82 protein-coding genes, 1 pseudogene and 1 riboswitch are annotated in these 94,612 nt (G+C 46.0%); of the genes and pseudogenes, 10 read left to right on the top strand and 73 right to left on the bottom strand.

Annotated features, from left to right (window positions below):
• Positions 1-151 precede the first annotated feature (151 nt).
• Positions 152-919 carry a flagellin gene (locus LCF57_RS04990; protein ID WP_225999712.1) on the bottom strand — a complete coding sequence of 256 codons (768 nt, stop codon included), beginning with the start codon at positions 917-919 and terminating at the stop codon, positions 152-154.
• 274 nt (positions 920-1,193) lie between these two features.
• Here LCF57_RS04990 and LCF57_RS04985 point away from each other — a divergent pair, with 274 nt between their 5' ends.
• Positions 1,194-2,594 (top strand): carboxypeptidase-like regulatory domain-containing protein, encoded by a 1,401-nt coding sequence (locus tag LCF57_RS04985; protein ID WP_225999711.1) that lies wholly within the window; start codon positions 1,194-1,196, stop codon positions 2,592-2,594.
• A 118-nt stretch (positions 2,595-2,712) separates the two neighbouring features.
• On the opposite strand, the gene csrA is transcribed toward LCF57_RS04985, so the two are convergent.
• The 14 genes from csrA to LCF57_RS04915 form a co-directional block, all read right to left on the bottom strand.
• Positions 2,713-2,955, bottom strand: coding sequence for a carbon storage regulator CsrA (gene csrA, locus LCF57_RS04980; protein ID WP_152379632.1), 243 nt, complete (start codon positions 2,953-2,955; stop codon positions 2,713-2,715).
• Positions 2,955-3,404 (bottom strand): flagellar assembly protein FliW, encoded by a 450-nt coding sequence (fliW, locus tag LCF57_RS04975; RefSeq protein ID WP_225999710.1) that lies wholly within the window; start codon positions 3,402-3,404, stop codon positions 2,955-2,957. The genes csrA and fliW overlap by 1 nt, the downstream gene beginning before the upstream one ends.
• A gap of 78 nt (positions 3,405-3,482) precedes the next feature.
• The gene (gene flgL / locus LCF57_RS04970) at positions 3,483-4,391 is read right to left on the bottom strand and encodes a flagellar hook-associated protein FlgL (RefSeq protein WP_225999709.1); all 909 of its coding nucleotides are present in this window, start codon (positions 4,389-4,391) and stop codon (positions 3,483-3,485) included.
• Positions 4,392-4,414: 23 nt separating this feature from the next.
• Positions 4,415-5,995, bottom strand: coding sequence for a flagellar hook-associated protein FlgK (flgK, locus tag LCF57_RS04965; RefSeq protein ID WP_225999708.1), 1,581 nt, complete (start codon positions 5,993-5,995; stop codon positions 4,415-4,417).
• Between the two features lie 15 nt (positions 5,996-6,010).
• Positions 6,011-6,508 (bottom strand): flagellar protein FlgN, encoded by a 498-nt coding sequence (locus LCF57_RS04960; protein WP_225999707.1) that lies wholly within the window; start codon positions 6,506-6,508, stop codon positions 6,011-6,013.
• A 12-nt stretch (positions 6,509-6,520) separates the two neighbouring features.
• Complete coding sequence (gene flgM, locus LCF57_RS04955) at positions 6,521-6,796, bottom strand: flagellar biosynthesis anti-sigma factor FlgM (RefSeq protein WP_010349684.1); 276 nt, start codon at positions 6,794-6,796, stop codon at positions 6,521-6,523.
• Between the two features lie 196 nt (positions 6,797-6,992).
• Positions 6,993-7,403: a TIGR03826 family flagellar region protein gene (locus LCF57_RS04950; protein WP_025716542.1), complete on the bottom strand. Its 411-nt coding sequence runs from the start codon at positions 7,401-7,403 to the stop codon at positions 6,993-6,995.
• Positions 7,404-8,136: 733 nt separating this feature from the next.
• Positions 8,137-8,598 carry a LysM peptidoglycan-binding domain-containing protein gene (locus LCF57_RS04945; RefSeq protein WP_225999706.1) on the bottom strand — a complete coding sequence of 154 codons (462 nt, stop codon included), beginning with the start codon at positions 8,596-8,598 and terminating at the stop codon, positions 8,137-8,139.
• A 384-nt stretch (positions 8,599-8,982) separates the two neighbouring features.
• Positions 8,983-9,477 (bottom strand): ComF family protein, encoded by a 495-nt coding sequence (locus LCF57_RS04940; RefSeq protein WP_225999705.1) that lies wholly within the window; start codon positions 9,475-9,477, stop codon positions 8,983-8,985.
• A 419-nt stretch (positions 9,478-9,896) separates the two neighbouring features.
• A complete protein-coding gene (locus LCF57_RS04935) occupies positions 9,897-12,017 on the bottom strand; it encodes a helicase-related protein (protein WP_225999704.1) in 2,121 nt (706 codons plus the stop codon).
• A gap of 204 nt (positions 12,018-12,221) precedes the next feature.
• Complete coding sequence (locus LCF57_RS04930) at positions 12,222-12,662, bottom strand: hypothetical protein (RefSeq protein ID WP_225999703.1); 441 nt, start codon at positions 12,660-12,662, stop codon at positions 12,222-12,224.
• An 89-nt stretch (positions 12,663-12,751) separates the two neighbouring features.
• Positions 12,752-13,474, bottom strand: a complete 723-nt coding sequence (locus LCF57_RS04925; RefSeq protein WP_007432713.1) for a response regulator — start codon at positions 13,472-13,474, stop codon at positions 12,752-12,754.
• Between the two features lie 4 nt (positions 13,475-13,478).
• Positions 13,479-14,639: a sensor histidine kinase gene (locus LCF57_RS04920; protein ID WP_013373402.1), complete on the bottom strand. Its 1,161-nt coding sequence runs from the start codon at positions 14,637-14,639 to the stop codon at positions 13,479-13,481.
• Positions 14,640-14,686: 47 nt separating this feature from the next.
• On the bottom strand, positions 14,687-17,404 hold the full coding sequence (locus LCF57_RS04915; RefSeq protein ID WP_225999716.1) for a stalk domain-containing protein: 2,718 nt from the start codon (positions 17,402-17,404) through the stop codon (positions 14,687-14,689).
• A 265-nt stretch (positions 17,405-17,669) separates the two neighbouring features.
• On the opposite strand from LCF57_RS04915, the gene LCF57_RS04910 reads away from it, so the two are divergent.
• Genes LCF57_RS04910 through LCF57_RS04900 form a run of 3 tightly spaced genes read left to right on the top strand, consistent with a single transcriptional unit; the run spans position 17,670 to position 23,146 of the window.
• A complete protein-coding gene (locus LCF57_RS04910) occupies positions 17,670-19,079 on the top strand; it encodes an efflux RND transporter periplasmic adaptor subunit (protein WP_225999702.1) in 1,410 nt (469 codons plus the stop codon).
• Positions 19,076-22,192: an efflux RND transporter permease subunit gene (locus tag LCF57_RS04905; protein ID WP_225999701.1), complete on the top strand. Its 3,117-nt coding sequence runs from the start codon at positions 19,076-19,078 to the stop codon at positions 22,190-22,192. The genes LCF57_RS04910 and LCF57_RS04905 overlap by 4 nt, the downstream gene beginning before the upstream one ends.
• A gap of 54 nt (positions 22,193-22,246) precedes the next feature.
• Positions 22,247-23,146 (top strand): TetR/AcrR family transcriptional regulator, encoded by a 900-nt coding sequence (locus tag LCF57_RS04900; RefSeq protein WP_225999700.1) that lies wholly within the window; start codon positions 22,247-22,249, stop codon positions 23,144-23,146.
• A gap of 137 nt (positions 23,147-23,283) precedes the next feature.
• On the opposite strand, the gene metK is transcribed toward LCF57_RS04900, so the two are convergent.
• The 54 genes from metK to LCF57_RS04630 form a co-directional block, all read right to left on the bottom strand.
• Positions 23,284-24,486, bottom strand: coding sequence for a methionine adenosyltransferase (gene metK / locus LCF57_RS04895; protein ID WP_225999699.1), 1,203 nt, complete (start codon positions 24,484-24,486; stop codon positions 23,284-23,286).
• Positions 24,487-24,801: 315 nt separating this feature from the next.
• Complete coding sequence (locus LCF57_RS04890) at positions 24,802-25,092, bottom strand: alpha/beta-type small acid-soluble spore protein (protein WP_225999698.1); 291 nt, start codon at positions 25,090-25,092, stop codon at positions 24,802-24,804.
• Between the two features lie 114 nt (positions 25,093-25,206).
• Positions 25,207-25,782: a hypothetical protein gene (locus tag LCF57_RS04885; protein ID WP_225999697.1), complete on the bottom strand. Its 576-nt coding sequence runs from the start codon at positions 25,780-25,782 to the stop codon at positions 25,207-25,209.
• Between the two features lie 56 nt (positions 25,783-25,838).
• The gene (locus LCF57_RS04880) at positions 25,839-27,377 is read right to left on the bottom strand and encodes a stalk domain-containing protein (RefSeq protein ID WP_225999696.1); all 1,539 of its coding nucleotides are present in this window, start codon (positions 27,375-27,377) and stop codon (positions 25,839-25,841) included.
• Between the two features lie 99 nt (positions 27,378-27,476).
• On the bottom strand, positions 27,477-29,834 hold the full coding sequence (locus LCF57_RS04875; protein ID WP_225999695.1) for a copper amine oxidase N-terminal domain-containing protein: 2,358 nt from the start codon (positions 29,832-29,834) through the stop codon (positions 27,477-27,479).
• A 541-nt stretch (positions 29,835-30,375) separates the two neighbouring features.
• Positions 30,376-31,722 carry an efflux RND transporter periplasmic adaptor subunit gene (locus tag LCF57_RS04870; protein WP_225999694.1) on the bottom strand — a complete coding sequence of 449 codons (1,347 nt, stop codon included), beginning with the start codon at positions 31,720-31,722 and terminating at the stop codon, positions 30,376-30,378.
• A gap of 20 nt (positions 31,723-31,742) precedes the next feature.
• A complete protein-coding gene (locus tag LCF57_RS04865; protein ID WP_225999693.1) occupies positions 31,743-34,886 on the bottom strand; it encodes an efflux RND transporter permease subunit in 3,144 nt (1,047 codons plus the stop codon).
• A 357-nt stretch (positions 34,887-35,243) separates the two neighbouring features.
• Positions 35,244-39,263 carry an S-layer homology domain-containing protein gene (locus tag LCF57_RS04860; protein ID WP_225999692.1) on the bottom strand — a complete coding sequence of 1,340 codons (4,020 nt, stop codon included), beginning with the start codon at positions 39,261-39,263 and terminating at the stop codon, positions 35,244-35,246.
• Between the two features lie 192 nt (positions 39,264-39,455).
• Entirely contained in the window at positions 39,456-40,586 is a 1,131-nt protein-coding gene (locus tag LCF57_RS04855; RefSeq protein WP_225999691.1) for a glycosyltransferase family 4 protein, read from the bottom strand.
• 137 nt (positions 40,587-40,723) lie between these two features.
• Positions 40,724-41,485 carry a WecB/TagA/CpsF family glycosyltransferase gene (locus tag LCF57_RS04850; protein WP_225999690.1) on the bottom strand — a complete coding sequence of 254 codons (762 nt, stop codon included), beginning with the start codon at positions 41,483-41,485 and terminating at the stop codon, positions 40,724-40,726.
• 8 nt (positions 41,486-41,493) lie between these two features.
• Positions 41,494-42,621 carry a polysaccharide pyruvyl transferase CsaB gene (gene csaB / locus LCF57_RS04845; RefSeq protein ID WP_225999689.1) on the bottom strand — a complete coding sequence of 376 codons (1,128 nt, stop codon included), beginning with the start codon at positions 42,619-42,621 and terminating at the stop codon, positions 41,494-41,496.
• A complete protein-coding gene (locus LCF57_RS04840) occupies positions 42,597-44,606 on the bottom strand; it encodes a DUF5693 family protein (RefSeq protein ID WP_225999688.1) in 2,010 nt (669 codons plus the stop codon). Before LCF57_RS04840 ends, csaB begins: the two co-directional genes overlap by 25 nt.
• A gap of 174 nt (positions 44,607-44,780) precedes the next feature.
• A complete protein-coding gene (locus LCF57_RS04835) occupies positions 44,781-46,499 on the bottom strand; it encodes a phospho-sugar mutase (RefSeq protein WP_225999687.1) in 1,719 nt (572 codons plus the stop codon).
• Between the two features lie 96 nt (positions 46,500-46,595).
• Positions 46,596-47,042, bottom strand: coding sequence for a 3-hydroxyacyl-ACP dehydratase FabZ (gene fabZ / locus LCF57_RS04830; protein ID WP_152379656.1), 447 nt, complete (start codon positions 47,040-47,042; stop codon positions 46,596-46,598).
• Between the two features lie 894 nt (positions 47,043-47,936).
• On the bottom strand, positions 47,937-48,149 hold the full coding sequence (locus LCF57_RS04825) for a DNA-directed RNA polymerase subunit beta (RefSeq protein WP_225999686.1): 213 nt from the start codon (positions 48,147-48,149) through the stop codon (positions 47,937-47,939).
• Between the two features lie 10 nt (positions 48,150-48,159).
• The gene (locus LCF57_RS04820; protein WP_225999685.1) at positions 48,160-48,987 is read right to left on the bottom strand and encodes a flagellar hook-basal body protein; all 828 of its coding nucleotides are present in this window, start codon (positions 48,985-48,987) and stop codon (positions 48,160-48,162) included.
• Between the two features lie 13 nt (positions 48,988-49,000).
• The gene (locus LCF57_RS04815) at positions 49,001-49,885 is read right to left on the bottom strand and encodes a flagellar hook-basal body protein (protein ID WP_225999684.1); all 885 of its coding nucleotides are present in this window, start codon (positions 49,883-49,885) and stop codon (positions 49,001-49,003) included.
• Positions 49,886-50,008: 123 nt separating this feature from the next.
• Positions 50,009-51,007 carry a rod shape-determining protein gene (locus tag LCF57_RS04810; protein WP_225999683.1) on the bottom strand — a complete coding sequence of 333 codons (999 nt, stop codon included), beginning with the start codon at positions 51,005-51,007 and terminating at the stop codon, positions 50,009-50,011.
• Between the two features lie 170 nt (positions 51,008-51,177).
• Positions 51,178-51,465: a sporulation transcriptional regulator SpoIIID gene (spoIIID, locus tag LCF57_RS04805; protein ID WP_225999682.1), complete on the bottom strand. Its 288-nt coding sequence runs from the start codon at positions 51,463-51,465 to the stop codon at positions 51,178-51,180.
• 202 nt (positions 51,466-51,667) lie between these two features.
• Positions 51,668-52,408 (bottom strand): M23 family metallopeptidase, encoded by a 741-nt coding sequence (locus tag LCF57_RS04800; protein ID WP_225999681.1) that lies wholly within the window; start codon positions 52,406-52,408, stop codon positions 51,668-51,670.
• 70 nt (positions 52,409-52,478) lie between these two features.
• On the bottom strand, positions 52,479-53,924 hold the full coding sequence (spoIID, locus tag LCF57_RS04795; RefSeq protein WP_225999680.1) for a stage II sporulation protein D: 1,446 nt from the start codon (positions 53,922-53,924) through the stop codon (positions 52,479-52,481).
• A gap of 230 nt (positions 53,925-54,154) precedes the next feature.
• Positions 54,155-55,510, bottom strand: coding sequence for a UDP-N-acetylglucosamine 1-carboxyvinyltransferase (gene murA / locus LCF57_RS04790; RefSeq protein WP_225999679.1), 1,356 nt, complete (start codon positions 55,508-55,510; stop codon positions 54,155-54,157).
• A 323-nt stretch (positions 55,511-55,833) separates the two neighbouring features.
• Positions 55,834-56,085, bottom strand: a complete 252-nt coding sequence (locus LCF57_RS04785; protein WP_225999678.1) for a DUF1146 family protein — start codon at positions 56,083-56,085, stop codon at positions 55,834-55,836.
• 348 nt (positions 56,086-56,433) lie between these two features.
• Entirely contained in the window at positions 56,434-56,847 is a 414-nt protein-coding gene (locus LCF57_RS04780) for a F0F1 ATP synthase subunit epsilon (protein WP_225999677.1), read from the bottom strand.
• 71 nt (positions 56,848-56,918) lie between these two features.
• Positions 56,919-58,319, bottom strand: a complete 1,401-nt coding sequence (atpD, locus tag LCF57_RS04775) for a F0F1 ATP synthase subunit beta (RefSeq protein WP_225999676.1) — start codon at positions 58,317-58,319, stop codon at positions 56,919-56,921.
• Positions 58,320-58,439: 120 nt separating this feature from the next.
• A complete protein-coding gene (atpG, locus tag LCF57_RS04770; RefSeq protein WP_225999675.1) occupies positions 58,440-59,306 on the bottom strand; it encodes an ATP synthase F1 subunit gamma in 867 nt (288 codons plus the stop codon).
• A 213-nt stretch (positions 59,307-59,519) separates the two neighbouring features.
• Positions 59,520-61,034: a F0F1 ATP synthase subunit alpha gene (atpA, locus tag LCF57_RS04765; RefSeq protein ID WP_225999674.1), complete on the bottom strand. Its 1,515-nt coding sequence runs from the start codon at positions 61,032-61,034 to the stop codon at positions 59,520-59,522.
• Between the two features lie 19 nt (positions 61,035-61,053).
• Positions 61,054-61,599 carry a F0F1 ATP synthase subunit delta gene (locus tag LCF57_RS04760; protein ID WP_225999673.1) on the bottom strand — a complete coding sequence of 182 codons (546 nt, stop codon included), beginning with the start codon at positions 61,597-61,599 and terminating at the stop codon, positions 61,054-61,056.
• Entirely contained in the window at positions 61,596-62,084 is a 489-nt protein-coding gene (atpF, locus tag LCF57_RS04755; protein ID WP_225999672.1) for a F0F1 ATP synthase subunit B, read from the bottom strand. Before atpF ends, LCF57_RS04760 begins: the two co-directional genes overlap by 4 nt.
• A 111-nt stretch (positions 62,085-62,195) precedes the next feature.
• Positions 62,196-62,420, bottom strand: a complete 225-nt coding sequence (gene atpE / locus LCF57_RS04750; protein ID WP_013373437.1) for a F0F1 ATP synthase subunit C — start codon at positions 62,418-62,420, stop codon at positions 62,196-62,198.
• 104 nt (positions 62,421-62,524) lie between these two features.
• Positions 62,525-63,349, bottom strand: a complete 825-nt coding sequence (gene atpB / locus LCF57_RS04745; protein ID WP_225999671.1) for a F0F1 ATP synthase subunit A — start codon at positions 63,347-63,349, stop codon at positions 62,525-62,527.
• 29 nt (positions 63,350-63,378) lie between these two features.
• Complete coding sequence (locus LCF57_RS04740) at positions 63,379-63,759, bottom strand: ATP synthase subunit I (RefSeq protein ID WP_318840621.1); 381 nt, start codon at positions 63,757-63,759, stop codon at positions 63,379-63,381.
• Positions 63,752-64,006, bottom strand: a complete 255-nt coding sequence (locus LCF57_RS04735) for an AtpZ/AtpI family protein (RefSeq protein ID WP_225999669.1) — start codon at positions 64,004-64,006, stop codon at positions 63,752-63,754. Before LCF57_RS04735 ends, LCF57_RS04740 begins: the two co-directional genes overlap by 8 nt.
• Positions 64,007-64,181: 175 nt before the next feature.
• Positions 64,182-65,348, bottom strand: a complete 1,167-nt coding sequence (wecB, locus tag LCF57_RS04730) for a non-hydrolyzing UDP-N-acetylglucosamine 2-epimerase (RefSeq protein ID WP_225999668.1) — start codon at positions 65,346-65,348, stop codon at positions 64,182-64,184.
• Positions 65,349-65,455: 107 nt separating this feature from the next.
• Positions 65,456-66,085, bottom strand: a complete 630-nt coding sequence (gene upp / locus LCF57_RS04725) for a uracil phosphoribosyltransferase (protein WP_013312332.1) — start codon at positions 66,083-66,085, stop codon at positions 65,456-65,458.
• A 363-nt stretch (positions 66,086-66,448) separates the two neighbouring features.
• Positions 66,449-67,714 (bottom strand): ABC transporter substrate-binding protein, encoded by a 1,266-nt coding sequence (locus LCF57_RS04720; protein ID WP_225999667.1) that lies wholly within the window; start codon positions 67,712-67,714, stop codon positions 66,449-66,451.
• A 15-nt stretch (positions 67,715-67,729) separates the two neighbouring features.
• Positions 67,730-68,566, bottom strand: a complete 837-nt coding sequence (locus LCF57_RS04715; RefSeq protein ID WP_225999666.1) for a carbohydrate ABC transporter permease — start codon at positions 68,564-68,566, stop codon at positions 67,730-67,732.
• Positions 68,566-69,447 carry a carbohydrate ABC transporter permease gene (locus tag LCF57_RS04710; RefSeq protein WP_225999665.1) on the bottom strand — a complete coding sequence of 294 codons (882 nt, stop codon included), beginning with the start codon at positions 69,445-69,447 and terminating at the stop codon, positions 68,566-68,568. Before LCF57_RS04710 ends, LCF57_RS04715 begins: the two co-directional genes overlap by 1 nt.
• Positions 69,448-69,624: 177 nt before the next feature.
• Positions 69,625-70,875, bottom strand: a complete 1,251-nt coding sequence (gene glyA, locus LCF57_RS04705; protein WP_318840618.1) for a serine hydroxymethyltransferase — start codon at positions 70,873-70,875, stop codon at positions 69,625-69,627.
• Positions 70,876-70,946: 71 nt separating this feature from the next.
• A complete protein-coding gene (locus LCF57_RS04700; protein WP_225999664.1) occupies positions 70,947-71,534 on the bottom strand; it encodes a TIGR01440 family protein in 588 nt (195 codons plus the stop codon).
• Between the two features lie 209 nt (positions 71,535-71,743).
• Positions 71,744-71,825, bottom strand: a riboswitch (ZMP/ZTP riboswitch).
• A 78-nt stretch (positions 71,826-71,903) separates the two neighbouring features.
• Complete coding sequence (locus tag LCF57_RS04695) at positions 71,904-72,488, bottom strand: low molecular weight protein arginine phosphatase (RefSeq protein ID WP_225999663.1); 585 nt, start codon at positions 72,486-72,488, stop codon at positions 71,904-71,906.
• Positions 72,489-72,594: 106 nt separating this feature from the next.
• A complete protein-coding gene (locus tag LCF57_RS04690) occupies positions 72,595-73,155 on the bottom strand; it encodes a manganese efflux pump MntP family protein (protein ID WP_225999662.1) in 561 nt (186 codons plus the stop codon).
• 93 nt (positions 73,156-73,248) lie between these two features.
• The gene (locus tag LCF57_RS04685; RefSeq protein WP_225999661.1) at positions 73,249-74,451 is read right to left on the bottom strand and encodes an L-threonylcarbamoyladenylate synthase; all 1,203 of its coding nucleotides are present in this window, start codon (positions 74,449-74,451) and stop codon (positions 73,249-73,251) included.
• A 232-nt stretch (positions 74,452-74,683) separates the two neighbouring features.
• Positions 74,684-75,376 (bottom strand): stage II sporulation protein R, encoded by a 693-nt coding sequence (gene spoIIR / locus LCF57_RS04680; protein WP_225999660.1) that lies wholly within the window; start codon positions 75,374-75,376, stop codon positions 74,684-74,686.
• Positions 75,377-75,586: 210 nt separating this feature from the next.
• The gene (locus LCF57_RS04675; protein WP_225999659.1) at positions 75,587-76,795 is read right to left on the bottom strand and encodes an FtsW/RodA/SpoVE family cell cycle protein; all 1,209 of its coding nucleotides are present in this window, start codon (positions 76,793-76,795) and stop codon (positions 75,587-75,589) included.
• Positions 76,796-77,026: 231 nt separating this feature from the next.
• The gene (locus LCF57_RS04670) at positions 77,027-78,220 is read right to left on the bottom strand and encodes an FtsW/RodA/SpoVE family cell cycle protein (protein WP_225999658.1); all 1,194 of its coding nucleotides are present in this window, start codon (positions 78,218-78,220) and stop codon (positions 77,027-77,029) included.
• A 75-nt stretch (positions 78,221-78,295) separates the two neighbouring features.
• The gene (gene prmC, locus LCF57_RS04665; RefSeq protein ID WP_225999657.1) at positions 78,296-79,195 is read right to left on the bottom strand and encodes a peptide chain release factor N(5)-glutamine methyltransferase; all 900 of its coding nucleotides are present in this window, start codon (positions 79,193-79,195) and stop codon (positions 78,296-78,298) included.
• A 3-nt stretch (positions 79,196-79,198) separates the two neighbouring features.
• On the bottom strand, positions 79,199-80,266 hold the full coding sequence (prfA, locus tag LCF57_RS04660; protein WP_025718745.1) for a peptide chain release factor 1: 1,068 nt from the start codon (positions 80,264-80,266) through the stop codon (positions 79,199-79,201).
• A 330-nt stretch (positions 80,267-80,596) separates the two neighbouring features.
• The gene (gene ychF, locus LCF57_RS04655) at positions 80,597-81,697 is read right to left on the bottom strand and encodes a redox-regulated ATPase YchF (protein ID WP_225999656.1); all 1,101 of its coding nucleotides are present in this window, start codon (positions 81,695-81,697) and stop codon (positions 80,597-80,599) included.
• 132 nt (positions 81,698-81,829) lie between these two features.
• Positions 81,830-82,321, bottom strand: a complete 492-nt coding sequence (locus LCF57_RS04650; protein WP_225999655.1) for a GNAT family N-acetyltransferase — start codon at positions 82,319-82,321, stop codon at positions 81,830-81,832.
• A complete protein-coding gene (gene fni / locus LCF57_RS04645) occupies positions 82,318-83,418 on the bottom strand; it encodes a type 2 isopentenyl-diphosphate Delta-isomerase (protein WP_225999654.1) in 1,101 nt (366 codons plus the stop codon). Before fni ends, LCF57_RS04650 begins: the two co-directional genes overlap by 4 nt.
• 239 nt (positions 83,419-83,657) lie before the next feature.
• Positions 83,658-84,149, bottom strand: coding sequence for a DMT family transporter (locus LCF57_RS04640; protein ID WP_225999653.1), 492 nt, complete (start codon positions 84,147-84,149; stop codon positions 83,658-83,660).
• A 29-nt stretch (positions 84,150-84,178) separates the two neighbouring features.
• Complete coding sequence (locus LCF57_RS04635; protein ID WP_225999652.1) at positions 84,179-84,883, bottom strand: Crp/Fnr family transcriptional regulator; 705 nt, start codon at positions 84,881-84,883, stop codon at positions 84,179-84,181.
• Between the two features lie 57 nt (positions 84,884-84,940).
• Positions 84,941-85,366: a DMT family transporter gene (locus LCF57_RS04630; protein ID WP_225999651.1), complete on the bottom strand. Its 426-nt coding sequence runs from the start codon at positions 85,364-85,366 to the stop codon at positions 84,941-84,943.
• 248 nt (positions 85,367-85,614) lie between these two features.
• Here LCF57_RS04630 and LCF57_RS04625 point away from each other — a divergent pair.
• Positions 85,615-87,064, top strand: a pseudogene (locus LCF57_RS04625) (phospholipase D family protein).
• 37 nt (positions 87,065-87,101) lie between these two features.
• Here the strand turns inward: LCF57_RS04625 and cls are convergent.
• The gene (gene cls / locus LCF57_RS04615; protein ID WP_225999648.1) at positions 87,102-88,613 is read right to left on the bottom strand and encodes a cardiolipin synthase; all 1,512 of its coding nucleotides are present in this window, start codon (positions 88,611-88,613) and stop codon (positions 87,102-87,104) included.
• A 207-nt stretch (positions 88,614-88,820) separates the two neighbouring features.
• On the opposite strand from cls, the gene LCF57_RS04610 reads away from it, so the two are divergent.
• The 5 genes from LCF57_RS04610 (at position 88,821) to LCF57_RS04590 (ending at position 91,622) form a co-directional block, all read left to right on the top strand.
• Positions 88,821-89,414: a TetR/AcrR family transcriptional regulator gene (locus LCF57_RS04610; protein ID WP_225999714.1), complete on the top strand. Its 594-nt coding sequence runs from the start codon at positions 88,821-88,823 to the stop codon at positions 89,412-89,414.
• 63 nt (positions 89,415-89,477) lie between these two features.
• On the top strand, positions 89,478-89,819 hold the full coding sequence (locus LCF57_RS04605) for a DMT family transporter (RefSeq protein WP_225999647.1): 342 nt from the start codon (positions 89,478-89,480) through the stop codon (positions 89,817-89,819).
• Positions 89,819-90,133 carry a DMT family transporter gene (locus LCF57_RS04600; RefSeq protein WP_225999646.1) on the top strand — a complete coding sequence of 105 codons (315 nt, stop codon included), beginning with the start codon at positions 89,819-89,821 and terminating at the stop codon, positions 90,131-90,133. Before LCF57_RS04605 ends, LCF57_RS04600 begins: the two co-directional genes overlap by 1 nt.
• Positions 90,134-90,147: 14 nt before the next feature.
• Complete coding sequence (locus tag LCF57_RS04595; RefSeq protein ID WP_225999645.1) at positions 90,148-91,080, top strand: 1-phosphofructokinase family hexose kinase; 933 nt, start codon at positions 90,148-90,150, stop codon at positions 91,078-91,080.
• A 344-nt stretch (positions 91,081-91,424) separates the two neighbouring features.
• Complete coding sequence (locus LCF57_RS04590) at positions 91,425-91,622, top strand: DUF3592 domain-containing protein (RefSeq protein WP_225999644.1); 198 nt, start codon at positions 91,425-91,427, stop codon at positions 91,620-91,622.
• A gap of 11 nt (positions 91,623-91,633) precedes the next feature.
• Here the strand turns inward: LCF57_RS04590 and LCF57_RS04585 are convergent, their stop codons facing one another.
• The 3 genes from LCF57_RS04585 to LCF57_RS04575 form a co-directional block, all read right to left on the bottom strand.
• A complete protein-coding gene (locus LCF57_RS04585) occupies positions 91,634-92,248 on the bottom strand; it encodes a LysE/ArgO family amino acid transporter (protein ID WP_225999643.1) in 615 nt (204 codons plus the stop codon).
• Positions 92,249-92,321: 73 nt separating this feature from the next.
• Positions 92,322-93,080, bottom strand: a complete 759-nt coding sequence (locus LCF57_RS04580; RefSeq protein ID WP_225999713.1) for a molybdenum cofactor guanylyltransferase — start codon at positions 93,078-93,080, stop codon at positions 92,322-92,324.
• Positions 93,081-93,222: 142 nt separating this feature from the next.
• On the bottom strand, positions 93,223-94,612 hold a 1,390-nt coding region (locus LCF57_RS04575; protein ID WP_225999642.1), incomplete at its 5' end, for an S-layer homology domain-containing protein.

The raw sequence follows: 94,612 nt of genomic DNA, 5'->3' as shown, positions 1-94,612 counted from the left end.
GTCCGTTCTATACAATAGTTACCTATATTATACAACATTAACGCGGTGTCGTCTTAAACAAAATCAACATAAAAAAAGCTGTCGAGACTTTCTCGACAGCCTGACTCTGCAAAATGCAGAGCCTTTAATGGTACGTTTACTTCCCAAAATCTTAACGAAGCAGGGACAGTACGCCTTGTGGCGCAGAGTTTGCTTGTGACAGCATGGATTGGGAAGCTTGCAGCAAGATGTTGTTTTTGGACAAAGCAACCATTTCTTTGGCCATGTCAGTATCACGAATACGGGATTCGGAAGCTGTCAGGTTTTCAACTGTAGTACCCAAGTTGTTGGAAGTATATTCCAAACGGTTTTGAACAGCACCCAGTTTAGCACGTTGAGTAGCAACTTTTTCAATAGCGGCACTTACATTTGTCAACGTGGTAGTGTTATTCAAACCAACGAATCCAGCTGTAGCAACACCACTAACTGTAATAGTAAAAGCTTTATCGTCAGCTTGTATTTTTACGTTAGAAGTGATTTTGATTCCATTGAACGTTGTGTTGGACATGATAGCATTGATTTGCGATCCCAGTGCGTTAAGCTCCATGTTGATATTGCTCTTATCGCTGGAAGAATATGTTCCGTTCAGTTTTTGAACGTTCAGTTCTTTCATACGGGAAAGCATCGAGGATACTTCGTTCATCGCACCCTCAGCAGTTTGCGCAAAAGAAATACCGTCTTGAACGTTACGTTGAGATTGTTCCAGACCACGGATTTGTCCGCGCATTTTTTCGGAGATAGAGAGACCAGCAGCGTCATCAGCAGCACGGTTGATACGCAGACCGGAAGACAGTTTCTCCATGTTTTTGCTTGCTGCAGCATTATTCATACCCATGTTACGGTGAGTGTTTAATGCAGGAATATTGTGGTTGATAATCATTTTAAATTTCCTCCCTGAAATGGTTTAATTCCCACGTCCTTGTGGTATGAGCGTCTTCACAGGTCGGCCGCCCTGAAGAATTACCGCTCTAAATTATATATCGACACATACCACGATATTGTTTATAGCATTTCAGAATTTTCAAAAAAATCTATTTTGGAGAACAATAAAAACGTAAAAATTTTAATTAGGACCAATAATTGACACCTCTTAAACTCTAGCTTATATTAAGCTTGTGGTAAAAAAATATACTAATTGGAGGAGTGTTTTAATTATGCTTCGGAAAACTATTCGTTTGTTATCCGTTTTAATTCTTGCGGTCGGGTGGTTCTCATCTTCTTTTAATCAGGCATTTGCGGGTTCTTCTCAAGCCAAACCTATTCAGTTGCCGGCACAATTTTTAAATTCCATGGTTAAGAAAGGCTCAAACACACTTCTAAGCGATCTACATACAATGCCAACCCAACCCAAATCACTTTCAATCTTCAAGGAGGAAATTTTAAAATCTCCAAAGTTAAATGCATTGCCAGAGACTTCGCCTAACAATAAACTTTCCGTTTCTACAGTCACATATGATGTTTATAACACTACGCCCGATGGGGCAATCTTTATTAAATCAGGTAATTCCTCGCAGGGTTATATTACTTCGGAGGGTGAAAGCCGCTGGTTTTTCACACGTGTGGAAACTCCCAATAAGCTGACTGTATTTCTAAATCCAGGGGCATCTACAACCAATGATTACGATCTTCATCTATACAAGCTTGATGAAAGCACAGGAACGCTAAATAAAATCTCATATTCTACAAAGGGAGCTGGTCAATATGAACAGGTCAGCTATGTAGCAGGGACTGGCTATTATTTCATGCTTGTTCAATCATATAAGGGATTTGATGTCACCCAGCCGTTTACCATTCACACTATTCAATCCGACAGCTATGACAGCAGTGAACCAGATGACAATCCTTGGTTTGCTAAAGATCGTGGATCAGCCACCTTTAGCAGCAGCCAAACGATCGACAATATCCTGGATGAGGATTGGAGCAAAATCAAGGTTCCTTCTGATACTAGCGTTCGTCTCAACCTCAATAATACCTCAGCTTACGGCGAATACCGACTGGACCTATATGACGCTAATTTGACCAGTCTCGGATATCTTGGCCAGAACACTACCGCACAGTTGAAGCTAGCCGCAGGGGAATATTATATCCGTGTTGTTGCACCATCCAAGTTCGATCTCAACACTCCGTATACTTTGACAGTGAGTTATCAAAATGCTGATGTTGCACGGGTGGTAACTTCCAATATTACAACAGACGGTGGAGTATACGGTTTTATAAACTATGGTTATGGACAAAAATGGAGAATAAAAAATAATATCACCATTAGCGGCAGAGCGTTTGATGCCCAAGGCACCCCTGTGGCAAATGCTATTGTCACCACAAGAATTATTGTGACAATAAACAATAAGGTATTTACAGCAAGCGGAACAACCAATGAGCAAGGATACTTTACGATCCCAGTAAATGGTTTAACCTCGGCTGCAGGTAAGTACTCTTTCTATAACGGCGTCAGCACACATTATTTTGACATTATCCCAATCGACTTTTACAGTGGCGGTAAACTGCTCAACTCCGATATCAGCAGTCTCTATCATTTTGCTTACCAAATAAGATAACTTAATACAGATGAAGATTATTAAAATTCCTCTTAGTTTCAACAGGATAATAAATAGATAAAACAAAAAAGCTGGCCCTTGCTTGGGTCAGCTTTTTTATCACATCCAACAAATAAAACTACTCGGTGCTGCCACTTTCTCTGCCCATTTCCAATATTGCGGTTTGGAGCGTTTTAATATCCATGGCTGCACTTTGATTATTATCCTGGATAGCATCGAAAATTTCTTTACGATAAATATCTATATCCTTAGGAGCAGATATTCCAATTTTAACGTTATCTCCTTCAACGGAAAGCACCGTTAAAACAATATTATTCTGAATTACGACAGACTCGCCTTTCTTGCGGGACAACACCAGCATTAGGCTTCACCGCCTTGCTCTTCCAATTTTAAATCTGGCCATAGTGCATGTCTAGTCGTATACTCCGAATTTTGCAGAACAATCTGCTTACCTTTTAAATTTTCAGTATTAAAAATGATAGGTGCAATTAAGTTGACTGTTATTTTTTCTCTATTACTGTGCCAGGTTACAATACAACGTACTGCAATTTGCTTTCTATCCGTGACCTCAATATCTGCAAGAGCATCATTGGACAACTCAAACTCGTAATCATGTACAAAATCAAAAGGATTGATTGTTATAAAGGAGATCGCAGCCTCTTCTACAGCACTAAAAATACTGAACAATTCGTTATGTTCCTGTAGCTTAAATTCACGTAAATGCTCGAAACCGGGTAACCCTTTAGGGAAAATAAAAATCGACTCTGCTTTATATTGTTCCATTTTATCTATTTCATGTTTTGGGTTCATACCTCAACCTCCTAGAATAGTAACAAAAAAGCTACGGACCTTCGTCCATAGCTTCAAAATGTCAAAGAAAACGAAACCTCATCTCATAAAATCCATAAGAGATGGCTGCATGATTTGAGCCGATGATTTTAAAGCAGCTTGATATATGGTCTGGGCAGAGGTCGCCTGAATCATCAGGCTTGCAATATCCGCATCCTCAGTCTTAGACTGCAAATTTGTTAAATTTAAATTGCGATCATCCAAACGTGATTGCACAAGCTCCACACGATTCGTGCGCGCTCCAACTTCGGACAGGCTGGACTGCATTTTGGTAAAACGAGATTCAATATTTGTAAGTTGACTTGATACTGTCGTTTGGTTTCCACTTGCCAAGGCTGCACTCAAGTTATCCATAACTTTAAAAATATTATCCGCATCTGTTGAGGATCCAAAAAACTCACTTCCAGAAGTATTCACCTGAAAAGTGGATTGATCTCCTATTGCATAATTGACAGCACCTTGATCTGTATCAACTTGGTCATAACTGGTGATTGTGCCCGTAAGCTCATAAGGCGCCTGATCATATTTTTGACCATTAAAAATGTATTTGCCACGAATCTGGCTATTCCCGATATTGGTCATTTGTTCCTTAAGCTGGTCAACCTCCAGCTTAATTGCATCCAATCCGGATTGAGGGACAGTTCCGCTTGAGGCTTGAACCGTTAGCTCTTTTAGTCGCTTCATTACGTCTCCGGCCTGCTGCATAGTGGAATCCGTAAAATCCAACCAGCTTACAGCAGCATCAGCATTGCTGGAATACTGCTCATTTGAGGCCAGCTCAGCTCTGTAGCGAAGGGCATAAGTCACACCCACAGGATCATCTGAAGGTTTATTGAGCTTACGTCCGGTTGTAATCTGGTTCTCCATCTTATTCATATTACTATAGTTACGATTCAGGTTACTGAGCGTCTGCATACTCATCATCCCCGAGGTTACTCGAATCGCCATACGCTACCTCCCACTAATTTGAATTAGAGCCCTACACGGCCTGTGCTATTAATCAGCTTGTCCAGCAATTGGTCGAATGTCGTCATAAAACGAGAAGCTGCACTATAAGCATGCTGAAACTTGATCAGATTGGACATCTCCTCATCCAGAGATACCCCACTGACAGACTGTCTGCTTAAATCCACCTGCTCCGTCAGGAGCTGTGCATTCTGCGATTGACGTTCCGCCTCCTGAGTCTGAACTCCAAGTTGTCCGACAATAGAGCTAAAATAGTCATCTACTGACGTTGGACTAGATAAAGCTGCCCCGAAATCAAACTTTACATTTTTCAAATTAGCCATAGCCATAGCTAAAGCATTATTCCCGAGTACTACCTTCTCATCTGTCGTTCCCGTGCCATCTACCCTTAGAGAAGTTGCAATTTTATTAGGATCACTTTGTATATCGGGATTTAGCGTAATATTACCTGCTGTAATCGCAGCTCCATCTTTAGAAGTAAAAAATGCGTCCCCTTTGGTAGGAGTTGTTCCACTAATGGTATAACCCAACTGGTGAAGTCCGTTGATACCTTGGACAGTAACTTTCAAATCGCTTGTTAAAGTACGGTTATTATTAGCATTTGAGTAAGTAACGGCTGTATTATTCGGTCCCGTGTTCAGTACTGTCCCTTCAGGAAGCACAGTTCCTTTAGGAAGAGTAACTTCAATATTTCCGTTGGCTAGTGTGTTCGCCAATTGGTTTATCTGATTTTTATAGTCCGCAACGTATCTGTCACGTGATAATACCATTCCGTAAACTTCACCGCCAGTCAAGGTACCACCTGTAAAAGCAGCCTGAAGACCGTCTGCGGTTAATGGTGTAACCGCACTACCAGTTACAGCGATTTGTCCGGCTACTGTTACTTGATACCCATCATCCAGTTGAGTAACCTGTACATTAGCCAGTTTAGACAACTTATCGATCGCATAATCTCGCTGATCTCTCAAGTCATTTGGGTTATCTCCCAACGACTCTAACTTGGTAATGTTCCCATTTAAATCGGCTACAGATTGCAAAAGAGAATTCATCTCTGTTGTTTTTAATGTAATATTATTGGTTAAATCGGAATCTAGCGCATCAAGCTGCTTGCTTGTTTGATTCAATGCATCCGTCAATGCGAGCGTCGTTTCTTTTACAATTTTACGGTTAGTTACATCTTGGGGATCTTGACTTAAATCCGACCAAGCATTCCAAAAATTATCCATGACCTTGCGCATTCCTGTGTCAGAGGGCTCGTTCATAATTGTTTCGAGCTTATTCAAAGTATCGTAGCGGATACTCCATCCACCTAAAGAGGAGTTTTCATTGCGATACTGGTCATCCAAAAATGTCTGACGAACACGCTCAATGGCAGTGAATTCAACCCCTGTACCCATTTGGCCTCTTACAACGGAACGGTTCAAACCATAGGCTTCCATAGAATCTGTGGCCTTCATACTGACCACTTGTCTAGAATAACCAGCTGTGTTGGCATTAGAGATATTGTGTCCAGTTGTATTTAGTGCTGCCGTTTGTGTATTTAAGCTTCTTTTTGCTGTTTCTATACCATGAAATGTCGAGGTCATATTTTCCTCCTGCAATTAGGCCCGAGTGTCGAATAACCCTGAGCGGATAGTAGAATTTTTTTCATCTGGTCGGTGATACGTGGTCTCAGATTCCTCGTAATAAGACATAGTCTCTATGGAAAAATCAATGTAAGAGAGCGCCTGTTCTATAAGCTGACGATTCAACTCATTAAGTTGCTTAAGTTCGTTCAACGTCTCCGAAAGCCGTGCTTGAATGCTTAACAACTTCTGCTTGTCTTGAAGGTCAAAAACAAGACGTGACAACTCTGAAATGGTTAAGTTCAACTTAGATTTAATTCCGCGTTCCTGCAAAAATCCATATGCAGAGGAAATACGTTGTTCCTCAAGTTGATCAATAAGTTTGGATATCTTCGATTCCTGATTCATGACTAAAATGAGCTGATCTACCTTATTAGATATCAGTGCTGCTTTTTTTTGAGTTCCTAACGCAATCAACTGCTCGTGAGCCTCTCTCAGCTGCTCCAGCACATCAATCAGGCGCTCTAAAGGCATATTTTACTTCACCTAGCTTTCGGAAGACTGCTTGAAGTAAGGCAACAGCTTCTCTGCAATTTTGTCTGCATCCACACGGTAGGTTCCAGAAGCTACTTGCTGCTTAAGCTCCTGAATCTTTTTAACTCGGTCTGTATCGCTGCTACGGTTCAGCATTTCCATTGCTTCCGGGGAGATGGAAACCTCATCCTTGCGACGAGATTTCTTTTGCTCCTCTTGGCGCCCTGTTTCAATATTTCGCTGGTATGGATTAATCGCTCCGATGCGGTTGGTCTCGTTAATTTTCATAACTTCCACCTTCCTTAGTTTTTTGATATGGTCAGAATGTATCAGACGACATAGCGTCGAACATGGTTCGTATTATGCCTTACTTCTTTATTTTGTGCATGGTTGCTAAAAATAAAAAAACCGATAAGCTCTATAAAGATTATCGGCGGTATTTGAAACTTTTTGAATAGCTGAATACGTTTTTAATTCCCCTGTACTAGTTTCCACGAAGTTTATCAATTGCGCTGTAGGTACCTTTGCCCATATTGTTAATTTGATCCTGATTGCTGCTTTCACGCGCGGCCTGATGCAGGTCTTTGGTCAGTCTTGTTCGACAAGAATCGCACATGTGTCCATCACGAATCGGTATTCCGCACACCTCGCAAGGATACGTCATATTGGGTGCATTAGCAATGGAAATACGCCCCTCACGTATAAAGGTCGTGATTTGCTTTACGGATACCCCAGTCGCCTCCGAAAGCTCATGCATATGAATCCCTTTATTTTCACGTATATGTTTGACGCAAAGCTCATATTCAAGCTCAATATCTTTGATACAATTCTGACAGAGCCCTCTGACATTCATAATAAACAGCTTTCCACAGCGAGGACAGTTATCCAAATTCATCCTCTGCAGCGCCCCTTTCCAATTTCCGATCTCTAATTACTTTTATCCTTACATTACCTTATACTGAAGAGCCCCGTCTAGCAAATATTTCAAAAAAAGATTCTCAGATTTTACACAACTACACATTTTGTACGTTATCATAGTAAAAGTATAAACGATACTGCTATCCATCAGCAAAATCCCCTCTACATCGGTATGTATCGTTATTCAAATGACATACAAATTAAGGAAGCCAACAAGTCCTTACATCTTAGCCTATGGCATGTATTTATTTATCGTCAAACAATGCGACTTATTTGAGATAAAAAATAAAATAAGCGCCATTCCAGTAATTTTCGGGAATAGCGCCTCATTATAATTAATATAGCTATATATGAATATGATCAAACGAGAAGTGCAGGTCAAGCTGAGGGAAAAACCGGGCGAAACAATCCTCAGAAGAATTCATGTTTACCTGTGCCCCGAATACTATCAAGCAAATGCAGTAAATCCGGGGGATCGGCGCCCATAGAATGCTCCGCACATGGAGTGTGGGGATTCATAAATCTCATGCAACTATCATCATCTTATTCATAAACTATCTGAAATCATGATAGATGTATCATTGGAAATTTGCAGCCCAAAAAAACAAACAATTATTCAAAAAAGCATTGTTTTAATAGAGCCCTTCCCGTATACTATACTCAAACGCTGGGTTTAATAAACACATATTATTATGCATTCATAATAATTATTATTTATTGGTGTTTGTTTGTGGTACTTGCAGTTCTTGACCCACTTTAATCAGGTTATTGATTTTAACCAGTTCTTCAACAGTTACGCCATATTTTTCTGCAATAGAAGCCAGTGTATCACCATCTTGAACATTTACTGTGATTGTGTTTACGGTAGCTGGTGTTGTTGTAGTTGTCGCTGGTTTTGTAGTTGTTGCTTGATTGTTGTCAGAAGCTGGTTGAACTGGTGTTTTAGTTGTTGTATCTTCAGTAGTTCCAGTTCCGTAAACTTTTGCTTCAAATGCTTTTTGTGCTGCTTCTTGTTGTTCTCTAATTATTTGATCTTCCAGTTGTTGTTTTTCGTCATCAGAGTTGGATTTTGCCATTACTTGACCTGTTGCAAGTGGACTAAGCAAAGATACTGCACCTAAACTTACTGCCAGCATGCTAGATACTACTACTTTTTTCATTACGTTTTTCATGATTTTTTCTCTCCTCTTTTTTTGCTTTAAATTTTAATTAACTGCTTTACTACTGAGCGAGACACTCCCAATGTCCGCTCTTTTGTCATTAGCTAATCACTTATTACCAATTCATGTTAGCTATCAACAGATAGAAATTGTACTCCTCTTTTCCAAAAAAATCAACCTCTAAATTGAAATATTCTAAATTCATCCCTCACTTCCTTACTTTTTGTTTGTCTCTATATTTTTATTATATATCTCTTTCTAGCTCGTTGTCAAATTCTGCTGTTTGCGCGTTGTAAAAGAACTCTACTCTATCAATTAAGCCATTTTTAAAGCAATTTCAATATTTATTTCATAGTTTCAGACAATCCTCTCACAACAAATACAGAAAATTTAGACTTATGATCTTGCTAAAGTCAGGCAAAAAATAGCCAAATGTACTCCTTGCTCAGCTGCCTTTTCAACTAAAACACGCGCACACGCCCGCAAGGTGCTACCCGTTGTATAAATATCGTCTACGAGCAAAACAGTAGCAGACTGCATCCTCTCCGATGTGTATCGGGAATCAGCTTTTAAAACAAGAGACTTCAACAATTCCGCCATATTAGGAATAGCAGTAAAAGCATTATCCATTGTACTTATACGATCCTTTTTTGTTTTAAAGCTTTGTTTGCCTGTATCTTGTGGACGAGCAAGTAAAGATACGAAAGGGAGCTTATTCCGCCTGGCAATCTCTTCTGCCAAAACTTGAGCCTGATTAAAACCTCGCTCTGTGAGTCTTGCCTCACTTACCGGAACACAGGTCACCACATCTACACTCCACAAAGAACGCTTGAGACCAGAATAGCTATCACCTGCAAACTCAAGTCTCATCGCCTGATAGGCTCGGTTCATGATCTCGCCCAGCGCAGAGGCATACTTTTCATTCCCACGATATTTGAACTGTCCAATCCATTCTCTTATCATCGGTGTATAGCTGGTTGCACTCCGATTACACACATAGTAATGTGCCGGTCGGACAGGCCTTACGCAATCAGGGCAAAATGTCGGACGCCCACAATGAACGCACCGAATTTTGTAAATCCAAGGAATTTGAACCGAACAAGTAGTACAAATCCCTGCATACTCGGAAAAACGCCCTGTGAGAGTGCCGCAAGCGATACATGCCTGGGACTGACGATGGAGTAGCCAATTCATAAAAAAACGTGTTCTTGAAATCATCCCCATACCAGAATGCACCTTTCTTGGCAGTTTACGTACCGGCATAGCTTCAGGTTTCATATTTCTAAAAAAACATTTTTTATTTAATGCATTTAATGCTTGATCTCCTTCAGATAGCCTTTTTTCCGTGCTAGTGTATTCATGCGTTGAATCTGTCTGATTGCCCTCTTTTGACCACGAGTCCATTGAGGAGATGTGAAAATAACACCTCCGTACGGGTCATCCTTGGACCTTCCCGCGCGACCAGCCATTTGGACGAGAGATGCCTCATCAAAAAGATGGCTATCCGCGTCCAGTATGTACACATCGCTCCGCGGAACAGTCACGCCCCGCTCCAAAATAGTAGTTGTGACCAACACACGTATTTCAGTAGCTCGAAATAAACGCACTTTAACAGTTCTTTCTTCATCCTGTGATGAGGTACCGGCAATAGGAACATCAGGTAAGTGTTTTATCAACAGCTCCACCAGGCCCTGAATATGTGAAATTCGTGTCACAAACAGGAAGACCTGCGCTCCTCGTTGTATAGATACGCGCAGGCGTTGAGTAAAGGCGGCGGGAAGCTGACCTTTTTGCAACCAATGTTTCACAGGAGCAGTCCCCAGGCGAAATGGGACAGGTAAGGGATGCCGATGAAACCGAACAGGAACCTTGGCGTGTGGAAGTCGACCGCGTGCTGCCTCTTTCTGCAGGACATGCGGTGGCGTAGCAGATAAATAGATAAACTTGCCCTCCGGTTTACATACAGCTAGTGCAGCAAAGGCGAGCATAGGATCATTGTGATAAGGAAATGCATCAATTTCATCAATCACTACCAGATCAAAGGCGTGATGATAACGCAATAGCTGGTGTGTCGTTGCCAGTGTCAGCTGCCCTCTTTGCCAACGTTCTGCGCTTCCTCCATAGAGTGTTACCATGGTATCCTGGGGAAAAGCAACTTCCAAACGAGGTGCCAACTCCAGTACCACATCCCGGCGCGGTGTTGCTACAAGCGCTGTCCCTCCGCGCTCCAACACATACTGCAAAAGCGGAAACATCATTTCCGTCTTGCCTGCGCCAGTAACGGCCCAGAGCAGAAAACGTTCTGCTGCGGGGTCGGGTACTTGCCGATCAGCGATACTCTCCGAACGCTCACCGGATTTGGGTGAAGACCGCCCGCTGCGGGCAAGAGTGCAGCCAAGCGTAGCGGCAGCGCCTGAGTCCCGGCGCGCAACCATGCAGCGCCTGAATAATTCGCACGCCCGTTGCCAGCGGCTTTCCAGGCGAGAGCGCCCCCGCACTTTCACGGGTGGTGCGGCCAAAAAGTGCAATGCCGCTTCGGCTGCGACACGTTGTGCAGGGCTCAGCCCCCAGCGGTCGAGTTCCGCTGCCGGGGCTGCTCCTGCCGTGCGCGGCACGGCGGGTTTCGCTGCACCGCGCAGCAGCAGCGAGCATTCACGGCTGCGCCCAAGTGCGAGACATGTCTCGCAATAAGCGCACGCCTTGCGTCCACACGATGCGCAGCTCGTACGGTACACCATCCCGCTGCCGCAACGGTTGCAGCGGAGTTCTTGTGTACGCGTGGCTGACCGGCGCGCACATGGTATGGGAGCAAGGCCAGCAGCAAAGCTGAGCCGACCTTGTAGATAAGCGAGTTGCGCAGCTGAATGCCAAGCACGCTCCAAACCTGGCGATGTCTCTGCCAGCAGCGCTTCAACTTCCGGAACGAATAACTGTCGTCCAGACAGTAGACCGACCAACTCATTCGCTTGTCGTACCACACATTCCATATCCAGTTTTTCAATTTCTCTGTTGAGATTCCTTTTTTGAACAAAACTTAATGCTCCTTTTATTTCTCGTTTTTCTGCTCCTACCTCTGCACCAGAAATCCAGCCCTGTTCACCATCCCAAATGCATATGTGATCTATTTCACCAGATAAAATCCGTTTTCCGCCAACAGGTTCGAGAGCCAGTTCATTTTTTAGGTTTGAAAAAATATATCCCCACCATTGCTTATTCCCCCATCGCTTCATATCCGCTAGTTCCTTAAATGTTTCACACAGCTTTGTTCCCCAAGGCAATGGAAACCCTTCTCCTAATAACACCCACCTTTCGAAAATATTCTTCTGTCCCTCATTTCGATGCATCCACCATGTCATATCTACTCGAATATCCACAGATAATCGTAGATTCCAATGCCCCATATACCTAACCGCATACACAGCAATTTTCACCGTATACCCTCCTATCTATCACTATCATTTTTTTCTGTTTCTTATCACACCTGATAACAGCAAAAAAGCACACTCCTATGGCTTATAGCCTGAAGTGTGCTTCACATCAATCGAACCTCAACAAGATTCGTATCGTCTTGCATATGCAATTGCTTATACATATTTATATCCGATTTTGACCCTTGTGTCCACAATTCCCTGTCATTAAGGAACAAGTGGGGTATCTGCCAACGGGTTGGCTGTTCTAAGATCAATAACAACCTGCTTTTCACCGCCTGACTTCGGTAAAACCGGGTCCCCCGGTGAGAAACGACTTGAAATAACCGAAACTTCCATATGGCTATAACGCACCATCCGTGTCAGAATCGGCAGTGTGTCGTCCATGGACTCATCATCCAGTACCGTCACATGCAGCGGCCTCCGGTGTAGCCAAGCAAGTATGCTCAACGAACGCATCACCCATTCCACACGATCTCCGTCATTGGACGTAATCACAATATAGCGGGTCGCACGATGCTCCGGAGATAATGCGTGCGCATCTTCACCATTGCGATAAGCCTGAACCGCCTGTCGTATATACATGAGATGTACGACCGCGGCCCCTACACCGTATATAAGCAATATCCAAACCAAGTGAGCCGTCACGAAGGTTCCACCTCCTCCTATAGCGACAATATATGCCGTATAACAGGAAGAGGTGTCACGGTTATGTACTGGGTTTCAAAGACTACACTTTACAGCGTAACCCATCCGTATTTGATCGAGTTAATAACCGCTTGTGTTCGGTCGTCAACCTCCATTTTTTGCAGAATGCTACTGACATGGTTTTTGACCGTTTTTTCGCTAATGAATAAATATTCACCGATCATTTTGTTGCTCTTGCCTTCAGCCATCAAACGCAGCACTTCAGCCTCACGGCGGGTCAACGGATTATTTTCGCCTGCGACAAACTTCACGCCTGCTTCCTTGGTATGGCCCTCAGCCATAGCTCCGGTTTCATTCAGGTAGGTCATTCGGCGAAGCTGCTGAATGAGCTTACCCGTTACCTTCGGATGAATAAACGCATATCCTTCATGAACCGAACGGATCGCGTTAATAAGGGACTCCGCCTCCATATCTTTTAACAGATATCCGTTGGCCCCCTTGCGCAACGTTTCGAATACGTAGCTTTCATCATCATGAATGGACAAGATGATCACTTTGACATCCGGGAACATCTCACGCAGCTTTTCGGTTGCCTCTACACCATTTTCAATTGGCATATTAATGTCCATCAGAACAATGTCCGGTTTCTCTACGTTACAAAATTCCAATACTTGAATGCCATCACCGCATTCTCCGATGACCTCAATGTCATCCTCCATATTTAAAATACGTTTAAGTCCTTCACGGAACAATTGATGATCGTCCGCCAAGAGAACTTTAATGGGTGCATTACTGATTTCTTGATTTTCCATGTTGTTACTCCTTTCCCTTCTCCACGTTGGTTGGGATATGAATCACTATCTTGGTGCCTTGATTCTCAGCTGATTCGATCTCCATTCTCCCCTCGAGCAGTTCAACCCTTTCCCGCATACCAATCAGACCAAAATGCCCATGATCTTTGCTTTTTTGCTGGAAGAGTTCTGGCTTAAAGCCCAGACCATTATCCTGTACCACGATTTTTACAAGCTGCGCCTGATAGGTAATCTCAACAAGCACATAGGTAGGATAAGCATGCTTGGCAGCGTTGGTCAAAGCTTCCTGAATCAGACGGTAAATGGCTGCTTCCATCGCGGAAGAGAGACGGTGTTCCTTGCCCCTTGTTTCAAAAAGCGCTCTAATCTTCGTTTTTTCTTCAAAATCCTGCACATATTTTCGGAGCGTCGGAATAAGCCCCAAGTCATCCAGGGCCATAGGACGCAGATTGAAAATGACCTTTCGCATTTCCTCAAGACTGGAGCGAACTTGTTTCTTCAAGTCTACTATTTCGTCCTGAACCATCTTAAATTCCTGCTTGGCGATCATTCTTTCTACAATTTCCGTCCTAAGCACTAGATGCGCAAGGAGTTGCGCAGGTCCATCGTGAATTTCACGAGATATGCGCTTACGCTCCTCTTCCTGAGCCAAAATAATTTTAAGACCAATAAACTGCCGATTTTTGGCCGATTCGATGATCCGCGTCACTTGTCCCAACTCACCTGACAAATATTCCAGCACGACCCCCATCTGTGAACCGATGGTTTCGGCGCGCTCGACAGAAGCCTCGACACTTTTGGCCCGTTTTTGCAGATCATCTCTTCTGGCTTTAAGATACATTTCCTTCTCGCGAAAAATCATCACATCGAGCTGAAGCTGTGTCGCCTTCTCATAAGCCTGCTTGATATCTTCTTCTGAATAACGAACAAAGTCACGGCTGACCTCAGTCAGCCGTATACGGGACCGCCGATAATTCATTTCCAGCTGGTCCACCTTTTCAATCGTTTCCGCCGTTTCCTTCAGGACACTTTGAAGCTCCTGATTTAACGTGACCAGCTCGGTCCGGGCCGTGTCCAATATTTCGAACATCTGATATTTGCTGTTCTCCATCACCTGGATGGCATTTTTAATGACTCGGTCTATGATATCGGCTTGAAAGTCCACAAATGTTCTACTCCAATCCTAGCATTTCAAGTATATATCATACCATATCATGACTGGAGGGTGATGGTCTTCGTTTCTTGTTCCCATTTTACAGTCATCCCTAGCTGCTCAGACACAAGTCTTAATGGGACTAAAGTCCTGCCACCTAGCACTATAGGTGCTACATCCGTGCTCTGACGCTTTCCGTTCAAAACAACTTCTTTTTTCCCTACGGTCAGATCCATCAGTACACCGCCGCGCATAATCGTGATCCGCTGATCGCCTGCATTCCACTTGGCCTGCCCACCAAAAGCATCAAGTACATACTTGATCGGCACATACGTTGAACCATTGCGTGTCATTGGAGCCGCATCAATCGCCGTCGCTGTTCCGTTCACGCTCATTGATTTTTGCCCGATCGTCATCTGAGCTGTTCCCTTTTTGAGTCCTTCGGTGCCAACCGTTCCCGGTGTATTAAAAGAAATATTATCAAAAGCGACATTGCCCGTTTTAGCGCGCTCGTCCTGACCCTCGGCTACATTGACCACATAAAGACGCTTGAGCTTCGCCGGATACGAAATTTTCAACCCGCTCATGTCTGCATTAATTGTTTTCCAGCCGTTCCAGTCAATTACTTTGGCCAGATCAATATATGCCGTTTGGCCTTGGGCATCCTCCAATTCTGCCCGCAACCAGTTCAGGCTCTTATCCCCTCTTACATCCACAGAGATGGATGAAGCCGCTTTTTCAAGCGTTTTTCCGGACGTGCCATTCAGTTGGGCATAAGCATACATTTTGCCACTGCCGTTTGTCATATCATAGTTCAGCTCCAGCACCTTAGAGTTGGCATGATCCCCATCTCCTTGCACAACGGCAGCTGTCCCGGTAACGCCAGCTACATTCGAAGTAAAATCAATCGGATACGAAACATTTTCGAAATCCTCCCAATCGGTTGTACTTTCCCCGCCTGCAGACAGGAAGACAACCGCACTGAAACCGTCATAGCGACCGATGGCATAGCCCGTTTTCACACCCGAGTCCACCGAATTGACTGTAAGCTGGCTGTCCTTGACACTTCCCTTAAAGCCGATGAACTCCCACTTGAGGGCATCTGACGTAATGCTAACGCTCTGACCATCTTTCGTCTTGGCCGTTACAGGTACAGCAATTTTAGCACCAGCGGCAAGCGAGCCTGTTCCACTTCCTGCGGTCAGTGATGAAATTTCATCTGCTCCAAGCACTGCAACCTTGGTCGTAGCACTTGCTGAACCACTGGATGCTGTTAGTATAGCGGTTCCCGGTTTGGCTCCCTTCACAACGCCGCCACTCACTGACACAACAGCCGGATTGCTGGACTTCCACGTCACTTGTACCTTCGAAGTATCGAATGGATTGTAGTAGTTGTCATATCCTTTGAAGGAATAGCTTCCAGTTTGACCAATCAGCAATGTTTTATTGCCTTTAATGGTGAAGCCTTTAAGCGTCCCTTTAGGAGCACTGGTATATACACCCACTCCATTTACGATGCTGCGCTGCTCCGTGCCATATTCGGTATTGAACGTGAGCGCTGCTGTCGTATCTCCCAAATCACGAGTTACCATGGTGGTAGAGCCGCCTCCATCCAGATTCATGCCCTTCCAGACACCAATATCTTTCATCAGTGTTTGCAGCTCGCTCAGAGATACACCAACGCTGTTCCCGTTCTTCTCCACGGCAATGACATAAGCGTAACGCTTGTCACGCGAATATCCCAAAGCTGTACGCGCACGGGTCCCGCCTATGCTCGTTGTACTTCGGGAAAACGAGGTTTTCTGACCGTCATTTACTAATATGGTATGTCCACCAATCATCATTTGAAGGTTGGAAGGATCTACTTCACTCCCTGTCGATTTCACACGAAGATGATAGCTCGTTTCCACCGTCTGTCCTACTGTCAGATGCTCTTTGACATATTCAGCCGCTTTGCCATGAGTACGTAAAATATAGCCGTCCTGCGGAACCGTCATATTCAACGCAGCATTGTTGGAGACTTGCGTAACCACACCGTTTTGCACCAATACCTCGGTAGGCGTTGTTGAGCTGTTCTTCGGTCGTTCCACTGCTTTCCAAGCAGGTGTATAAATATACATGGCATTGGAGTGGCTGTAGCTGCTTCCACTCGTTTCAGGTGTATATGAAGCCTTGTTCATCCCCGCCAAAGAAAAGGATGACCCATCCCCGGCCTTTACTGTACCTTCAAAGGTAAACTGCTCTACCATCGGAGAACCGTCCTTGGTTACGGCAAAGGCATACATGCCTGTTAAATCAGACGGAGTGGACATTAGCACACCCTTAGATACCTGTCCGCCAATCGGTGCTCCCTCGCTGGAGGTATTAAAATAGTCTCCATTTACCCCAGCCACTGCACCTGTTTCTTTTGCCATGCCACCTGTACTCTGACGGGTCGTGAACTGTCCGTTCTTCCCGGTCATGACATCCAGCTTTACGTATGGATTCTGCAAGTCCACCCGGATAATATCAGCCAGTGCGGTTCCTTTGGAACCCTTAAAACGATATTTCACCAAAGTTGCACCAGAGGTAATAATTTCTTCACCCAATTTTACCGTTGAACCGGAGGCTGCACTTGCGATTGGTGCAGACATCCAGCCATTCAACGGAATTAGAGCCCCTGTTCCAGCGATCGGTCCCACCCATAATACTCCTGCCAGTGTCAGAACGGCCCATCTTTTAGCGATTCTTCTACCATTCACTTTCTCATTGCCCTGTTTCCTATTACTTAAAAACATTTGGATAATAGCTCCCATCTTTATTGTATTCAAACGGAATGCTCCGTACGTGTACTCTAGCAATAAACAAAAAAAGTCTTCTTATATTAATAGACTTATTATAAAGGCAAAAGTTACGAAAATCCCGCCAACTAATTCATAAAATCGAAAACAATGATTTGACGAACACAGTATGGGCGAAATATAATACGAATGAACTATCAAGTTCAAAACATACTAATGAGTTCAGGTCTATTCTTATTGACCTATCGGGAGGTTTGAAAACATGAATAAACAACGGTTACTTACCGTACTTACTTTATCCCTGAGCATAGTAATCGCTGGATGTTCCAGCACGGAGAAAGATGCTAGTCTAGGCTCAGCTGCACAGCCAACCGTTGTGCGTACTGCAGTTGTCAAATCCTCTCCGCTCCATACTGCCTATAACTTGTCAGGCACTCTTCAGGCTTATGAGGAAAACACACTGGCTTTTCAAAATGGAGGCACCGTAGCCAGTGCAGATCTCACTGTCGGTACTGCTATACAGAAGGGAGCTGTTATTGCTCGTTTGGATGACGCTGATTACAAGCTTCAGGTGGCACAGGCGACGGCCTCCATCCTGGAGGCGCAGGCTGGTATTGATAACGCACAGGCTAATTTACAGGCTGCTAGCTCTGCGATTCAATCCGCCGATGCTGGCATTACAGGAGCTCGCGCGAATGTCAACAAGATCAATAAAGGTGCACGAGCTCAAGAGAAACAGCAAGCGCAAGCCACTGTAGATAAGGCACAAAGTGCCTATAATAAAGCCAAGACGGATAGTGAGCGTACGCAGAAGCTGTTTGAGGCAGGCGCTGCTACCGCATCAGATAATGAGAATGCTCGCCTGAATGCTACTGCAGCCCTGAAAGATCTGGAGCAAGCCAAGGAATCCCTGTCCCTTTTGCTGGAAGGGGCCACAGCCGAAGATCATCAATCCGCCCAGGCTTCCTTTCAAGATGCGCTTGCAGGTAAAAGCAAAGCCCTTGCTGCCAGTGAGCAGGCTGCGGCTTCCAAAAAACAAGCCCATGCCAACTACGAAAAAGCCCTTGTTGCCAAGGGGCAGGCAGAACTTGCGCTTTCACGCACCCGTCTAATTTCTCCTGTGAACGGCGTTATTTTAAGCAAGAGCGTCAATACAGGTGACTTGGTCGCTTCAGGCCAAACCGTCTATCGCATAGGCTCCATTGACCGTCTCAAGGTACTGCTCCCGGTACCGGACAGTGAAATCAGAGATTGGAAGAAGGGGCAATCTGTGAATGTGATGCTATATGAGGAAAGCCGTCAAGGCACTGTTTCCAATATCTACCCTTCAACCAGTGCCAATACGGGAATAGTCAACGTAGAGATCGTTATAAACAATCCTCAGCGGGACTGGTTACCTGGTCAGGTGATTAAAGCTGCTCGACAAGTGACAGACAAGAACGGCATTCTCGTTCCCGCTGAAGCGGTCATTAACACAGGAACAGAGCCTTTTATCTTTAAAGATATTAAAGGAAAAGCTGTTAAAACACCCGTAAAGCTTGGCGATCAGGTTATAGAAAATCAATTACAAATCGTATCCGGCCTTCGTGAGGGCGAACGTATTGTCATCAAAGGGGCAGAAAATCTATTTGACGGCAATGCGATTAAAGCGGAAGAAGGCGGCCGCCCATGATTGAATATTTCGTAAAAAAGCGAAAGATTACGTTACTTTTTTTTGTTATGCTTGTTTTAGTCGGAGCTTTTGGATTTTTCCAATTACCGAAGCAGGAAATGCCAGATGTCACCATACAGAATGCTACGGTAACAACCGTCTACGCTGGTGCTTCACCACAAAAAGTAGAACAAACCGTAACCAAGGAATTGGAAAAGCGCATTAAGGAAGTTGAAGGTGTTAAAACGATTAGCTCGACTTCTGGTAACGGATTCTCCTCTATTTTAATTGAATCCAAAAATGGAGTTGATCCTCAAACCGTCTGGGATAATATGCGTAAAAAAGTACAGGATGCGCAAGCTGATCTTCCCGAAGGTGCTGAAGTACCTGTTGTGAATGACAAGCTAACCAGCTCGTTTATCGGCTCCTATGCTCTGGTCGCTGACTCTCCTGCACCTTTGTATAAACTAAATGATTTGATCACAACGTGGAAGGATCAGCTCAATACCTTATCAGGTGTATCAAGTGTCAAGTTCAATGGCCTTCCTGACCAGGAAGTGCGCGTCCAAATCGACAATCAAAAGCTTCAGCAGTACCATCTGTCATGGGGGCAGGTCGCACAAGCAGTCCAGTCACAAATTGATCGTGTCCCTACCGGTGATATTGAATACAACGGGCGTACATTTCAGCTCATTGTCCGTGAAACCCAAAAAGCCGAAGAATTAAATCAGGCTATTCTGACACGTACAGAGGCAGGGGCTCCTGTTTATTTGCGAGATGTCGCTACAACGGAGCTTTCACACCCCCAAGCGGAATATTTTTCCTATGTAGGGGGCAAGCCAGCTATTACGCTAAGCATTGGAGCAGAAAAGGGTACAGACGTGCCGCCTATGAGTGAAAAAGTCAATACCAAGCTCAAGGAGCTGGAGAAAACACTTCCGGAAGGGGTTCGCCTTGAAACTCTTTTTGCACAAAAAGATCAGGTGGATCATATCTTTGCGGACTTACAGCGTGAAACGATTCTTGCCATTGTGGCTGTTATCCTTGTTTGTATGCTGGGTTTGAATTTGCTTACTTCTGCTTTTGTCGCATTGGCAATTCCGATTTCGGTTGCGATTGCTATTATCTTTTTGCCAATGTTCGGTATTACACTCAATCAGATTTCCGTTGTCGGTCTGATCATTGTACTTGGTATACTCGTCGATGACGCCGTAGTGGTCAATGATAATATAGAGCGGAGACTTACGGAATTGGGGGAATCGCCCACAGATGCAGCTGTAAAGGGTACCAAAGAGGTGATGCTTTCTATTTTGATTGCTACACTGGCTACCATTTCGGCCTTTGCTCCACTGTTGTTTCTGCCCGGAAATGTAGGTGCATTCATCAAGCCCATTCCCGCTATTGTTTCTTTGACTATGCTTGCCTCTATGGTTATGTCACTCACCATCATCCCAATTTTCCGAGAATGGTATGAGAAACGCAGGCAGACTCGTCAACCTAGAGGTAAAGCTAAACCTTCAGGCTTGTTGGGTCAGCAGATTCAGTCTTTAAACAAGCTATACTCACAAAAGCTAATGCCCAAAGTCATTAAGCGTCCCCTGCTGACTGCAATGGTAGGACTCATGCTTGGAACAGCCGCTTATGGATTGGTTCCCTTTACTTCAGTTGAGCTCTTTCCCGAGTCAGAGGACCCTCATGTCGCATTAAATATAAAAATGCCTATAGGCACCTCTGTGATCCAAACAGACCAGGTTGTCAAAGACATTGCAGGCTGGGTAAAGAAACAACCCGAAACCTCCGAGGTCGTCTATAGCGCCGGAGGAACCGCACCGCAACTATTTAGTGATATTAGTAGCTCGGGTGGAAATATTAGATATGATGAGACTGTCGGCCAAGTGGCAGTCATTGGTAAGAAGGATATTTTTGATCTCAATACAACGGTTGATGCTTGGGAAAAGCATGTTAAGAAGTCCTATCCAGAAGCTACAGTCACGACGTATATTCCCCGTCTGGGAGTCCCGGTGGGTAAGCCAGTCGCTATTCGGATTTCAGGTCAGAACCTGAATCAGCTGCAAAGTCTTGCCCAAAAAGTAAAAGAGCAGATTGCCACAGTAGAGGGTACAACCGGCATCGTGGATGACATAGGAATTGAAAGGTATGCTCTGGATTTGCAGGTTAACAAGCAAGCCATGGATCAGTACCTGGTAAGCTATACAGATCTGACTCGTACCCTGCTTTTATTAAAGGAAGGGGCTAAAGTTAGCCAATTTGATACAGGAAATGATCTGGTGGATATTAAATTGTATTTGAATCATGGCAACGAGGAGCCTAGTGCGCTTTTCCAACAATTAAGCGTAGTCAATTCAGCCGGTGCACAGATTCCGTTAAACCAGCTTGTACAGATTAAGCCTTCATTTGCTATTCAGCAAATCAAGCATTACAATATGGAGCGGACGATTACGGTAGAAGCCGACTTAAACGGACGAACTGCAAGCGAAGCGATGACGGATGTAGAAAGCAAACTGGCACAAATGAAATTCCCTGAAGGCTATAAATGGGAGGTGGGTGGCGAAACATCCGATCAGTCCACCATTTTTGCGGATTTAGGGAAGCTGGCAATCGTTGTAGTCCTGCTTATTTTACTACTGATCACCATGCAGTTTTATTCCCTGTCTATTCCTATTATTATTATGACGACCGTATACCTGGCAGCAGCCGGCGGCATTATTGGTATTTTCTTAACGGGTATGCCTATCGGTTTTATGAGTATCATGGGAATTATTGCACTCGCAGGTATTGTTGTACGGAACGGTATTGTCTTAATTGAATTTATCGAGGACGCTCGGCATGAAGGAATGGAGCTAAAGGAAGCCGTGATACAAGCAGCTACTGCCCGCTTCAGACCCATTCTATTGACTTCACTGGCAGCCATTGTAGGAATGATCCCGTTAGCTCTATTGGGAAGCCTTCTCTTCAAACCACTAGCCTTTACCGTCATTTTCGGTTTGTTGTTTTCAACCTTGTTAACCTTGTTCGTCGTGCCGTCCTTGTATATGATTATGGCCAAGTTCAAAATGCGCCGTCAACTCAAAAAGCAGCAACACACGGTTATTACACACGACCAGCCTTTGTAAAATGTGCAGAGTAAAGCGGCGTGCTGTCGGATTGGCCCCCAGGGGGTAGTATGTATGGAAAGCAAAAAAAATGATATTTTACAGGCAGCCATTCGGCTCTTCTCTAAAAAAGGCTATTATTCAACATCTGTTGAAGAAATCGCCAAAGAAAGTGGGATGGCAAAGGCATCCTTTTATAAATATTTTCAGGGAAAGGAAGAACTGCCTCTAGAAATGTGCATCATCCTGGAGAAAAATATTGAACAGGATATCCGGGCACTTTACAGTAAACCTGATCTCACTACTCATGATAAACTGCACGACTTTATTGTACTCTATTTAAGAAATCTTTTGAAAAATAAGGTTTATCTTATGATGGATCTTCCTGAGCCATCCATGCTCATTTTTCAGAATGAACAGCTTAATACCGTCTTCGAACAACATGAATACAAATTGTATAAATGGGTATGCGACTGCTTGGTTGATGTTTTCGGACCAGACATTGAAGATTCTGCATGGGATATTACCTTTGTGCTCAAAAGTATTGTATTTGAATACATTCGTTACTTTGCTGACCGAATGAACGATGAAACGGTTGAAAATCTTACTCAATTTATCATCTTCGTATCCAGTTCCCTGGTTACCGGCCTAAAGAGTACAGATTCAGCCCCTCATTTGTGGAGCAGTCCGGGCTGGTTAGGTGAAAGCATTCTAAGCAATCCCTTTGATCAGGGCCGCCAGATCAGCGGCCTTCTCCAATCGCTGGAAGACAGCATACTGCTGTCTTCATGGAGTTTGGAGGATAAGCAGGAGTACCAGCAAATTTGCTCTCTGCTCAAGGAAGAAGCTCTGAAAGCAAGCCCTCAAAAGGGGCTCTTAAAAGCTCTTTTTTCTTATTTGGAGCAGCGTAAGGAATTGCAAAAGGTTTGCCATTTACTCAAAAATTTATTGGACCTTGCACCGGTATTGGAATAATTGCTAACCATCCGGTGCATTGAAGCAACTATAATGTGTACTTAGATTACAAAACATAATCAAAAAAAGACTGTTCATGCTTTGGCATGAGACAGTCTTTTTTTGATTATTGCTTTTATTTGAAAACATACTCGAAATTACAGACCCGCTTGTTCTTTCAGTGTTTCTGCCTTGTCTATGCTCTCCCAAGGTACATCCAGATCTGTACGGCCAAAGTGACCGTAGGCAGCTGTTTGCTTGTAGATTGGACGACGCAGATCCAGCATGCGAATGATACCTGTTGGACGAAGATCAAAGTTATTGCGGATCAACTCAACCAGCTTCTCATCGCTTACTTTACCTGTACCGTATGTATCCACGTTAATCGAAACCGGCGTAGCTACACCAATGGCATATGCAAGCTGAATTTCTACCTTGTCTGCCAATCCAGCTGCCACAAGGTTTTTCGCTACATAACGAGCAGCATAAGCAGCGGAGCGGTCTACTTTGGTCGGATCCTTACCGGAGAAGGCTCCTCCGCCATGACGCGCATAACCACCATACGTATCGACAATGATTTTACGCCCCGTCAGACCGGCATCACCTTGAGGTCCACCAATAACAAAACGTCCCGTCGGATTAATGTAATATTTGGTTTGTTCATCCAGCAATTCAGCAGGAACAACTGGCAAAATTACCTTTTCTTTGATGTCTGCTTGAATTTGCTCGAGTGTAGTATCCTCTGCATGCTGTGTAGAAACCACAATTGCATCGATACGAACAGGCTTGCCATTCTCATACTCAACCGTTACTTGCGTTTTACCATCTGGACGAAGGTAATTCAGCGTTCCATCCTTACGTACTTCAGACAAACGTCGTGCAATACGGTGAGACATAGCGATAGGCAAAGGCATCAGCTCAGGGGTTTCATTCGTAGCAAAACCAAACATCAAACCTTGGTCCCCTGCACCAATGTTTTCTGTTTCTTTATCCACTTCAGCAGGATCACGACTCTCCAAGGCAGCATTAACACCTTGAGCAATGTCCGGAGATTGTTCATTTAAAGAAGTCAATACAGCGCAAGTATTGTAGTCAAAACCGTACTTCGCACGTGTATAGCCAATTTCCTTGATCGTGTTTCGTACAATGGATGGAATATCCACGTATTCCGATTTGGAGCTGATTTCACCAATGACGAGAACGAGACCGGTAGCTACCGATACCTCACACGCTACACGTGCATTAGGGTCATTAGCCAAAAAGGCGTCCAATACAGCATCGGATATCTGATCGCAGATTTTATCTGGATGCCCTTCTGTTACAGACTCGGACGTGAACAAATGACGGCCCTTTACAGACATGAACTTCAACCTCCCATAATTAAAATACATGAGGATTTATATGACAAATCCTGACATGACGATGGTATTATTCAGGTACCTTCAAGCCAGCATATGACATTGAAGATATCTTTTTCACCTGATTAACAAAAAATGAACCTTTTCCGGTAGGAAAAGGTTGCGTACAAGCCTCAAATGCCATGATATCCTATTTAAAACAAGGTGTCAATTCATATGGCTCAATTACAAGCTTCAAAGTCGGAATAAGTTTACATGTAAATCAATTCTGACAACTAGCTACACTTTGGAAGCAAAATCTGTAGTAATTATTGTAATTTATAATGCACCAAATTCAGATAAGCTACGTTCAGCAGATTGTACCAATCGCTTCGTAATTTCTCCACCAACAGAACCGTTTTGTCTTGAAGTTAAATCTCGCCATGCCACATTCCCAGTCCCCGCAAGCTCCCCTAATTCCGAAGCAAATTCACTGTCAGCGTTGGGATGTATATGAGCATATTGAGGGTTATAGACAGGGAGCCCAAACTCAGCAGCGATCTCATACTTCAAATCATGTAACCTGGCACGGCTTTCGGGAATTAATTGTCTTTGACCTCTTGACGCCATTGTACACACCCTCCATTAAATGTATTGTTTTTCATGAAGTTAGTGTGCAGCGATTAGGTGTCGCTTAGCCAAGAACAATTTGCTATCCCAAGCAGTATTTACGAACAAAGCAGTCTACTGTACCGTATAACCGCCTCGTACCATAACGACCAAGCCAAACTTTTGTCCTTCTTTTACCTGAATACCTCTTCCTTCTCTAGGAAACGATAATAAATGATTTTTTTCGACAGCCTGATTATGAACAATTTCTGTTCCAGAAGTAATATCAATAGCACCACTGGCATCCATACTATATGCAACAGCATACCCATTGCGTAAAATAAATTCCGCTCCAGCTTTGGCAATTAGCTTTTGACCAGGCTTTACATCAACAACCTTTAACTCCTCGGTCTGTTCCACTGCTGTCGAAGCCTTGCCGGTACTAGAAGCTCCCGAAGTTGTTGCGTTAGAAGTAGCGCTTGTAGCGGGAACTGCTGAAGTAGTCGTTTTAGTGCTACTTGCTGATGCTCCACCTTTGATTGCCTGAGCAATTTTCTGGTCAACATAGCTTTTAGTTACGACTGGATCATCAGCTGTACCAGGTTGTCCAGAACTGGAGGCTCCATTAACTGAATTGTTCATTAAGGAGCCTGCAACAATTCCTCCCCCAAGTAAAACGGCAGCCAACGATACTTTGTAGCGTGATTTCATGCTGATCCTCCTAGGACGGTTAATGCATCTGTAAAAATACTTTTGTATTCATAGTATTATTGGCTTGCCCCAGAAGAAGCACCTTGCATAACCCACGGTTTATCATAAGCCATCTTCAATGTATCAATACTTGTTACCAAATCTTCAGCTTGCTGTTCAGCAGTGGTCACTTTCAGATTAGCCTCATAAACCTGAAGCTCAGTAGCTAAGCCCACATCAAATTGCTTTTTAGCCATATCGGCTGCACTTCTAGCGCTCACCAAACCAGCTTGAATTTGAGAATACTGACTTTCTAATCCTTTAATGTTGTTGTAAAGCGTTCTTACTGCTTCTTCAAGCTGTCTCTTTGTACCCTCTGTAGCATACTGAGCTTTCTCAACATCAAGTTGTTGAGCTTCGTATGGTGTATTTCCTGGAGTATTAAAATTGTAGAGTTTCAGGCTCAATTCAGCTAAATCCACTTTTTGTTCACTTAACCAAATAGCAGTGCTACTAGTAAGTACTTGGCTTACCTTGGTTTCCACATTATCTTTAAATTCAGAATAGACAGGCTTATCCTTTAGTTCATAACGTTGTTCCGGTTTATAGCCAATTACTTGATTCAAAGATACATATGCACTATCCAGATCTTTTTTAGCTTTTTCTAAAGCAGCTTGATTTTGAGTCAACTGATTGGTTGCTTGTGTAACTTCATAGTCACTTGACATTTGATTATCTCTTTTAATTTGTGCAACTTTAAGCTTCCGCTCAGCATCTTCAATATTCAAAGCAGCCAACTTAACCGCATTTTGCTTTTGAAGAAGTTTGTTATAAAGATCCTTCACATTGTATTCAATACCTTCCTTAGTCATATCCAGGTTTTTTTTGGCAGCTTCATAGTTAAGATTAGTTTGAGCGTAACCTTTGAAAGCTTTGTCCTGTCCTTCATCGCCTGCTTCTGCAGGAACAAAGTCAATATTCTTCCCTGTTTCCTTCATGATTTTGCCAGATTGATCAATATTCGTCTCTGCTGTTTTAACTGAGGTACTATCAGCTATAGCCAGTTTAACAGCATCATCATAAGTCAAAGAATCGTTATAGTAGGTATCATAAGTAACTTTAGTCACAGGAGCTACGAAAGGCTTACTGGACAAGCTGTTGGTTTGATTACCAGTAGTGATTTCATCAGCTTGATTTGAAATAGTTACTGTCCGTGTAGTCTGATCCCAATTTACTTTGGCGCCTAATGATTGGCTCACAAAACGTAAAGGAACGAATACTTGACCCTTTTGAATTTGAGTTGCGGCATCCAGTTGTACAGGCGCACTATTCTTATAAGCAAGTTTAGAACCAACATTCAAGGCTAACGTATCATCATTTTTGGATGCCGTTACTTTTTTAGCTTTGCTATCCCACTCCACTTGCGCTCCCAAACTTTCAAAAACGCCACGAAGAGGCACCAAGGTTGTATTTTGACTAACCACTGGGGACTGTGTATATTGCTGAGTTACACCGTTAATAATAACCTTTATATCACCTGATTGAGCTCCAGCAAGATTGGCGAACATAGAAGTAAGAGCCAATGTGGACAGTAGTGCCACTCCAAAACGTTTCATAATTTCTCTCCTTTGTCAATAAGGCTAATAAAAGAAAAGGGCTCCAAAAGGAACCCTCTTCTCATCTAATTCAGTTAACTCAAAAGAGCTGCTCTTAAATTAGTTGTTGTTTTCAACAGTAACTGTTTTTGCAGTTGCATCATAGTTAACAGCTGCATCCAGTGCTCTACCTACCCAGTAAATAGGCAGTACAGTACGGTTTTTGTTAGTTACAGCTTTAACATCCATGCGAATCACAGTACCGTTAACAGTCAACAGGTTAGTGTTCAGTTTGATTTGAGCAACAGTGTTACCTTTGATCAGGGTAACTGTGGAAGTTGCTTTGTCAAACAGGATGTTTTGTGGAGATACACCCAGAGCTTCAGCAGCATAACGTACTGGCAAGTAAGTGCGTCCGTTTTGAGCATAAGCAGCTACATCAGCTGTTTTGCTTTCGCCGTTCACAGTGTAGGAAGTGCTTCCCAGTGTGAAGACAGCTTTAGTTTTAGTAGCACCTGGAGCTGGAGTTCCAACAGTTGCGATTGCTACTTCAGCAGCTGCAGTGTTGTTGTCTTTCCAGTTTTGAGTGTTGTCAGTTGCGCCTTTGTATGCAGTGTAAGAAACTGCGCTACCTTTCAGCTTAGCAACGATATCGCCTTGAGCTACAGTACGGTCAACAGTCAGCTTAGGAGCCGAGATTGTAATTGTACTTGGAGTAGCACTTTCGCTATCGATATAGAAGCTCAGACGGCCTTTATTGCTTTCGCCATAAGTATCAGTAGATACGCTCTTCACTTTAACGTCACCAGCTGTTACTTTAACATCTGGAGTAGAAGCAAAACGTACGCCTGTTGGCAATTCCAAGATTACTTCACGGCTACCGTCTTTCTTAACGAAAGCTTCTTTAGCAGCTTCAGTGATTGTGATATCGCCAACTTGTTGGTCGCCCAGACCGATTGTCAGAGTTGGTTTGGAAGCAGCAGCCAAAGTAACCGCTTGTTTCACAGTAGCAACCTTAACATTACCGCTCAGACCTTGGCTACCAGCAACTTCAACGTTCAGATCACCGGAGAAACCTGGTTGCGTAGCAACTTCAACGTTTTTCAGTTTCAAAGTACCTGGGTCAGTAGTGCTGTTAGGGTTGTTGAAAGTCAATCTCAAAGTACGTTTGTCGGAGTCAGTGTAAGATACTTTCACGTTACCCATACCATTAGTATTTTCGAAAGAACCAACGAAATTTTCTCCTGGGTTATTGCTATCGAAAGTAGACTGCCAACGAGCACCCTCAGGCAAACGCAGAGTTACTGTACGACCTGAAACAAAAGAGTGAGCTACTTTCTCTTTAATTACGATATCGCCAATTTTTTGCTCGTCATGTCCAGCAAGAATTGTTGTTGGAGTAGCAACGGAAACGCCACCACCGATTTGTCCATAGCTACCAACTACGAGGGAGCTAACGTCAGTGGTTGTGTTACCAGAGATCGTTGCAGTAATGTCGCCTTCTTTAGCGTTTGTTTCGTCATCAACGTAGAAGCTGATAGGCAGATTAAATGTTGTTTCCTTAGAACTTACCTTTTTCAAGGAGACAGTCAGAGTATCACCATCAACTTTATAATCTACATCGCTCGGTGCAAGGTCACCATACAGAATAGTAGCAGTGCTTGGAGCGTTCCATTTAAAACCACTAGGCAGTTTCAGCTTGATGTTATTATTGTTAGCCAAAGAAGCTGCAGTTTGCTCTTTAACTTTCAATGTTGCAGTGAAATTATCAGTGTTAGAAACAGTATCCAAAGCGGACAAAGATACTTGACCGGAAGATACTACGTTTGCAATTGCAACTTCACCGCTAGTCAAACCACTTGTAGAAGAAGCATCGATGGAAGCTTTCACTGGTCCATTGCTAGGTCCAGCAACATTGATGCTTGCAAAGTTCAAGTATACTTTTGCACTATCCAAAGAGTTTTCAAAATTGAATGTTACACGTGCAGAGTTATTAGTTAGTTGTTCAACTTTCAGTGGCTCAGCAGGGAAAGGATTGTCAGTAGTCGCTTTAGATTTATTGTCACCAGCGTCAACATAAACACCTAAACCATAAGTAGCATCACTAGCAGAAGTTGTAGCACCAACTGCACCTTTCGAAGCAGTACCGAAAGTGAAGCCTTTAGGCAAAGTAACAGTGAACGAAGAATTTTTAGCAACAGAAGCTTGGGAAACGGTAATTCTTGCTCTACCTAAAGTAGCGTTGTCTTGCTGTCTAGAATCGATACTTGGAGTATACACGGTTTCATAGCTGGAAGATGCATGAATTGCAGTTGGTGCAGTCAATGCTGCGATTGGAGTTGCTACACCAGCAACCAATGTCGCTGTTGCCAGCACGTTGATCATTTTTTTGTTAAACTTTGTCATAACCTTTTTTTCTCCTCCTTGAATATAAACAGAAATATTATTTTTGTCTTTTTGTCGGATCTTGTCACTCATCAGTCGTTACACCTCCTTTCCGAGCTTTATGAGAACCCTTATAAAATGATATCTGTGACAATATCACAGAAGCTTGGAATCTAGTTGAAAGAAAGCGTCCATTTATGACGTACTCCAGTATTATACAATGTGATAACAATGCAGTAAAGATTTTTTTTAGCGAATTTTGTCTTTACGCTTTTGTACCCCTTTGTTTCATACTCACCCAATTAGACGTAGCATAGGTTTAAAAAGTTGCGTCAGTTTCAAAAAAAATTTATTTTTTTTGATTATGTATTCCGCTTTCCACAGTCATAATTATACTATTAAACCTGTTCCTCCGTCATCCTACAACTTTTACCTTCTCAGCCTTAAATGCGCAAGGATTATTCCCGTACATTTAAGTCAGTCTTTAATGGAGTATATTCATTAAGAATTATCCATAGAATATATAAAGTACATAAAGACTATAGATTCCTTGTAGAAATCTAATACTCTAATACACTTTAAGTAGTAGGAATGACGGAGTAACAGCAATTTACTGTAAAATAACGAAAATGAATTATTTCACTACATTAATTTTCGCACCATCTGAAAGCAAACTTACTCCCTTAACGACGACATTTTGCCCTTCAGTAAGCCCTTTGGTTACCTCAACCTGTTTGGCGCTTTCCTGGCCTGTTTGCACTTCTACCCGCTTAGCAACAGTTCCTTCCACTACATATGCATACTTCTTCCCTGCCTGCTCGGTAATGGCATCCTGCGATACCAAAATATTTTTAGGAGCTTCTGATTTCATATATACAGTTACAACCATCCCTGATTTGAACTCGCCAGAAGGATTAGGGACTGATATTTCGACTGGATATGCCTTGAGATCATTATCCATAACCGGATTGATAGCCGTCACTTTAGCCTCAATCCGCTTGCCCAACGAATCTACCCCTACAGTTACAGTAGATCCTACATTTAGCTTAAGCAGATCCTCTTCAGAGACATTTACCTTGGCAAGGATCGGATTGGTATTTGCAATTGTAGCTACAGCTGACTGAGGACTGACCATTTGTCCCGTTGTACCTGTCACTACAGAAATAGTACCTGACATAGGGGCTCTGACTACAGCATTGGCAAGCTGACTACGTGCAGTGTCCAGAGAAGCTTTGGCCTGATTCACCGAGGCGCGCGCTACATCAATACCTGTTTTCTGCTGTGCAAGACGCAATGATTTTAGAGCATTATTGTATGTTGTTTGAGCACTTTCCTTTGATGTCTGTGCATTATGCAGTGCAAGCTGAGCGTTTTCCAGCGCTGTTTGAGCTTTTTTAAATGCTATTTCGGACTGCTCCAGGTCAGATTGTGAAACAGCACCAGCACTAAACAGCTGCTGGTTTCGAGTTAGGGTGCTTTGGGCATTATGAACGGAATTTTGAGCATCTACCAGAGAATTCTGAGCTTGTGTAATAGAGCTATCTTGCTGAACAAGTGCACTTTTAGCTTGGTCTACACTGGACTCAGCCTGCTGCACAGATTGCGCTGCTCCAGACTCAGCCTGCTTCAAATTAGCCAGTGCCACCTGATAGGATTCCTGATTTTGTGTAATTGTGTCCTTAAGGTCTTTCTGATCAATCGTAAACAAAATATCGCCTTTGTTTACCTTTTGTCCCACTGTTAGATTAATGTTTTGTATCTTTCCGCTAATTTTCGGGGAAACCTGAGCTGTATCCTTAGGGGCAAAGCTGCCTACAATGCCTGTGGAATCCGCTATACTGCCTTTAGCTACTTTTGCTACCTGGATTGGAATTGCTTTTTGAGCAGCAGGAGGAGCAGCGGGGGCCTCTCCCCCACCGCAGCCTGCCAACGCGACTGAAAGAAGCAATGTCGTGGCTATCAGAGCACTTTTTTTATTCATTATTTCTCTTCACCCCATTATTAAATGTGAACATTCTTTTGTTGCAGCTTTGTTTGTTTTTTAAGCTCTCTCTTCGCATGTCTTTTCAACTTCCGTTCTTTACGCTTTTCTATTCTGTTATCCATGATGACGTAAACTACCGGAACAAGAATCAGTGTAATAATAGATGCGAAGGACAACCCGAACACGACAACAATAGCCATGGGCGCTTGCGATTCGTTGCCATTTCCTGTAGCAAATGCCATTGGAATCAAAGCAAGCACGGTAGCAAGTGTAGTCATCAAAATCGGGCGTAACCGTTCAGATGCACCATGAATAATGGCTTCATCCCGATCCTGTCCTTCTTTTCGGAGCTGGATGATGAAATCAATCATGACGATGGCGTTATTTACGACCAGACCGACGAGCATGATGTAACCAGTAAAAGCTGGTACACTGAGGCTCGCTCCTGTTACAACCAAACCAATAAGCACACCTATTAATGTAGGTGGGACTGAAAACATAATAACAAACGGCGTAAGCAAGGATTCAAACTGACCTGCCATAACCATATAGATCAGCACTACAGATAGTAGGATAGCTAATCCCAAATTCATAAAAGACTCCGTCATTTGCTCATTTTGTCCGCCACCCGTATCTGCACTATAGCCCTCAGGGAAATGAGTGCTTTTCAAAAGAGCATCTATTTTTTGGTTGACTGAAACGATGTCCCCTGTTCCGTCTATGTCAGCGGTAATCTGCACTTGACGAGTTTGAGCTTGACGACTAACCGTATCAGGAACGGCACGTTTATCTATGCTTGCAACCGACGACAAAGGTACATCAATACCTTGTGCGGTTGTAATACGCAAAGATTGCAGATAGGACAAGTCATGACGGTCCTGCTCTGGCAAAGATATTCTAACATCTATCTGATCTTCACCTGTGCGATAAGTTGTAGCGACAGATCCATTAAAGGAAGTGTTCACATTAGACAAAATTTGAGTTGCTGACAAACCATATCGACTAGCAAGCTCCCGATTAACAGTGATCTCATATTCTTCACGAACCGCATTCAAGCTACTTTTTACATTGACTGTCCCTGGTATGTTTTTCACATCGGTTACGAGATTGTCTGAGAGTTCCCTCAGTACGTCAATATCGTCACCTTTCAAGTTGATCTGAACAGCCGCTCCACTGGAAATGCCTGTTGCAGATGCCAGTGTAATTTCAGCATCAGGGATAATGTCAAACTTCTTCCGCAGTTCAGCTACTACATCATCTGTTGCCTGAATATGCCCATCCTTCAATGTAACGGATAGCTGCGCCGAGTTAGTCGGTGTTGCACCTGAAAAACCTGAATTACCACCGGAACCGACGGTCACCGTCATTTTGTCCAGATCAGGAACTTTTAGAATTTCTTTTTCTATCCCTTGAACAACCTCATTAGTTTCTCTCAATACTGTCCCGTTAGGCATTTTCACATCAATTGAAAACTCACCCTGATCAGATTCTGGGATAAATTCAAACTTAACCATAGGGAACAAGAATCCCGCTGAAATAAACATTAATAAAGTGATGATCAGGACAGATTTCCGATGGTTAATCCCCCAATTCAATACGTGCCGATATCCACCCTTGAATTTTTCAAATCCGATATTAAACCAGATAATCGGGTTAATACCTTTATAAGTACCCGAAGAATATAGAGATTCATCTGGCACAGTAGGCAACCAACGCGAACTGAGCATCGGCACAATCAGAAGTGATACCAGCAAGGCTGCAATATGAGAAAAGATAACAGTTAATGCCAAAGGTTTAAACAAAGCTCCCGCAATTCCGTCGACAAAAACAACTGGTAAAAATACTACGATCTGTGCAAGTGCAGACGCCATTACCGCATTACCCACTTGCTTGGAGCCATCAATAGCCCCCTGGAGCATGCTCTTCCCTTCATGTCGTTGTCTAAAAATATTTTCAATAATAACAACAGCAAAGTCGACAAAGGATCCCAACCCCAGTAACAAACCGCTCAATGAAATGACGTTGATGGTTTGCCCGCTGAAATACATCATCATAAATGTAGCCACAAAAGAGATTGGAATAACAATAGTTGCAATAATCATAGAACGCGTACTATTCAGGAATAGTAACAGCACAATTGCGGCTATAATAAGCCCCAATATAGCATGCTCTATTAATGAATGTACAGAGTCTCTAATAGGTTTGGAAGAATCTGTGACCATCTCCAGTTGAGTTCCCGGAGGCAGATCCTTCCGTATTGAATCTAAACTTTCCTTCACAGAATTAGCGATTGCTAAAGTATTTCCTCCTGTAGCTTTAGTGACAGAAATATTGATACTCGGTTTCCCATTAAACGTAGAAATGGTAGTGACTTCTTCCACAGAGTCTTCAACTGTCGCGATGTCCTTTAATTTCACGCTTTCCTTTCCTACAGGGATTGGCGTTTCACCCATTTCTGAAACAGCTTTATATTCACCTTGAACCCGAAGCTGGATTTGTGTATTACCACGATATACAGAACCAGCAGAGCCAGCTACATTATTAGCTGATAGCGCTTGGCTGATTTGATCCAGCGTAATGCCATAGCTTTGGAGCTTCGCTTGATCTACAGTAATTTTCACGAGCCGTTCTTGCCCGCCTGACATGTTGGCCGCGGCTACTCCAGCAATTCTTTCCAGACGGGGCTCAATAATATCTTTAGCAATAGGCTTCAGCGTGTTAATATCCTGATCCCCTGTAAAAGCAAGCGTAACAACTGGCGTTGCGTTGATATCCGCTTTAATTACGCGCGGTGAATTTGCCGCCTTTGGAAGAGACCCCCGAACCCCATCAATTTTATCTCGCATGTCTAGGGTTGCCTGGTTTATATCTACTCCCCAATTAAAATAAATTATGACCATAGATGATCCTTCTGAAGACTCGGACATGATTTTATCCACATTTTCAATAGAAGCCAGACTCTTTTCAATAGGTTTGGTCACCAATTCCTCAACTTCTGTCGGTGTCGAATTAGGCATACTGGTCGCTACCACAGCAATAGGCAGCTTCAGATCAGGCATATACTCGACAGGAAGCCTTAACGAAAAAATACCGCCCCCGATCAACAAAGCAACAATTAACATAAATACTGTTACAGGACGGCGTATTGAAAACTGAGACATCTCATCACTCCCCACTCACTTCTTTATGTAACTTTTAAGCACACTAATCCTCTACTACGAAAAAGCAGGCGTAAAGTTTCAGATATATGTGCAAAAAAACAAAAAAATATATAAGCAAATAATAAACACATTTTGAGATAAATACTTAAAAAAAGTAGTTAATTTAAATGTATTCACGGTAATACAAGAACAATAATACAGTAAACTTTACCATTAGTTATTTGCTCATTGCTATTATGGCATAGGCCCTTAATCCCAGTCAAATAGCTGATTTATAAAAAACATCCCTCTCATGTCTATGAAAGGGAATTCCATTTTCGCATGGAGGGATGTTCAATAAATCAAGCTTATTAAGGATTAGATTTTAGGAAGCAGCTTTTTATCAGCCATTACTTTAGCTACAATAATGGCTGCATCTCCACGCAAGGTCAGAGATGTTGGGTTAAACATATACCCTTTTTTCAGATCACTAGCATCAACAGGTGAACCTGTGATAAAGCCCTTCTTGGCAATAGCCAGTACAGATGCTTGTGCGTAGTAATCAATCTTGTCTGCATCTTTAAAGGTTTTAGACAGATTCTTCATGATCTTGTCATGATCTGTTTCCAGCTTCAAGTTCAATGCCTTGGCGATGATGACCGCTGCATCTTGGCGCGTGATTACATCTTCCGGCATAAAGATTCTAGGTTGTGAGCCTTTTACAATGCCGGCACGCGCAGCCGTTTCAATATAACGATAATCATAGAGGGCATCTGCTGATATCGTATTTGGAATAGACACGTCGTCAAAATGCTTCGCCCCACTGAAATTAAGTGGAATTTGCAGACCTTTAACAATCATGGACGTAAATTCGCCTCTTTTAATGTAGCTATCAGGTCCAAAGCTGTTAATTGGATCCATTGGGTTCATAACACCTTTAGCCAGAATGGACTCAATGTAATCTCTGGCGTACTTGTGCTTAATAACATCACTATACGTTTCTCCAACCTTAGCGACTACGTAGTAGCCGAAACGATCAAACGGTACTTTAATAGTATGTTTCTTCGGATCCACCACACCACCAATGTTTTGCCAATCTTTAAGATCCGAATCAAAATAGAACACGGTCATTTGTTTCCCTGCATCCTGCGCGATACTGCTATCATACGTCAAGGTTAATGTTGCACGCTTGGATGGTACTAATTCATTAGAAGGATCACGCCAGTAGAAGTTTTTGATCTTACTACTGTCATTTTGCGACTTATTAGCCAATTGATAAGGATCGGCACCATAAGTTACCGGATCGTAAGCATCTGTTTTGATATCGTCTGCTGTACCTGGGTCAATCCAGAATACCGGACTTGACTTGGTAAAACGAGTTGGGAAGTCTCTATTGAAGTATCTGCTTCCATCTGCTATCAAGCTCTGCATATCGGATAATGCTTTTTCAGTTTCAAATTCATGACGGTCCACCACACCATCTTCGCTATTTGCTATCGCAAAGTACAATGTATGACCAGAGAAAACCTGGTTTTTGAATTGCTGAGGTTGATCGTAATCCCGACGAATCAGACTAGTTCCCTTGGCAAATGCAAGTGTAAGATTACCATCAAACACTTTGTGCGATGTTTTCATCGCTTCCATGTACTGCTCACCAGGAATATTAGTAGGCACATATTTAACCGTAATGGTCTGTTTCAGTTTATCTTTACCTTTTGTAACCACTACGTCAATTTTATTATCTTTGTTGGCCTTTAGACCTGTGACAATGGCTTTATAAGTTGAAGGATAATCAACGGTGCCATCATAATCTGAATCGAATCCCTCTTGAACTGCTGTTTCCTTACCTACCGTAACACTATCTGCATTACTTGCGTTCACAACTACTTGCACAAAGTTTTGATTCACGATTCTCTTTTCAGGAAGCGGACGCAAAATATCAAAAGATGTGGATTGACCGGATACTTGCAGTCGGAAAGTTGCAAATGGTCCGCTCTTGCCACTGTTGTACAAGGTAATGTTATAGGCTACCGGTGTTCCATCTTGCGGAATGGTTTGGTTTTTCAACACAAAGCTGAAATACTTTTTGTCCGGATGGTAGTACACAAGCAGGTCTTTTAAATCTTTATTTGTAAATTTATCTGTAGTAGAACCGGAGTTGTATGTTGTCTTAGCATCTTCGGCTGAGAAAAACTCGTTATTCAGCGTCCAGTTAAATTCGCTGTCGTCCGATCCCTTAATTTCCAAAATATATTGATCTTTATTGGCAATATCACTTAACGAACCATTGACCTGATCCGCTTTACCCAAATCAGCAATACTGAATGTACCAAATACATTGATATTTTTCAGGGATGTACTGTAATTGGTATCATCTACTTTAGTGAAATTAGCATCTTTTGTTTTCGGTGCGATTTCACTATATTTCGGAGTACTGCTCAAGCCGCTAACTGGTGTAAAAGGAATAATTCCTTGTGTGTTTGGAACCGGAATTACTGGAATATTCGTCTGTGTAAAGTTTACTTTTACCGTATTGCTGTACTCAATACCTGGCTTGTACACAAATTTGATTTCATTATTCCCGTTTGCCAGTGCATTGGCTGCGGCTGGTTCCGAGGAAGCAGCAAGCTTAAAGTCCGCTCCTGAGCCATCAAGATCAACCAATACATTGTTTACATACAGGAATACATTCCGGTTACTTCCAGTGTAATGAATATCTGCTGTGTTGCTCACATCGAGCAATTTACCTTTAAAGTAGCCCAATTGAGTCAGTTTATAGGTATTCAAGTTTGAGCTAGATGTATTCAACGGGATTTGTTGCCCATCATAAATCGTATCGTATTTCATGAACGGACCCTGCAACAGATTCACTGTTGCCTTAATTAACTTGGTCGAGTCACCATTCAGGTAAAAATTCAGTACGTTTTGTCCTTCTTTAGGCAAGGTGTCTACATAAGCAACGATTTTCTTCACTTGTGTTGACTTACCATTGATTGTCCGAATTACATCTTGAGGTGACCCTACAGGATGAACCGATACACCAGATAGCTCGCTGATTGAAGAAGGTGCACCGTTAACAACGATGAACTCCATACCTACAGGAACAGATGGAGCATCTGTAGTCTTGTTCTTCATAGAACTTCCGGTTAATCTCATAGCTTCATCTATGGCAGCTGCCTGATCAGACCCGCTTCCATTAATTCTGCTCAACAATTGATTATTAAAATCAGGAAGATAGTTTACATCATCAATATACGGTTGAGTACTGCTGCGCAATGTAAATTGGACAGCCGATGGAGCAGGTGGGGTACTGGTATCACTATAAGTTAGACCCAAGGATACTCTGGTCAAATGATCTACCACAACCTCTGAAGGTACAGTTACCTGAAATGGATATACCTTATAGCCATTGGATGTAACCACATTAGCAGTATCAATCGTGGCATCAACCCCAGTAGCACTACCTACAGCACTGCCATTGTTACTCACATCCGTAAACCGTGCATTAATTGTAGCAACTCCCGGATCGGATGCACCGCCAGGAACCAGAACCTTACCCTTCAAAACAACTCCACTCGTAGATGATACGGTAAAGTCAGGCGAAGTAGTCAGATCTGCCGACACATTCCCATCCATGTTCAGGTTCAAATCGGAAAATTCAGGTTTACCCGTATAAATCGTAATCTCACGCGTAACCGTAAGAGCCTGAGTTCCGTTCCCCACTTTAATAGTCACTATATTTTTACCCGGACTGAGTACAACACTTCCTGTTAGTTTATAGCTGGTATAAGAGTTAACAGTATACGTATTACTGCTTTTTGCAGAGGTGAGCGTTACACTGTCGGCATTAGGCGCCGTACCTTGAATGACTACTTTAACGTCATCCGTACCGCTATTCCCAGCGTCTGTCAGCACAGCCGTTTGGTTCTCTACTAACTGTTCAGTTTTACCGTTCAGCGTAGCAGACAGATCATAAACCTTGGGTCCATCCTGGTACTCTACATAAATAGAATCCTTCATTTCCGCAGAGTTTTGGCTGCTTTGGAAGGTAATTCGGTTCAAACCAGGAAACAGTTTAATGTCTGAAACTTGAAGCGTAGAGCCACTGACTGTAATTCCGCCTTTTTGACTCTCATTTTTATTCACCACGTTAAGGGTCGTTCCATTTTTAGAGAGCTGGAATACACTATATGATATCGTGCTTCCGTTCACTCCGTTAATCGTACCGTTAACTGTAATACGGTCGGTGTTTACCGATCTGGCCGAATCCGCATCATATTTTTCGTTTGGAAAAATAAAATAAGTTCCTGTCGCAGCATGAGCCGTACCTACCAGGGCCGCCGGCACCAAGCCAATGATGAGACCAACCGTCAGCAACATGGATAGCAATCGTTTCAAATCATTGTCCTCCTTTGATTCTGTCGCACCTTGGGGTACGTAATCATTCAATACTTTTTTTATCGGTAGTAAACATACAAAAAATTAGTAAATTCTCAAAAAAGGAGGGAGATTTTTTACAGCAGACAACAAAAAAGCCTTCAAACCCGCGGCATACCGCCAAGCTTGAAGACTTACTTTTAAAATTAAAATTTATAATTTCGATCGCGTCTGCGAATCTGGCTTAGCCAACAAGCGAATCAGTGTGTTAATCACTGGACGCTTTGTTTTACCCACGAGACCAATAACCTCTGCACCAATCTGTAGGAAAAACATCATAATACATATCACGACAAAGATAACCCAGTTTGCTTCATTAAGCGCAGCATACGATTGAATCACAGCTAATACGCCGAAAAATGCGGCAATACAGTAAATAATCAATACGGTCTGTCTGTGACTGAAACCTAGCTCTCGCAAGCAATGATGCAGATGACCTTTATCCGGTGAGAAAATCGGTTTTTTCTGAAGTTTGCGACGAACAATGGCAAAAAATGTATCCGATAAAGGTACACCGATAATAATCAATGGCGTAATAAACGATACGATAGCAATTTGCTTGAAACCAAGCATGGACAGCATGGCCAGACAGAAACCTAAAAACAGTGACCCAGTATCACCCATGAATATTTTAGCGGGATGAAAGTTAAAAAACAAAAATCCGACAATGCTGCCCAGCAGCACCAGACAAAGCATAGCCACCATGTAGTTGCCCATCAGAAGGGACATTACAAAGATGGTTCCAATCGCAATTCCTGAAACACCCGCAGCCAGTCCATCCAGACCGTCAATCAAATTGATGGCATTCGTTACACCTACAATCCAGAAGATCGTAAGCGGAATGGAAATCCAGCTTTCCAAGGACGAGTATGCATCTTGAAAAGGTACATTTACAAAATCCACACGGATATCAAAAGCAAACACAACCATACAAGCAACGGCAATTTGAGCCAAAAATTTCAACTTCGCATTGAGATCAAAACGATCATCGAGAGCACCAATCAGTGTAATCAGCGTACCGCCAATCAGAAAGGCCGCGATAAAGTTAATATCCCGTGAGGACAGCATTCCGTCAGGTACTAGAGGCAAAATCGCCAACAAGGACAACAGAAACGCCAAGAAAATCCCCATTCCGCCAAGTCGCGGCATAATCCGGGTATGTACTTTTCGGGCATTCGGTACATCGACGGCTCCAACCTTAACAGCGAATTTCTTGACGAGCGGTGTCAGTAACAGCGCAAGTCCCAGTGCCATGACGAAACCAATAATATAGATCAATAGCATTTGATCATTCGACCCCCAATTTTAAAGCAAATCCCTTTCAGATGTAACCGCATTGAATTATACTCTGATCAAAAATAAATACCAAGCTTCATATTCTGGCAAATTAGCGGCTTTTAAAGGCAAATTCAAGGTATTTATCACTCTTTTGTGACGTTTTCTTTTTCACGCATCACTTTCACGGCGAATTTCGGCAGCGCAAGCATTCTTTTGTACCGGCTGGGCTCTTTAAGTAGCCTATACAACCACTCGGCTCTGAGTTTCTGGAACAATTTAGGCGCCCTCTTCATTTTACCAGAAATGATATCGAAACTACCGCCAACCCCCATCATAACCGGCACGCCCAGTTGCTCCTTATATTTACCAATCCACGGTTCCTGTGTGTCCGCGCCCCGTGCTACAAACAACAGATCAGGATTCGCCTCACGAATGGCTGCAATGACTGCCTCGTCCTCTTCGGGTCCAAAAAATCCATCACGTTGGCCGCTAACCGTAATTCCAGGATAAAGCTCATGTACCCGTTGTGCAGTCGCTTGAATCACCTCGGACGTTGAACCGAGTAAATAAACTTTCCAATGATAGTTTTCTCCGGCTCTAAGCAATTCATGTAACAAGTCAAAACCCGCCACTCGCTCAGGTACAGGATGTCCTACATAATTTGCGGCCCAGACCACGCCAGTCCCATCTGGAACAATTAACTCGGCCTGCTTCATCACTGACATGTACTTAGGGTCTTCCAATGCAGCCATAACCATAATCGGATTGGCAGTGATCACTTGATGGGGTCTGCGAGACTCCACCGCCTGGATTAATACATTTAAAGTATCTTTCATATTAAGCCTTGATACCCGAACACCGAAAATCGGGACGGTAGGCACATTCGTAACCTTATCAACTGTCACTGTATCCATCATCCTTTGCGACACAAGTAATTAATGATATGCTGTGCCGGCAAACGGGCCTCGCTCTTCAACAAAGCAATTGCCGCTCCCTGGCTCTCGATCCATTGATTTCGCTCGTCTAGCAGCCGCACAGCCTCTTGAGCCAGCTTTTGTCCATCCAGCGCTTCTGTAGTGCCTACAGGCTGGCTGCCGACGCGACTGAGGAAATGATCAATTTTGGGATCGTAGGATATCCCCAACGGGGGCACATGATGGGATGCTGCATAGATCAAGCTGTGCAGCCTCATCCCGATCATCAAGCTGCAACGACTGACTTCCAAAAGCATCTGCTGAGGATCGGTAACCTGATCACACATACTGACACGACTTCCCGTTGCCCTAATATCCCCCAAATAATCCATTACCATCCTTGAAGCCTGCTCGTCGTCAGGCAAATGGAAAGGTAAGAAACGCAAGTGTATGCGGCGTCCAGCAGCTAATTTTTTCAGACCGTCTGCGATAGCCTTTAAATCGCGATGCTCCTTGTCCCAGTAGCGTACTGACACGCCAACGATCGGAAGTTCATCCCGATTATTCTCAGCCGCTTGCTCGGAAGCTGAGGGCAATGGTAGTCCCATTACCGGATCGGGAACAACCTCGATAGGCGGGCGCTCAAGCTTCATACCACCCAGTAATGCGGCGGATTGCTTATCTCTTACAGATACATATTCGCAGCGTTGAAACACAGACCGGATCATGGGATAAAATATCTTTCGTTGCACCGGACCAATGCCCTGAGCATATACAAACGTCGGCTTTCCGGCCCATTGAGCCAACTTGAGAATGGCAAGGTAATAAGGAATGCTTTTGGGACTTGTCGCGTCCTGCAGCAAGCTTCCGCCACCACTGATTAGCCCGTCGCTGTTTTGAATTGCTCTTCGAACCTCCCCCAGACTCATACGTGGGACAGCTTCTACTCCATACATTTTCTTTGTCCATGCGGGGTCGGAAGACAGAACAACAGGCTTAACCGTAATTCCGGCCTGACGACTTTCCTCCTCTAACGCAGTCAAAATGGACTTGAGTACCGCCTCGTCTCCACTATTGCGAAAGCCGTAATAACCCGAGATTATTATCGTTTGAGCTGTGGTGACCATTTCTTCCAACATCCTTCCAGCACTTGCCACACGACAATTGCGATAATTCCCAGAAGCAGACCCAGTCCCAATCCTAGTAATCCGCGACTAAGCGAGAGTGCCGCTGGAGAGTGAATGTGAGCAAAGGTATCCACCATAGAAGCTTGACCGATAGCAGCTATAATCAATAAATAGATCGCTTTGCGATATTTCAGCGCCAAGAACGCTCCCGCAATAAACAGTGGGTGTGCCATCAAGAATTCCTTATTACGCGGACGCACACCAAACGCATTCTCAAGAAAATTCCGGAACACCAGCTCCGTATTCGACACTGTACCCGCATTTCCGGTACGAGTCAGATAGTAATACCCTGCAGCTCCGATAACAGCCAATGCAACTACCCACAGTACGGTAATCGGCGTGCGGAGCAACTTGGAAATTTCCTCACGTATAGAAACGTCACGATAAAAGAAAATATATATCGCAGCCAAAAAGATTGGCAGAATATGAAGCAAGCTCACACCTCTAAACTGGTTCAATACAAGGCTATAAGCAATACTATTCAACAGCGCAACAACAAAAGGCACCGCAGCCAGCGACAAAATTGCTGTCCGCACGTACAGGATAAGGGTTTGAACCAACCGCTGACCTGTGGAAAGTTCCTGTTCATGTTTAATTCTAACAGTACGTACGGCAATAACCATTGCTACTGTAGGGCCGCTTATTGCTGCGAGCAACGCCAAGCCTTGCTCCATCAAGCTGGAGTTCAGGACATAAAGACCTGCGGAGCCAACCAAACCGACTATAAAGACCAGCAAGGTCAATACCGGGGCAAAATAGGACACCATTATGGAGAAGAATGCAAGTGCACCCAGTACGACGACCATTTTCAGGTAGCGTTGAATTGACGAATCAACCACCTTGAATGGTTCAGCCTGTCCGAGCTCAAATCCCTTTTTCTCCATCCGTTGTACAGCGTTACCTGGCTCGTCCAAGCTGTGGATCAGATTGTCTACCGAATCCTTTACTTTAGCCTCAGCCACGCTGCGCGTAGGGGCAGTATTAAGATATAGCATGCGAATATTGCGATCCTTGGTCGCCAATGCAAAACGATCTGCCAAGGTCTCGACATCAAGCGTTGAATCCTTGTCGCTCAGAGAATACAGTCGGACAACGTTATAGTGTATATCGTAAGCAAGCCTATTGAAGCCTGCTTGTGGTTTTTTCAAGTTTTCAATAGCAGCCAAGCCAATATCATATTTATTAAGCAATTTCGCAAATGCCGCCAGACTATGCTCTTTTTCGTTATCTGTAAAGCCTTTAACCGAATCCCCTTCAAACAAAATGCGTTTCACACCATTCTGCTGAAAGGAGGCCAGCATCTCTTCCGTCAATTCCTCGTTATAAGGAAGACTGTCACTCATCCGCGGAACGATAAAAAACCCTTTGCTCCGAAGCTGCTTCATAGCAATCGGGTCAGGCTGCATCGGCTTAAGATACGCATCCTCTGGGGATGTTTCCACAACCAGCCCTTCTTGTCCCTGATAGCTCCATGACTTTACGTTAATGCCCAGGCTTGTAAACGTACGTTCAATTAACGGCTTTAGTGCCTCAGCATTTTCTTTGTCAGCAAAAACAACATACGTAAAATTCTCATTTGCAGGTGAAAGACGTTTTTCCAAATCAGCAACGTTCTGAGTCGTATAAGTTACGACCCGGCCTGCTTTACGGAAATCGTCCAACGTACTTTCATACATCGCCATACTGTTTACACCCGCCTGCTTTAAGCGGTCCAACTGCTTGTTCAAATAATCCTGCGGGTGAGCCTGATACGAAGCTGCCTCTGTCAAATCCCGATAATCGAATACAATCTCTACTTTTTTACTTGAAGATTCTGTCTTCACACGATCGGCGATGACTGGAATGGAGGCCAGCAAGCCGAGTGCGACCAGAATCCACAACCATTTTCGAGAAGCCGTATTCCAATACTGCCATTTCTGATACACCAAAGAACCTCCTTAATATCGTTGCCGCAATAAGTCTATTTTCCCAAAGCCTATTCCAGATTATTCTGCAACATAGAAATGACCCCCACGGCGTACTGCCCTTTGCCGTGAGAGGTCACCGATACTTATTTCATATCTAATTGTCTAACCTATTCTATTATAAATGGATTTGTCTCAAGCGTCTACGCGCGCCATAACAGCATCCACCAAACGGCTGATTCTTTGCTCAGCATCTGCCAGCGAAGAACCGCTTACCGCGAAGTATACTTTGATTTTTGGCTCAGTACCAGAAGGACGCAGGCAGAACCATGAACCGTCCTCCAGTAAAAATTTGAGTACATTTTCTTGTGGGAGTCCGTCCAATCCTTGCGAGTAGTCCAGCACCTTGTCTACCTTCACGCCTGCAATCTCTTGAGGGGCGTTGCTGCGCCAATCCGTCATTTTGCCCTGAATCTGCGCCACTCCGTCCTTGCCCTTCAGTGTACGAGACTCCAGCTTCTCAAGGAAGTATCCAAACTGCTCGTACAGCTCTTGTAAAACATCATACAGCGTCTTACCTTGTGTGCTGTAATAAGCAGCAGCTTCAGCAATCAGCATGGCCGCTAGAACAGCATCCTTGTCGCGAGCATAATTGCCTGCCAAATAGCCGTAGCTCTCTTCATAACCGAACAGGTAGGTATAATCTCCCGTTTGTTCAAACTGGTTCATTTTCTCACCAATATATTTAAAGCCAGTTAGCGTGTTAAACACAGTTGCTCCAAAATGTTCGGCAATGACTGCGCCCATTTCGCTGGTTACGATGGTTTTGATGACCGCCCCGTTATTCGGAAGCTTGCCGGTTTCCTTTAGCTGATTCAATAAGTAGTACACCATAATCGCGCCGGACTGATTCCCAGACAATACCACATATTCGCCGTCACGGTTCTTCACAACCGCCCCCATGCGGTCAGCATCAGGGTCTGTTCCGATCAACAAATCCGCACCAATCTTCTCGCCCAATGCAATCGCTAACTTGAATGCATCACGTTCTTCTGGGTTCGGCGATTTGACGGTGGAAAACTCAGCATCAGGCAGCTCTTGCTCAGGTACAATATGCACTTGCTCAAAGCCGATTTTCTCCAGCACACGACGCACCGGCACATTTCCAGTCCCATGGAGAGGTGTAAACACAACCTTGAAGTTTTTGCCTGGCCCAGCTGTAATCAGCTCACGGTTCACACTCACACTGGCCACCGTCTCTACAAACGCTTCATCTTTCTCTTCTCCAAGCCAAACCAGCAGTCCCTGTGCCTCTGCTTCTTCACGGGTCAAACTGTGAATATCAGCAAAAGTAGGAACCTCACGGATATAACCAATCACCTGTTCAGCCTGATCAGGAACAAGCTGGCCACCTTCATTATTGTATACCTTGTATCCATTATATTCAGGCGGGTTATGGCTCGCAGTTATAACAATCCCCCCACTGGCTCCCAAATGACGTACGCTAAACGAAAGCTGGGGCGTCGGACGCAGGGACGGGAACAACTTAGCTACGATACCGTTGCCTGCCAGCACCAAGGCTGCATCCAGTGCAAACTCCGGCGAGAAATGACGCGAATCATGTGCAATAACAACCGAAGGCTTGCCTTCTTTTCCAGCATGCTGCTCTAAAATATAGCGAGCCAGCCCTTGAGTCGCACGTCCAATGACGTAGCGGTTCATTCGGTTGCTGCCTGCCCCAATTACTCCACGCAAACCACCTGTACCAAATTCCAACTCTTTGTAAAAGCGATCCTCCAGCTCCTGCTCGTTGCCCTCCAATGCGCGCAACTCCTGTTTGGTCTCTTCATCAATATAAGGGTCTTGCAGCCAGCTCTCAATGCCTTCTAGTGCTTTTTTACTCAACTGCGTCATACGGAATTTCCCCTCTCCATTTTTGGTTGTCAAAACAGGATTTCTATGTACACATGCACTCGGTTCAAACGTCGTGCTTATGTCAGCAGAGCTTGCTTATTGGGGAGGATCGGATAAAGCAAACATAATCTCGCCCTCAGCTACTACCGTATCGCCTACTTTAGCCGTAGCTTTCCCCTTGCCGAATGCCCCTTTGGAACGGGTTATTTCCACTTCAAGCGTCAGCGTATCCCCAGGAACCACCTGTCCACGGAAGCGGAAACCATCCAGCCCTGCCAAGAAACCGATTTTGCCCCGATTTTTCTCTAAATGCAGTAATGCAACAGCCCCAACCTGAGCCAGTGCTTCGGTGATCAGCACACCAGGCATGACCGGATACCCCGGAAAATGTCCGATGAAATGAGGCTCACTCATCGTTACATTTTTAATACCTACTGCTCTTACCCCTTCCTCCAGCTCAATGATGCGATCCACCAACAAAAATGGCGGTCGATGGGGAATGATTTCCTGAATTTGATTAACATCCAATTGCAATTTGTCCATTTACCTTAATAACTCCTCCCGCTTGCAGGTTTGGTTTTGTACCAATCATGAATGGCTGCAAGCATAATATTACCCTACCTGTGCTGCATAAAAACAGTGCAAAGCGGCAACAATGATAGATATCCTTCACCTACTGCAGAAGTGAAGGTTGAGATAAGGGGCTTTTTCCGTCGGTTACGCAACCAGAGGCGGAAGAGGCCCTTTTGCCCGTGTTTGGTCTTACCCGCAGTGTTATAAACTCCCCATCATTATACAGTTATCGGATGCAAAAAGAAAATTACGCGGAAGTACCATATTGGTTGCTCCTATTATGGGGTGAAGCGGAGCTTCAATTTGAGTCAAGGTGGACGGGCTGCGGAGATGGATCATTCTTCCGATCGCTGTTAACCTCGGATTTTTTCATTGTATAAGAATTCAAGAGTAAAATCCGAGGTTAAAGGCGAACGCTATCGCTTCTTCAGAACGATTCCATCCCCTCCGCCGAGTTACTTTTGGCTCAAAAAGAAAGCCTCGCTTCAATAATACTCGCTTGTCGGAGGGCGGAACAAAACCGAAGGCCTCTGCGATGGCCTTCATTGGCTGCAATCCATACGCGCTACGCTGGAGGCTCCTGCCGTTAAAGGCAAAACAAAACCCTGCGCCACTGGCACAGGGTTTTGTTTTCTTATTACTCCCCACACAATTGCGGGCGGTTTATTTTAATTAAAGTGGCTCTGATGGCGGGCAGCAGCGGAGCGAAGGATTTGAATCTGGAGAAGCGTTAGCGTTCGCCTTTGCAACGGGATTTTTACAACTGAATAACTTATAAAATAAGAAAATCCCGTTGCAACAGCGATCGTAAGATCAAACATTCGCGGAGCTGTCTTTGCCCGCCACCCACTCTTTTAAAGTAAACTAAGGCGCAAATATAAGATCAATGACATGCTGCCAGGTTTTCCATTCAAATACGCCTGCCAGTCCTTGTTTGCCTACAATCACGTATCCTGCAATTAAACCACCTAACAGCGAAAACAGGAGCAGCAGCGGAACTACGAAATAACGGGCAGTACGCCAGCGGGACTTCGTCTTTTCAGGAACTGGACGGGAAGCGGATTGTTCTTCTTTCATCACCAAATCCCTAAGCCCTCAGATTGTTAGCCAGGTTCATCATCGTATCGCTAGAGGTCAGCGCCCGCGCTGCCATTTGATACATCCGCTGAACTTGCATCATATCTGTCATTTCACCCGCTAAATCCACGTTGGACTGTTCCAGGTAACCGGAACGCACGGATACGTCTGTTGGAACAGCACCCGCTACACCTGCTGCACCGAATACATTTGCTTCTGTTACTCCATTCGCTAATACGAACAGGTTATCATCCCGCTGTTCCAGTCCTTCTGGACGCTGAACATCCATCAGCTTGATTCGCTGACCAGCTGTTGGTTCGCCCGTCCCATTAGCACGAATCAACAACTCACCATCCGAATTAATGGCTACCTTGGAGCCTGCTGGCGCAGTCACAGGAATATCATTGTTGTCCAGTACCGAATAGCCTTCAGCCGTGGTCAACATCATCGTTGCACTGTCATTCGGATCAGGAATAAAATGAAAGCTGCCGTCACGAGTCCAAGCTTTTTGCCCATTGCCCTGAACTTCAAACATGGCATTACCCTGGATCGCCAGATCGGTAGGAAGCCCCGTCTCCTTGAGCGAACCCTGTTCCATATTTTTCATAATTGAGGCTGTTTTAACTCCGTAGCCCAAATTATAACCGAGCGGCATAGCCCGCCCATTTTGGAGATACGATGAAGGTTGTTGCTTTACATTAGCAAGCACATCTTCAAAGGAACCCTGTTTACTCTTATAACCAGTCGTATTGATATTGGCGATATTATCGGCAATCAAATCCAAACGCTGTTGCACACTGGCCATCGACACCATTGCGCCAATCATGGAGTTGTTCATCACTTACCCCCTGTTATACACGGCCTACTTCGTTAACGGCCTTGTCCAAGCTTTTATCATAAAATTGAATAACCTTCTGATTCGCTTCATAAGCTCTTAACGCAGCCATCATATCCACCATCGACTGCGAAGCATCTACATTAGATACTTCCAGATAACCCTGGCGGACGGACACAGTATCGTTAGCGGTCATCATTCTGGCTGTGGCACCATCCGTATCATTCAGGCGGAAATTCCCATTGCCCTCACGAACGAGCTGGTACGGCCGATCAATGACACTAATCCCAAGCGTTGTTCCCAACGTCTGGTTGGACTGGCTATCCACCAATTCGCCCCGCTCATTTACTTTAAGTGCTGAGACAGCACCCGTCACTCGAATCGGGTTGCCATTCGTATCCAGCACTGCTGAGCCAGTTGACGAAAGCAACGCACCCGCTCCATTTACCCGAAAATGTCCGTCACGCGTATAGCGTACATTTCCGTTATTGTCACGGACCGTAAAAAACGCTTCTGGACGATAGGTGACTTCACCGTTAGCATTAACAAATTTCCCCGCCTGATCAAAAGCCATAGGCTGACCCGTTGCCGGGTCGTTCACACTAATACTGGACTGTATCGCAAAATCCGTGGCCTGTCCGCTGTCCTTCAATGCTCCCTGAATGTATGGGGAGAGGCTTTCCTCGGCAAAAACGCCAGTATTGAGCTTGCCGACCGTACGGTCTGGATTATCCGGGTTACCGCCCGTCATAGAAATAAGCATTTCGGGAAAAGAACGTTGAACACTGTTCTCTTGTTTGTATCCCGGCGTATTCATATTGGCAATATTTTGCGTCACGGTGTCATGGCGTCGTTGCTGTGTCGTCATTCCGGCTGCCGCAGTATATAAACCTCTCAACATGTATCGCGCACCCCAATCCTGTACTCTGCTAATGCATCATCTGCTCGTACGGAGGCACGGAAGCCGACATGCCAGGCAACCTGTCCGACCGCACACGAGTCTCATATAGTCACTATCGGCAGATTAGAACTTTTTCTTAACCACATGATCCAAATTATCCAGCATAATTCCTGTGCCTTTAACGACACAATGCATCGGATCCTCGGCAACCAATACCGGTACACGCAATTCTTCTGCAAGCAGCTCGTCCAAACCACTAAGCAGCGCACCGCCACCAGTCAGAATGACACCACGATCAATAATATCGGCTGACAGTTCCGGTGGGGTCTGCTCCAATACAAACTTGGCCGCAGCAACAATCGCTGACACTGGGTCTCTAAGTGCATCCTGCACTTCATCGGCAGAAATACTTAATGTTTTAGGCAATCCGGACACCATATCCCGTCCACGGATGTCCATCTCCGCACGTTTTCCACTCGGATGCACAGTTCCGATGGCAATCTTGATATCCTCGGCCGTACGTTCCCCAATGAGAAGCTTATACTTTGTTTTCACATATTTCATGATGGCTGAATCAAACTTATCTCCTGCCATTTTAATGGAAGAAGCCGTGACCACATCCCCCATAGAGAGGACTGCAACGTCTGTCGTTCCACCACCAATATCCACGACCATGTTGCCGCTAGGCTCAAAGATATCCATTCCTGCCCCGATGGCAGCTGCTTTTGGCTCTTCCTCCAAGAACACTTCTTTCGCCCCGCTGCGCTCTGCCGCTTCACGAATCGCTTTTTGTTCCACTGAGGTAATGTTCGTCGGCGCACAAATCAAAATACGAGGGTGGCTGTACCAGCTTTTTCCCCCTACCCGACTGATAAAATATTTTAACATTGCCTCCGTCACTTCAAAATCAGCGATGACGCCATCCCGTAACGGACGAATGGCTATGATATTACCAGGAGTCCGTCCAACCATACGACGTGCTTCCTCTCCGACAGCCAATACTTTTTTTGTATCGCTTTCTATCGCAACAACGGAAGGTTCGTCAAGAACAACCCCCTTCCCTTTGACGTGGATAAGCACGTTGGCCGTACCGAGGTCGATACCGATATCATTACTGAACATATTAAAAAGGCCCCCAAAGTGATATTTTAAAAGCTAAGATTCGACAAGAAGCGGCAAATATATGTATAAACCTACGGTTACATGTCATTTTTCGTCTTGTACCATCTTTTAACATATCATACTTCAGGGGGTTGATTCAATGGCTTTGCCAGCCAATTCACTATATATTTTTAAGACTTGCCGGAAACGAAAATCTCCCTTCTTTTCCCACTCGTTTTTTTGTACTTAATTTTCGTCGCTTCCCCTCCCCGCAGATGGCGGATGGATTTATGGTATTCGAGAATGTGCTTCACTTGATCGGCAAGATCCGGGTTGATTTCAGGCAGCCGTTCGGTCAGATCTTTATGCACCGTGCTCTTGGAGACACCAAATTCCTTGGCAATCGTACGGACCGTATTCCTTGTTTCCACGATACAGCGACCGATTTTGATGGTCCGTTCCTTGATGTAATCGTGCACGCTCCCGCCTCCCTACTGTGGATAGTTTGGTACATTATATGAGGAGCGTGCTTATATATTCGCGGTTTGGCGGGAAGACATGCTTCCGAAGGCCTATTTATTTGACAGAAGCAACTTATCTGTTTACCTCTTGAACAAAAATGAACAAGAAAAAAGCAGGGAATATGGATTCCCCGCTTTGCATGCAAAGCCATGACCAAATTTATTTTTTAGGAAGCAGGCCTGTAGGATTCACCGGCTTGTCATCCTGATACACTTCAAAATGCAGATGCGTTTTCAAATCCTTTTCAAGCTCGTTACGACCCGCTGAAGCAATCACATCGTTCTGTTTAACTTGATCGCCCTCTTTTACTTTCAGATCGCTCAAGCTTTGGTACACCGTTTTGAGATTGTTATCATGCGTGATTTCTACGACATTCCCCACCAGCGGATTTTGTTCCACACGGGATACTTTGCCACTCAGGGCGGCTCTCACTTCAAACGTCTGATCGTCGGCCCGGGAAAGATCAATTCCGGTGTTAGCAGTAAAGGTTTTATCATACTCTACCATGGCTGCTGCCTGCTCATCAGCTGTCGCGTTTTCGTCAAAAAATGGCTTTACGACCTTTACTGCGGCGGCATCTGCCACCGGCCATGCGATATTTTCCGACTGGGCAACGACTTCCATACTTTCTGGCTGTTGTCCGTTAACATCGGTATCGACTGCGCTTGTGCTCTGTACCGATGGACTAGCTGGGTCAGGTTTGAAAGACTTCTGGCTGGCATCCTGATAGACCCACACTAAAGTTAGTATAATGGCTGCTGCGGCAATGTAGGCTGCCGGGTATGCCCACCTTTTGGACAACAGCTTTTTCCACGAAGACGGCTGTGAAGCTCTTCCACCCTGAAAGGTTTTGGGTGTTTCTTCATGATTTTGGTTCTGGTTTTTATTTTGTTCACTCATTTGCTCATCACCTCAGTAACCAGTGTTACCGGGTGCAACTCTTTTATACTTCAAAGTTTTGAAAAATTTACTAACTTAGAATACGAGAAGCCTGTGCAAAGGAAATACCAGTATAGTAGTGAAGGAGAATTTGAGTGGCAGTATAGCCTTCCTTGGCCATTCCATTGGCCCCCCACTGACTCATGCCGACACCATGGCCGTAACCATAGGTCGTTATAGCAATCTTGTTTCCTTCGGTCCTCCAGGTAAATTCAGCCGAACGCAGTCCCAGTTTGTTGCGAATTTCCGGTCCTGTAAAGACTGTTCCTCCTACTTCAATCTTTTTGATGCGATGCCCTTCTGTCTTGGAGAGTACCTGAATCTCAGGCGTACTTTCACCTCCGGTAGAAGCAGCCATCGCAGCACGGCTCAATCCCAGTCTATCAAACACGCTCTGACGGCTCAGTGTGATGGTTTCTGTATATCGTGGGGCCAGTTGCTTGTCCCAGGGACTCGATACGCTCCGTAAGTAGGGCACAGCCTTGGCCCAAACATCCTCTGAATTTTCGGTATAGCCGTTGCTGGTAGAAAAAAAAGAGGCGGTAATCGGTTTCCCTTCATATACCATGATCGTATCCTTGGTGTCGTGCACTGCCTGCCGAATTTTAGCCAGCTCAGTAGCTTTACCTGAATGTCCCCACTCTCTAGCAAGTTTGGCTTTAGAAATGTAAGCCTGATGCTTAACGGTATCCGTCACATCTGCTCCTGCCGGCGTGCCACTGGTGTCATCAGCCAGCAAACGCCGAGTAATGAAGGTGCGCGCGGCAATAGCTTGCGCCTTCAGTGCCTCGCCTTCGAAGCTGGGCGGCATTTCGGCGGCTACAACGCCGACAATGTACTCCTCCAGCGGCAGCGTCTCTGTACGGCCCGTAGACGTGACGTACACACGCACGTCCGGCTCTGCCACTGCCGGAACACCACGCGCTGGAGCAGCAGGCACCGCCGGGATGGGCGGAACCCCCGGCAGTCGCGTCACGGGGGCCTCAGACTTCGCAGCCGCGACGGGCATCTCGGGAGCTGCCTTGCGGCTGCCCGGTGGCAACGGCTGCGCCGTATGGCGAGGCCACGTCATTAACGCAGGCACAGCCAGCGCAAGCGCCAACAGGCCTGCTATGGCGGCAGCTGGCAGCCAGGGACGGTAGCTTCCCCAGCGTGGAGCACGCCCGGTGGCAGGCCGCAGATGTGGCACGGGCATGGATACGGGCGGCAAGTTTGCGCCACGTATGTCACGAGCTGCTGCGCCGGAGGCGGGGAGTGACGTGCCTACGGGATGCACAGCGGGAGTCACTGCCGTTGCACGCCGTGCGTACCTGGCTTCATCGGGCAATGTGCGTCGTGTGCCCGACCTCTGCTGAGCAAGCTTGCTTGTCTGTGTTGAAGCAGCTATAAAGCCGGGACTTTCTTCCGCAGGTAAAGTCCGGCGATGTTCGTTGGCATGACGAATCGGTATACGAATGCGAACCTGTGAATCTTTCATAGGCTGAAACCTCCATCAAAGGACTGAATATCCGGCTGGAATCAATCAACTGCTCCAGTAGATATTTTCAATCATATGAGGTCGTCCACTTTGATAGAACCGTTTTAAGAGAACTGAAAGAATGAAAAAAGACAAGCTGGAAATACAAAAAAACCAAGCCCTTTCGGACTTGGTTCTTAGTTGTTTGTGAACCATCCCCATACGCTACATGAGAATGCGTACGTTAAAGCTCATGCCAGTGAAGGCTGAATCTTTTTGAACAGATTACCTGTAGTTTCTTCCGGCATCACACGCTCTGTACTCGACGAATGATCCAACTTCGGCTCTTCTACGGTCACTCTGTAAATGTCCGCACCCAATCCAGTCAGCTTCTCAGCCAAATGAACGTAGCCACGGTCGATATGATGTACACCGGATACCTCCGTAGTACCCTCCGCAATAAGTCCGGTCAGAATTAACGCAGCACCTGCACGCAAATCTGTCGAGGTCACTTTCGCACCTGTCAGCTTCGCATTGCCTGTTACAATCGCAGAACGTCCTTCGACTTTAATCTCCGCATTCATAAGATGAAATTCATCCACATGCATGAAGCGATTTTCAAAGACGGTTTCCGTGATAATGCTCGTTCCTTCAGCAGCAAGTTGAAGTGCCATCATCTGAGACTGCATATCCGTAGGGAAACCAGGATAAGGCAACGTTTTAACATCAACGGCCTTTAACGGTTTATCTGCGATAACACGAATTCCGTTTTCATCCGGTTGAATGGTTACACCCATTTCTTCCATCTTGGAGATAACAGGTCCCAAATGATCGGATATTGCACCTTCCACATATACGTTCCCGCCTGTGATCGCAGCAGCAACCATATAAGTACCTGCTTCTACACGGTCGGGAATGACCGTATGTTTCACACCATGAAGTTTCTCGACGCCTTCAATGCGAATAATGCCTGTGCCTGCACCGCGTACCTTGGCCCCCATACCATTGAGGAAGTTCGCAAGATCAACGATCTCAGGTTCCTTAGCAGCATTTTCAATAGTGGTTACGCCCTCGGCAAGAGTAGCGGCCATCATAATATTCTCGGTTGCTCCTACGCTGGCTACATCCAAATAAACTTTGGCTCCACGCAGACGCCCGTTACTTTTCGCTTCAATAAAACCTTGGCCCAGACTAATCTCGGCCCCCAATGCTTCAAAGCCCTTCAAATGCTGGTCAATTGGTCGTGTGCCAATTGCGCAGCCGCCCGGAAGCGAAATTCTTGTATGTCCCAAACGTGTAAGCAACGGCCCCATAACCAAAAATGATGCGCGCATTTTCCTAACCCACTCATAAGGGGCTTCACAGGAAATTATCTTCCGCGCGTCAACACGAATGACCTCATCTTGGTATGTAACGCCTGCTCCTAAGGACTCCAGTACTTTGTTAATGGTCATCACATCGTCTAGAGGAGGTGCATCAATAATAACACTTTCTCCTTCTTCTCCTAGCAGAGAAGCGGCGATGATCGGCAGAACTGAGTTTTTGGCTCCGCTGACTTTGACACTCCCGGTCAATCTGTTGCCACCGCGGACGATAAATTTGCTCATCTATGGTTCCCTCCGCGCGTCATTTCCCTTTTCCATCATGGAAAAAAGAACATATTCCGCTATTTTCATGCCTTGCTTTTTCATTACATAAAAAAACAAGATTTTATTAATACCCTAACTGCCATCATACCACTGATCAAAACAAGTATACAAGCGTTTTTTGTGCTTGATGTCCATCGTACTCCAACTGATTCAGTCGGTTATACATGTATGGTTCTTTTGTTTACCATTGTTGACAATATGGAACGATGTTATTCGACAATTCCCGCAGAGACACAGTCATAAAGTCATATAACCCGCCCACTCCATGTTAAAACAACACACTAGAGCATCTGGCTCCATGAGATGTAGCTCAGCAGGAAACCAGAAACTAGCTGTCCGACGATAATAGCAAGAAACAAATGCAACAATCTGCCTTGCGGTCCTTTGGGGTGCCGGATTATCAAATCCAGCTTTAAGCTCTGTAAAGCCCACCAAGCTAGCGCTATACAGATGAGCGACACGATCATGGAGATCAACGCGGTCATACTCGCCGATTGACTTAGCTGTTCAGCCAACTGCTGCTTCCCGTTCATCCGTCATCCCTCCCATCCTGCTTCACAGACTTCTTTATAATACTCGGCGCACGCCTAATATGCTAGTCATATTTCTGCTTTCAGAACATTTATTTCGACAAAATGTGAATAATTACTTCTGTTTCGTGAATTTAAAAGGTACTATGTACCTAGCTGCCAAGCAAGAAATAGGACTGCATATTTGGTAAAAATGTCTAAAAAAAGGGCCCGATCACAGTGATCGAATGAAGGAAAGGTTTTCCTCTCCACCTGCCGGACATTCTCTGGCAGAAGTTCTGAAGCGGTCTCCCTGTCATTCCATCCGTATACTATGCCGAACCCTCTTATAATTCCACTAAAACCTAATATTTAATTCTTATTGGTTCTGATACTTGTAGCATTCAAACGGTTAAGCGCCCGTTGCAGAGCCACTTCCGCCCGATGATGGTCTATCTGTTCCTGCTTGCTTTGGAGCCGCAGCTCCGCCCGCTCCCTTGCCGCACGGGCACGCTCTACGTCAATATCTTCAGAGCGTTCCGCACTCTCAGCCAAAATGACCACTTTATCCTTGCGGACTTCAACAAAGCCCCCATTGACCGCGATCACCTCAGTCTGACCACCGATTTTGATACGTACCGGTGCAATCTTCAAGGGAGTGACCAAGGGAAGGTGTCCAGGTAAAATACCAAGGTCGCCTTCTGAGCCGCGAACACTGATGCTGTTGACCTGCTCTGTATAGACCAGGCGCTCCGGCGTCACAATCTCTAATAAATACGTGCTCACTTGAATCCCTCCTGAAAGCTGTCCACAGACAGCTCACTTCGTAAGGCTCTCGGCTATTCTTGCCTGTGTAATTACAGCGTTTTGGCTTTTTCTACTGCTTCTTCGATGGCTCCTACGAAAAGGAACGCTGCTTCTGGAAGATGATCATACTTTCCTTCCAGAATTTCTTTGAAGCTTCGTACCGTTTCTTTAACCGGTACATATTTACCCGGGAAGCCGTTAAACGCCTCGGCAACGTGGAAAGGTTGGGACAAGAAACGCTGGATTTTACGTGCACGTGCTACCAGCATTTTGTCTTCTTCGCTCAACTCGTCCATACCCAGGATGGCAATGATATCCTGAAGTTCGTTGTAGCGGGCCAAAATTTGTTTTACCCCTTGTGCTACATTGTAATGCTCTTCACCTACAACATCTGGAGACAAAATCCGGGAGCTTGATGCGAGTGGATCAACCGCTGGGTAAATACCCATTTCGGAAATTTTACGTTCCAGGTTTGTCGTTGCATCCAAGTGGGCGAATGTTGTAGCAGGTGCCGGGTCAGTGTAGTCATCCGCAGGCACATAGATCGCCTGAATGGAAGTAACAGAGCCTTTTTTAGTCGAAGTAATCCGTTCTTGCAATTGACCCATCTCAGTTGCCAGCGTAGGCTGGTAACCTACTGCGGAAGGCATACGTCCCAGCAGGGCTGAAACCTCAGAACCCGCTTGAGTAAAGCGGAAGATGTTATCAATAAAGAGCAGCACGTCACGGCCTTCTTGATCACGGAAATACTCCGCCATTGTCAGACCGGTGAGGGCAACACGCAAACGCGCACCCGGAGGCTCATTCATTTGTCCAAACACCATCGCTGTTTTGTTGATAACGCCGGACTCTTTCATTTCATGGTACAAGTCATTTCCTTCACGTGTGCGTTCACCTACACCCGCAAATACAGAAATACCGCCATGCTCCTGAGCAATATTGTTAATCAATTCTTGGATGGTTACGGTTTTACCTACACCAGCACCACCGAACAATCCAACTTTACCGCCTTTGGCATAAGGAGCCAGCAAGTCAATAACTTTAATGCCTGTTTCGAGCATTTCTGCTTGAGTCGTCAATTCATCGAAAGAAGGGGCCTGACGGTGAATCGGATTTTTTTCTGCTGTACTAATGTCAGCACCGTTATCAATTGGAGTTCCCAGCACGTTAAATACGCGTCCCAGAGTAGCCTCACCAACAGGCACCGAAATAGGCGCCCCCAGGTCTACCGCTTCAGCTCCGCGAACCAGACCGTCTGTGGAAGACATCGCAATACAACGTACACGATTATCGCCCAGATGCTTTGATGCTTCAAGCGTTAGATCCAGTTTAACTCCAGTCTCCAGCACAGTCCCAATATGAATAGCATTTAGGATCTCCGGAAGCTGACCGCGTTCAAATTCAACGTCAACAACCGGACCCTGGATGCTCACTACGCGTCCTTTGTTCATCTTTTGGTTTCCCTCCTACAAGCTTGCACAGCCGCAAATCCGAAAAACTCTGATTTGTTTTGCGCCCGCAAATTATCATATTAGTATAGGCTCTGCTATACAGCAGTCTGCAAAATCTCATTAAGACTGAGCATTTGCACCTGCCACAATTTCCGTAATTTCCTGGGTAATAGCCGCTTGACGAGCACGGTTATAGGTCAACGACAGTTCACCAATCAGCTTGGTAGCATTTTTGGTAGCAGACCCCATCGCAGTCATCTTCGCTCCCAGCTCACTGGCCTTACCATCCAGCAAAGCGCCGTAGATGAGTGTTTCTGCATAACGCGGCAACAATACTTCCAGCACTCCATCTGGTGAAGGCTCATACTCGTAATCAATCGAGGATGAAGCAGTATCCGAATCCAGTGTTGCCATTGGCAACAAACGGTCGACTGTCGGAATTTGAGTCAGTGCATTGACAAAGCGGTTATAGCATAGATAAAGCTCATCAAATTCTTTAAGTTCAAAGCCTTTTACAGCCTTGCTTGCAATCGTTTTGATATCTGCAAAAGCAGGCGTATCCGACAAGTCAGTCACTGACTCTGCAATAGGGAACTCACGACGTCTGAAATAATCTCGTCCTTTTCGTCCGATGATGAAAATCACAAATTCATCCTGTGAACGGTGACGTTCCGCAATCGTCTGCGTAACCTGCCGCAAAATATTGGCGTTATAACCACCAGCCAGACCACGATCAGATGTGATGATGAGATAAGCAGTCTTCTTAACCGGACGCGTCTCCAGCATCGGATGCTTGACGTTGTTCGATCCAGAAGCAATACTGCTGACGACTTCCTTAAGCTTTTCAGCGTAAGGACGAGCCGACTCCGCTTTCTCCTGGGCTTTTCTCAGCTTGGATGCAGCGACCATTTCCATCGCTTTCGTAATTTGCTTTGTACTCTGTATACTTTTAATCTGACGTTTAATCTCGCGCATACCTTTTGCCATGATTTCACCACCTTCAAGCTTTGGCAAGGCCAAAGCTAACTTCGTAAGCAATCACTTAGCTTTCAGAAAAACAAAGCTACTTCGTAAGATTCAAGTCCAGCCGGACATATATTAAAGGACCTGTTATTGGGGGTAAAACATGCCAAGGAAGCCAAAGCCCGAAGGGCACGCTTCCTTAGAACATTTTTCGTCATAAACAGGCAAATTCATGTATTAAACCGACGTGGCAAACGATTTTTTGAATTTCTCGATAGCTGCTTTCAAAGCTGCCTCGTTATCAGCCACCAAGTCTTTTGTATCACGGATAGATTGAAGCACATCCTGATGGTCAGACTCCATGAAAGACAGGAAGTCCTTCTCAAAACGTTTTACATCCGCTACCGGGATATCATCAAGGAAGCCCTTAACAGCGGTGTATAAGCTCACAACTTGTTTTTCAACAGGCAACGGCTGATGTACACTCTGTTTCAAAATTTCCATCATACGAGCGCCTCGGTCAAGACGGGCTTTAGTGGATTTATCCAGATCGGAACCGAATTGGGAGAACGCTTGAAGCTCACGATATTGAGCGAGATCCAGACGCAAGGAGCCTGCAACCTTTTTCATTGCTTTAATCTGAGCGGAGCCCCCTACACGGGATACAGAAATACCTACGTTAATCGCCGGGCGTTGACCTGCATAGAACAAGTCAGCTTCCAGGAAAATTTGTCCATCCGTGATGGAAATTACGTTAGTTGGAATGTATGCAGAAACATCTGAAGCTTGTGTCTCGATAAACGGAAGCGCAGTAAGTGAGCCGCCACCCAATTCATCATTCAGCTTCGCTGCACGTTCCAGCAAGCGAGAGTGCAGATAGAAAACGTCACCCGGATAAGCCTCACGGCCCGGTGGACGACGCAGCAACAGGGAAAGCTCCCGGTATGCGGACGCTTGTTTGGTCAAGTCATCATATACGACAAGGACATGCTCTCCTTTGTACATAAAATACTCACCCATAGCGCAGCCAGAGTAAGGGGCAATGTACAGCAAAGGTGATGGCTCAGAAGCAGATGCCGTAACAACAATCGTATATTCCAATGCACCGTGACGACGCAATGTTTCAACAACTTGAGCTACTGTAGATTGTTTTTGACCAATAGCAACATAAATACATTTCATACCGTTGCCTTTTTGGTTCAGAATCGCATCAATTGCAATAGAAGTTTTACCTGTTTGACGGTCACCGATGATCAGCTCACGTTGACCGCGGCCAATCGGAACCATAGCGTCAATGGCTTTAATTCCTGTTTGCATTGGCTCATGTACGGATTTACGGGCCATAACACCAGGAGCCTGACTTTCCACCGGACGGAATTCCGTAGTAGCAATTGGACCCTTGCCATCTACCGGCTGACCCAATGGATTAACTACGCGTCCAATCAGTGCGTCCCCAACAGGGACCTGCATGATTTGGCCTGTACGTTTAACTTGACCGCCTTCACGAATGTCAGAGAATGGTCCAAGAATAACGACACCGACATTGCTCTCTTCCACGTTGAGCGCCAAGCCCAATACGCCGTTATCGAATTCAACCAATTCACCGGCCATGACTTTTTCTAGTCCGTAGACGCGGGCAATACCGTCGCCGACTTCAACAACAGTGCCGACTTCAACGACCTCGATATCATTTTTATATTGTTCAATCTGACTTTTAATCAATGAACTGATTTCTTCAGGTTTGATACTCAAGTGTGTTCACCCCTATCTTCTATACTCGTCTGTTAAAGGATTTCTCAAGACGATCCAGCTTGCCGGCCAGACTGCCGTCGTACAGTGTATCGCCGATAACCACTTTCAATCCGCCCAGCAGACTAGGGTCTACTATATTTTCCACGCGGATTGTTTTATGTTCACGGGCTCCGAATTCCTCGGCCACCGTTGCTTTTTCCTGCTCACTTAATGCATAAGTGGAATACACCTTTGCATGGGCCAATCCCAGCTTGTACTCCTGAATCTCAAGGTAACCATCAAGGAGAGCTTCAAACAAATCAGCTCTGCTGCGCTGAATCAACAACTTAATCGTGTTAATTAGCGAGGCAGACACCTTGCCTTCAAAGCTGTTGGCCAGAACCTGAAGCTTTACCTCTTCCGTAATGTTAGGAGAATTAATGAACTTACGGATTTCGGCATCCCCCGATACAGCCTCTACAAAAGCACGCAGTTCCTGCTCGGTCTCCATAATGGTCTGCTCCTGCTCTGCCACTTCAAACAAGGCTTTCGCATACCGTTTGGCAACTACCGTATCCCGGCTCATGCTTTGCCTCCTACCTCTTTAAGGTACTGGTCGACAAGCTCTCCCTGGACTTGGTCTTCCTTGATTTCTTTTTGAATCAGCTTGGAAGCAATTTGTACCGAAGCTTTACCCACTTCGCTGCGCAGCTCGGCAACTGCCTTATTGCGCTCGCTTGTGATTTCACGAACAGCCTCATCCTTCAGGCGAACTGCTTCGTCTTTAGCCTGAATAATAATTTGCTCTGCTTGCTTGTTACCTGTTTGTTTCGACTGCTCAATAATATCGTAAGCTTCCTTACGCGCTTGCTGGAGAGCCTGTTTTTGCTCCTCAACATAAGCAACAGCCTGTTCACGGGTTTGTGCTGCTTCACTCATTTGCTGCAATACAAGCTGACGCCGCTTCTCCATAACGGAAAAGAGAGGGCCGAATGCATAGCGGGTCAGTAACCAGTACAAGATCAAAAATGCAATGATCGTAAAAACGATACTTGTCCAATTTAAACTCAATTGAAGTCACTCCTTTCCGGTGAACGTCAGTCCTGGATCTTTCATGTTTAAGCAACAAAGAAGGCGCGGATGGCTGTGCCTTCCCCGCCAAACCTTGCTAGGTTCAATTCATTAAGCTTTAGCGTAAAAAATAAATGCCAGAACGACCCCGATAATAGGCAGGGCCTCGACCAAACCTACACCGATAAACATTATTGTTTGCAATGTGGACTTTGCCTCCGGCTGACGAGCGATACCTTCAACTGTTTTACTTACGATCAGACCGTTACCGATACCAGCGCCCAAAGCGCCCAAACCTACTGCGATAGCTGCTGCTATTAATGCCCAAGCTCCCATTTTAAAAATCCTCCTTAGAGATGTGTATTTGTATTGTACATGTATTTGCAGTTAAGAGCGAAGCGCACTCCTGAACTTAACTAAAAACCTGAAACTAAATTCACCTAATGTTCTTCTTCATGTGTGTCAATTGCCTGTGAGATATATACGAACGTCAAAATGGTGAAGACGAACGCCTGAATGCTGCCGACAAAAATACTGAATCCTTGCCAGACCACGAGTCCCAATACAGAAGCAACCATACCTCCCACACCAAGTGCTGTCATTTTCAGCAGAACACTGATCAAAACTTCACCGGCAAAAATATTACCGAACAGACGCATACCGTGTGTCAATAGTTTTGAGAACTGCTCAATCAAGTTAATAGGCAAAAAGAATGGAAATGGCTGAACGTAATGCTTGAAGTAAGCTTTGGTATTACGGAAGATCCCCAGGAAATGAACCAGGACAAAGATCATCAATGCCAGTCCAATGGATACCCCTGCATCTGCGGTAGGTGATTTCCACCAGCTGATACCTACATGGGCAGCTTCGCCCGGGTGAGACGCCTGTGCTTGCTCTAATGCTTCCTTGACCGGAACGATGTCATGCCCAAATACTTGTGCACTTTGCACATTATCAAATTCAGTCACGATCCCGAACGGCAGACCCAGCATATTTCCGACGAAAATGAACATGATCAGCGTCATCCCTAAAGAAAGGAATGGCTTCCCTTTTTTCAAATCCATCGTACTGGAAATGAGTCCTTGAACGAATTCTACTACCCATTCCATAAAATTTTGCAGCTTACTCGGATTGTCCACAGACAAATTGCGCGTTGCAGCAAATGCCAATCCAAACACAATCGCGCAAGTCACAACCAGCATAATAATGACGGACAAGTCAATGTTAAACCCGCCCAATTGAATAATCGGTGATTCATGCAACATGTTTTCTCACCCCTTTCTCAGTTGAGCTATCATTTTTCCTGAAGCGTGAATATGGCACCTATAATTAAAAGAAGAAATTGTCCAGTTACCAGGCTTGCCATTACAGCGATCTCATGGAAATAGGCTGGAAATTCAATGGCCAGCACCACTGCCAAAATCGAGGTCCCTAATCGAACGCCAAAGCCAATACCTACCTTTTTCTTCTTTCCTTCACCGGCGGCCGCACTCGCAACCTGTCGAATTTTGTAGGCCATATACAGTACATTTAGACAGCTTACTCCCGTTCCCAGAATGATTCCGTGAGCAATGTCACGATGTTGGGGCATGAAGGCGGAGACCAGGAAACACAGAGCCATAATAATAAGCGCTACGATCCATAACATTTTTTGCATACGGGTCATCTCATTCATGGTTATCCCTCAATACCTTTCCGATCACAAGGGCAATAGTCAATGCGCCTACAACCAAGCCTGCGAGAACGCTTACGCCAGTCCAAATTCCGGAGCCACCAAGTTTGGCATCAAGCCAATTTCCGGCATAGAAACCACCCAGTGTGCATACCGTCAGATCAATGCCGATAGCGCTCACCAGTCCAATTGCCTTGAAGGCATTTCCGGTGTTATTTCGGTTGTTGTTTTGCTTGGAAGGTTTGACCACTTTTCCATGTCACCCCTGTAATTCCAGTCCATTTTACTTAAATATAAGATGCTTTGTCAATTGAGATATTTTAGCGCCCTAAAGTATAAAAATCAGTCGACAAAGCATCTAAAAATGCTGTATCCCTTGGTAACCGTACAGTTTAACTGTATGCTTACCTTGTAAAGGAATATTATTACGAGCGGACGCCTTTTGTGAACATTGTGTGAAATTCTTCAGGGCGTTCGGTTTTGACACCGTAATGGTGCAAAATCGCATTGACAATTCTTACCGACGCCTGTCCGTCGCCATAAGGATTCGCTGCCTGACTCATAGACTCGTACAACCCGGAATCTGTCAAAAGAGCCTTGGTACGATTGTAGACATTCTCTTCACTCGTACCGACCAATTCCAATGTGCCTGCCTCAATCCCTTCCGGTCTTTCGGTCGTATCACGTAGTACCAGTACAGGTACGCCGAACGAAGGCGCTTCTTCCTGAAGACCACCGGAATCCGTAAGAATCAGATGCGTGTGCGGATAAAAATTGTGTAAATCTACAACGTCCAGCGGATCAATCAGCTTAATACGCGGATGGTTGCCTAAAATCTCAAATGCAGGTTCCTTCACAGCCGGACTCGGATGAACCGGATAAACGATAGCGATATCTTCAAATTCGTCTGCGATCCGTTTTACCGCATTAAAAATTTGACGGTGTGGTTCCCCTTGCGACTCACGACGGTGGGCTGTCATCAGAATCAAACGCTTGCCCTGAGCCCATTCCAGTACTGGGTGTTCGTAATCCTGACGAACCGTATACTGAAATACGTCAGTCACCGTATTTCCTGTTACATATATTCGCGATTCAGGTTTATTTTCCTTCCGCAAATTGCCAGCGGATAAAGAAGTAGGCGAGAAATGAAGATCAGACAACACGCCTGTGAGCTGACGATTCATTTCCTCTGGATACGGAGAAAGCTTGTTCCATGTCCGCAAGCCTGCTTCCACATGCCCTACTTCAATTTGTTGCATAAAGGCTGCGTAGCTAGCGAGGAAAGTGGTCAGCGTATCACCGTGAACCAATACGATATCCGGTTTGGCCTCACGTAATACAGGTTCCAGCCCCTGAAGTACACGGATGGAAATTTCGTTGAGTGTCTGACGGTCTTTCATCACATCCAGATCATAGTCAGGGTGAATGTTAAAGACCTCCAGAACCTGATCAAGCATTTGGCGATGTTGAGCTGTAACGCATACCACAGACTCGATATGCTCCGGATGACGCTGAAGCTCTAAAATGAGAGGAGCCATTTTAATCGCTTCCGGACGTACGCCAAAAATGGTCATTACTTTGATTTTGGACATTTTAAGTTGAAACCCCTTTTCATAATAAACGTTCGGTTCACAAATCTTCTTAATGCGAAAACAACCTGTCCGCAACGTCCATAAATTTGCCGACCTCCAAAGACGGTCTACTTGGTTCCGTACAAGCGGTCTCCCGCGTCACCAAGACCTGGAATGATATAACCATGATCATCCAGACGCTCATCCAGTGCAGCGACATAAATGTCTACATCAGGATGGGCATCTTGCACAGCTTTAACTCCTTCAGGAGCAGCAATCAGATTCATCATTTTAATTTGGGTACAGCCTCTTTTTTTCAACACGTCAATAGCCGCAATTGCCGAGCCGCCTGTTGCAAGCATCGGATCAATGACGATCAATTCACGCTCAGTCACGTCTGTAGGCAACTTCGTGTAGTATTCCACAGGCTGCAATGTTTCAGGGTCGCGGAACAATCCCACATGCCCTACCTTTGCTGCTGGCAGCAGCTTTACGACACCATCCAGCATACCCAAGCCTGCACGTAAAATCGGAATGAGGCCCAGCATACGTCCGGAAATCACTTTACCTTCTGTCTCAGCAACCGGTGTTTGCACCGTAATGCTTTCCAACGGGATGTCCCTCGTAATTTCATAAGCCATCAAAGTTGCTACTTCATCCACGAGCTCGCGGAAATCCTTGGTGTTGGTCCGCACATCGCGGATAAATGTAAGTTTGTGTTGGATCAAAGGGTGATCACAAACCACCAGTTTTGCCATGATATATTCCCTCCGGTATTATCGTCACGTTCTTCCGCACCAGAATATCGAACATCCTGAATGGAAAGGATCTATGTAACCTATTTGTACAAGCCAAATAAGCACAGATGCAATGCGTGCCTGTAAATCCTGTTTATTATAACATTCCCTTGGTTGATTTAACACCTGCCACCACAACCTTTGGTCCAGAGAAAAGATATGTAAAGTAAAATACCTACTCCGTCACTTCACGAGTGACTTTTGTCATAGAAACCTGCATCAAAAAAGGCTCTAACGGCCCTTGACCGTCAAAGCCTTTTGAACTTCAAAATTCCGGCCTGAGCTAAAGAGTTGGGGTGCGGGTTCCTGATGCAGCGGCATTTTTTATCTATACTTCAAATTGTCCCACGCTCCCTGAAATTGCTGCAGCATTTCGTCTTTTGTAATAACCCCTGCTATATAGGCTTGCATACTACTGCTTAAATCCTGATTCAGTCCTTTCGGGAAGCGCTGGAAGTTCCAGCTCCATATCTTGCCTTCCCTCACATGCCGGGATATTTCCGCACCAAGATCACCTGTCGTTTCATCACTGGATGTAATGCTTTTGAAGGCGGGGACGAATTTGAACTCCTTGGTGATATAGTGCTTGCCTGTCTCCGAAGTAACCGGCCAATTGAGAAAATCTTTTGCCTCCTGCTTCACAGGAGAATTTTTATTGACCACCCAGTTGGATGCCACCCCCACTGCAAGCCTGCCTCCTTTAGCAGGATCATTATCTATAGGCGTAGGCAAAATACCCAGATTCAAGTTAGGATTAATACCGTCTATTTGTGGCTGAGTCCAGTTACCCTGATGCATCATGGCGGCCTTGCCTGTCGCAAATAACGTGACTTGTGTATTATAGTCTGTCGTAAGGGGATTGCTGTTACCATATTTTAAAGTCAGGTCAAGCAGCTTCACCCACTGATCAAACACAGGATTGCCAGGGATACGGGCTGTTCCCTTATTTAAATGCTCGACGTAGGTCTCCGGGTTCGGCTGTCTGGCAAACGGAATATTGGCAAAATGGTTCCCCAGCACCCACCATTCCGCATATCCGTTAGCAAACGGTGTAATCCCTGCCGCTTTCAGGCGCTTTGCTGCTTCCTCCAGCTCACTCATCGTCTGAGGCAGCTTGGTTATGCCTGCCTGCTTGAACAAATCCTTATTATAAACAAATCCAAAGCCTTCCAGATTCATGGGCTGTCCGTAAATCTTACCGTTAACGGTCATCGGCTTGCGGGCAAAATCATCCAGATCCTTTACCCATGGCTGATCCGACAAGTCCTCCAAATACTCAAACCACGTATCACGGTCCTGATAGCCCTCATTGGTGAAAATGTCCGGCTGATCGCCTGAGGCGAATTTAGCCTTCAACGAAGCACCGTAATCCGTACCGCCTCCGACAGATTGGATATCCAGCTTGATGCCAGGATGCGTTTTTTCATATTCCGCCTTGAGTTTGTTTAGCGGCTCTGAAATCTCTACTTTGAACTGATAGATGTGTATCGTTTTCATCTCGTTTGGCCCGGCCTGCGTATTTCCACAACCCGAAAGCGTACATGCGAGCAGTACGATCAAGGAGAAGACAAGAAGTGCTGTTTTTTTCATCGGTTATCCCTCCCGTCAGCCTTTGACCGCACCGGCCGCAATGCCGGAAACGATGTATTTTTGCATCACCAGAAAAAAAACAACAATTGGCGTGATCCCCAGTGCCAGCGCTGGCAGCGCCAAGTCCCATTGCTTGGTATACTGGCCGAACAGCATATAGGTCGCAATCGGAATGGTGCGCAGCTCCGGATCATTCAAAATGAGCGATGGCAGCAGATAGTCATTCCAAATCCATAAGGTGTTCAAAATAAGTACGGTTACGAACATAGGCAGCAGCAGCGGACACACGATGCGAAAGAACACACCGTACCGTGAGGAACCATCCACCCTCGCCGCCTGCTCGACCTCAACAGGCACCGTTTTAACAAACCCGTGAAAGAGAAAAACGGATAACGGCGCTCCAAAGCCCAAATAGCACAAAATCAGTCCTGGTATGCTATTGTTCAAACTCAGCACGTTGGATACCTCCATGAGCGGCAGCATGATGGACTGAAAAGGCACGACCATCGCAGCCACAAGTAAACCGAACAGCAATCGGTTAAAACGCGTATCGTGGCGAACCATCTGGTAAGCAGCCATCGAGCTGATCAACAGCAGGAGAGCATTGCTGACGATGGTGACGACCAGTGAATTCCCCAGCGCTGTAGGGAAATTTATTTTATTCCAGGCGTTGACGTAGTTCTCAAACCGGAAGGTTGTCGGCCACGAAGCGGAATGGGCCAAAATGTCGCCAAAGGATTTAACGGAATTGACGAGCAAAAAATAAAACGGAATCAGAAAGATCAATCCGAGCACAATGAGCACGATTTCAGCAACCCATGTACCCAAGCGATAGCTCGACGTTTTTCCCATTACATTTCAACCTCCTTCTTCTTCGTGAGGCGCACCTGAATGATCGTAATGATCGCTACGATGATAAAGAAAATCATAGCTTTGGCGGTCCCCAATCCAAGACGATTATTTGTAAACGCTTCATTATATATGTCCAACGCTACGGACTCTGTCGACTTGAAGGGTCCACCCTTTGTCAGAGCCAAATTCAGCTCAAACACTTTAAAGGACCAGGATATCGCCAGAAAGAGGCAGACGGTTACGGCTGGCATAATAAGCGGCACTACCACTTGGCGTAAAATCTGTCTTCGGCTTGCACCGTCGATTTGAGCCGATTCAATCAGGGCATGGGGGACGTTATTTAACGAGGATATGTAGATAACCATGAGATAACCTGCGTATTGCCAAACAAACACAATGACAGTTCCCCAAAAAGCAGTTGGCCCATCGCCAAGCCACGGTAGTTTGAAAAGGGACAGTCCGGTTGCCTCCCCCACCGCAGAAAAACCGCGTACAAAGATAAACTGCCAGATGAAGCCAAGCAGCAAGCCACCAATCATATTAGGCATAAAAAATACAGTCCGCAACGCGTTGCGGGTACGCAACGGCTTTGTAAGTACATAAGCCAGGGAAAAGCCGATCAGATTCGTCAGAATCACGCCACATACGGTAAAACGGACCGTGAACCAGAACGCATTCCGAAAATCCGGATCATCTCTGAAAATATGGACGTAATTCCTCAGTCCGAGCCATCGGACATTTTCAGACACTCCGTCCCAGTTGGTCATGGAATAATATAGTCCCAGCAGGAACGGAATGACCATAATTAAGACGAAAAACAACGCCATAGGGCCTACAAATACGAGCTGCTGCAATAACTGCGCGGATTTTCTTTGACTCAAGTGTCATCACTCCTCTGTGTAGATCATGAAGGAAAACACAAATAAATCCCTACCTTAATCGCTTATTACCCAAAAATGTAAGTTTCGAGTCGCCAGAAAACAAAAAAAGGCTGTTCCCCCTCCGGCTTACGGAAGGAAAACAGCCTTATCCTATCATGGATAGGTGGTTGATTTTAATTAGTATTGAGTACCTGGATAGATCGGGAATTTTTCAGTCAGCTCGCCAACCGCTTGGCTTGCTTTGGACAGTACCGTATCATCCTTCGGATTCTTGAGCGTTTCGGCAATGATCTTACCGATTTTAACCATGGCCTCTTCATCCATACCACGGGATGTCGCAGCAGGAGTACCAATACGAATTCCGCTGGTAACGAACGGACTTGTCGGGTCGAAAGGAATCGCGTTTTTGTTTACCGTGATGCCTACGGAATCCAGTACATGCTCCGCCTCTTTACCTGTAATGTTCAGGTTACGCGTATCCAGCAGCATCAGGTGATTATCTGTACCACCCGATACGATGTTAATTCCCTCCGCCAGCAGCGTCTCTGCCAGTACCTGTGCATTGCGAACTACCTTTTGTGCATAGGTTTTGAAGGAAGGTTGGAGTGCTTCACCCAAGGCAACGGCTTTGGATGCGATCACATGCATTAATGGACCGCCCTGAGTACCTGGGAATATCGCCTTGTCTATCGCTTGCGCCCACGCTTTACGAGTCAGAATCAATCCTCCACGCGGACCACGCAGCGTTTTGTGCGTCGTTGTGGTTACAAATTGAGCATGCGGAACCGGGTTAGGATGAATACCCGCTGCCACCAGACCGGCGATGTGCGCCATATCTACCATGAACAGCGCACCCACATCGCTGGCGATGGAAGCAAAGGCTTCAAAATCAATGGTACGCGGATATGCGCTAGCTCCAGCTACAATCAGACGAGGGCGATGCTTGAAGGCTGCCTTGCGTACTTCATCATAATCAATGCGGAAGTTGTCTTCGCGTACACCATAAGCAACAAAGTTATACAACAAGCCGGAAGCGTTAACGGGGCTTCCGTGTGTCAGATGGCCGCCATGCGCCAAATTCATACCCAGTACGGTATCTCCAGGTTTGAGTGCTGCCAAATAGACCGCCATGTTGGCTTGTGCTCCAGAGTGAGGCTGCACGTTGGCATGCTCGGCACCGAACAATTCTTTGGCGCGATCACGCGCAATGTCTTCGACGATATCTACGTGCTCACAGCCACCGTAGTAACGTTTGCTCGGATAACCTTCAGCATATTTATTCGTCAGTACAGAGCCCATCGCTTCCATAACCGCTTCGCTGACGATGTTCTCCGATGCGATCAGCTCGATATTGTGGCGTTGTCGTTTCAGTTCAAGTCCCATTGCTTCCAGCACTGCCGGGTCACTCTTACGCAGATGTTCCATCATGATTGATTACTCCCTCTCCATAGTCAATTGTTGGGTATACAAAGTATAAAACAAACAGTCCACGCCAAATGCTAATCACAGTTTCCGCCGTCTTCTTGTTCAAGGGTGTACACCGCCCGTTGTCCTCCTATCAGTGGAGGACGCGTGAACGCCGCAGTCACACGTGCTTCGCCAATCCAGCGAAGGCTTGGACGAAACGGAACGGCTATGGGACGCAGATGCATGCCAATCAGCGTTTCGCCAATGTCTATCCCGGCATGCGCCTGCACATTCATCGCCAAACACGCGTCGTCCATCGACCGGTAGGCCACCGCAGCCATAGAGCCGCCTGCCGTGCGTACAGGAACAGCGGCAACTTCTATTAATCCCAGCCGCTCCAGCACAGCCCGTTCAACGACCAACGCACGGTTCAAATGCTCGCAGCATTGAAACGCCACGTCAAAGCCATATTCCCGGCGTGCGGAATCTACTCCAGCCAGCAGCTGCTGCGCCACATCGAGCGCTCCCGCCGTGCCGATCCGGCTTCCAGCCACTTCACTCGTGCTTACACCAACCACCAGCAGGCGACTAGCCTTCAGACCGGCTGCTTCAGCGAGTTCCCGCACGGCAGAAGCGGTCTGTGCTTCAAGTGAAATCTCACGATCCAATTGTCCCACCATTGGAACCTCCCTTGGTTGAACAGTCCCTCAGAGACTAGGCATGGTCTCATGCCTTAAGTTCAACACACTTTCTCCTGATATCACAATCTGACTATATTATAGCCGATGATTTGGATTTCGAGCAGAAAAATTGGAAGAACTAGAAGACAGCAAAAGATCTGGAGTAGCTCATATACGAAAAAAGAGCAGTCCACACCTATGTGGAATTGCTCTTTTGCCCAGGCGACCGGCCGTATATCCGGTGCTCCATCGTGGTTAATCCCACTTTTGTCGCCAGTTACACCGGATTCTCATTTTTCCACCTTATCTTAACGGATTAATCGTCGAAAATCAACAGATTCCGTACAAATCAGATGAGTGACACCGACTTTATTCGGAAGAGGCCTTTAACTTGTCCAGCAGCTTATGCAGTGCTGTGCGGATTTCCGCAGCCGTGACATCGTAATCCTCCCGCGAGCCCCCGAATGGATCGGAAATATCAAAGCCCGGAATCCGTTGGTGCAGCTCAATCATCCGCTCACGCTCCTGCGCCGACAGCTCTTGTCCGAGTGAAGCCATCAGCTCCTGTGAAGCGTACAAGCCGTCCAACTCCTGTACATCATTCAGCACTTCATCCCGATCCTCCACGTATTCCTTGAGCGTAAATACTTTGCCCGCCGTATGGGGAAACCGCTGAATGACGTGCTGCTTATGCCCTTGCGTCAAGGTTAAAATCAGATGTGCCCACTCGGCAAGTCCGCCGCTCATTGGGGTCGAGGTCAACTGATCCGAGATATCGTGGTCCCGTAGAACCGCCTCTGCGTGCCGAGATATCGGTGTGCCTTCCATCGCGGCCACTCCCGCAGAGCGCACCTCCAGTTCCACCCCGTGTTCAGCGGCCAGCTTACGCAGCATCCCTTCAGCCATTGGACTGCGACAGGTGTTTCCTGTGCATACGAATAAGATATGCTTCAACGTTTTCACCCCCCGTATGTTAAAAATATATAAACAGAGGATCATTTTCTATAATCCTAAGCCTTTACTATAATCCTGTATTTATTTTACACTGTCCACTCTAAAATCAAAACATAAACATAAAGCCAAACGCCAGCAATATAGCACCGCCCACGGCTTCTCCGTAATCTCCTAGATTGCGGCTGACCTTGCGGCCCACCAGCAATCCAAGCATTGCCATCGCACCTCCGAAAAAGCCAAACGCCAGAACACTCAGCACCAGATCACTCTGGAACATCCCCAGCGACACCCCTACAGAAAACGAGTCAATGCTCACCCCAAGTGCAAACAACAAGAGACCCAAAGGTGAACGATGATCCAATACTTGTACACCGTCCCCCTTGAAGGAACTATATACCATATGCCCGCCTAAAAGGATGAGTAACCCACCTGCAAAATAGGTCGTCACATGGCCCAGTAAAGAACTCATATAATGGCCTGTGAACATCCCCAGCAATGGCATCAGAATGTGAAAAAAGCCAATCACCGTGCTGATGCGCAGCACATCCCGCAGGCGTATCCCCTTCATGCCGATCCCTACGCCCAGCGATAACGCATCCATCCCCAGCGCTACTGCCATGATCAGAATCGTTACAACCTGCCCGACATGGGCAGAGGCTGACAGCATACTCCATCCCTCCATTATCCGTCCGTTCTTGTTAACGTTATGCGGACAAGGGGGAAAACAGTACAAGCATACAGTGGTTGTAGCTGTATATTGCTATAGACGAACGATTCGATGGCCTGCGGCTTTCAACAGGCGGTTCATAACGGCATCTCCCAGCCCATTGGGCGGACAGGCTTCCGACAAAATATAGGTGACACCGTCCTCATCGCAGCGGCGCAGCACGCCGTACAGGCGCTGCGCTGCCTCATGGAGCGCGTCCCGCTTGCCTAGCGTGTAGACGCGCTCTCCGGCATAGCTGGCAGCATGCTCGTCGAACGCGAGCACCGCCGTGCGCTCGCCGCGCGCGCGAGCCTCCGCCAGCGCAGCGCGAATCCAGCCCGCCACCTTATCGGGCGACGGGCCCTGCACTACACTCAAGCGGCCGCGTGGCGCGTAGTGCGTGTACTTCATGCCCGGCGAACGTGGTGCCGGGCTGTCGGCGTCCTCGCCGGGCGAAGCGGCGACCAGCGCCGGGTCCAGCGCGACCGCGCGAGCGACCGCAGCAAGCTGCTCGGACGTCACGCCGCCGGGGCGCAGGATGGTGACGGTTCCGTCGTCACCAGCCTGTACCACCGTAGACTCCAGCCCTACACCTGTGGGGCCACCGTCCAGAATGCCGCCGATGCGGCCCTCCAGGTCCTCCTGCACATGCTGTGCAAGGGTCGGACTGGGCCTTCCCGAGCGGTTCGCGCTTGGCGCAGCCAGCGGACAACCGGCTTCCGCGATTAAGCGCAGCGCTATCGGATGATCCGGCATACGCACGCCGACCGTGTCCAGCCCTGCTGTCACACGAGGTGACAGCGCCTGCGGCACCACCGGCAACACTAGCGTCAGCGGTCCCGGCCAGAACGCTTCCATCAGCGCCCGGGCCGTAGCGTTTATCTGGACTACCATGCCTTTCAATTGGACAGGGTCGGAAATATGTACAATGAGCGGATTATCGGAAGGTCGTCCTTTGGCGACAAACACCGCCTCCACCGCTGTTGTACTGCGCGCATCGGCACCCAGGCCGTAGACGGTCTCTGTAGGGAAAGCCACCGTGTCTCCCGCTTGGAGCAGCACGGCGGCCTCACGGATGCCTTTTTCCGCCGCAATCCGAGCCTGTCCACCTCCGTTTTCGCCGGAGATATCCTCTTCAGAAACCAAACATCTTACATCCCACCATTTGGTATGCGAAACCTCCGGCGCCTGCTTGGGCTTCTCCTTTTGTGCAAACTCTCCGTGCAAATCTTGTATTGGATTCGATTTATCGGTCATATCAGATCATCCCATATCTTATTGTCATACAGTCCGATTCATGTTGCTTGTTCCCAAAAAAGCCTACTTTGAAAACTCAACTGAATCGGCTCTGCCATGTATATATACTGTACATCCCATTATAGCATATGGGAAACTCGCAACCGTTCTTCTCTTCTCCGCAGCCTGCACGTATACCAACCACGAATAGGGAAAAGCAAACTGTACATCTATCTTTTGCAATTCACAAGGATTAGGCAAATAAGCCGCTTACCCAGCCCCACAACCCCGTAAGAGCATCCCACAGAAAGAAACGCACTTCCGGTTCCTTGCCATTCGCGTTCGTCTGACCGTCTCCACGATTCGCTTTTGCCGATACCGTTTGTGCCGCTGCTTCCCCACTGCCTGCATCAATAAAACACAATGGCGGAAACAGCACACACCACCAATTTTGCCCTTTGCCTTGTCCTAGTGTGACTCGAAGGGCCTCATAATTCCCTGCAGGATAGACAAGGCCACCATACATTTTCGTCGGAAAAGGAACGCTTGCCAGTTCCACCTGATGGTTATATGCAATACCGCGCCGAGCCAGCTCAGCACCTACCAAACGATCAATTTCAGGTAAGTGAGCGGCAATCAACTCTCTCGCTTGATTTAAGCTTTGCGGGTTTTCCAGCTTTCCCACCCACGCATTCATCTGCTGTACGATGGCATCCCGTATGTCACGTTTAACCAGCTGATCCTCTGGACGATCTGAATTGGCTAAGATACGCAGCCGGATGGAATCATGCGGAATCACTATCGCCCCTGTTGCTGTCATTCCTGACGTTATAGGACCTCTCGCTCCAGTGGTCATGGCAGCATCCGTTTTTTGGCCTTCCCAAGACATCATTAAGATCGAAATACAAAATAGGATCATGGCAGCTTGCTTTACCCAGCTTTTCATCTTTGTCCCCCCAAACCCAAACTCTATCATGTCTATCAGTCTGTCCGGTTTGGGAGAGTCTAAACCTATGAATCTCGTAAAATGTTTAGAGCAAAGATTTGTTTATGATCTGCGAATATGAAAAAGCCCAGATTTCGCAATCTGAGCCCTTCGTTGCACCGTTTTACTATATACAAATATCAATTCGTACCTTCTTACAATCCACGTACACTAAGCTTTTTTTGCCTTTGCCAAGCTCACTCTGGAAGGCTGTGGCAGATCATCCTCCAGCTCCTGACCATGAATCTTAATGCTCATAATGACGCCCATACTCGCCATGTTGATAATCAGAGAAGTCCCGCCGTAACTAATGAATGGCAGCGTAATCCCTGTCAGCGGCATGATATTGAGGAAAGCACCAATATTTTCAAAAATCTGATATAGCAGCATGGAGACAATTCCGACAATTATATATGGTCCTGACCGTTCCCGACACTCTAGCGCAATAACAATCATCCGGTAAATTAGAATAAAGTACAACACCAGCAATAGCGACGAACCAGTAAAGCCAAACTCCTCCGCCACTACAACAAAGATCGAGTCTGCATACGTATACGGCACACGCCCCGATTGAACTGAGCTACCTTTCGTAAATCCTTTACCCAGCATGCCACCCGAGGCTATAGCCAGCCTACCATTACCAGTCTGATATTTAGCATCTCTAGTGGCCTTCTCTGGAACCAGCCAAGGATCAAAGCGGTTAACCAAGTGAGGTTTTCCAATAGTATCAGATAAAAAATGTTTAGCCTGATCATGATAATGTGTGTACCAAAATATTCCTGAGCTGGCCGTTCCTGCTATGAGCAGTAAACCAATCAACGCATGAGCCATCTTTATATTTCCAATCCAAAACATTCCAAACATGATAATAATATAACTTAGTGCATTACCTAAGTCATTCTGAGCCAAAACAAGCACAAAAGGTAGAAAAGTGATCATACTAATCGGCACTACATCACGCCAGAAGAGCATTTGTGCTCTTTGCTTATTCCTACGCACTAATACATAGGCCATAAAGAGAACCAGGATTAATTTAAATAATTCCGCAGGCTGGATACTTAATCCCCCTATATCCAGCCAACCAGATGCATTATTCTTCTTTTCACCTGCAAAGATTGTTAACAAAAGTAGCAAAATCCCAAATCCATAAATATATAGGGAATGCCTTAGAAACAAGCGATAATCGAAAATACTTAGACCCAAAATCACAAGAAAACCAAGCACATAAAAGATAATCATTTTGATGTAGTCATTACCATGGCCCTGTCCTATTTTTTCGAAATAGATACCAGCACTGTATGTTGCAAATACACTAATGACCATCAACATCCCAAGGATGAAAATGATACCCGTATCCATCTTTTTCAATTTACGAAGCATAAGAATCCTCCAAATTAGGTAATCGACTACTCTCTTATTCTAAATCAATTATATAACAAATGGAAATTTCCTAGATGTGACAGGAAAATAATGTTTCTTAGAAAAGTCTATTTATTATTAATTTCATACCATTCAATACAAAAAAAGCCCAGATTTAATAATCTGGACTCTTTACATCTCATATTTTCTCCAACCATAAAAATCAAGTAACATCCGTTCAAAAGCACAGCTCTAGACCTTTTGCGCCTTCGCCAAGCTCACTCTGGAAGGCTGTGGCAGATCATCCTCCAGCTCCTGACCATGCACTTTAATACTCATAACCAAGCCAATACTGGCCATATTAATGAGCAACGACGTACCCCCGTAGCTGATGAACGGAAGCGTAATCCCCGTGAGCGGCATGATGCCCAGGAATGCGCCGATATTCTCAAAAATCTGATATAACAGCATGGACACAATACCCACGATAAGATAAGGTCCGGCACGATCACGGCATTCCAGCGCAATCAGAATCATTCGGTGAATCAAAATAAAATATAACAAGAGCAGCACCGAGGAGCCCACAAAGCCAAATTCCTCCGCTACGACCACAAAAATAGAATCCGCATACGTATAAGGAACACGCCCGGATTGAACCGAGGTTCCCTGCAAAAAGCCCTTGCCCATCATCCCGCCAGAGGCAATCGCCAGCTTGGCGTTCTTAGTATGATAAGATGCCTTCGCAGTCGCTTTTTCCGGTACCAGCCAAGGGTCCAGACGCTCTACCCAGTGACTGCGGCCAATCCCCTTCATAAAGGAATCAATCTCATCGTGAAACGAGATATAGGCTTTTAGCCCGCCACCAACAGCGACTGCAAATATGGTAAATCCGATCAGTGCATGGGATGCCTTCACATTCCCAATCCATAGCATACCGATGACAATAACGATGTATCCAAGTGCATTACCCAGGTCATTTTGTGCCATGACCATTGCAAAAGGGACAAAGCTCACCAGAGCGACTGGAAGTACATCCTGAACAAAATACAGCTTGCTTTTGCGCTTTTTGATCAACATATACGTCAAAAAAATGATAAGAACCAGCTTGAACACCTCAGCAGGCTGAAGGTTCAAACCACCGATTTTCAAGAAGCCCTGAGAGTTGTTAACCGTCCCGCCAAAAAAGCCGAGACCTAACAGGAATATTCCGCCTCCATATACATACAGTGCTTTTTTAATAAATATTCGAAAATCGACTACCGCTATACCCAAGATCGCCACAAAACCCAATATATAATATCCGATCATCTTCTGGTAGTCATTGCCGTGCTCCGCCAAGTTCGTAGGACCCCTGCCTGCGCTATATACCGTTATGATACTAATCGCCATGAGCAAAACCAGAATAAAGATAACCGGACCGTCAATTTTTTTTAATTTCTGAAGCATGATTTCCCCCTGAGCCGTTTCTCGGTCATACACCTCTTATTCTAAAGGAAAGACTCGCAAAAAGAAAATGGAGCACTACTCCGAGACGCCTAGGACATGTCGTTCAATGCCTGCAAGGTCCGGAACAATCAAGATTGTCTTCCAATGACCTGCCTGCTCTAGCAAAGCGGCCACGTCTCTGGCCTGTCCCATGCCCAGCTCGAAGCCGATCAGCCGGGGCGGAGCCTGAAGGAGCCCTAGCTGCTCCAGCATCGCCCGATACGGGCCAAGCCCGTCAGGGCCGCCATCCAGCGCCATACGCGGCTCATGATCGCGCACCTCCGGCTGCAAGCCAGCGATATCAGCAGCCGGAATATACGGCGGGTTGGACACGAGGATGTCTACTGCCGAACCCGCAAACGGCGTTAGCAAATCGCCCTCGCGGAATTCCACGGCTGCCCCGTTGGCCACTGCGTTACGGGCGGCCATTTCCAGCGCAGCAGCGGAAATATCCCCCGCTACTACGCGCCAGCGCGGTCGCTCAGCCGCCAGTGTCACGGCGATCGCACCGCTGCCCGTGCCGATATCGAGCGCCTGCGGAGCGCCGTTCGGCCACAAATGATCGCCGTGCTGGAGTATGGCCTCGACGAGCAATTCGGTCTCGGGGCGCGGGATTAGCACCGACGGTGAAACCGCAAACGGGCGGCCATAAAATTCCTGCCGTCCGATAATATACTGCGCCGGTTCGCCCGCTGCTTTACGGCTTATGAGCGCTTCCCACATCTCCTTGCCAGAGACAGGGAATGGATCAGCCAGCGCAGCGTAGAAGGCCGTGCCTTCCAGCCCAAGCACGTGCTCCAGCAACAGGCGGGCATTATGCTGCGGCTCCAGCACGCCACAGCTTCCTAAAAAAGAAGAAGCCTCAACTAAGGCTTCTCTGATACTCATGTTCTGCTCCGGCGACATTCGATATACACGATCACGTTCGTGTCCCACAGCTTAAACCCCTTGTTCCATCAAATCAGCCTGCTCCGCAATCGTGAGTGCCGATACGATTTCTTCAATCTCCCCGTTCATCACCTGATCCAGCTTGTGCACGGTCAAGCCAATACGGTGATCTGTTACACGACTTTGCGGGAAGTTGTAGGTACGGATGCGCTCACTGCGATCCCCAGTACCTACTTTGCTCTTACGCTCGCCTGCATATTTGGCTTCCTCTTCCTGACGCATCATATCCGAAATGCGAGCGCGCAAAACTTGCAGCGCCTTCTCCTTGTTGGAGTTCTGGGACTTGCCGTCCTGACAGGTTGCCATAATGCCTGTTGGCATATGCGTCACACGCACTGCGGATTTCGTCGTATTGACAGACTGACCGCCCGCACCGCTGGAACAGAATGTATCCACGCGGATATCCTTGTCTAAGATTTCGATATCCACTTCTTCTGCCTCAGGCATCACGGATACCGTGGAAGTAGACGTATGAATACGTCCGCCAGATTCCGTCGTCGGAATCCGCTGTACGCGGTGTGCGCCGCTTTCGAATTTCATTTTGCTGTAAGCACCGCGTCCGTTAATCATGAAAATAACCTCTTTAAAGCCCCCAAGGTCATTCATGTTCGCATCCATCAGCTCTACACGCCAGCCTTGAGTATCTGCGTAACGGGTGTACATACGGTATAAGTCCGCTGCAAACAGTGCGGCTTCGTCACCGCCCGCTGCACCACGAATTTCGATAATAACGTTCTTATCATCGTTCGGGTCCTTCGGCAGCAGCAAAATACGAATTTTTTCGTCCAGCTCCCGCTTACGGGCACTCAGCTCTTCAATCTCCATTTTGACCATTTCACGCATCTCGTCGTCCAGCTTTTCGCCCTGCATAGTTTTAGCAGCGTCCAGCTCTTCAACGACAGTTTTATATTCAGTATATGCTTCATAAGCAGGCTGTAAATCAGACTGTTCTTTGGAATAATCTCTAAGTTTTTTGCTATCGTTCGCCACATCCGGATCGCAGAGCAGTTCGCTCAGTTTATCGTAGCGGTCCGCCAATGATTGCAATCGGTCCAACAAGCGATTCACCTCTTCAGTTAAATTAATATGAAACCAGCTTCAAATTCACTGGCTACAGCTCTTTATTATAACAACTAATCGATTAATTAGCTACAAAAAATACTTGCTAATTTAGGATTTTGCAAAAATTCCGCAAATCTATTGAGTCGAGTCCACAAAATTCTGAATGAATTGAATGACAAACTCTAATAAGAAAAGAAATGTGAACCAAATAAAAAGCCGCCGCCCTGAACAGGCAGCGACTACGTAATTAGCACATGCAGGAAACACATATACATTAACCCAATAAGTTTATATATCAACACCGGGTGCTATACACTTAAATGCATGCTAAACATTAAAACGGAAATGCATAACGTCTCCGTCTTGCACCACATATTCCTTGCCTTCCAAACGAAGCTGACCACGTTCCTTAGCCCCGTTCATAGAGCCGGCAGCGACCAAATCATCGTAGGATACAACCTCGGCGCGAATAAATCCGCGTTCAAAATCCGAGTGGATTACGCCCGCAGCGCCTGGTGCTTTTGTTCCTTTATGGATAGTCCATGCACGTACTTCCTGCACACCTGCTGTGAAATACGTATACAGTCCCAACAAGCGGTAAGCTGCTTTGATCAGACGGTTCAGACCGGATTCAGTCAGTCCCAGCTCCTCAAGGAACATCGCCTTATCTTCGCCTTCCAGCTCGGCAATTTCAGACTCTACTTTAGCACTGATCGGTACCACTTCTGCATTTTCTGCAACAGCAAATTCACGTACCTTTTGCACATATGGATTGCTGTCGGCTTCTGTTACACCATCTTCACTGACATTAGCCGCATACAGTACAGGCTTCATCGTGAGCAAATGAAGATCGCGTACAATCAGCTTTTCGTCTTCTGACAATTCTACGCTACGCGCAGGTTTGTCAGCATACAGCGATTCCTTGATCCGTTCCAGCACTTCAACCTCTTGGGCGTATTGCTTGTTGCCGCCCTTCATGTTTTTGCGGGAACGCTCAATGCGCTTGTCTACGCTTTCGATATCAGCCAGAATCAGTTCCAGATTAATAGTCTGAATATCGCTGATTGGGTCAATTTTGCCGTCCACATGGGTAATATTCTCATCTTCAAAGCAACGCACCACATGTACAATTGCATCCACTTCGCGAATATGAGCCAAAAACTTGTTACCCAGACCCTCACCCTTGCTGGCGCCGCGTACAAGCCCCGCAATATCAACAAATTCAAAAGCCGTTGGCACCGTTTTGTTCGGTACTACCAGCTCAGTCAGCTTATCCAGCCGCTCGTCCGGTACTTCAACGACCCCTACGTTAGGGTCAATTGTACAAAATGGATAGTTTGCGGATTCCGCCCCCGCCTGCGTTATTGCGTTAAACAGTGTTGATTTGCCCACGTTCGGCAGACCCACGATCCCCGCTTTTAAAGCCATAATCAGAACAACTCCCGTTTATATAAAATATGCGTTTTACCATCTGTTAGTTTACCAACCCACATTATATAGGAGAACCTATACATGCGGCAAGCATACGGCTGTGGATTTAGGATTTTGCTGTATTCCTGCTTAGATTTCTTTGCTCATCTGGATATCCGTAACCCGATAGCCCGACTTGCGGTATACATGCAAAGCTCGCTCATTATGCCCGAATACGTGCAGACCGATGCGAACCGCGCCCAGCTTGCGAGCTTCCTGTTCCAATGCCTCCATCGTCAACGTACCCAGACCCTGTCCCTGATATGGATCGTAAATGAGAATATCCAGCAAAAAAGCTTCTCTGCCTTGCGTTCCATCTGTAATATTGAACCAAATATATCCCGCTTCCTCTGGGCTCTGAGCAGCACTTCCTGAATACTCAATCATGTACAGGTGAGCATGGGGTGTATCCAGTCTTTGCGGTAAGTATTTGGCGAAGCTTTCCTTTGCCCGCTCCGGTGCTTCTTCTATCGACCACGTGCCTGCTTGGATTTTCTCCTCCGCGTAATCCGCGAGCGAGCGCTGCTCAAAGCGTTCATACTGCTCTGCGTTCATCGGAACCAATGTGATGAATCCACTCATTCGTTCGCCTTCTTTCTTAGTCGAGTCGTGTCTTTAAGACCATCAATCCCATCTACTCCGATGCCAAACATGACTGTACGCAATTCCAGCTCCACCTGCTCCAATCGCGCTTCCAACGCCTCGCTAGAAGCGACCGCCGAGCCAAGCAAGGAGCGTCCGAAGCCTGCTATATCAGCCCCCAAAACAAGTGCCTTTGCAGCATCAACACCGTCTCTCAATCCACCGCTGCCGATCAGAGCACCATTGGGCTGTGCGGCTCTGACTTCTACGATACAATCTGCGGTGGAATTACCCCAATCCGCAAACGCTTCCGCCGCCGCACGGCGTACAGGATCGGGATTACGGAATTTTTCCACCTGGCTCCAGCTTGTACCGCCTGCACCAGCAACATCAATAAAAGCTGCACCCGCATCATACAGTCTCGATGCCGTCTCGCCATCAATGCCCCAGCCTACTTCCTTGACTCCTACAGGCACTGAAAGCTGACGACACAGCTCCTCAATACGCCCAAGCAGACCGCTAAAATCCAAATTCCCTTCAGGTTGGAAAATCTCCTGCAATCCGTTCAAATGCAGTACTAACATGTCAGCTCCGGCGATTTCCACAGCACGACGACAATCGTCCACACCAAATCCGTAGTTCAGCTGCACTGCCCCCAGATTGGCAAAAATCGGTATGCTGGGTGCCAGACGGCGAACCGCAAAGGTTGAAGCCAGCTCTTCCCTTTCCACCGCAGCCCGTACCGAGCCGACTCCCAGTGCCCAGCCCCGCTTCTCAGCTATCTCTGCTAATCGCTCATTGATCGCTCCCGTCTCGGCGCTGCCGCCTGTCATGGAGCTTATGAGCAGCGGAGTGCGCACAGTGCGCCCCAGAAAGGCAGTATTCAGACGCACCTCGTCAAAATGCAGCTCAGGTAGTGCGCAGTGCTTAAAGGCATACCGCTCCAGCCCACTAGTGATGCCTTGCCCCGCCACATCTTCTTGCAGACAAAGTCGGACGTGTTCAATCTTCCGTTCACCTGTCCGCGCAGCAGGCAACAAGGAGCCGATCCTGCCGGAACCGTCAGGTGATCCTTTTTTATGTTCTGCATTGCTCATCTATGTCCACCTCATCCAAGTCGCTCTGTTTATTAGTATCGAGTTCGAGAAGCACAAATAAGACCGTTCCCGAACACGGTAACCGATCTGTTTATGGTCTCCTGTATCAAAGCCTTTAAAGGCGCCAATTTAAGATATCTTCATTGTATCATGGATGGAAAAATATATACATCACAAAAACCGCTCCCATTGAAGGGGCGGCTTTTTTTCTTATCCTATCCATTCGCGTCTGCTTCAATTCATCCCTCCAGCGAGTCAGGTACAGACGCAATGTTTTCTTGTTGTTCCTTTGTACGCCCTTGGCCAAACTTGAATACCAAAATACCACCGATAATAACCAGCACTCCGATCAGCTTGTTAAAGGTGAATGGAATCTTTTCCAGCCCCAGCCAGCCTAACGAATCCCACAACAAAGCGGTACCTAATTGTGCCGTCAATACAACTGAGATCGCATAGGTTGGGGCAAGCCGCTTCATACCTTGTACCAGACAGAACACAACGCCGACACCAATCATTCCACTGAACCAGTACCACAACTGCATATGCTGCAAAGTAAATGTATTTTTTCCTTCAAAAATAAGGCTTCCAAGCAAGGAGGCTAGGAAACCTGTTCCCAGCACCAAGGTGGTTGTAGCCCATGAACCCGTCCGCTCATTCACTTTATTATTGAATATCGTTTGCAGACTGACCAGAGCCCCCGCAATTACCGCCAATACAATCCCTAATAACATAATACCAACTCCCCTGATGATCCTTTGATTTATAATGATTCGTAAATATTATGGCCTGCCAGTTCGCTTAAACCTTGTCTGTCCCGAATGACAATGTAGCCTTTTGTCCGCTCAACCCATCCATCCTCAATCATCTTGCGAATGACGCGATTAAGATGCCTATAGCTGGTACCAATCAGATTCGCTACATCTACCAGACTGGATACCCGTAATTCTTCATGAAAAACAGAATCCGATTCTTCAAAAGAAACGGATAGCAGGTAGCTCGCCAGTCTGACTTCCACGGGATACATGAGATTGAAGTTGGAAAAGTCGGAGTCCAGGCAAAACTTTCGCGTGACAACATCCAGTAAAAATTGCAGTAAAGGAGCATAGCCTCTTCCGTATTTATGCATCCATTGATGGTGGATACCAATCACATAGATGGGAGACACCGCCTCTACCGTGTTAATGACTTGACTACCGCGAATATATTCAACATCACCAATGACCTCGATTGGTTTTTTGAAGCAGAGAATCAGTGTCTTGCCTTCTGTAGAGCTGGTATAAATCTTGACCTTGCCCTGCACCAATATGTACAGATATTCAATAGTATCCCCCTGCACACAGAGCTTTTCCCCTTGTTCTAGACGATGCAACGATAAATGAGGACGCAGTGGCTCATAGAGTATGGATTCCAATTGATGGAGTTGCAAAAAATGATGCAGTTGCTCTTGGTCCTGAATTTCTCTCATTGCTAAGCTCTCCTTCAATTTCTACGTTCTGGACTTATTCAACGAATGAAGTTCTAGTTAGAGCTTCAAAATAATCACACCCGCAATCATCATCCCAATGCCTATAAATTGTGGCAGCTTCATTTTTTGCTTCATTAGACCAAACCATCCCCTGATATCTGCCAGGAAGGTTAAACACAACTGGGAAATCAACAAAGCCGAAATCGTGAACGTTACCCCGATATGTTGAATAGCCGTAACTTCACTGAAAATAATAATAGCTGCAAACGCACCGCCCCAGAGATACATCGGCTTTACCTGCTTCATTTCGGCTACACGGCCGTCCCGTGTAACCATCCAGACCAAGGCTGCCAAAATAAAGCCTGTTAATTGAGTAACCGTGGCCGCCTGCCATGTACCAATATCATGACTAACTCGTGTATTCGCCACCCCTTGCAGCGTAATGCAAGCGCCTCCTAGGAAAGCAAACAAAATTCCTCTCATCAATAGTTATTCTCCCCGTGTAAATGACGTTTTTATATATTAAATTATAGGCTAGGCTTCCTATAAAGGACATATGTCCTTAATCTTTTCATTTCAATTCGTTCCCGCATCCGCTTCAATTCTGTGGACTTGCGTTAATAACTAGACAGTGTTCAATCATAATCATAATTTGCATGTTCTGACACGATGGAATGGAATGCAGGATTTAATGGAGGAGTTGACCGCCGCATGGATAAACAGAAAACAAAATCCGGCCAAAAAGCCGTATTATAAAAATCAGCATTCTGCTACTTATCCTGTGGCTGATTGCCGTAATGATCTATCAGACCCACAAGCCGTTGCCCCCTCTCGTGTCTTATGAATCTCAGGAATATTCAACCAACGAGGTGAACTTCTGGACAGATTTGACCTACCGTAGCAAGGATGGAAACGCTGCACAGCATGAAGGGCAGATTTTGAACCGTATGCACAAAATTATTGATGAAGCCCGGCAATTTATTGTCATTGACCTGTTTTTGTTCAACGATTACAAACATAAAGGCCAGCGATTCCCCGAAGTCAGCGCACAAATGGCCGATCTTTTGATTGCCAAAAAGAAGGCTCATCCCGATATGCCTATCTTTTTCATTACGGATGAAGTCAATACCAACTACAATTCAGCCCCCAATCCTTTGTTGGAGAATATGAAACGAGCAGGAATTCAAGTTGTGTTGACCGATGTAGACCCGCTCCGGGATTCCACGCCCATGTATTCTGCGGTGTGGCGCACCTTTTTCCAGTGGTTCGGACAGCAAGGCACAGGCTGGATTCCCAACCTGATGGCCAGTGACGGACCTGACGTTACAGCACGCTCCTATCTCAAGCTGTTAAACGTCAAGGCCAATCACCGAAAATTGGTTGCCAGTGAACAGACAGCGCTTATCTCTACAGGCAACGTTCACGATGCCAGTGCATATCACTCCAACGTGGCGCTGGAGGTGAAGGGTCCCATCATCGGTGACATTTTACAAGCGGAGCAGGCAGTACTGGACTTCTCGGGCGGCGGTCAACTTCCTGCCTATAAGCCACAGACGAAAGTCTCCACTCCATCGGGTCAAGACAGCTACCGGATCAAATATCTAACCGAAGGCAAAGTATATAACTCGGTTTTGGACGAGATTAGGCAGACGAGGAATGAAGATAGCATTCATATGGGGATGTTCTATTTGGCTGACCGCAAGGTGTTGAACAGCCTGCTTGACGCTTCCGCACGCGGTGTGAGCATTCAATTGCTGTTGGACCCCAAACAAAATGCGTTTGGCCAAGAAAAAATAGGCATTCCCAATCGTCCGGTTGCTCAGGAGCTGTCTCAAAAATCGGAGGGAAGCATTCAAATCCGCTGGTATAATACGACCCACGAGCAATACCATACCAAAATGATTTATATTGCCAAAGCACAAGGGGATCATATAATTTTAGCTGGGCTCTACAAATTTGACCCCGCGCAATTTGGATGATCTGAATTTGGAAAATGAATTGTGGGTGGCCGCTCCGGTGGACAGCAAGCTGACCCGACAGGTTGCGGCCTATTTTGATAAGCTATGGAATAACCAAGGGGAGGAATACAGTCTGGATCTGGCAGCTTACGAGGATCATTCAACGTTTTGGAAAGATATCTTATACCGTCTACAGGATATATTGGGCTTTACCACATTTTAAAAACAGGATCATCCTGTAACGGCTTGATCTACTCATCCTACAAGAGTGGTGAAAGCAACCGCGCAAGTGATTCCATCAAGCGTTTGAACAGACGCTTTTTCATAAATTCCTCGCGCACGATTAAACTGGCAGACTGCAAGTCCCGTTCGTAATCTTTCACCATCTGCTGTACACTGTGCGTTTGAATCAACAGGGCATTTACTTCAAAGTTCAAATGGAAGCTGCGCATATCCATATTGGCTGTTCCGATGGTCGCAACCTCGCCGTCAATAATGAGCAGCTTGGAGTGAAGAAAACCTTTTTCATACTCATATACCTTTACCCCAACTTCCAGCAGCGATTGAAAGTACGAATGGGACGCGAGAAACGGCAGCCACTTGTCCGGTTTCGCAGGAAACAGAATGCGCACATCCAGGCCAGATAAAGCGGCCATCCGTAGGGCAGTCAAAATATCCTCGTCTGGGATAAAATAGGGAGTGGCGAGCCAGACCGACCTACGGGCGGACGTGATCATGGAGAAGAACAGATTTTTGAGCACTCTCCGCTCATTATCCGGACCGCTGGCAATAATCTGCACCCCCCCGTCTGTAATCGGTTCAATATTGGGAGACAGATATTCCTTATCCAGCACCGATTCGCTCGTCATATGAAGCCAGTCCTGCAAAAATATAAGTTGCAGCGTCCGTACGGCCTCACCCTTCACAATCATGTGCGTGTCACGCCAAAAGCCATAGGCTTTATTGCGACTAAGATACTCATCCCCTACATTCAGACCGCCAATCAATCCGATATTGCCGTCAATGACCACGATTTTACGGTGATTGCGGTAATTTACCCGGCTGGAGAAGAACAAAATCCGTGCGCCGCCGTATGCAACGACCTCTACTCCCGCATCTCTCATCTCCTTCAAAAATGCCTTTGACAACTGAATGCTGCCCACCGCATCGTACATAAACCGAACCTTGACGCCTGCTTTAGCTTTTTCGATCAAAATTTTCTGAATGCTGGTGCCGATATCATCCGACCGGAAAATGTAATATTCCATATGGATATGATGCTGCGCCTTGCGCAGCTCTTCCAGCAAAGTGGAGAAGGTTTCATCTCCATTGTTCAGAATTTGAGTTTCCGTTGCAAAATAAATCGGGGAACGGGCCAGTCTGCGAGCCAAACGCATCAACTGCTGCTGCTCATCTGTAAAGCAGGTCAGATCGCGTTTGACATGCATGGCATCCTTTTCAATCCGCTCATAAGCCTGTTGGTCACGCAATGCCTTTTTGTCATACTTGCGCCGTTTGAAAACATTTTGCCCAAACAAAAAATAAAGAGGAAGTCCAACAACTGGCAGCAAAGCCAGAAGTAAAATCCAGGACATCGTGGTGGAAGGATTACGATTCTCCGAAAAAATAATCAGACTGATGGAGATAACCGTCAAGGTAGAAAAGATACTGATGACGGTCCCTTCATTTGTGCCGATGTAATTAAACAATCCAAAATAATAAATAATAAACACCAGAACCGCGATCAACACGGCCAGCAAACTTCGCCTCATAACCAACCTCACTTCCAATGGACTGCATTTGACAGGTATTCTTCATTATATTGTACATGAGCCCCTTATTTCTTCCCACTTTTTTATTAAAAATGATGATAAAAAATGAGTCTGGAGGAAAGCAGCGTACAAAACTGGACCCGTGAGGTTGCTACTTATTTTTTTCCGTGCAAGAATAAACTAACGAACGTTAGGTAGGTGAGAGAAATGGGAATGGAAGAAATTTATAAATCCGCTCTAAGTCAATTCGCCACCCATGGATACGAAGGAGCTTCCATGGGCAGTATTGCCACTGAGGTTGGTATTCGAAAATCGTCTATATATGCGCATTTTAAAGGCAAGGACGATTTATTTTTACAGGTGGTGAAGTATGCTTTTCAAAAGCAAACTTTACGTATTTTTAGATACTTTTCAGATCGCGAAGATACACCGCTGGAGCAAACACTGCACAGCTTCCTGATCTGGATGGGACAGGAATATGAGAGTAGCAAAACGGCCAAGTTCATGTTGCGTGTCCTCTTCTTCCCGCCCGTGTCTTTGTGTAACAAGATTGTAGATATCGCCAATCCCTTTCTGGAAAGTATGGATCAACAATTAATCCGCCTGCTGCGAAACGCTCGGCATAAAGAACCCTTTGGTCACATGGAGCCTGTGGATGTCGCTCAATCCTTCATGACACTATTGGACGGAATTATGGTGGAACTGTTGCACAGTGGAAGCATCAGCTACCAACGAAGGCTGAACATTGCGTGGCCTGTTTTTTGGCGTGGGATTACATTAATCCAATCTCATGAAGCGTGAAGAAGAAGAAAGATAATGGCTATCATTTTGGCAATTAATCATATTAAAAGGAGAGCATTCATCATGAATCGCAGTTGGACTTATGTTTTTGTCGGCGCCCTTATTGAGGTCGTATGGGTATCAGGCTTGAAGCACGCTGATTCTGTACTCGCCTGGATTATAACCGTGCTGGCTATCGCAACCAGCTTTTATTTGATTATAAAGGCTGCTAACCGTTTGCCTGTCGGCACGGTGTATGCCGTATTCACCGGACTGGGTACAGGTGGCACCGTTGTAAGTGAAATGCTGATATTCGGGGAACCGTTTCAATGGTCCAAAACGCTGCTAATCGCACTTTTGCTGGCAGGCGTAATTGGCCTGAAACTAGTGACTGACCGTGGTGCTCAGGAAGGAAGTGACGCATAATGGCTTGGCTTGCATTGGTTATGGCAGGATGTTCGGAAGTATTCGGAGTCATCGGTATGAAGGGAATTACAGTTGGCAAGGGATGGAAGTCTTTAATGCTTATGGTCGTATCCTTTGTTCTCAGCTTTTCGTTACTCAGCTACGCAATGAAGAGTCTGCCTATGGGAACTTCTTATGCGGTATGGACAGGTATCGGAACGGTAGGCAGCACGATTGTAGGCATGTTTTTGTACGGTGAGCAAAAAAGCGTACTGCGTGTCCTGTTCATCGCCATGATTCTTGCCGCAGCTCTGGGATTAAAGCTGATTTCCTAAAGGAGTGATGTTTTGTGATTACGACCGTAACGCTTAACGCAGCTGTAGACAAAATCTATACGGTTGCAGGCTTCGGCTTGAATGCCGTCCACCGCATCGAAGGCGGTCTGACGGTTCCGGGCGGCAAGGGCGTGAATGCCGCCCGCGTCATTCGCACACTGGGGGAGCCTGTGCAGGCGACCGGATTTGTCGCCGGACACACCGGACGGCTGCTCATCGACGGATTGAGCGCGGAAGGCGTGAGCGCCGATTTCATCGAAGCCGCTCACGGGGAAACCCGTCTCGCCATTACCGTGCTCGACCCGTCCACGAACGCGCAGACCGAGCTCATCGAGAGCGGCCCGACCATCGGACCGCTGGAGCTGGCCGCGCTGCGGCGCAAAATCACGGCCCTTGCCGCCGACTCGGCTTGGGTCGTATTCTCGGGCAGTCTGCCCCCCGGCTGCCCATCAGATCTGTACGCCGAGCTGTGCACGCTGGCGAAGGCGCGCGGCGCACGGGTGGCGCTGGATGCGAGCGGCGAAGCACTGCGCTTGGGGCTGCACGGAAAGCCCGACCTCGTGAAGCCTAACGAGGTCGAGGCCGCCCACTTCGCTGGCATCGACGCCGCACGCCCGGATGCCGCTGAAGCGGCGGCAGCGCAGCTGCTTGAGGCCGGAGCGCAGCTGGTCGTCATTTCGCTCGGCGCACGCGGGGCGCTGGCGGTGACTCGCGATGCACGCTACCGCGTGAGCCTGCCGCACGCGGACATCGTCAGCGCGCTCGGCAGCGGTGACGCCATGGTCGCCGGGCTGGTCACCGGCGCGGCAGCGGGACTGGAACTCCCTGCCATGCTAAGGCAGGGAGCGGCCTGCGGTACGGCGGCAGCTTTGCACGCCATGGCCGGCAAGATTGAGCTCCAGGACGTGAAGCATCTGGAGCAAGGCATTACGGTGACGCTGTTGTAATCAGCGTCACTTTTTTATTCCATTTAACTTGTTTAATGCATCGAATATACTTTGTCCCCAATGCCGCCGTTCTCTCACGGACTTACAACAAAACTCTGTAAATGGTGAGGTTATTGAATTTATCGAAGATGTTGATTTTGATATGTCCTCAGCGAACAAAAAATAATCAACGTAGTCCGATATTCCGATATATGGATTAACGTGTTATTGTTGGTTTCATTTTATACGCATATTGAGGTCTATGTTGATGTCGTTCCCTTTGACCGTGATGACCCGGTAGATACCAGCTACACCCGCCGATTAAAAATACGTTTCTATACGGTTTCAGGTGAATCTGTGAAATTTTGGAATATTATAACACCAATCTAAGCTTCAATCGGGTTGGCAGCAAAATGAATGTATTATACAATCCGGCAAACCCTCGGGACGCCCAAATTGCTGGCGGTGTAAATGGGGCAGGCTGCCTTGCCTTTATGCTGTTTATGATCGGTATTCCCTTCGCTTTGAGCGGGGTATTCGTAATATTGAAGCTTTTCTTCTAACAAGGTTTGAATCACATACTGGTGATAAAATTGATAGCCATATAAATAGCCAGACCTAAAATAATCAGTGCCGATATTTTATTGAGCATCGTGCCGAACCTTCCTTCTGAATCCATACGTCCTACGAGACGTCCAGCCATTGCCAGACTGATAAACCATATCCACGATACTGACACGGCGGCCAGGCCGAAAGCCCAGCGTTCTCCACCGTCATATTGGAGCGAGCTGGTTCCAATAACGCCAACGGTGTCGAGAATGGCATGTGGATTGAGTAAGGATACTGAAGCGGCAAAAACGACCTGCTGTTTTGGAAGCATAGGCTGGCTTTCTCCCGAAGAAGCTGCCTCTGATCTCCAAAGGGTCCAGGCCATGTACAGCAAAAACAAACAGCCTGTCGCATAGAGCACATTTGTGAGCCATAGAAACCGTTGCAAAACAAGGGATCCCCCCCCAACCGCAAGCGTGATCAGGATTGTGTCACAAACACCCGCCGTAATGACGACAGGCAGTGCATTGCGAAACCTCGACTGGGACGCCCCCTGATTAAACACAAATACATTTTGCACTCCCAAAGGCAAAATCAACCCCAGTGCCAATAAAACGGCATGGATAATAGCTCCCAGCATGTTATGTACTCCCCCCAATCATTACATATCTTCTCTCTCATTTTCCGCTACTCCCTTCCTGTCCTTGATGTGATTATCGTTCAGAATTTCCTCGATTTTCTGGTTTTCTACACGCCTGTACCTCTTGTGCACGCTCCAATTGCTTCAAGATAAGCTGATAGTCATGCGGATAGTTCATGTTGAACACAGCTTGCTTCCACATGTCTAAGCTCGCACCCGGCCATTCGCCCGCTGTCTCATAACGAACGTTCAGGGAATTCAGCCAGTCAAGCAGACGAAGGCGACCACTAAGCAGACATTGTTCGGCAGACGGGAGCACACTTCGATGATAGAAGCCTAGCAACGGATGTATACGTCCATCTACAGAGGCGATCACTGCCTGTAATGCTGACTTCGTGGGTTGGGGCAACAAGAAATTTTCAGCCCATGGTTCTTGCGCTTCTTGCACTTGTTGCTTCCTATGTTCACTGGTTGTTTCTTGCGCCGCTGCCCCGTTCGTTACGTGAGCAAGCAAAGCATGCAATATCTCAGGCTGCACAAAGGGCATATCACAGGCTACGACGATTCCCCATTCCGTTGTGGAAGCAGAAAGCCCTGCATGAATGCCGCTCAAAGGACCCAAGCCGGGATATAGGTCTGCCGTCGTTTCCAGCTCAAGTCCTCTATACTGCTGTGTATTTCGAGTCACTACAATAACCCGTCCCGCAACTTTCCCCAGCACAGCAGCTATTCTCTCCAGTACCGTAACTCCTCCAAGCTGGAGCAGCGCTTTGTCCTGTCTCATCCTGCTAGAACGTCCACCTGCCACGATAATTCCAGTCACCTCCACCATTACCATCTCAACTCCTTTTACGCTAGACAAAATCTATCATTAAACAGGGATAGCTCTAATAATAGCATCTATATAAAGCATAAAAAATGGCGATCCACCTGGACCGCCAAAAAAAGTATTTATTCGTCTAATTCATTGTTTTTTAATTTGTAAATTTAATAAGTTGCAAAAATCGTTTTAATATCGAGGTCGCTTCCACCCGGTTCGCCTGCTGTTTGGGAGCAAGTAATCCTGGAGTTACGCCTTTGATTAAGCCTTGCTCTGTGGCCTGTGCCATAGCCTCTTGGGCCCAAGGAGAAACAGTCGAAGCATCACTGTAAATCTCTTTATATTTCTCACTAGCAGAACCGGCATTCAGAGTCTGAACGTAATGTGCAGCCTTTTCGGTAATGACCGCGATCTCCTCGCGTGTAATCAGCTTATCTGGCCCAAATGACTGATTACCGTAACCACGGATTAGACCAGCTTCCATCGCAGCACCAACACTACCAGCATACCAAGTATTTTCTTTCACATCTGTAAAATGCTCTGTTAACGGCTTCTCCTGCATACCGAGCCCACGCACAAGCAGTGCCACAAATTCAGCTCTTGTTACAGCCCGATTCGGTTCAAAAATATCAGGCTGGACACCTTTGACAATCAGCTTGTTTGCCAACATCTCCACATCTTTTTGCGCCCAATGATTCTCCAGATCCTTAAACTTTTTGTCTGTCGAGACTACAGCATAAATGCTGTTATGATTTGACTTGATGATTGCCTCCGTTTGTCCATTCACATTCCGGATCAACACGGGAACAGACGACAACGCACCTGTCTTAGGATCGAACCATACGGCTGCTACATGCTCAGGATCAACTTCATGATCCAGAATCAATTTCCGTTCCACGTAGTGCCCGAAAAATTCAGTGATCTCTTGATTTCCAGCCATAAGCTTAAAATCAACCGGGTTTACCACAACACCCGCTAACCCCGTGTCAGCAATAGCTTGCCGTACTTGTGTTCTGTTTTCACCTGTCAACACTGAAATTTCGACGATCAGATTGTCTTCAGGATATAATGAGACCAATTTGTCGACCAGTTCACTAGAAAGAGTAAACTGTGCTACTGCTGTGCGAATGCTAATCGGTACCTTTGTATTTCCTTTTTCATATTCTTTTAAAAAGGCAGTAGGTATACTCACTTTTGCTGCTTTATTGTATCCCGAGGCATCGACGATCAGCTCTTTCTGCTCACCGATTGTAACATTCAGAGCTTGACTAGCGTCACCATCATTCAACCTAATAAGTTGAATTGCGCTGCTCTTATCGGATGTTGTCTTAGCGTCTGTTAATACGGCACCAGCCTTGCTCTCTGTTTGGGAAGCAGCAGACGAGGTATCCTGATCAGATGTTTCTTTATCCTTAGAACGATGTGAGCGTTCATCTTGTGTACGGAATGTCCAGTCCTGCGGCGTATGCATTCCCGCATACGGGTTCATCGCCGAATCCGTCAGTGCTCCCGAAGTGATTTCCACATAGTAAGGCTTCCCTTCT

This window comes from Paenibacillus sp. BJ-4 (assembly GCF_020404765.1).
Lineage (GTDB): Bacteria > Bacillota > Bacilli > Paenibacillales > Paenibacillaceae > Paenibacillus.
The sequence above is the reverse complement of the archived record's forward strand: the minus strand, read 5'-3'. Positions and strand labels throughout refer to the sequence as shown.

Coding starts and splice junctions, on each gene's coding strand:
- LCF57_RS04800 (WP_225999681.1), bottom strand. CDS start 52,408: ATGAGTGAACAAAATAAAAACCAGAACCAAAATCATGAAGAAACACCC.
- atpB (WP_225999671.1), bottom strand. CDS start 63,349: ATGTTGCATGAATCACCGATTATTCAATTGGGCGGGTTTAACATTGAC.
- LCF57_RS04720 (WP_225999667.1), bottom strand. CDS start 67,714: ATGAAAAAAACAGCACTTCTTGTCTTCTCCTTGATCGTACTGCTCGCA.
- LCF57_RS04700 (WP_225999664.1), bottom strand. CDS start 71,534: ATGGTGGGACAATTGGATCGTGAGATTTCACTTGAAGCACAGACCGCT.
- LCF57_RS04870 (WP_225999694.1), bottom strand. CDS start 31,722: ATGAATAAAAAAAGTGCTCTGATAGCCACGACATTGCTTCTTTCAGTC.
- LCF57_RS04925 (WP_007432713.1), bottom strand. CDS start 13,474: ATGGAAAATCAAGAAATCAGTAATGCACCCATTAAAGTTCTCTTGGCG.
- LCF57_RS04740 (WP_318840621.1), bottom strand. CDS start 63,759: ATGAATGAGATGACCCGTATGCAAAAAATGTTATGGATCGTAGCGCTT.
- LCF57_RS04905 (WP_225999701.1), top strand. CDS start 19,076: ATGATTGAATATTTCGTAAAAAAGCGAAAGATTACGTTACTTTTTTTT.
- fabZ (WP_152379656.1), bottom strand. CDS start 47,042: ATGGACAAATTGCAATTGGATGTTAATCAAATTCAGGAAATCATTCCC.
- LCF57_RS04880 (WP_225999696.1), bottom strand. CDS start 27,377: ATGAAACGTTTTGGAGTGGCACTACTGTCCACATTGGCTCTTACTTCT.
- LCF57_RS04670 (WP_225999658.1), bottom strand. CDS start 78,220: ATGCTTCAGAAATTAAAAAAAATTGACGGTCCGGTTATCTTTATTCTG.
- LCF57_RS04650 (WP_225999655.1), bottom strand. CDS start 82,321: ATGAGTGGATTCATCACATTGGTTCCGATGAACGCAGAGCAGTATGAA.
- LCF57_RS04810 (WP_225999683.1), bottom strand. CDS start 51,007: ATGTTCAGTAATGATATCGGTATCGACCTCGGTACGGCCAACGTGCTT.
- flgL (WP_225999709.1), bottom strand. CDS start 4,391: ATGGCGATTCGAGTAACCTCGGGGATGATGAGTATGCAGACGCTCAGT.
- LCF57_RS04815 (WP_225999684.1), bottom strand. CDS start 49,885: ATGTTGAGAGGTTTATATACTGCGGCAGCCGGAATGACGACACAGCAA.
- LCF57_RS04685 (WP_225999661.1), bottom strand. CDS start 74,451: ATGACCGATAAATCGAATCCAATACAAGATTTGCACGGAGAGTTTGCA.
- LCF57_RS04865 (WP_225999693.1), bottom strand. CDS start 34,886: ATGTCTCAGTTTTCAATACGCCGTCCTGTAACAGTATTTATGTTAATT.
- LCF57_RS04760 (WP_225999673.1), bottom strand. CDS start 61,599: ATGAGCCGGGATACGGTAGTTGCCAAACGGTATGCGAAAGCCTTGTTT.
- LCF57_RS04885 (WP_225999697.1), bottom strand. CDS start 25,782: ATGAAATCACGCTACAAAGTATCGTTGGCTGCCGTTTTACTTGGGGGA.
- LCF57_RS04915 (WP_225999716.1), bottom strand. CDS start 17,404: ATGTTTTTAAGTAATAGGAAACAGGGCAATGAGAAAGTGAATGGTAGA.
- upp (WP_013312332.1), bottom strand. CDS start 66,085: ATGGCAAAACTGGTGGTTTGTGATCACCCTTTGATCCAACACAAACTT.
- LCF57_RS04945 (WP_225999706.1), bottom strand. CDS start 8,598: ATGAAAAACGTAATGAAAAAAGTAGTAGTATCTAGCATGCTGGCAGTA.
- fliW (WP_225999710.1), bottom strand. CDS start 3,404: ATGAACCCAAAACATGAAATAGATAAAATGGAACAATATAAAGCAGAG.
- LCF57_RS04785 (WP_225999678.1), bottom strand. CDS start 56,085: ATGAACGGGAAGCAGCAGTTGGCTGAACAGCTAAGTCAATCGGCGAGT.
- flgM (WP_010349684.1), bottom strand. CDS start 6,796: ATGAAAATTAACGAGACCAACCGCATCGGAGCGATTAATCCATACCAG.
- spoIIR (WP_225999660.1), bottom strand. CDS start 75,376: ATGAAAAGCTGGGTAAAGCAAGCTGCCATGATCCTATTTTGTATTTCG.
- spoIID (WP_225999680.1), bottom strand. CDS start 53,924: ATGAAAGATTCACAGGTTCGCATTCGTATACCGATTCGTCATGCCAAC.
- LCF57_RS04900 (WP_225999700.1), top strand. CDS start 22,247: ATGGAAAGCAAAAAAAATGATATTTTACAGGCAGCCATTCGGCTCTTC.
- flgK (WP_225999708.1), bottom strand. CDS start 5,995: ATGACCTCGACATTTCATGGTATAGAAACAGCAAAAAGAAGCTTAAAT.
- LCF57_RS04855 (WP_225999691.1), bottom strand. CDS start 40,586: ATGCTATTGATCTATATTATTGGTTTCGTCATGGCACTGGGACTTGCG.
- LCF57_RS04605 (WP_225999647.1), top strand. CDS start 89,478: ATGAATCGCAGTTGGACTTATGTTTTTGTCGGCGCCCTTATTGAGGTC.
- LCF57_RS04910 (WP_225999702.1), top strand. CDS start 17,670: ATGAATAAACAACGGTTACTTACCGTACTTACTTTATCCCTGAGCATA.
- LCF57_RS04600 (WP_225999646.1), top strand. CDS start 89,819: ATGGCTTGGCTTGCATTGGTTATGGCAGGATGTTCGGAAGTATTCGGA.
- wecB (WP_225999668.1), bottom strand. CDS start 65,348: ATGTCCAAAATCAAAGTAATGACCATTTTTGGCGTACGTCCGGAAGCG.
- metK (WP_225999699.1), bottom strand. CDS start 24,486: ATGTCTGTAAAGGGCCGTCATTTGTTCACGTCCGAGTCTGTAACAGAA.
- atpE (WP_013373437.1), bottom strand. CDS start 62,420: ATGGGAGCTTGGGCATTAATAGCAGCAGCTATCGCAGTAGGTTTGGGC.
- LCF57_RS04675 (WP_225999659.1), bottom strand. CDS start 76,795: ATGCTTCGTAAATTGAAAAAGATGGATACGGGTATCATTTTCATCCTT.
- glyA (WP_318840618.1), bottom strand. CDS start 70,875: ATGATGGAACATCTGCGTAAGAGTGACCCGGCAGTGCTGGAAGCAATG.
- ychF (WP_225999656.1), bottom strand. CDS start 81,697: ATGGCTTTAAAAGCGGGGATCGTGGGTCTGCCGAACGTGGGCAAATCA.
- LCF57_RS04875 (WP_225999695.1), bottom strand. CDS start 29,834: ATGAGTGACAAGATCCGACAAAAAGACAAAAATAATATTTCTGTTTAT.
- LCF57_RS04985 (WP_225999711.1), top strand. CDS start 1,194: ATGCTTCGGAAAACTATTCGTTTGTTATCCGTTTTAATTCTTGCGGTC.
- csaB (WP_225999689.1), bottom strand. CDS start 42,621: ATGGTCACCACAGCTCAAACGATAATAATCTCGGGTTATTACGGCTTT.
- LCF57_RS04585 (WP_225999643.1), bottom strand. CDS start 92,248: ATGCTGGGAGCTATTATCCATGCCGTTTTATTGGCACTGGGGTTGATT.
- LCF57_RS04940 (WP_225999705.1), bottom strand. CDS start 9,477: ATGAACCGAGCCTATCAGGCGATGAGACTTGAGTTTGCAGGTGATAGC.
- atpG (WP_225999675.1), bottom strand. CDS start 59,306: ATGGCAAAAGGTATGCGCGAGATTAAACGTCAGATTAAAAGTATACAG.
- LCF57_RS04820 (WP_225999685.1), bottom strand. CDS start 48,987: ATGAACAACTCCATGATTGGCGCAATGGTGTCGATGGCCAGTGTGCAA.
- murA (WP_225999679.1), bottom strand. CDS start 55,510: ATGAGCAAATTTATCGTCCGCGGTGGCAACAGATTGACCGGGAGTGTC.
- LCF57_RS04635 (WP_225999652.1), bottom strand. CDS start 84,883: ATGAGAGAAATTCAGGACCAAGAGCAACTGCATCATTTTTTGCAACTC.
- LCF57_RS04715 (WP_225999666.1), bottom strand. CDS start 68,566: ATGGGAAAAACGTCGAGCTATCGCTTGGGTACATGGGTTGCTGAAATC.
- LCF57_RS04990 (WP_225999712.1), bottom strand. CDS start 919: ATGATTATCAACCACAATATTCCTGCATTAAACACTCACCGTAACATG.
- LCF57_RS04690 (WP_225999662.1), bottom strand. CDS start 73,155: ATGCTGTCAGCCTCTGCCCATGTCGGGCAGGTTGTAACGATTCTGATC.
- LCF57_RS04960 (WP_225999707.1), bottom strand. CDS start 6,508: ATGCCTTTAGAGCGCCTGATTGATGTGCTGGAGCAGCTGAGAGAGGCT.
- LCF57_RS04630 (WP_225999651.1), bottom strand. CDS start 85,366: ATGAGAGGAATTTTGTTTGCTTTCCTAGGAGGCGCTTGCATTACGCTG.
- csrA (WP_152379632.1), bottom strand. CDS start 2,955: ATGCTGGTGTTGTCCCGCAAGAAAGGCGAGTCTGTCGTAATTCAGAAT.
- cls (WP_225999648.1), bottom strand. CDS start 88,613: ATGAGGCGAAGTTTGCTGGCCGTGTTGATCGCGGTTCTGGTGTTTATT.
- LCF57_RS04825 (WP_225999686.1), bottom strand. CDS start 48,149: ATGAAAGAAGAACAATCCGCTTCCCGTCCAGTTCCTGAAAAGACGAAG.
- LCF57_RS04580 (WP_225999713.1), bottom strand. CDS start 93,080: ATGGTGGAGGTGACTGGAATTATCGTGGCAGGTGGACGTTCTAGCAGG.
- fni (WP_225999654.1), bottom strand. CDS start 83,418: ATGAGCAATGCAGAACATAAAAAAGGATCACCTGACGGTTCCGGCAGG.
- LCF57_RS04950 (WP_025716542.1), bottom strand. CDS start 7,403: ATGAATTTGGATAACTGTCCTCGCTGTGGAAAGCTGTTTATTATGAAT.
- LCF57_RS04835 (WP_225999687.1), bottom strand. CDS start 46,499: ATGACGCAGTTGAGTAAAAAAGCACTAGAAGGCATTGAGAGCTGGCTG.
- LCF57_RS04610 (WP_225999714.1), top strand. CDS start 88,821: ATGGGAATGGAAGAAATTTATAAATCCGCTCTAAGTCAATTCGCCACC.
- LCF57_RS04890 (WP_225999698.1), bottom strand. CDS start 25,092: ATGGCGTCAAGAGGTCAAAGACAATTAATTCCCGAAAGCCGTGCCAGG.
- atpD (WP_225999676.1), bottom strand. CDS start 58,319: ATGAACAAAGGACGCGTAGTGAGCATCCAGGGTCCGGTTGTTGACGTT.
- LCF57_RS04640 (WP_225999653.1), bottom strand. CDS start 84,149: ATGTTATTAGGGATTGTATTGGCGGTAATTGCGGGGGCTCTGGTCAGT.